The sequence below is a fragment of the Nocardiopsis sp. NPDC049922 genome, assembly GCF_040660275.1.
Classification (GTDB): Bacteria; Actinomycetota; Actinomycetes; order Streptosporangiales; family Streptosporangiaceae; genus Nocardiopsis.
Genome location: NZ_JBFAME010000002.1, coordinates 226430 through 340614, shown reverse-complemented (window position 1 = coordinate 340614; position 114185 = coordinate 226430). Strand labels below are relative to the sequence as shown.

At 72.3% G+C, this 114185-nt stretch carries 97 protein-coding genes, 3 tRNA genes and 1 riboswitch (2 of these 101 running past the window's edge); of the genes, 59 read left to right on the top strand and 41 right to left on the bottom strand.

Annotation, left to right across the window (positions count from 1 at the left end):
• Both AB0I72_RS05760 and AB0I72_RS05755 read left to right on the top strand, forming a co-directional pair.
• Positions 1-605, top strand: the 3' portion of a protein-coding gene (locus AB0I72_RS05760) for an SGNH/GDSL hydrolase family protein (protein ID WP_358563399.1). The gene continues 226 nt to the left of window position 1, outside the view; the window shows 605 of its 831 coding nt (coding positions 227-831); its start codon lies beyond the left edge, outside the window; the stop codon is at positions 603-605.
• A 75-nt stretch (positions 606-680) separates the two neighbouring features.
• Positions 681-1508 carry an SGNH/GDSL hydrolase family protein gene (locus tag AB0I72_RS05755; protein ID WP_358563397.1) on the top strand — a complete coding sequence of 276 codons (828 nt, stop codon included), beginning with the start codon at positions 681-683 and terminating at the stop codon, positions 1506-1508.
• A 30-nt stretch (positions 1509-1538) separates the two neighbouring features.
• Here AB0I72_RS05755 and AB0I72_RS05750 read toward each other — a convergent pair whose 3' ends face one another.
• From AB0I72_RS05750 to AB0I72_RS05735, 4 genes are all read right to left on the bottom strand, one after another.
• Positions 1539-1916 carry a transcriptional repressor gene (locus AB0I72_RS05750; protein ID WP_358563395.1) on the bottom strand — a complete coding sequence of 126 codons (378 nt, stop codon included), beginning with the start codon at positions 1914-1916 and terminating at the stop codon, positions 1539-1541.
• Positions 1913-2815 (bottom strand): metal ABC transporter permease, encoded by a 903-nt coding sequence (locus AB0I72_RS05745; protein WP_358563393.1) that lies wholly within the window; start codon positions 2813-2815, stop codon positions 1913-1915. The genes AB0I72_RS05750 and AB0I72_RS05745 overlap by 4 nt, the downstream gene beginning before the upstream one ends.
• Positions 2808-3668 carry a metal ABC transporter ATP-binding protein gene (locus AB0I72_RS05740; protein ID WP_358563392.1) on the bottom strand — a complete coding sequence of 287 codons (861 nt, stop codon included), beginning with the start codon at positions 3666-3668 and terminating at the stop codon, positions 2808-2810. The genes AB0I72_RS05745 and AB0I72_RS05740 overlap by 8 nt, the downstream gene beginning before the upstream one ends.
• A 117-nt stretch (positions 3669-3785) precedes the next feature.
• Positions 3786-4154: a DUF6703 family protein gene (locus AB0I72_RS05735; RefSeq protein ID WP_358563390.1), complete on the bottom strand. Its 369-nt coding sequence runs from the start codon at positions 4152-4154 to the stop codon at positions 3786-3788.
• Between the two features lie 397 nt (positions 4155-4551).
• Between AB0I72_RS05735 and AB0I72_RS05730 the strand changes: the two genes are divergently transcribed.
• From AB0I72_RS05730 to AB0I72_RS05720, 3 genes are all read left to right on the top strand, one after another.
• On the top strand, positions 4552-8241 hold the full coding sequence (locus tag AB0I72_RS05730; RefSeq protein WP_358563388.1) for a CDP-glycerol glycerophosphotransferase family protein: 3690 nt from the start codon (positions 4552-4554) through the stop codon (positions 8239-8241).
• Positions 8242-8327: 86 nt separating this feature from the next.
• Complete coding sequence (locus tag AB0I72_RS05725) at positions 8328-8618, top strand: antibiotic biosynthesis monooxygenase family protein (RefSeq protein WP_358563387.1); 291 nt, start codon at positions 8328-8330, stop codon at positions 8616-8618.
• A 183-nt stretch (positions 8619-8801) separates the two neighbouring features.
• Positions 8802-10190, top strand: coding sequence for a glycine--tRNA ligase (locus AB0I72_RS05720; RefSeq protein WP_358563385.1), 1389 nt, complete (start codon positions 8802-8804; stop codon positions 10188-10190).
• A gap of 82 nt (positions 10191-10272) precedes the next feature.
• Here the strand turns inward: AB0I72_RS05720 and AB0I72_RS05715 are convergent, their stop codons facing one another.
• Positions 10273-12450: a serine/threonine-protein kinase gene (locus tag AB0I72_RS05715; protein ID WP_358563383.1), complete on the bottom strand. Its 2178-nt coding sequence runs from the start codon at positions 12448-12450 to the stop codon at positions 10273-10275.
• A gap of 125 nt (positions 12451-12575) precedes the next feature.
• Positions 12576-13058 carry a MarR family winged helix-turn-helix transcriptional regulator gene (locus tag AB0I72_RS05710; RefSeq protein ID WP_358563381.1) on the bottom strand — a complete coding sequence of 161 codons (483 nt, stop codon included), beginning with the start codon at positions 13056-13058 and terminating at the stop codon, positions 12576-12578.
• Positions 13059-13107: 49 nt separating this feature from the next.
• On the opposite strand from AB0I72_RS05710, the gene AB0I72_RS05705 reads away from it, so the two are divergent.
• The 4 genes from AB0I72_RS05705 to AB0I72_RS05690 all read left to right on the top strand — a co-directional run bounded on the left by AB0I72_RS05705 (position 13108) and on the right by AB0I72_RS05690 (position 16233).
• The gene (locus AB0I72_RS05705) at positions 13108-13536 is read left to right on the top strand and encodes a nuclear transport factor 2 family protein (protein ID WP_358563379.1); all 429 of its coding nucleotides are present in this window, start codon (positions 13108-13110) and stop codon (positions 13534-13536) included.
• 50 nt (positions 13537-13586) lie between these two features.
• Positions 13587-14147 (top strand): pyridoxamine 5'-phosphate oxidase family protein, encoded by a 561-nt coding sequence (locus AB0I72_RS05700; protein ID WP_358563377.1) that lies wholly within the window; start codon positions 13587-13589, stop codon positions 14145-14147.
• A gap of 329 nt (positions 14148-14476) precedes the next feature.
• Entirely contained in the window at positions 14477-14851 is a 375-nt protein-coding gene (locus AB0I72_RS05695; protein ID WP_358563375.1) for a helix-turn-helix transcriptional regulator, read from the top strand.
• Positions 14851-16233, top strand: a complete 1383-nt coding sequence (locus tag AB0I72_RS05690; RefSeq protein WP_358563373.1) for a permease prefix domain 1-containing protein — start codon at positions 14851-14853, stop codon at positions 16231-16233. Before AB0I72_RS05695 ends, AB0I72_RS05690 begins: the two co-directional genes overlap by 1 nt.
• Positions 16234-16324: 91 nt before the next feature.
• On the opposite strand, the gene AB0I72_RS05685 is transcribed toward AB0I72_RS05690, so the two are convergent.
• Positions 16325-16642 carry a hypothetical protein gene (locus AB0I72_RS05685; protein ID WP_358563371.1) on the bottom strand — a complete coding sequence of 106 codons (318 nt, stop codon included), beginning with the start codon at positions 16640-16642 and terminating at the stop codon, positions 16325-16327.
• Between AB0I72_RS05685 and AB0I72_RS05680 the strand changes: the two genes are divergently transcribed.
• From AB0I72_RS05680 to AB0I72_RS05665, 4 genes are all read left to right on the top strand, one after another.
• Positions 16628-16924, top strand: a complete 297-nt coding sequence (locus AB0I72_RS05680; protein WP_358563369.1) for a DUF397 domain-containing protein — start codon at positions 16628-16630, stop codon at positions 16922-16924. The genes AB0I72_RS05685 and AB0I72_RS05680 overlap by 15 nt on opposite strands.
• Positions 16925-17051: 127 nt before the next feature.
• A complete protein-coding gene (locus AB0I72_RS05675; RefSeq protein WP_358563367.1) occupies positions 17052-17588 on the top strand; it encodes a UTRA domain-containing protein in 537 nt (178 codons plus the stop codon).
• Between the two features lie 2 nt (positions 17589-17590).
• Positions 17591-18355 carry a GntR family transcriptional regulator gene (locus tag AB0I72_RS05670; RefSeq protein WP_358563365.1) on the top strand — a complete coding sequence of 255 codons (765 nt, stop codon included), beginning with the start codon at positions 17591-17593 and terminating at the stop codon, positions 18353-18355.
• Between the two features lie 123 nt (positions 18356-18478).
• Positions 18479-19426, top strand: coding sequence for an NAD(P)-binding domain-containing protein (locus AB0I72_RS05665; RefSeq protein ID WP_358563363.1), 948 nt, complete (start codon positions 18479-18481; stop codon positions 19424-19426).
• 153 nt (positions 19427-19579) lie between these two features.
• On the opposite strand, the gene AB0I72_RS05660 is transcribed toward AB0I72_RS05665, so the two are convergent.
• From AB0I72_RS05660 to AB0I72_RS05640, 5 genes are all read right to left on the bottom strand, one after another.
• Positions 19580-21490, bottom strand: coding sequence for a YncE family protein (locus tag AB0I72_RS05660; protein ID WP_358563361.1), 1911 nt, complete (start codon positions 21488-21490; stop codon positions 19580-19582).
• A gap of 47 nt (positions 21491-21537) precedes the next feature.
• Entirely contained in the window at positions 21538-21972 is a 435-nt protein-coding gene (locus tag AB0I72_RS05655; RefSeq protein ID WP_358563359.1) for a hypothetical protein, read from the bottom strand.
• 657 nt (positions 21973-22629) lie between these two features.
• Entirely contained in the window at positions 22630-23433 is an 804-nt protein-coding gene (locus AB0I72_RS05650; protein ID WP_358563357.1) for a transposase, read from the bottom strand.
• A gap of 50 nt (positions 23434-23483) precedes the next feature.
• Positions 23484-24251, bottom strand: coding sequence for a hypothetical protein (locus AB0I72_RS05645; protein ID WP_358563355.1), 768 nt, complete (start codon positions 24249-24251; stop codon positions 23484-23486).
• 463 nt (positions 24252-24714) lie between these two features.
• Positions 24715-25470 (bottom strand): AraC family transcriptional regulator, encoded by a 756-nt coding sequence (locus AB0I72_RS05640; protein WP_358563353.1) that lies wholly within the window; start codon positions 25468-25470, stop codon positions 24715-24717.
• A 70-nt stretch (positions 25471-25540) separates the two neighbouring features.
• Here AB0I72_RS05640 and AB0I72_RS05635 point away from each other — a divergent pair, with 70 nt between their 5' ends.
• Positions 25541-26281, top strand: a complete 741-nt coding sequence (locus AB0I72_RS05635; protein WP_358563351.1) for a GDSL-type esterase/lipase family protein — start codon at positions 25541-25543, stop codon at positions 26279-26281.
• Here AB0I72_RS05635 and AB0I72_RS05630 read toward each other — a convergent pair.
• On the bottom strand, positions 26266-26994 hold the full coding sequence (locus AB0I72_RS05630; RefSeq protein ID WP_358563349.1) for a hemolysin III family protein: 729 nt from the start codon (positions 26992-26994) through the stop codon (positions 26266-26268). The two genes, AB0I72_RS05635 and AB0I72_RS05630, sit on opposite strands and share 16 nt — an antisense overlap.
• A 431-nt stretch (positions 26995-27425) precedes the next feature.
• On the opposite strand from AB0I72_RS05630, the gene ppdK reads away from it, so the two are divergent.
• From ppdK to AB0I72_RS05610, 4 genes are all read left to right on the top strand, one after another.
• Positions 27426-30119 (top strand): pyruvate, phosphate dikinase, encoded by a 2694-nt coding sequence (gene ppdK, locus AB0I72_RS05625; protein WP_358563347.1) that lies wholly within the window; start codon positions 27426-27428, stop codon positions 30117-30119.
• Positions 30120-30528: 409 nt separating this feature from the next.
• Positions 30529-31794 carry a YdcF family protein gene (locus tag AB0I72_RS05620; RefSeq protein ID WP_358563345.1) on the top strand — a complete coding sequence of 422 codons (1266 nt, stop codon included), beginning with the start codon at positions 30529-30531 and terminating at the stop codon, positions 31792-31794.
• Positions 31795-31845: 51 nt separating this feature from the next.
• The gene (locus AB0I72_RS05615; RefSeq protein WP_358563343.1) at positions 31846-33096 is read left to right on the top strand and encodes a deoxyguanosinetriphosphate triphosphohydrolase; all 1251 of its coding nucleotides are present in this window, start codon (positions 31846-31848) and stop codon (positions 33094-33096) included.
• Between the two features lie 161 nt (positions 33097-33257).
• The gene (locus AB0I72_RS05610) at positions 33258-34286 is read left to right on the top strand and encodes a LacI family DNA-binding transcriptional regulator (RefSeq protein WP_358563341.1); all 1029 of its coding nucleotides are present in this window, start codon (positions 33258-33260) and stop codon (positions 34284-34286) included.
• A gap of 9 nt (positions 34287-34295) precedes the next feature.
• Here AB0I72_RS05610 and AB0I72_RS05605 read toward each other — a convergent pair whose 3' ends face one another.
• Positions 34296-35879, bottom strand: a complete 1584-nt coding sequence (locus AB0I72_RS05605; protein WP_358563339.1) for a substrate-binding domain-containing protein — start codon at positions 35877-35879, stop codon at positions 34296-34298.
• Entirely contained in the window at positions 35876-37030 is a 1155-nt protein-coding gene (locus tag AB0I72_RS05600) for a hypothetical protein (protein ID WP_358563337.1), read from the bottom strand. Before AB0I72_RS05600 ends, AB0I72_RS05605 begins: the two co-directional genes overlap by 4 nt.
• Before the next feature lie 168 nt (positions 37031-37198).
• Here AB0I72_RS05600 and dnaG point away from each other — a divergent pair, with 168 nt between their 5' ends.
• The 4 genes from dnaG (at position 37199) to AB0I72_RS05580 (ending at position 44730) form a co-directional block, all read left to right on the top strand.
• On the top strand, positions 37199-39079 hold the full coding sequence (gene dnaG / locus AB0I72_RS05595; RefSeq protein ID WP_358563335.1) for a DNA primase: 1881 nt from the start codon (positions 37199-37201) through the stop codon (positions 39077-39079).
• 110 nt (positions 39080-39189) lie between these two features.
• Positions 39190-40275 (top strand): RNA polymerase sigma factor RpoD, encoded by a 1086-nt coding sequence (gene rpoD, locus AB0I72_RS05590; protein ID WP_358563333.1) that lies wholly within the window; start codon positions 39190-39192, stop codon positions 40273-40275.
• 115 nt (positions 40276-40390) lie between these two features.
• Positions 40391-41710, top strand: coding sequence for a glycoside hydrolase family 18 protein (locus AB0I72_RS05585; protein WP_358563331.1), 1320 nt, complete (start codon positions 40391-40393; stop codon positions 41708-41710).
• Between the two features lie 104 nt (positions 41711-41814).
• On the top strand, positions 41815-44730 hold the full coding sequence (locus AB0I72_RS05580; RefSeq protein WP_358563329.1) for an FAD-binding and (Fe-S)-binding domain-containing protein: 2916 nt from the start codon (positions 41815-41817) through the stop codon (positions 44728-44730).
• Between the two features lie 44 nt (positions 44731-44774).
• Here the strand turns inward: AB0I72_RS05580 and AB0I72_RS05575 are convergent, their stop codons facing one another.
• Together AB0I72_RS05575 and AB0I72_RS05570 are read right to left on the bottom strand one after the other, a co-directional pair.
• Entirely contained in the window at positions 44775-45293 is a 519-nt protein-coding gene (locus tag AB0I72_RS05575; RefSeq protein ID WP_358563327.1) for a hypothetical protein, read from the bottom strand.
• Positions 45293-45631, bottom strand: a complete 339-nt coding sequence (locus tag AB0I72_RS05570) for a hypothetical protein (protein ID WP_358563325.1) — start codon at positions 45629-45631, stop codon at positions 45293-45295. Before AB0I72_RS05570 ends, AB0I72_RS05575 begins: the two co-directional genes overlap by 1 nt.
• A gap of 164 nt (positions 45632-45795) precedes the next feature.
• Here AB0I72_RS05570 and AB0I72_RS05565 point away from each other — a divergent pair.
• Positions 45796-45868: transfer RNA gene (locus AB0I72_RS05565), tRNA-Asn, on the top strand.
• Positions 45869-46033: 165 nt separating this feature from the next.
• Positions 46034-46106, top strand: a tRNA-Asn gene (locus AB0I72_RS05560).
• A gap of 121 nt (positions 46107-46227) precedes the next feature.
• Here AB0I72_RS05560 and AB0I72_RS05555 read toward each other — a convergent pair.
• On the bottom strand, positions 46228-47115 hold the full coding sequence (locus AB0I72_RS05555) for an SAM-dependent methyltransferase (protein ID WP_358563323.1): 888 nt from the start codon (positions 47113-47115) through the stop codon (positions 46228-46230).
• A 581-nt stretch (positions 47116-47696) separates the two neighbouring features.
• Between AB0I72_RS05555 and AB0I72_RS05550 the strand changes: the two genes are divergently transcribed.
• Both AB0I72_RS05550 and AB0I72_RS05545 read left to right on the top strand, forming a co-directional pair.
• Complete coding sequence (locus AB0I72_RS05550) at positions 47697-48395, top strand: RibD family protein (RefSeq protein WP_358563321.1); 699 nt, start codon at positions 47697-47699, stop codon at positions 48393-48395.
• Positions 48392-48874: a deaminase gene (locus AB0I72_RS05545; protein WP_358563319.1), complete on the top strand. Its 483-nt coding sequence runs from the start codon at positions 48392-48394 to the stop codon at positions 48872-48874. The genes AB0I72_RS05550 and AB0I72_RS05545 overlap by 4 nt, the downstream gene beginning before the upstream one ends.
• A gap of 49 nt (positions 48875-48923) precedes the next feature.
• Here AB0I72_RS05545 and AB0I72_RS05540 read toward each other — a convergent pair whose 3' ends face one another.
• Together AB0I72_RS05540 and AB0I72_RS05535 are read right to left on the bottom strand one after the other, a co-directional pair.
• Positions 48924-51416 carry a DUF3516 domain-containing protein gene (locus tag AB0I72_RS05540; RefSeq protein ID WP_358563753.1) on the bottom strand — a complete coding sequence of 831 codons (2493 nt, stop codon included), beginning with the start codon at positions 51414-51416 and terminating at the stop codon, positions 48924-48926.
• Positions 51417-51558: 142 nt separating this feature from the next.
• A complete protein-coding gene (locus tag AB0I72_RS05535; RefSeq protein ID WP_358563317.1) occupies positions 51559-52548 on the bottom strand; it encodes a malate dehydrogenase in 990 nt (329 codons plus the stop codon).
• A 263-nt stretch (positions 52549-52811) separates the two neighbouring features.
• Here AB0I72_RS05535 and AB0I72_RS05530 point away from each other — a divergent pair.
• Positions 52812-52885 (top strand) — tRNA-Ile (locus tag AB0I72_RS05530).
• A gap of 159 nt (positions 52886-53044) precedes the next feature.
• On the opposite strand, the gene AB0I72_RS05525 is transcribed toward AB0I72_RS05530, so the two are convergent.
• A complete protein-coding gene (locus AB0I72_RS05525) occupies positions 53045-53596 on the bottom strand; it encodes a DUF4870 domain-containing protein (protein WP_358563315.1) in 552 nt (183 codons plus the stop codon).
• A gap of 567 nt (positions 53597-54163) precedes the next feature.
• Between AB0I72_RS05525 and AB0I72_RS05520 the strand changes: the two genes are divergently transcribed.
• Positions 54164-55987 carry a GDSL-type esterase/lipase family protein gene (locus AB0I72_RS05520; protein ID WP_358563313.1) on the top strand — a complete coding sequence of 608 codons (1824 nt, stop codon included), beginning with the start codon at positions 54164-54166 and terminating at the stop codon, positions 55985-55987.
• 25 nt (positions 55988-56012) lie between these two features.
• Here the strand turns inward: AB0I72_RS05520 and AB0I72_RS05515 are convergent, their stop codons facing one another.
• Positions 56013-56633: a TetR/AcrR family transcriptional regulator gene (locus AB0I72_RS05515; protein ID WP_358563311.1), complete on the bottom strand. Its 621-nt coding sequence runs from the start codon at positions 56631-56633 to the stop codon at positions 56013-56015.
• Between the two features lie 258 nt (positions 56634-56891).
• Positions 56892-57614 carry a glycerophosphodiester phosphodiesterase gene (locus AB0I72_RS05510; protein WP_358563309.1) on the bottom strand — a complete coding sequence of 241 codons (723 nt, stop codon included), beginning with the start codon at positions 57612-57614 and terminating at the stop codon, positions 56892-56894.
• A gap of 253 nt (positions 57615-57867) precedes the next feature.
• Between AB0I72_RS05510 and AB0I72_RS05505 the strand changes: the two genes are divergently transcribed.
• Positions 57868-58638 (top strand): DeoR/GlpR family DNA-binding transcription regulator, encoded by a 771-nt coding sequence (locus AB0I72_RS05505; RefSeq protein WP_358563307.1) that lies wholly within the window; start codon positions 57868-57870, stop codon positions 58636-58638.
• Positions 58639-58685: 47 nt separating this feature from the next.
• On the opposite strand, the gene AB0I72_RS05500 is transcribed toward AB0I72_RS05505, so the two are convergent.
• Together AB0I72_RS05500 and AB0I72_RS05495 are read right to left on the bottom strand one after the other, a co-directional pair.
• Positions 58686-59162 carry a VOC family protein gene (locus AB0I72_RS05500; protein WP_358563305.1) on the bottom strand — a complete coding sequence of 159 codons (477 nt, stop codon included), beginning with the start codon at positions 59160-59162 and terminating at the stop codon, positions 58686-58688.
• A 70-nt stretch (positions 59163-59232) separates the two neighbouring features.
• Complete coding sequence (locus AB0I72_RS05495; protein ID WP_358563303.1) at positions 59233-60510, bottom strand: MFS transporter; 1278 nt, start codon at positions 60508-60510, stop codon at positions 59233-59235.
• A 225-nt stretch (positions 60511-60735) separates the two neighbouring features.
• Between AB0I72_RS05495 and AB0I72_RS05490 the strand changes: the two genes are divergently transcribed.
• From AB0I72_RS05490 to AB0I72_RS05480, 3 genes are all read left to right on the top strand, one after another.
• Positions 60736-62352, top strand: a complete 1617-nt coding sequence (locus AB0I72_RS05490) for a histidine kinase (protein ID WP_358563301.1) — start codon at positions 60736-60738, stop codon at positions 62350-62352.
• 78 nt (positions 62353-62430) lie between these two features.
• Positions 62431-63093: a response regulator transcription factor gene (locus tag AB0I72_RS05485; protein WP_358563299.1), complete on the top strand. Its 663-nt coding sequence runs from the start codon at positions 62431-62433 to the stop codon at positions 63091-63093.
• 41 nt (positions 63094-63134) lie between these two features.
• Entirely contained in the window at positions 63135-63833 is a 699-nt protein-coding gene (locus AB0I72_RS05480; protein ID WP_358563297.1) for a metal-dependent phosphohydrolase, read from the top strand.
• Here the strand turns inward: AB0I72_RS05480 and AB0I72_RS05475 are convergent.
• Complete coding sequence (locus AB0I72_RS05475; RefSeq protein ID WP_358563295.1) at positions 63787-64107, bottom strand: DUF4031 domain-containing protein; 321 nt, start codon at positions 64105-64107, stop codon at positions 63787-63789. The genes AB0I72_RS05480 and AB0I72_RS05475 overlap by 47 nt on opposite strands.
• Positions 64104-64571 (bottom strand): Lrp/AsnC family transcriptional regulator, encoded by a 468-nt coding sequence (locus AB0I72_RS05470; protein WP_358563293.1) that lies wholly within the window; start codon positions 64569-64571, stop codon positions 64104-64106. Before AB0I72_RS05470 ends, AB0I72_RS05475 begins: the two co-directional genes overlap by 4 nt.
• A 193-nt stretch (positions 64572-64764) precedes the next feature.
• On the opposite strand from AB0I72_RS05470, the gene AB0I72_RS05465 reads away from it, so the two are divergent.
• The 3 genes from AB0I72_RS05465 (at position 64765) to AB0I72_RS05455 (ending at position 68526) form a co-directional block, all read left to right on the top strand.
• Complete coding sequence (locus AB0I72_RS05465; protein ID WP_358563291.1) at positions 64765-65646, top strand: tryptophan 2,3-dioxygenase family protein; 882 nt, start codon at positions 64765-64767, stop codon at positions 65644-65646.
• 39 nt (positions 65647-65685) lie between these two features.
• Positions 65686-66924, top strand: coding sequence for a kynureninase (kynU, locus tag AB0I72_RS05460; protein WP_358563289.1), 1239 nt, complete (start codon positions 65686-65688; stop codon positions 66922-66924).
• A gap of 723 nt (positions 66925-67647) precedes the next feature.
• Complete coding sequence (locus tag AB0I72_RS05455) at positions 67648-68526, top strand: hypothetical protein (protein ID WP_358563287.1); 879 nt, start codon at positions 67648-67650, stop codon at positions 68524-68526.
• A gap of 72 nt (positions 68527-68598) precedes the next feature.
• Here AB0I72_RS05455 and AB0I72_RS05450 read toward each other — a convergent pair whose 3' ends face one another.
• Genes AB0I72_RS05450 through AB0I72_RS05440 form a run of 3 tightly spaced genes read right to left on the bottom strand, consistent with a single transcriptional unit; the run spans position 68599 to position 72080 of the window.
• Positions 68599-69915: a dihydrolipoamide acetyltransferase family protein gene (locus AB0I72_RS05450; RefSeq protein ID WP_358563285.1), complete on the bottom strand. Its 1317-nt coding sequence runs from the start codon at positions 69913-69915 to the stop codon at positions 68599-68601.
• The gene (locus AB0I72_RS05445; RefSeq protein ID WP_358563283.1) at positions 69912-70967 is read right to left on the bottom strand and encodes an alpha-ketoacid dehydrogenase subunit beta; all 1056 of its coding nucleotides are present in this window, start codon (positions 70965-70967) and stop codon (positions 69912-69914) included. Before AB0I72_RS05445 ends, AB0I72_RS05450 begins: the two co-directional genes overlap by 4 nt.
• A complete protein-coding gene (locus tag AB0I72_RS05440; protein WP_358563281.1) occupies positions 70968-72080 on the bottom strand; it encodes a thiamine pyrophosphate-dependent enzyme in 1113 nt (370 codons plus the stop codon).
• Between the two features lie 134 nt (positions 72081-72214).
• Here AB0I72_RS05440 and AB0I72_RS05435 point away from each other — a divergent pair, with 134 nt between their 5' ends.
• The 6 genes from AB0I72_RS05435 to AB0I72_RS05410 all read left to right on the top strand — a co-directional run bounded on the left by AB0I72_RS05435 (position 72215) and on the right by AB0I72_RS05410 (position 76552).
• A complete protein-coding gene (locus AB0I72_RS05435) occupies positions 72215-72652 on the top strand; it encodes an Lrp/AsnC family transcriptional regulator (RefSeq protein WP_358563279.1) in 438 nt (145 codons plus the stop codon).
• A gap of 64 nt (positions 72653-72716) precedes the next feature.
• Positions 72717-73508, top strand: a complete 792-nt coding sequence (locus AB0I72_RS05430; RefSeq protein WP_358563277.1) for a PhzF family phenazine biosynthesis protein — start codon at positions 72717-72719, stop codon at positions 73506-73508.
• A gap of 190 nt (positions 73509-73698) precedes the next feature.
• Positions 73699-74106: a YciI family protein gene (locus AB0I72_RS05425; protein ID WP_358563275.1), complete on the top strand. Its 408-nt coding sequence runs from the start codon at positions 73699-73701 to the stop codon at positions 74104-74106.
• Positions 74103-75248 carry a DUF6596 domain-containing protein gene (locus AB0I72_RS05420; protein ID WP_358563273.1) on the top strand — a complete coding sequence of 382 codons (1146 nt, stop codon included), beginning with the start codon at positions 74103-74105 and terminating at the stop codon, positions 75246-75248. Before AB0I72_RS05425 ends, AB0I72_RS05420 begins: the two co-directional genes overlap by 4 nt.
• A gap of 46 nt (positions 75249-75294) precedes the next feature.
• The gene (locus AB0I72_RS05415; RefSeq protein ID WP_358563271.1) at positions 75295-76089 is read left to right on the top strand and encodes a PhzF family phenazine biosynthesis protein; all 795 of its coding nucleotides are present in this window, start codon (positions 75295-75297) and stop codon (positions 76087-76089) included.
• A gap of 19 nt (positions 76090-76108) precedes the next feature.
• On the top strand, positions 76109-76552 hold the full coding sequence (locus AB0I72_RS05410; RefSeq protein ID WP_358563269.1) for a hypothetical protein: 444 nt from the start codon (positions 76109-76111) through the stop codon (positions 76550-76552).
• Positions 76553-76823: 271 nt separating this feature from the next.
• On the opposite strand, the gene cas6e is transcribed toward AB0I72_RS05410, so the two are convergent.
• From cas6e to cas3, 6 genes are read right to left on the bottom strand one after another with little or no spacing between them, the layout of a single operon-like run.
• Positions 76824-77549: a type I-E CRISPR-associated protein Cas6/Cse3/CasE gene (gene cas6e, locus AB0I72_RS05405; RefSeq protein WP_358563267.1), complete on the bottom strand. Its 726-nt coding sequence runs from the start codon at positions 77547-77549 to the stop codon at positions 76824-76826.
• On the bottom strand, positions 77549-78352 hold the full coding sequence (gene cas5e / locus AB0I72_RS05400) for a type I-E CRISPR-associated protein Cas5/CasD (RefSeq protein WP_358563265.1): 804 nt from the start codon (positions 78350-78352) through the stop codon (positions 77549-77551). The genes cas6e and cas5e overlap by 1 nt, the downstream gene beginning before the upstream one ends.
• On the bottom strand, positions 78345-79496 hold the full coding sequence (gene cas7e, locus AB0I72_RS05395; RefSeq protein ID WP_358563263.1) for a type I-E CRISPR-associated protein Cas7/Cse4/CasC: 1152 nt from the start codon (positions 79494-79496) through the stop codon (positions 78345-78347). Before cas7e ends, cas5e begins: the two co-directional genes overlap by 8 nt.
• The gene (casB, locus tag AB0I72_RS05390) at positions 79496-80161 is read right to left on the bottom strand and encodes a type I-E CRISPR-associated protein Cse2/CasB (RefSeq protein ID WP_358563261.1); all 666 of its coding nucleotides are present in this window, start codon (positions 80159-80161) and stop codon (positions 79496-79498) included. Before casB ends, cas7e begins: the two co-directional genes overlap by 1 nt.
• Positions 80161-81834, bottom strand: coding sequence for a type I-E CRISPR-associated protein Cse1/CasA (gene casA / locus AB0I72_RS05385; protein ID WP_358563259.1), 1674 nt, complete (start codon positions 81832-81834; stop codon positions 80161-80163). Before casA ends, casB begins: the two co-directional genes overlap by 1 nt.
• A complete protein-coding gene (cas3, locus tag AB0I72_RS05380; protein WP_358563257.1) occupies positions 81831-84614 on the bottom strand; it encodes a CRISPR-associated helicase Cas3' in 2784 nt (927 codons plus the stop codon). The genes casA and cas3 overlap by 4 nt, the downstream gene beginning before the upstream one ends.
• 192 nt (positions 84615-84806) lie before the next feature.
• On the opposite strand from cas3, the gene AB0I72_RS05375 reads away from it, so the two are divergent.
• The 3 genes from AB0I72_RS05375 to AB0I72_RS05365 all read left to right on the top strand — a co-directional run bounded on the left by AB0I72_RS05375 (position 84807) and on the right by AB0I72_RS05365 (position 88877).
• Complete coding sequence (locus AB0I72_RS05375; protein WP_358563751.1) at positions 84807-86573, top strand: ABC-ATPase domain-containing protein; 1767 nt, start codon at positions 84807-84809, stop codon at positions 86571-86573.
• A 235-nt stretch (positions 86574-86808) separates the two neighbouring features.
• Positions 86809-87735 (top strand): PAC2 family protein, encoded by a 927-nt coding sequence (locus AB0I72_RS05370; protein WP_358563255.1) that lies wholly within the window; start codon positions 86809-86811, stop codon positions 87733-87735.
• Complete coding sequence (locus AB0I72_RS05365) at positions 87732-88877, top strand: quinone-dependent dihydroorotate dehydrogenase (protein WP_358563253.1); 1146 nt, start codon at positions 87732-87734, stop codon at positions 88875-88877. The genes AB0I72_RS05370 and AB0I72_RS05365 overlap by 4 nt, the downstream gene beginning before the upstream one ends.
• 154 nt (positions 88878-89031) lie before the next feature.
• Here AB0I72_RS05365 and AB0I72_RS05360 read toward each other — a convergent pair whose 3' ends face one another.
• Positions 89032-90537: a polysaccharide deacetylase family protein gene (locus AB0I72_RS05360; RefSeq protein ID WP_358563251.1), complete on the bottom strand. Its 1506-nt coding sequence runs from the start codon at positions 90535-90537 to the stop codon at positions 89032-89034.
• Between the two features lie 173 nt (positions 90538-90710).
• Complete coding sequence (locus AB0I72_RS05355) at positions 90711-92297, bottom strand: polysaccharide deacetylase family protein (protein WP_358563249.1); 1587 nt, start codon at positions 92295-92297, stop codon at positions 90711-90713.
• Between the two features lie 222 nt (positions 92298-92519).
• A riboswitch (cobalamin riboswitch) is annotated at positions 92520-92732 on the top strand.
• Positions 92733-92876: 144 nt separating this feature from the next.
• On the opposite strand from AB0I72_RS05355, the gene metE reads away from it, so the two are divergent.
• Positions 92877-95168: a 5-methyltetrahydropteroyltriglutamate--homocysteine S-methyltransferase gene (metE, locus tag AB0I72_RS05350; protein WP_358563247.1), complete on the top strand. Its 2292-nt coding sequence runs from the start codon at positions 92877-92879 to the stop codon at positions 95166-95168.
• A 114-nt stretch (positions 95169-95282) separates the two neighbouring features.
• Here metE and AB0I72_RS05345 read toward each other — a convergent pair whose 3' ends face one another.
• Both AB0I72_RS05345 and AB0I72_RS05340 read right to left on the bottom strand, forming a co-directional pair.
• Positions 95283-96263, bottom strand: a complete 981-nt coding sequence (locus tag AB0I72_RS05345) for a DUF3558 domain-containing protein (RefSeq protein ID WP_358563245.1) — start codon at positions 96261-96263, stop codon at positions 95283-95285.
• A gap of 396 nt (positions 96264-96659) precedes the next feature.
• Entirely contained in the window at positions 96660-97733 is a 1074-nt protein-coding gene (locus AB0I72_RS05340; protein WP_358563243.1) for a hypothetical protein, read from the bottom strand.
• A gap of 454 nt (positions 97734-98187) precedes the next feature.
• Between AB0I72_RS05340 and AB0I72_RS05335 the strand changes: the two genes are divergently transcribed.
• From AB0I72_RS05335 to AB0I72_RS05315, 5 genes are all read left to right on the top strand, one after another.
• Positions 98188-99144, top strand: a complete 957-nt coding sequence (locus tag AB0I72_RS05335; RefSeq protein ID WP_358563749.1) for an ATP-binding cassette domain-containing protein — start codon at positions 98188-98190, stop codon at positions 99142-99144.
• 86 nt (positions 99145-99230) lie between these two features.
• Positions 99231-99872, top strand: a complete 642-nt coding sequence (locus AB0I72_RS05330; protein ID WP_358563747.1) for a methionine ABC transporter permease — start codon at positions 99231-99233, stop codon at positions 99870-99872.
• Between the two features lie 167 nt (positions 99873-100039).
• A complete protein-coding gene (locus AB0I72_RS05325) occupies positions 100040-101074 on the top strand; it encodes a LacI family DNA-binding transcriptional regulator (protein WP_358563241.1) in 1035 nt (344 codons plus the stop codon).
• Positions 101075-101211: 137 nt separating this feature from the next.
• Complete coding sequence (locus tag AB0I72_RS05320; protein WP_358563239.1) at positions 101212-101436, top strand: hypothetical protein; 225 nt, start codon at positions 101212-101214, stop codon at positions 101434-101436.
• Positions 101437-101466: 30 nt separating this feature from the next.
• The gene (locus AB0I72_RS05315) at positions 101467-102144 is read left to right on the top strand and encodes a hypothetical protein (RefSeq protein WP_358563237.1); all 678 of its coding nucleotides are present in this window, start codon (positions 101467-101469) and stop codon (positions 102142-102144) included.
• 40 nt (positions 102145-102184) lie between these two features.
• On the opposite strand, the gene AB0I72_RS05310 is transcribed toward AB0I72_RS05315, so the two are convergent.
• The gene (locus AB0I72_RS05310) at positions 102185-103432 is read right to left on the bottom strand and encodes a M15 family metallopeptidase (protein WP_358563235.1); all 1248 of its coding nucleotides are present in this window, start codon (positions 103430-103432) and stop codon (positions 102185-102187) included.
• A gap of 590 nt (positions 103433-104022) precedes the next feature.
• Here AB0I72_RS05310 and AB0I72_RS05305 point away from each other — a divergent pair.
• The 9 genes from AB0I72_RS05305 to AB0I72_RS05265 all read left to right on the top strand — a co-directional run.
• Positions 104023-107415 (top strand): nitrate- and nitrite sensing domain-containing protein, encoded by a 3393-nt coding sequence (locus AB0I72_RS05305; protein WP_358563233.1) that lies wholly within the window; start codon positions 104023-104025, stop codon positions 107413-107415.
• Between the two features lie 235 nt (positions 107416-107650).
• Positions 107651-108052, top strand: coding sequence for a roadblock/LC7 domain-containing protein (locus AB0I72_RS05300; protein ID WP_358563231.1), 402 nt, complete (start codon positions 107651-107653; stop codon positions 108050-108052).
• A 20-nt stretch (positions 108053-108072) separates the two neighbouring features.
• Positions 108073-108567, top strand: a complete 495-nt coding sequence (locus AB0I72_RS05295; protein ID WP_358563229.1) for a DUF742 domain-containing protein — start codon at positions 108073-108075, stop codon at positions 108565-108567.
• 34 nt (positions 108568-108601) lie between these two features.
• Positions 108602-109195, top strand: a complete 594-nt coding sequence (locus tag AB0I72_RS05290) for an ATP/GTP-binding protein (RefSeq protein WP_017572034.1) — start codon at positions 108602-108604, stop codon at positions 109193-109195.
• Positions 109196-109276: 81 nt separating this feature from the next.
• Positions 109277-110992 carry a DUF885 domain-containing protein gene (locus AB0I72_RS05285; protein WP_358563227.1) on the top strand — a complete coding sequence of 572 codons (1716 nt, stop codon included), beginning with the start codon at positions 109277-109279 and terminating at the stop codon, positions 110990-110992.
• A gap of 396 nt (positions 110993-111388) precedes the next feature.
• Positions 111389-111964, top strand: coding sequence for an HIT domain-containing protein (locus AB0I72_RS05280; protein WP_358563225.1), 576 nt, complete (start codon positions 111389-111391; stop codon positions 111962-111964).
• A gap of 131 nt (positions 111965-112095) precedes the next feature.
• Complete coding sequence (pgsA, locus tag AB0I72_RS05275) at positions 112096-112725, top strand: phosphatidylinositol phosphate synthase (RefSeq protein ID WP_358563745.1); 630 nt, start codon at positions 112096-112098, stop codon at positions 112723-112725.
• 31 nt (positions 112726-112756) lie between these two features.
• Positions 112757-113701: a phosphatidylinositol mannoside acyltransferase gene (locus AB0I72_RS05270; RefSeq protein WP_358563223.1), complete on the top strand. Its 945-nt coding sequence runs from the start codon at positions 112757-112759 to the stop codon at positions 113699-113701.
• Positions 113698-114185: the start of a glycosyltransferase family 4 protein gene (locus AB0I72_RS05265; protein WP_358563221.1), read on the top strand. 721 nt of this gene lie beyond the right edge of the window; 488 of the gene's 1209 nt are visible here — the first part of the coding sequence; its start codon is at positions 113698-113700; its stop codon lies off the right edge, out of view. The genes AB0I72_RS05270 and AB0I72_RS05265 overlap by 4 nt, the downstream gene beginning before the upstream one ends.

Below are 114185 nucleotides of genomic sequence, written 5' to 3'. Positions count from 1 at the left end.
AGCTGCCCGTGGCGCTGGACATGGCGCCGGACCTGGTGAGCCTCTGCGCGGGCGGCAACGACCTGCTGCGCCCCGGCGGAGACCCCGAGCGCATGGCCCGCGTCCTCGACCACGCCGTGGGTCGGCTGCGCGCGGCCGGGAGCCAGGTCGTGCTCTTCACCGGGGTCAACGTCGGCACCGGCTACATGCGCGGCGCCATCGGGCTGTTCGCCCGCTACTACATGAACGTGCGCGCGATCGCCGACGCGCACGACTGTCTGCTCGTCGACCAGTGGTCGATGCGGGTCCTCACCGACCCGCGCGCCTGGGACGCCGACCGCCTGCACATGTCCTCCGAGGGGCACCGCAGGCTGGCGCTGCGCGTCGCCGAGGTGCTCGGGGCGCCCACCGGGCGGCGCTGGGACGAGCCGTGGCCGGACCGGGAGCCGGTCAGCTGGACCCGGGCGCGCAGGGGGGACCTGGCCTGGGCCAGGGAGTCGCTGGCGCCGTGGATCGGCCGTCGCCTGACCGGGCGCTCCTCCGGGGACGGTGTCACCGCCAAGCGGCCCGAGCTGACGCCGGTCGCCCGGGGGTCGGTCGAGCGGTCGGAATCCGAATCCGTGTGACGTCCCCCGCAAAACCAGACAAACCATCAACCTACTGTCGCGTAACCATGGCTCAAAGTTGCATGATCGTGCACCATGAGCGGCTTTGGGAACAGTGACCTCACGAACCGGGACATCCTGTCCTACGTCGCCCTCGGCGACAGCTTCACCGAGGGCATGAGCGACCCGTACCCGGACAGCGACAGTGTGCCCAACGGCCGCTACCGCGGCTGGGCCGACCGGGTGGCCGAGCACCTGACCGAGCACGTGGGCGAGGTGCGCTACGCCAACCTCGCCGTGCGCGGCAGGCTCATCGGCCAGATCCGGTCCGAGCAGGTGCCCCGGGCCGTCGAGATGTCCCCCGACCTGGTCACCCTGTGCGCGGGCGGCAACGACATCATCCGCCCGGGCAGCGACCCCGACCGGGTCGTGCGCGACTTCGAGGCGATGGTGTCCGAACTCCGCGCCACGGGTGCGCGCGTGGTCGTCTTCACCGGCTTCGACACCAACTGGCAGCCGGTCATGCGCCACCTGCGCGGCAAGATCGCCACCTACAACATGCACATGCGCCACGTCGCCGACCAGTACGGCTGCGACGTCGTGGACGTGTGGAGCATGCGGATCCTCTCCGACGCCCGCGCGTGGAACTGGGACCGCCTCCACCTGTCCTCGGAGGGCCACCGCAGGCTGGCGCTGCGCGTGTGCGAGGTGCTGGGCGTGCCCGTGGACGGCGACTGGAACGAGGCCTGGCCCCCGGCCGCGCCGCGCGACTGGCGCACCGCGCGCCAGGAGGACCTGCACTGGGCCCGCGAGTTCCTCGTGCCGTGGATCCACCGCCGCCTGACCGGACGTTCCTCCGGCGACGGCGTGCGGCCCAAGCGGCCCACCCTGGAGCCGTGCCGCCGCTCCGACGGAGCGGAGTAGGCGGCGCTCACCCGGCCCCGACCGCGCGCGTCACGAACGCGCGCAGTCGGCGCAGGTCCCGAAGACCTCGACGGTGTGCGTCACCCCGGTGAACCCGTGCCGGGCGCCCACCTCGGCCGCCCACTCCTCCACGGCCGGACCCTCGATCTCCACCGCCGTGGAGCACTTCCGGCACACCAGGTGGTGGTGGTGCGCCTCGCTGTCGCACGCCCGGTAGACGGCCTCGCCGTCGTCGGTGCGCAGCACGTCCACCTCGCCGGAGTCGCTCAGCGCCTGGAGCGCGCGGTAGACGGTCGTCAGGCCGATCTTGGAACCCTCGGCGCGCAGGTCCGCGTACAGGTCCTGGGCGCTGCGGAAACCGGTGGACCCGGTCAGCGCCTGGCGGACCGTCTCGCGACGTGTACTCATGGTGTCACCCTCCCCCGATCGGTCTGGGGCATCGTACCGGCCGAAGCGGCCCCCTCGGGTTCACGGGCGGCCGACCCGCGCCTCCGCGACCGGCGGCCCAGGAGCCCCCCGACGGCCACCGCCACGCAGAACACCGCCAACGCGAGGATGACGATCGTGGCGCCGGGCGCCAGGTCGGCGTAGAAGGCCGTGGTCAGCCCGCCCAGCGAGGAGACCAGGCCGATCACCACGGCCAGGGCCATGGTCACCCGGAAGCTCCGGCTCAGCTGCTGCGCGGCGGCCACCGGCACGATCAGCAGCGCGCTGACCATGAGCACGCCCACCACGCGCATGGCGATGACCACGGTCAGCGCGGCCGTCACCGCGAGCAGGATGCTCAGGAAGCGCACCGGCAGACCGTGCGCCCGGGCCACCTCCTCGTCCTGGCACAGCACGAACAGCTCGCGGCCGAACAGCGCCACGACCGCGACCACGCCCACGGCCAGCGCGCCGACGAACCACAGGTCCTGCGGCTCGACGGTGCTCACGGAACCGAAGAGGTAGGAGGTGAGTGTGGCGTTGCTCGCGCCGGGGGTGAGGTTGATCAGCAGCACGCCGCCCGCGATCCCGCCGTAGAACAGCAGCGCCAGGGCCACCTCTCCGCTGGCCCGGGTCCGCACCCGGACCAGCTCCATGACGATGGCGCCCAGCGTCGCGACGACGGCCGCGGTGAGCACCGGGGAGGTGCTGGTGAGCAGGCCCAGGGCCACGCCGGTGAGGGCGACGTGGCCGATGCCGTCGCCCAGCAGCGCCAGGCGGCGCTGCACGAGGAACGTGCCGATGACCGGTGTGACCAGACCCACGAGCACGGCGGCGATGAGCGCGCGCCGCATGAACTCGTACTGGAGCAGTTCAGTCACGTCCGGGCACCTCGAGTCGGATCAGGTCCGCGGGCGCGCCGTCCGTGGTCGCCGCCGCGCGGGGGTCGGGGTCGTTGGGGTCGGGGTGGGGGTGCTGGTGCTCGTGGCCCGGGCGCGCGCACTCCCCGGTCGCGGCGGGCGCCCGGCCGTCGTGGACGACGCGCCCGTGCCCGAGGACGACGGCGCGTTCGATGACGTCCTCCAGCGGACCCAGCTCGTGCAGGACCAGGACCACGGTGGAGCCCCGGTCGCGCAGGTGCGCGATGGTCCGGGCGAGCGCGCGCTGGTTCTCCGCGTCCACGCCCGCCATCGGCTCGTCCATGACGAAGGTGTCGGGGCGTCCGGCCAGGGCCCGGGCGATGAGCACGCGCTGCTGCTGTCCGCCGGAGAGTTCGCGCACGGAGTCGCGGGCGCGGTCGGCCAGCCCGACCGTCTCCAGGGCCTCGTGCACGGCGGCGCGGTCGGAGCGGCTCGGGAACAGGGAGAGGCGGCCGCGCGCGGCGACCTGACCGGAGGCGACGATCTCCCGCACGGTCGCGGGCACGGCGCCGCCGGCGGTGAGGCGCTGGGGGACGTAGCCGATCCGGTTCCAGTCGCGGAAGCGGCGCAGCGGGCTGCCGTGCACCCGGACCTCGCCGGCGGAGAGCGGCACGATGCCGAGCAGCGCGCGCATGAGCGTCGACTTGCCCGACCCGTTGGGGCCCAGGACGGCCGTGGTCTGGCCCGCGCGCAGGTCGAGGCTCAGCCCGTCGAGGACGGGGTCGCCGTCGTAGGCGACGCGGGCGCCGAGCACCTGGAAGGCGGGAGGGGCGTCTGGGGACCGCTTCCCGTCCCGTGTGAACTGGTCTGACACGGTCCCAGTATGGAGAAAATGAAAATGATTGTCAAAATGGAAGGGGGGTGCCGCGCCGGAGGCGTCCGTTGGGGGTGGTGCAGGGTGACGGGCGGGCGGCGGGGAGTGATGTCCGTCTCAGAACCCGAGAAGGCGGGCGACGGTCAGGACCGCCACCACCACGGCCATGAGCACGCGCGGAGCCCTCTGCCGGGGGCTCAGGGACGGCCACGCCAGGTAAGCCAGCCACAGCAGGAACACGAGTACCAGGAGCAGACACGGGGCGCCGATCCACCACGGGGCCGTCAGACCCGCGATGAACAGCACACCCAGCACCAGCGGCGGCAGCCAGCGGGGGCACTGGTACAGCCACACCACCGGCACCGCGCTGCGTGCCTCGACCGCCCGGCGCAACCGGCCCGCGCCCGGGGTCTGGAGGGAGTCGCCGTCGGGCAGGGGGCGTCCCGTGTCGCGCCGCCGTTCCTCGCCGTGTTCGGGGAAGACCATCGCCGTGCGTTCCTCGTTCCCGTGGGGGCCTGCGTCCGGTGCGGCGACGCGGCGCCCGCGATCGGGTTCCTCGGCGTCGCGGCCCCGTTCGTTCGAGTCGGGGATAGCCGCATCATCGTCCTGCTAACCTATAGCGCGTCGCGAGAGCCAAGCGACCGGCGGGCGGACAGTCCGTCGCAGCCTGTGGAGACCTCGGCGTCGGCCGGTCCGTGAAGCAGGAATCCAGCGCGCGCCGTGAGGTGCGCGGCGCCGTCGGCCCGTGAGGTCCGGTCGGAATCCCGGTCCCTTCGGGACTGGGAGGAAGTCAACGTCTAGATTCGGTTGGTAGTCGGCTGACCGCGCGGCCCTCGTCAGTCGGTGTCCGCCGCAGCGAATCCTTCGGAGTGTGTCTACTTCCGTGCCCGAACCCACCGTCATCGTGACGTTCGACGTCACCGAGCCACATCTTCAGCACTGCCTCGACTCCCTGTCGCGCCAACGCGACGGGGACCGCACCGAGTCGGTGGCCGAGCCCCGTCCGGACGCCGACCTCCAGGTCGTCCTCGTCCCGGTGCGCGGAGGGCACGACGACCGCCCCGGCGACGCGCACGCCGAGAGCGAGGACGACCCGTCCGACGACGACGGTGCCGAGGACGCCGACACCGACGCCTCCGCGCGGCGGGAGGAGGACGGCGACGACGGCGACGAGTCCGTCGAGTCCACCCGCGAGGACGCCCTCGCCACCGCCGTCGCCTTCGCGGCCTCTCCGCCGCCCGGGGTCACGGCGACCCTGCTCGGCGGCGACCCCGCCGCCGACCCGCCCGCCGCCCGCGCGCGCGGCGCCGCCGCGGCGACCGGAACGCACCTGCTCTTCCTCGACGGCTCCGACGCGCTGACCGGATACGCGCTGGCCTACCTGGCGCGCACCGCCGCCGACACCGGGTCCGACCTCGTCGTCGGCAACGCCTACCAGTTCAACGAACTCGGCGCCGCCCAGTCCCGGGCCCACCGCAGGTACGGGACGCGTCCCCGCCTGGCCGAGGACCCCCGTACGGTCCCCACGCTGGCCTCCGACCGCGCGGTGGGCAACAAGCTCTGGCGCAGGGAGTTCTGGGAGTCCCTGCCCGACCGGGGACTGGCCCCCGAGGACGCCGACCTCGGCCTGCGCCGCGCCGTCCTGTCCGCCCGCGCGGTCGACGTCCTGCCCGCTCCGGTCCTGCTCATCCGCGAGCGCGAGCGCGCCCCGCTCGCGCTGGACGCCGACGTCCTCACCCGCCGCCTCACCGCGATGCGCGAGCTGGCCGCGACCCTGCCCGCCGCGGACCGCGACCTGTGGGACCGCACCCTCCTCCAGGGCGAGCTGCACCAGCTGGTCATGCGCCTGGAGGACGCCGAGCCCCCGGTGCGCACCGCGATCATCGGGCTGCTCACCTCCTTCCTCGACCACGTCTCGCCCGGTGTCCTCAAGGGGCTGGGCGCCCTGCACCGGCTCGTGTACCACCTCGTGCGCCAGGGCCGCGTGGACGACGTGACCGAGGTGGTCACGTTCGCGCGCAGCGTGGAGCTCAAGAAGGCCGACGTCGTCCGGCGCGGCCTGGGCTACTACGTCCGCTACCCGTTCTTCGAGTCCGAGGACCCGGCCAAGGCCGTGCCCCGCGAGGTGTACCGCCTCGACGACGAGCTCAAGGTCCGGCAGAAGACCGAGGACATCCACTGGAAGGACGGCCGCCTGCACATCAGCGGCCGGGTCGGCATCCGCCACCTGCGCGCCCGCAAGCGGTGGCAGCAGCACGTCGTCGCCTTCGCGGTCGACACGGGCACCCGCCGCCGTGTCCGCCTGCCCGTGCGCACGCGCCTGGCCGCCGAGTACCGCCTGCCCGACGTCGCCGACGCCGCCCGCCACGACTACGGCGGCTTCACCGTCGTCCTGGACCCCCGCAAGCTCCGTACGGCGGGCCGCTGGGAGCCCGGTGAGTGGAAGGTGGAGCTGGTCGTCCTCAACCGGGGTCTGACCCGCCGCCGTATCGTCGCCGGCCCGGTCCCCGGACCGCCCGAGCGCCCCGGCTACCACCAGGTGGACGCGGACGTGTGGGTCCGGCCGCAGTGGAACCGGGACCGGCAGCTGGTGGTCAGCGTCGACCCGGCACGCGCCCGGATCAGCGGCCACCGCTTCGACGCCCACCGCGGTGAGCTGGAGCTGCACGGCGAACTGGTCTCCGCGCCCGCCGCCGAGGCCGACCGCCTGCGCCTGGTCCGCCGACCCGGCACGGCCGTGCTCACCTACCCCGTCACCATCCACGGCGGACACTTCACCGTCCGGGTCGGCGCCGACGAGCTGTTCGACCGCGCCGTCAGCGAGTGCGGCGGCGTGATCCGCCAGGAGGAGTGGGAGGCGCACCTGCTCACCCCGGGCGGGGACACGGTGCCCGTCGTCCTGCCCGACCAGGTGGCCACCACCGCCTACGCCGCCGAGGGTACCCACCAGGAACTGGCCGTCCAGCGCACCGCGACCGGCTTCGTCGCGCTGCGTGCCGGACACGCCCGGCCCATGGTCGGCGCCGCCCGCTGGGAGGGGCGCGTCCTGGTCCTGGAGGGCGAGTTCACCGCCGACGCCTCCCTGCGGATCGTGGCCAGGGCGCGCGGACGCGACGAGGAGCACGAGCTCCGGGTGGAGCGGACCGGATCCCGCTTCAAGGCGCTCCTCTCCCCGGCCGACATCGCCACGCTCTCCGGCGACCTGTCCCTGCCCGCCGGGTCCTACCAGCTGTGGGGCCGGGTCACCGACGGGGACGCCGCCCCGGGCGAGGCCACGGACGTGGGGGTGGAGTTCACCGACGCCCTCATCGCCGAGATGCCCGCGCGGATGGAGACCGGCGAGCGCGACTACACGCTCTCCTACCAGGGCCAGGGCATCCCCGTGCTGCGGGTCGGCAGCGACCTGCGCCCGGCCGAGCGCGGCACCTTCGCCCAGCGCCAGCTGCGCGAGACGTTCTACCCCGCCCAGCGGCGCGAGCCGATCACCGAGGGCATCCTCTTCGACACCTACACCGGCCGCCAGTACTCCGACAGCCCGCGGAGCGTCTACGCCGAGCTGCGCCGTCGCGAGCGGTGGGCGGACTACCCGATGTCCTGGCTGGTCGCCGACGGCCAGGTGAGCCTGCCCGAGGACCTGTCCCCGGTGCGGCTCCGGGGCCGCGAGTACTACGAGGCGCTCGCGCGCAGCCGCTACCTGGTGACCAACTCCCGCGAGCCCGCCTGGTTCCACCGCCACCCCGACCAGGTGGTCGTGCAGACCTGGCACGGGTCGATGCTCAAGCGCATCGGCTTCGACGTGGAGAACATCCGGGGCAAGTCGCGCGACTACTTCGACAAGCTCGCGTGGGAGACCCGGCAGTGGGACTACCTGGTCTCGCCCAGCCCGTGGGCGACGCCGATCCTGCGCAGCGCGTTCCGGTTCGAGGGGGAGATCCTGGAGACCGGCTACCCGCGCAACGACATCTTCTTCTCGCCGGACCGGGAGCGGATCGCCGAGCGCACGCGTCGCCGCCTCGGCCTGCCCGAGGGCAAGCGGGTCGTGCTGTACGCGCCCACCTGGCGCGACGACAAGTACTACACGCGCGGCAAGCACAAGCTGGACCTGCACCTGGACCTGCGCCGGATGTACGAGAAGCTCGGCGACGACCACGTGCTGCTGGTGCGGCGGCACCCGCGCGTGGTCGACAGCGTGCCGATCGTGGGCGAGGACTTCGTCTACGACGTGTCGCTGTACCCGGAGATCATGGAGCTGTTCCTGATCACCGACGTGCTCGTCACGGACTACTCGTCGATGATGTTCGACTTCGCCAACACCGGCCGCCCGATGCTCTTCTTCACCTACGACCTGGAGAGCTACCGGGACAACCTGCGCGGGTTCTACTTCGACTTCGAGGAGACCGCGCCCGGGCCGCTGCTCACCGAGTCCGACGACGTCATCGGCGCGCTGCTGGACGTCGACGAGGTCGCCGAGCGGCACGCTGGAGCCTACCGGGCCTTCGTCGACCAGTTCTGCCCCTTGGACGACGGCCACGCGGCCGCGCGCGTGGTGGACCGGGTCTTCGGCGCGTCCTGACCGACGGGTCCCGAGCGACCGGCGCCCCGGGACCCGTTCCCGGGGCGCCGGCGCGTGCGCGGTCGCCCATGCGGTTGAATGGCGGCGTGATCGTCATCACCCGCTACTCCGTGCCCGAGGCCGACACCGAGGCCTTCCAGACCGACGCCGCCACCGCCGTGGGCGCGCTCTCGTGCCGTCCCGGGTTCCGGGGCCACCGGATCGGCCGCGCCGCCGACGACCCGACCCTGTGGACCGTGGTGACCGAATGGGAGGGCGCGGGCTACTACCGGCGGGCGCTGTCGGACTTCGACGTGAAGGTCCAGGCCGTGCCGCTGCTCTCGCGCGCGATCGACGAGCCGACCGCCTTCGAGATCCTGGCGGGCGGCGACGCCTGAGCCGCCCGACACCCCGTGCGTCATCGGTGAATTCGTGCGCGGGCGCTTGTCATGTGCTCTAGCCTGGGAGGGCGGGTTCGCGGCGTGCCTCTCCCTGGTTGCGCCGAGCGGCCCGCTTCCCAACCAACTCCGATGTATCGCGCACCGCGATCCACCGACCGCCAGCCGGATGGAGAGTCACCCATGGCCGCCAAGTCAGAGGCAATGGACGCACTGGTCAACCTCGCCAAGCGCCGAGGTCTGGTCTACCCCTCCAGCGAGATCTACGGAGGTCTGCGAGCCGCCTGGGACTACGGCCCCCTGGGTGTGGAGCTGAAGGCCAACGTCAAGCGCCAGTGGTGGCGCTCGATGGTGCAGGAGCGCGAGGACATCGTCGGCCTCGACTCCAGCGTCATCCTGGCCCGCGAGGTCTGGGAGGCCTCCGGCCACGTCAAGGCCTTCGTCGACCCGCTCACCGAGTGCCAGTCCTGCCACAAGCGCTTCCGCGCCGACCACCTCGTCGAGGCCTACGAGGAGAAGCACGGCCGCGAGCCGGAGGAGGGCCTGGCGTCGCTCGCCTGCCCGAACTGCGGCGCGAAGGACTCCTTCACCGAGCCGCGCATGTTCAACGGCCTGCTGCGCACCCACCTGGGCCCGGTCCAGGACGACAAGGGCCTGGCCTACCTGCGCCCGGAGACCGCGCAGGGCATCTTCGTCAACTACAAGAACGTCGAGCAGAGCGCGCGGCGCAAGGTCCCGTTCGGCATCGGTCAGATCGGCAAGTCCTTCCGCAACGAGATCACCCCGGGCAACTTCATCTTCCGGACCCGCGAGTTCGAGCAGATGGAGATGGAGTTCTTCTGCAAGCCGGGCAGTGACGAGGAATGGCACCAGTACTGGATCGACACCCGCTTCCAGTGGTACGTCGACCTCGGCATCGCCAAGGACAACCTGCGGCTGTACGAGCACCCGAAGGAGAAGCTGTCCCACTACTCCAAGCGCACCGTGGACGTGGAGTACCGCTTCAACTTCCAGGGCAGCGAGTGGGGCGAGCTGGAGGGCATCGCCAACCGCACGGACTACGACCTGAGGACGCACTCCGAGCACTCGGGCGTGGACCTGTCGTACTTCGACCAGGAGAACAACGAGCGGTACATCCCGTTCGTCATCGAGCCCGCGGCCGGTGTCGACCGCGCGGTGCTGACCTTCATGCTGGACGCCTACAACGTCGACGAGGCGCCCAACGCCAAGGGCAAGATGGAGAAGCGCGCCGTGATGCGGCTCGACCCGCGCCTGGCGCCGGTCAAGGCCGCGGTGCTGCCGCTGTCGCGCAACGCGGACCTGTCGCCCAAGGCGCGTGACCTGGCTGCCCGGCTGCGCAAGCGCTGGAACGTGGAGTTCGACGACGCCGGCGCGATCGGCCGCCGCTACCGCCGCCAGGACGAGATCGGCACGCCGTTCTGCGTGACGGTGGACTTCGACACCCTGGAGGACGACGCGGTGACCGTGCGCGAGCGCGACACCATGTCGCAGGAGCGCGTGTCGCTGGACCGGGTGGAGACCTACCTGTTCGAGCGCCTGCCCGGCTGCTAGTTCCGGCGGGCCGAACGAACGACGGCCGCCCGTCCCCGAGTGGGGCGGGCGGCCGTTCGCGTGGGGGTCCTCCGGGCGGAACTCACGTGTTCCGGGAGCGACGCGGCAGCTTTTTCCGTGCTGTGTCCAGCTTGCGGATCTCCCTGATCACCGATCCGATGGCCTGGTTCGCCCGTCGCAGTTTCTCCTTCGGGTCCTTCACATGGGCGTAGGGATCCGTCACGTCCTTGAGGATCGCTTTCGCCTTGGCGCTCGAGTCAATCATCGTCGCACTGACGGTCACGATGAGGGCAACGATGGCCGCGAGTGTGGCTTCCCCGATGCGGGGCTCCTGACCGGGGGCGAGTCTCATCCAGCCCACCAACCCGAAGACGATCGCGGCGAGGAAGAAACCGACGCCGACTCCCTCGTTGCTCAGTGCCTCATTCGCCTTCCTCCGCGCGGCCACGAACTCCTCCAGCCGTGTCTTCTTGGCGTTGAGCTCCGTGTGTCTGGTGGCCAGGTCTCGGAGCACGCGGCAGAGGAGGCGGACCACCAGGTCGTGGGCCACGCGTTCCGGGAGTGTGGCGTCGTGCGGGGGATCGGGCGGGAGGGTGGACCTCCACTCCTTCTCCAAGGACGCGCGATCCTCGTCCACGAGCCGTCGCCATCGTTCGGGGGTGAGGAGCGCGCGGGCGAACATCACTTCCGCGACCTGGAGGTCGAACGCCTCCTCCTTTCCGTGTTCGCTTCCCTGAGCCCATGTTCGGTAAGGGTGGCGGATGTCCTCGAAGGCGCTCGTCGCGCTTCGAACGTCTTCGATGAGCGTCCGGAGTTCGGCACAACCGCTCCTCGGAGCGCAGCCGTGCTCGGGGTCCCGGCATTCGTATGCGGCCAGGATCTTCATGAACTCGATCGGGTCGGCATCCGGATCGACGGGCTCGTCCAAGGGGTCCAGGGCCTCGTTCTCGCACTCCTCCCGAAACCTGGACAGGCTCATGTCCTCGCCCTCGAAGACCGGTGGCAGGTCGGGGCGCGCTTGGGCGATGAATATGAGAGCGGTGTGGTCAGGGTCCTTGGGGGGCTTTCGGAGCAGGCTCCGGTCGATCCGGGTGTCCCCCAGATCCTCGATGATCCAGGCGGCCAGGGCCGCCCGTTCGTCAGCGTCGGCGAACACCTCGGCCGCGGCGTCCATGTCGGCTGTCATGGCTTCGGCGAGTTCACCCACCCCGTGGTGGAGTCGCCCCGCGAACCGGTAGGGAGGGGACGCCGGACCGGAGGGCGTCGCGGTCCGGTCCGGTCCCGCCTCTTCCTCCTCCTCGGCTCCGGAGTCCCCAGCGGGGACGGACGGCGACGCCGTATCCTCCCGGGTCACCTTCCCGGTCTCCCACCGGGTCGGGGGAAGCGGGTCCGCGTCCGTGGCCATGACCCGCGTGGCCGCGGTGTTCCCCCGGTTCAGCGCGGTGTCGACATCGGGACCGTCCTCCGAGAACCCCAGGAGGGTGTTGAGGACCCGATGCGCGCTCGGACGGTCCTCAGGATCCTTCGCCAGGCACCGGGCCACCAGGTCACGAAGCTCGTCGGGGACCCCCGAGCAGTCGGGCTCGTCCATGAGGATCCGCTTGACGACGGCGGTCTGGCGGTCGCCGGAGAACGCGTGCCGCCCGCTGGCCGCGTAGACGATGACCGCGCCCCAGGCGAAGACGTCGATGGCCGGGGTCAGGTGCGGGGCGTCGTCGAGCCGCTCGGGCGCCATGTAGTGCAGGGTCCCGATCTTCGCCGTGGCGGTGAACCGGGCGGTCTCCTCGAAGGCTCGCGCGATCCCGAAGTCGATCACCCTCGGCCCGTCGGGGGCCATCATGATGTTCTGCGGCTTGAGGTCCCGGTGCACGATCCCGGCGCGGTGGATCGCGGTCAGCGCGGTCGCGGTGGAGACGGCGAGGCGTTGCAGGTCGGCTCCGGTGCGCGGTCCGTCGGCCCGGATCTCCTCCGCGAGTGTGCGGCCCTCGATGTACTCGCTGGCGATCCAGGGCTGGTCCGCGTGCGGATCGGCGTCCAGGATCTGGGCCACGCAGAAGGGACTGATCCGGCGCGCCGCGTCCACCTCGTCGGCGAACATCCGGGCGAAGCGCGGGTCGGTGTCGGGGGCCACGTGGAGCAGTTTCACGGCGGCCAGGCCGCCGCCGCCGGGCGCCTCCGCGAGGTGGACGGACCCGAAGCCGCCCCGGCCGATCTCCCTGATCAGCCGGTACCCGCCGACCTCGGTGTCCTGTGCGCTCATGCATCACCGTGCCTGTTCCGTCCGTGACTTCCCCGACGTGTATATCGTCTCGAATGCCCGTGGTGAAGGGGATTGCGCGCGCACAGGGCTCATGGGCACGTGGGAGGCGAGGGTGGCCGGTCCCCTCAACGCGGCGGCCTGACCTCCCGCCGTCGGACGGCCGCGGTGCCCCCGAGTTCGTCGAGGAGATCGGCGAGCAGGGCGCGGACGGTGTCCAGGGACTCGGCGCCGAGCCGCTCGCGGAGCCGTTCCTCCAGGTCCGCCCGGCCACGGCGCGCGGTGGCGACGGCCTCGTGGCCCCGGGGGGTCAGCGTGACGCGGCGGACGCGGGCGTCGTCGGGGTCCGGGACGCGCTCGGCGTATCCGAGGTGTTCGAGTTCGGCGACCGCCTTCGACGCCCCCTGCTTGGTCATGTCGAGCTTCTCCGCGAGCTCCCCGACGGTGGGCGGGGCGCCGAGGAGGTGCTGGAAGACGTAGCCGTGGGACGTGCGCAGATCGGGGAAGCCGTGCGCGGCGAGGTCGTCCTGGACGGCGGAGACGGCCGCCGAGCCGACGAAGAGGGCGAGCGTGCCGGTGTCGAGGTCGTGCGGGTCGAGTGGTTCTGCCATGGGCCCATTCTCTATTGACAACCTTGGTTGAGCAACTATGGTTGACGATATGTCGAAACGCGATGACCATGCCAACGTCCGCACGGCCGTCCGCTACCACGAGGCCGTGTCCCGGTTCGCCGGACCCGAGGAACTCGCGTCCTTCCTGCACCCGGACGCGGTCCACACCCAGTTGCCCAACATCCTGTTTCCGACCGGGACCGTCCGGGGCCTGTCGGAACTCGTCGCCGCGGCGCAGCAGGGGCGGACGATGCTCGCCGACCAGCGGTTCGAGGTGACCAGCGCGGTCGCCTCGGGTGACCGGGTCGCGCTGGAGGCCGTCTGGACCGGGACGCTGGCCGTGCCGCTCGGTGACCTGCCCGCCGGACACGTGCTGCGCGCCCACGTCGCGGCGTTCCTCGAATTCCGCGACGGGAGGATCATCGCCCAGCGCAACTACGACTGCTACGAGCCCGTCAGTCCCGGGTCGTCGGACTAGGGGCTCCCCGGGGAGGGGGCGGGTGCGACCTGGGTGGAAGACTCACCGTCATGGGAAAGATCCACGACGCCATCGGCGACCGGCTCGCGCGGTTCCTCCTCGCCCAGCCGGTGTTCTTCGTCGGCACCGCACCCCTCGCCGGGGACGGCCACGTCAACGTCTCCCCCAAGGGGATGGACGGGACGTTCGCCGTGCTCGGCGAGCACCGGGTGGCCTACCTCGACTACACCGGATCCGGCATCGAGACCATCGCCCACCTGCGGGAGAACGGTCGGATCGTGCTGATGTTCTGTGCCTTCGACGGCCCGCCGAACATCGTCCGCCTCCACGGCACCGGCCGGGCCGTTCTGCCCTCCGACCCCGAGTTCGACGGTCTGCGCGCCCGTTTCCCCAAGGAACGCACCCTCGGACAGCGCGCGATCATCGTGGTCGACGTCCAGCGCGTCTCCGACTCCTGCGGGTTCTCCGTGCCCCTGATGGACGTGCGCGGCGACCGCGACCTGCTGGACCGGTATCACGAACGACGCGATCCCGCCTACTTCGACGACTACTGGCTGACCCGCAACTCCGCCAGCATCGACGATCTGCCGGGCCTTCCCGCGGCCCCCTGAGGCGGGCGCGGACCGGTGCGACGGCACGGCGAGACGGCCGGACCCGGGGGGATTGGCTTCCGGCCGTCTCTTGGTTCTCTCGGCCGCACACGACCGCGAGATCCTGTTCTTAACTTAGCGGTAGGGCGTGCACGGTACGCGGTCGTTTGGTGCGTGGTGTCCTACCGCGTAAGCGAATCGTGACGCTGAGATCCGAGATAACCGACGAAGCGTCGCTGATACCGGTTCTCGTGCGGCCGTGGCGGGAGGGGTCGATCCATACCTCGTTCTTCTATGCCTAGGTCTGCTAGGGTAACAACCCCTAGCGGAACTAGGCATGGGAAGTACGCATGCACATCGACAAGGACCTGGTGGCGGCGTCGGCCACACCGCTCGTCCTGGGCATCCTGGCCGAGGGCGAGTCCTACGGCTACGCCATCGTCAAACGCGTCAACGAACTCTCCGGCGGGCAGATGCAGTGGACGGACGGGATGCTCTACCCCCTCCTGCACCGGCTTGAGCGCAACGGCTACGTCCGGGCGTCCTGGGGCACGTCCGAGGCGGGCCGTCGCCGCAAGCACTACGCCATCACGCAGGCCGGGCTGGAGACGCTGGCCGAGCGGCAGAAGCAGTGGAGCGTCGTCGCCGACGCGCTCAAGCAGGTGTGGCAGGCCGCGTCGCATCCCCCCGTCCCGGGGGTCGCCACGGCAGGGGGGATCGCCTGATGAGCGAGGCCGCACGCGGTGACGTCCTGGAGGCCCAGATCGACCAGTGGCGCGGTTTCGTGCGCCGCCGTCGGGCCATCGCCCCGTCGGACGTCGAGGAGATGGAGGACCACCTGCGCGAACAGATCGCCGACCTGGGGGCGAACGGCCTCGACCACGAGGAGGCCTTCCTCGTCGCGGTCAAGCGCATGGGCAACCTGGACGAGGTGTCGCGGGAGTTCGCGCGCGAGCACTCCCACCGGCTCTGGAAACAGCTGGTCCTCGTCCCCGAGACCGACGACGGCGCGGGCGGCCTCACCCGCTGGCGCGAACTCGGTGTGCTGCTCGCGTTCGCGGTCGGCGCGGGTCTGGCGGTCAAGCTCCTGTTCACGACCGTGGACGACGAGTTCACGCAGGTCCGCAACCTCGCCTTCACGGTGCTCCCGTTCCTGGCGGGATGGTTCGCCTGGAAGCGGGGCGTCACGTGGCGGGTGTGCGCGGCGCTGGTCGCCGTCGCGGCGGTACCGGCCCTGGCGGTGAACCTCTACCCGTTCGAGACGACCCCCGGCCCGTACCCGGGCCCCGGGATGACCGACGTCCTCGCGATCACGCACGCTCCGGTCATCCTGGGGCTGCTCGTGGGCGTCCTGCACGCGGGCGGGAACTGGCGGTCCCACGACCGGCGCATGGACTTCGTGCGGTTCGTGGGCGAGCTGGCGATGTACCTGGCCCTGATCATGCTGGGGTCCATGGTCCTGGTCGGTCTCACCTTCGGCGTGCTCGCCCTGGTCGACGTCGACCTCGAACCGTTCTTCGAGGGCTGGCTGCTGCCGTTCGGCGTGCCCGGCGCGCTCCTGGTCGCCGCGTGGCTGGTGGAGGCCAAGAAGAGCGTGGTGGAGAACATCGCGCCCGTCCTGACCCGGGTCTTCACGCCGCTGGCGGTCCTGATGCTGGTCGCGGACCTGGTGGCGCTCCTGGTGAACGGTCCGCTGACCACGGTGGACCGCGGCCTGCTCATCCTCATGGACGCCGTCCTGGTGCTGGTCCTGTTCCTGCTGCTGTACTCGATCTCCGCCCGTGATCCGCTGGCCCCGCCGAACGTGTTCGACTGGCTGCAGCTCGCGCTGGTCGGAGCGGCGCTCGCGGTGGACGCCGTCGCGCTGACGGCGATGCTGACGCGGATCGCCGAGTTCGGGTTCACCGCGAACAAGACCGCTGCGCTGGGGCTCAACCTCGTGCTGCTGGTGCACCTGGTGTGGTCGGCGTGGCTGATGGCGGGTTTCGTGCGGGGGAGACGGCCGTTCGCCGCGATCGAACGGTGGCAGACCACCTACCTGCCGGTCTACGCGGCCTGGGCGGGGCTGGTCGTGCTGGTGTTCCCGCCGGTGTTCGGCTTCGCCTGACACGGACGATGATCGCGCCCCCGTGCGTCGGGTCTCTTCTGGGAGAGAGGACCCGAGTCGCGCGGGGGCGCGATGTCGTGTCCTGTGGCGGTCAGCTCTCTTCGAGACGGGCTCCTCGGAAGCGCTGTCCCCGCTGGGAGAGGCGGACGACGCGGGCGGCGATGTCCACGGTGGGGCTGGGGTCGAGGAGTTCGTCCTCCAGGGTGAACTCGCAGTCGACCGTGCGGTCGGGGTGCAGTTGGAGCTTCATGAACAGGCCGAGGTCGGCGTCCTGGACGACGAGGCACTTGGCGGGGGTGAAGCCGAAGTCGTCGACGTCCAGGCCGGAGGCGGCGACGAGGGTGCGGATAGTCGCGCAGTAGCGCTCGAACTGGTGCGGGGCGAGCACTTCCGGGTGCTCGTTGTCCACAGAGGTGTCGACCTCGGCCCACGCCTGCGGGAGAACACGTCCGTCGTCGTCGGTTGGCGGACCAGCAGCTACAGCGCGAGTGCTGGCGGCAACTGCGTCGAGGTCGGCTGGCACATCAGCAGCTACAGCGTCAACGGTGGCGGCGAGTGCGTCGAAGCGGGTCCCTTCCTGAACGAGCCCGACCGGTTCGCGGTGCGCGACTCCACCCAGCGTGACCTCGGCTTCCTGTCCTTCCCCCGGGACGCGTGGGCCACCTTCCTGCGCGCGGCCGTGCGGAGCTGACCTCTCCTCACCCCTCCACCGAAGACGACGAAGCCGTGGGCGACCCGCTCACGGCTTTTCGCGCACGGGTGAATAGGGTGGAATCCGTACTACCTTGCCACCACATCCATCACAGTTGCGGGGGCCGATGGGCGACAGGACGGACATCAACGATGATTCCTCCACCTATGTGACCGCGCGGTCGGCGGGCGCAGCCGACCCCTGGACCGCCCAGTCTGGCGGCAAGGCCGCCCAGCGGCTGCTGGACGTGGCGGGGATTCCTGCGCCGGGACACGTCGCCGAGGGCCTTCGGCTGGCCGGGGGCGCCCCCGTGATCGTGCGACGCCGCCTCATGCTCTACGACGGTCGCCCGGTCGAGCTCACCGACTCCTACTATCCGGCCTCGATCGCGGTGGGAACCGGGCTGGCCGAGCGACGCAAGATCCGGGGTGGCGCGCCGACGCTCCTGGCCGAACTGGGATTCACCGCGTGTCAGGTCGTCGAGGATGTGAGCGCTCGTCCCGCCTCGGCGGGCGAGGCCGAGACGCTCGCCATCGACGAGGGCGCGTTCGTCCTGGTCCTCGTGCGCACCTCCCACGCGGCGGACGGCACACCGTTCGAGGTGTCCACGATGGTCATGCGCCCCGAAGGGCGCCACCTGCGCTACCGACTGACGGTGAGCTGACCATGCCCAAGAAGACCGACACCCGCCCCCGTCATCAGCAGATCGCCGCTGACCTGCGTGCCCAGATCATGTCCGGTGAGCTGGAGCCGGGCCAGCGCCTTCCCACCACACAGCAGTTGATGGACCGGTACGACGTCACCGGCCAGACCGTGCAGCGGACGCTCGGCGTCCTCAAGGCTGAAGGGTTCGTGACCGGCAGAGCCGGGGTGGGGGTGTTCGTCCGCGACGAGTCACCCCTGGCGATCACGCCCGCCGCCTACCTGCCGCAGTCGCGGAACGGCGAGTCCTACCGGTGGATGAGCCAGGCCAGGGCGCGCTCGCAGAGGGGCTCCTCTCGTCTGCTGTTCGTGGGCGAGTCGGTCCCGCCACGGGCGATCGCGGAAGCGCTGGGGATCGCTATCGATGAGCCCGTCATAGAGCGCCATCAGATTCTGTCGTTGGACGACGAGCCCGCCGAACTGGTGTGGAACTTCTATCCGATGTCGATCGCGCGGGGCACGCCCCTGGAGCGCAAGGTGAAGATTCGCGGTGGCGCCCCCACCCTGCTGGCGGAACTGGGCCATCCCCCGCGCGAGCATACGGACCAGGTCTCGGTACGACTGGCCACGACCGAGGAGTTCGTGGCACTGGAGCTACCCGACGACGTACCCGTCCTACGCACCCTGCGGGTGGTCCACTCCGACGACGCGCGCCCCGTCGAAGCGTCGATCCTGGTCAAGGGCGGCCACCGGTACGAACTGACCTACCGGAGTCCGATCGATCACTGAATCCGGCCTCGACTCGGGATGGGGCGGCTGACGATGCCATGGAATCCTTGATGGTTTAGGTAGTAAGGCATCTAGGTATAAGCAGAATGGCCCCGAACTCCTCCCCCTCCTGGAGCGGCCTCCATGCTGGAAGACTTCGAGCGCGCCCGCATCAGCGACTACTTCACCCAGATCCTCCGACAGCTCGGCCCCGCCCCGGACAGCGTCGCGATCGCGATCACCCACCTGCTCCCCGAGCGTTCCCTCTTCCTGTCCGCACTGGCCCACCTCACCGATCTGCGAGCCGTGCTTCCCAAGCCCCGGAGCATCAATGAGGCCGCCCGAGCCGAGGCGGCACGACTGTGGCGGTGCGACTCCCTGGACCGCGCCGCACTGGCCTGCCCGGACAAGGCACTGGCCTACCTGGAGTCCATCGCCCCCGGCCAGCGACTGGTCCTGCTGGACATCGGCGGCTACTTCGCCCCCGCTCTTCCGCATCTGTGCGACCACTACTCCGGGAACATCCTGGGTGTGGTCGAGGACACCGAGAACGGGCACCGCCGCTACCTCGCCCACGCCAAGCCGCACTGCCCGATCTCCAGTGTCGCCCGCTCCCCGCTCAAGATCCCCGAGGACTTCCTGGTCGGCCAGTCCATCGTGTTCTCCACGGAAGCCCTCGTCCGCACACGTGGTGACATCCTCTACGGTCGCGGAGCCACCGTCATCGGCTTCGGCAAGCTGGGATCGTCGGTGGCGCACATGCTGCACGCGCGCAACGTGCGGGTGACGGTCTACGACACCGACCCCATCAAGCGCACCCACGCCATGGCCCAGGGTTTCCACACAGCTCCGACACTGCGAGACGCGTTGACCGGGTCCGGCGTCATCATCGGTGCCACCGGCAACCTCGCCCTCCGCAGGGGAGACTTCGCCCGGGTGCCCAACGGTTCCTACATCGCCTCAGTCACCTCCTCCGACGACGAGCTGGAGTGCACCGTACCCGAACCACGGACGTCCGTCTCCAGGCGGAGGAGGTCGGCGACCACGCGTGGAACCCGCCGTCCCTGGTGTCTTCGGAGCGCCTGGCCGTGAAACTCACGCGTCTGTTCTCAGACCAGCCCGACGCATAGCCGACGAGGCCGTGGGCGGGGCCGCCCACGGCCTCTCGTTCGAGCTTCCACCGCCGCCGTCACACTCGGCGTGGAACCCTTCGATCACGTGCCACCCGCGAGGAAGCGCCCTACGCTACGACTCTTCCGAGGCGTCGGGCAGCACACCGGAAATCCGCAACAGCCTGCCCTGCCGGTTGGTGACGTAGATCCAACCGTTGTCGCGGTCCAACCCGACTCCGGCGACCGTGCCGAGCCCGTCGGCCACCACACGCCGCAGGCCCCTGTCCCCGTCGTCGGCCACGACGACCTCGTGCAGCCTGCCGCCACCCGAGTCGGAGACGTACGCGAGGGCCGCGCCGTCCAGCGCCACACGGATGCTGCGCCCGAGATTGGTGGCCACCACCCGCGGAGTCCCACCGTCCGCCGACAGGTCGACCTCGTACAGCCCGCCGAGGTCGTACTGTCCGACGTACGCCCTGTCCCCCTTCAGCGCCACTCCGGCGGCCCGGGGCACGTCCCAGGTGCGCCGCCTCTCCGCTGGTCGGCTGTTCAGGTCGAACTCGATCAGCTTCCCCTGCTCGACGTCGGTGACGTAGGCCCTGTCGCCGGGCAGGTCCAAGGCGACGCCGTACGCGTTCATGCCCTCGGCGACCGTGACCGGAGCGGCGGAGTGGTCGGCCAGATCAACCGTGAACAGGCGCTTGCCGCTGTAGTCGGTGACGTAGGCCTTCCCGCCCGGCAGGTCCAGGGCCACATCGTTGACCTGACCCAGGTTCTCCAGGACCCAGTCCGTGCCGCCGCCGGCGGGATCGAGATCCACCCTGTGCAGCCTGCCGCCGCTGTACCGGTCGGTGACGTACGCCTTCTGGTTCACCGGGTCCAGCGCGAGGCCGTCGGCCGTCCCCAACCCGGTGGCGAGTTCGACGGGAGCCTCCCTCGGGCTCTCCGGCTCCGCGCCGCCCTTGTGCAGCGGGTGGTACTTCTTGTCGAAGTTCAGCGTCTCCAGTTCGAAGACCTCGTGCACCCCGGCGAGGGTGGAGAGGAGTTCGGCCTCCCCCTTCTGCATGAACGGCCTGCCGTCATCGCTCAGGTCGAAGGCCTCCGTAGGCGTCCCGGTCTCACCGAGTCTCCATGCGATCACCTTGGAGAATTTCGGTTCCTTGGCCTGCGGGCCGTTCGGAGGAGTCTCCTTGACCTCGACGGGCTCGGGGTAGTACAGGGCGACCCATCCGCCGAAGGAGACGGGGAACTCGTAGTCGAACCTCCTGACCTGGCGCCGCTGCGTGGCCAGGACGTCCACCCGGCTGGCGACCTTTCCGCTCAGCGTGGACGACGTCTTGAACGAGGTGGTCAACGAACCACTGACGGAAGCGGTGATCCCGAGCATCAGCTGTGCCGACAGTTCCCCGGTGCCCGTGGCGGTACCCGTGGCCGTCGTCGTACTCGTCGTCTGCGACTGGGACTCCGAGTCGACGCCCTCATTGTCCCTGCTGTTCTTCAGGGTGGTCTTCTGGGAATGGTTCATCGCCACGCTCTTCTGCAGTTGCTGCTGCAGTGAGGCGGTGGCCTTCGCCCCGAAAGTGAGCTGTACCTGCCCCTGGAGCGACCAGCTGATGGTGTTCGAGATCGAGAATTCGACGGTGTGCGACCAATCTGTGGGAACGGGATCGGTTCGGTTGACGTACGTCTGCTTGGAGATCACGTCAGGAGGCGGCTGTGCGATGTCGCCGCGTTCTTCGACAAGCGGAACGCCCACCGTCATGTACGCGCGCCAACCGCGCTGGTGCGCCGTGTCCTCCCCGTCGGGGAAGTCGACGAATCGCCCCTTGTTCAGGGAGAACCCGGTGGGGGAGACATACCGGTCGGATCCGTCCGCCTCCTTCCTCTCGGCCTTCCTCCTCAGCTTGTCCTTGTCCCGCGCCAGGATGGCGGAGGCCCTGTCCGCGATCTTGAGTTCCTTCAGGTTCCGCCCGGTCAGCGGATGGCGCACGAACCGTTCGCCGAGATGCGCTGTGCTCACGTTGTTCTTGGTGGGGTCGCCCATACCCTTCAACCTCCTTGGATGGCAGGAATCAACGACTGGCCGGTTCGTCAGTCCTTTTCGCGCTTCTTGGCCGATGCGTAGCTGTCCTTGCTCAATTCCTCCCGCTCCTCGGCGCTGATGCTCGGCTGGTCCTCGTCCCCGATCGACACCTCCACCTTCGTGAATGCCTCATCCTTGGTCGACGAGGCCATGCCCGTCGTCGATGCGGGGCTCTCACTGGCTTCCCGCTGCCTGGCGGCCGCTGTCTGGGTGTTCCTGAACAGGGGAGTGATGAAGCTGCCCATGATGTTGAGCGCCTCCGGCGACGTCTCGCGTATGATCTTCGGGTCACGCGCGGTTTCGGGAATGTCCTCGAAGAGTTCGGGATCGACCCCTTCCCGCTCGGGCCGGACACCGGGAATCCTTCCATGGATGTTCTGGGCGGAGTCTTCCGCGGACCTGGCCTCGCCCGCGCCGCTGTCGAAGATGTTCGTGAAGGTCATGGACTTCCCTCCGGATATTCTCGTCGCTCGAACAGCGACCTCATGGGGAGGATGGCTTTTCTCGCCCGGTCAGGATTCTTCGCATTCGAGGGCGCCTCGGCGGGGTGCCGATGCGGCCTCGGACATGCTGCCTTCTCTGCTTCGGGTATGGCCAGGGTGAGATCCGTCGCACTGGGGATTTCGGATCGCCTTTACTCGCCACAAAGCCAATGTAAGTCCACAAGCAGAAAAAGTCGGGAATCTGAGATTTGTCAGAGATTGGGACTAATATCCTCGATGTCTACTAAGGTGGGTAATTGACTGAAGTGTGGGTGTATCGGGATGGTGGATCTCCGGGGCGAGTGTGATTCGACTCGGGGTGGACGAGGTGAGAGGGGTGCCCTTACCAGTGTTTCGAGTGATGTCCGAATGGCCGGATCATCGGAGGCGGTCGGCCATGGCCAGACGCCTCAGGGCGACGTACCGCCGCGTGCCCCGGGGAAAGGGAAGTTTCTGGTTCTGGAGTGCACGAAAAAGTCCGCCTCGGAGTCCTGGCCGTGGGCCGAGGGGACTGCGAGACACACGTACATCGTCCGGTGCGATCGGACTCCGCGGACGATCGTTCGCGCCGGTCTCCCCCTCGGTCCCTCAGCGGCGTTCCTGGCTAGTAGTACTTCGTTAACTCGTGTCGGGTGGGTGCTGCTGCGCAAGCGGCCTACGGCAGGTGGAACACACGCCGGTCCAGCACAGCAGCACCCCCTGGAGCGCATCCAGGACCTGGTACAGACTCAGACCGACGTCTACCTTTTTGGGTCCAGTCTGCGCAGCGTGAGGAACGCCTGCGTGGTCGTGCTCGATCCGCCACCGGATCTTGGCCAACCGCGCCAGGTGCCGCAACGCGGTGCGCCCCTGGTCCAGGGCCAGATCCTTCAAGGAGCCGGCGGGGGTGCGATACCGCGGCAGAGCCGGACGCCCTGTGTCCGGCTCCTGCTCGGGAACGTCGGGCACCGCCCCACCGGGGTGGGCGTTCAGATCACCGCGCACCGCGACCACGTAGTCCAAACCCCGTCGGGTGAGACCGTGGCGGAAACCGTGGATCTGCCCGTACCCGGCGTCGGCCACCACCACCTTCTCCTCAAGCCCCCAGGAGCGGGCCTGGTCGACCATGTCCAGGGCCAGCCGCCACCTGGCGCGGTGGCCCACCTGTTGGGGCACACCGGTCTTGGTCCGACGCGGGTCGTCGGCCTCCGCCCACTCCTTGGGCAGGTAGAGCCGCCACGAGAGCGGCACGGAGGCGGTGTCGGTGACCGCGTGCAGGCGTTCGGCCATGGGCTGGATGGACTCGCGCCGCCCATCGAGCATGAGTCCGCGCAGGTAGCAGTTGCCCCAGGCGCGGGAATCCCTGCGGGGGACGGACGCGAGGACCTCGGCGCAGAACGCGTCGAGGTCCTCGCGGAGTTCTGCCACGGCGGCCGGATCCACGCGTCCATGATGGCGGAACCGAGCCGAGGAATCAGAAACTTAACGAAGTACTACTCGGCGGCTTCCTGGGGAACGGGGCCGGTGAAGGCCTCACCGCACTCGTCGATCGCGGTGGCCAGGTAGGCGTCAGTGGGAACGTACTCGCCTTCGCCCTGCCCGGTGGCCGGAAGCCGCTTGTATCCGGGCTCCATGGTCTGCCAGTAGGAGGGGTAGATCGCGTTGTCGACCCGGTGGAGCAGGAAGGTGGTGTGGGGCCGGTAGGCGAAGCGGATGCCGATGGCGTCGACGGCGCAGTAGACCTTGGCGATGTCGGAGGTCCAGGGCCACGCGTCGACGTCGTTCTCGTGGGGCGCCTGTGTGAAGACATCCTTGTCGATGACGTGCGCCTCGGTCCAGGCGACCGGATCGGGTCGGGTGAGTGCGTCGTCGCACTGATCGATGGCGGTGGCCGTGTAGGCGGCGAGGGGGATGTACTCGCCCTCGCCCTCTTCCGCGGCCGGAAGTCGCTTGTATCCCGGCTCCATGATCTCCCAATCGGAGGGATAGGGCGCGTCGTTGGCCCGGTGGAGCAGGAAGGTGACGTGCGGCGGTCCCGCGAAGCGGATGCCGATGGCGTCGACCGCGCAGTACACCTTGGTGGGTTCGACTGTCCAGGGCCAGTGGTCGATGTCGTTGTACAGCGGATGCTGGACGAAGACGTCCTTGTCGATGACGTGCGCCTCGGTCCAGCCGATATCGTCGCTCGCCGCGCCGGTCGTGGCCAGTGCGAGGGACATGAGGGCGACGGGTACCAGGGCTCGCGTGAAGCGGTGGGGCATGGGGTCCTTACTCCTCGTCGTCGAATCAGGGAGTGGGCGATGCCGGAGTCCTGGTGGAGACCGGCTCACCGAGCACTCTGCGGCGCACCCTAAGTTCATGTGTCGGCGCGAACCAGAGCCGTTGGGGTGATCGGCCTCATCCGGCCACGGCCCCGCATGCGCTTCCTCGGACCGGTCCGCGGCGGATCGTGGTGGACGCGAAGAAGCCGTGGGCGGCCCACTCCCGGCCTTTCCTTCGTTGGCGGGGAGGCCGACGATGCGAGTCCACATCGTCCGGTGGGACCTGTGACGGTCGGACCAGACCATCGAATCCCCCGCGCGCGTACCCGCGCGACGAGTCCGTCGACGCCTTCGCCGAAGTCCCTGGGCTGCGGTTCAAGGCGTGGATCTCCGTCGGCGCGACCGGCCGCCGGGCGCCGTCCTGCTGTGGGAGACAGCCGAGGCGTAGGCGACGGGCGCGCCCCTACCGGACGTCGACCTCCACGCCCGAGGCGAGCAGGCCGGTCAGGGATAGGCCGAACGTGCGGCGGAAGGTCTCGCTCAGGTGCGACGGCGAAGCGAAGCCGGCGTCGGCGGCACAGCGGGTGAGGTCGTGCCCGCCGTTCAACCCGACGCCGACGGCGCGCAGCCTGGCCCACTGGCGGTAGCGGCGGAAGGTGGTCCCGGTGGCGGCGGCGAAGGCCCGCAGGAAGTGGGAGACCGACATACCGACGGCGTCCGCGGCGCCCCGGGCACGGGGGAACGCCGAGGGATCCGACCGGATCGCGCGCACGACCCGCATGACCCGGGGGTCGGGCGGACGTGGCGGGGGAGCCAGGCTCGACACCAGGTGATCGAGCGCGTCCACGCCGGTGCGGGCGGCGTCCAGTAGGGCGGCCTCGTGCCGGGAGTGGAAGCCGTAGGGCCCCTCGGTCCGGGTCATGCCGTCGAGCAGCGCCTTCGACGCGGCGCCGCCGGGCTCGGCGTACAGCAGCAGGATCCACCCGTCGGTGACGATCCGGTGCCGCGCGCGGGCCATGGCGAACATGCTGCGCGCCCGGTGCTCGCCGTGGTCGGCGGTCTCCAGGCGGAACGGCCCGTCCAGCCCCAGCCCCAGGCAGGCCACCGGGGTGGAGTGCGGGCCGACGTCGAGTTCGGGGCCCAGGTACCCGACGTGCCCGGGCCGGACCCACAGCACCGGGACGCGGGAGCACGTTCGTGAAAGCGCCGATGGGGGCATGGCCGCGATTCTAGGCGCAGGCGGACGCGGACGGACGGGGCCGCGTCATGGGAAGGGAAGACGGTCGGACATGACGACGCGAATCGTGTGCGCGGGCGACAGCAACACACGTGGTGAGTACGGGGTGGGGTACGTGGGGTTGCTGGGGGAGCGGTGGCACGGTCGTGGCATCGACGTCGTGGCGGAGGGCGTCAACGGGGACACGTCCCACAACCTGCTGCGGCGCCTGGACCCGATCGTCGCGCGGCGGCCCGACGCGGTCACCGTGCTCATCGGCTCCAACGACGTGTGGGGCTCCCTCACCGAGGCGAACGGGCGGCGGCTCATGCGGCGCAAGGAGCTGCCGGAACCGCCGACTCCGGACGGGTACCGCGACCGCCTCGGCGCGATCGTCGCCCGGCTCGTCGGGGAGACCGACGCGCGGGTCGCGGTGCTGTCGCCGCCGGTGTTGGGCCAGGACCTCGACGGGCCCGCCGTGCGGGCGGGGGAGCGGTTCGCCGAGGCGGCGCGGGAGGTCGCCGAGGCGCGGGGCGTCGCCTACCTCCCGCTGTTCGAGCGGCAGAGCCGGTACCTGCGCGAGAGCGGCGCGCGGCCGGTGCCGCTGCCGGACGGGCTGCGTGAGCGGTACACCTCGGTCCTGCAGCACCGTCTGCTGCGCCGGAGCTACGACGCGATCTCGGACCGCCGGGGCCTGGCGCTGACCACGGACTTCGTTCACCAGAACAGCCGCGGCGCGGCGATGATCGCCGACCTCGTGGACGGCTTCGTCCGGCAGGAGGCGGCGCCCTCCCCGGCTCAGCCCGAGGTGTAGACGACGAACGACACCGCGATGTACTGGCAGACGAACGCCGCGATGGTCAGCGAGTGGAAGATCTCGTGGAAGCCGAACCAGCGCGGCGCCGGGTCGGGCCACTTGAGGCCGTAGACCACCGCGCCGACGCTGTACAGCACGCCGCCGACCAGGATGAGGATCCACGTCGCCGGGTGGGTCCCGCCGATCAGCTGCGGGAAGAACAGCACCGCGACCCAGCCGATCGCCAGGTACAGCGCCGTCGACAGCCAGCGCGGCGCGCCGAGCCACAGCAGCTTGAACCCGACCCCGGCGATCGCCCCGCCCCAGATCAGCGCCAGCATCGCCGTGCGCAGCCAGCCGTCGAGGACCAGCACGACGAACGGCGTGTAGGTGCCCGCGATGATCAGGTAGATGTTCGAGTGGTCCATGCGCCGCAGGACCTTCTGCGCCCGCGGCGACCAGCGTCCGACGTGGTAGACGGCCGAGGTGCTGAACAGCATCACCGAGCTGAGCGCGTACACGGCGCTGGCCGCCCGCGCGGGCCACGTGGGGGACAGGCACACCAGCACGATCCCGGCCGCCAGGGCCAGGGGCGCCGTGCCCAGGTGCAGCCATCCGCGTAGCCTGGGTTTGACCGCCTCCAGCAGCTCCCCGGCCGCCGACGCGGCCCGTCCGGACGCCCCGCCGTGCCCGTGATCGGCCGCCACGCTCCGCGCCTGCTCGTCCGACACCGCCGTGCACCTCTCTTCGTGTGTGTCCCGCCCGATGGCGGCCCAAGACCGAAGCCTAACCTACGGCAGCGTAGGTTACTTGCTAGTTAACATGTGTCGCGCGGCACAGTGTGCGGACCCTCGGCGGGGGAATTGGTCAGGTGTCCATTCCGACGGCGTGTGCGCCGCTTCCGAGCCGCCAGTGTGCGCGTGTGCCCCTTGTGACCAGCGGTGTCGCGAGACTCCGACCCCCTTCCCCCGTATCCTGAAGGCAGGGATTCGTGTACCCGAACTGAACCATTGGTATAGACCTTTTCAATGCTTTTGACCTGCGAAAATGTCGAACAACCGTGGTTCATGAAGGGGGAAGGTTGCCGGGTGTGGAAGAGTCGCGGCCACGCAGAAGGGGTCGGTTCGCGACGCAGCCGCCGACATGACGAGGGAGCACCCCCGTGGCCAAGTACGTCTACAAGTTCACCGAGGGCAACAAGGACCTGAAGGACCTCCTCGGCGGTAAGGGGGCCAACCTCGCCGAGATGACCAACCTCGGTCTGCCGGTGCCCCCGGGCTTCACCATCACCACCGAGGCGTGCCGCCACTACCTGGACAACGGCAAGGTGCCCTCCGGCCTGGACGCGGAGATCGAGGCCAACCTCGCGGAGCTGGAGAAGGCCATGGGCCGCAGGCTCGGCCAACCTGACGATCCGCTCCTCGTGAGCGTACGTTCGGGCGCCAGATTCTCCATGCCGGGCATGATGGAGACCGTCCTCAACATCGGCCTCAACGACGAGTCGGTCGTCGGCCTGGCCGACCAGGGCGGCGACGAGCGCTTCGCCTGGGACTCCTACCGCCGCCTCATCCAGATGTTCGGCAAGACCGTCCAGGGCATCGACGGCGAACTGTTCGAGGACGCCATCGACGAGGCCAAGGCCGCCAAGGGCGTCACCGACGACCTCGACCTGGACGCCGCCGACTTCCGCGCCCTGGTCGACCGGTTCAAGGCCATCGTCCGGGAGCAGACCGGCAGCCCCTTCCCCACGGACCCGCGCGAGCAGATGGCCCAGGCCGTCAAGGCGGTCTTCGACTCCTGGAACGCGCCGCGCGCCGTCCTGTACCGCCGCCAGGAGCGCATCCCCGCCGACCTGGGCACGGCGGTCAACATCTGCTCCATGGTCTTCGGCAACCTCGGCATGGACTCCGGCACGGGCGTCGCCTTCACCCGCGACCCCGCCACCGGCCAGCCCGGCGTCTACGGCGACTACCTCCAGAACGCCCAGGGCGAGGACGTGGTCGCGGGCATCCGCAACACCGTGCCCCTCACCGACCTGGAGGAGATCGACGCCCGCAGCTACCAGGAGCTCATGGGCATCATGGACACCCTGGAGAACCACTACAGGGACCTGTGCGACATCGAGTTCACCGTCGAGCGCGGCAAGCTGTGGATGCTCCAGACCCGCGTCGGCAAGCGCACCGCGGCGGCCGCCTTCCGCATCGCCGACCAGCTCGTCGACCAGGGCGTGATCAGCCTCGACGAGGCCGTGCAGCGCGTCACCGGCGACCAGCTCGCCCAGCTGATGTTCCCGCGCTTCGACGACGAGGCCGCGGCCAACGGCGCCCACCGCGTCGGCCGCGGCATGAACGCCTCGCCCGGCGCGGCCGTCGGCAAGGCCGTCTTCGACTCCTACACGGCCGTCAAGTGGTCGCGCAGCGGCGAGAGGGTCATCCTGTGCCGCCGCGAGACCAACCCCGACGACCTGGAGGGCATGATCGCCGCCGAGGGCATCCTCACCAGCCGGGGCGGCAAGACCTCGCACGCCGCCGTCGTCGCCCGGGGCATGGGCAAGACGTGCGTGTGCGGCGCCGAGGAGCTCGACATCGACACCAAGAACCGGCGGCTGACCGCGCCCGGCGGCGAGGTGGTCGAGGAGGGCGACGTCATCTCCATCGACGGCACCAGCGGCGAGGTGTTCCTCGGCGAGGTGCCCGTCGTGGACTCGCCGGTCGTGCGCTACTTCGAGGGCGAGATCGACCCCGCCTCCGACCAGGCCGACGACCTCGTCCGCGCCGTGGACCGCCTCATGCACTACGTCGACGCCGCCCGCCGCATGTACGTGCGCGCCAACGCCGACACCCCCGAGGACGCCGCGCGCGCCCGCCGCATGGGCGCCCAGGGCATCGGCCTGTGCCGCACCGAGCACATGTTCCTCGGCGACCGCCGCCAGCTGGTGGAGCGGCTCATCCTCGCCGACACGGCCGAGGAGCAGCAGGAGGCCCTGGACACCCTGCTGCCGCTCCAGCGCGAGGACTTCGACGGCATCCTCGGCGCCATGGACGGCCTCCCGGTCACCGTGCGCCTCCTCGACCCGCCGCTGCACGAGTTCCTGCCCGACATCACGGAGCTGTCGGTGCGGGTGGCCGTGGCCGAGGCGCGCGGCGAGAGCCACGAGAACGACCTGCGTCTCCTCCAGGCCGTGCACAAGCTGCACGAGCAGAACCCGATGCTGGGCCTGCGCGGCGTGCGGCTCGGCCTGGTCGTGCCGGGCCTGTTCACCATGCAGGTGCGCGCCATCGCCCAGGCCGCCGTGGACCGGATCCGCGAGGGCGGGCGCCCCCGCCCGGAGATCATGATCCCGCTGGTCGGCACGGTGCAGGAGCTGGAGATCATCCGCGATGACGCCCTGCGCGTGCTGCGCGAGGTGGCCGAGGAGAACGGCGTGGAGCTGGACTTCCCGGTCGGCACCATGATCGAGCTGCCGCGCGCCGCGCTCACCGCCGGTCAGATCGCGGAGAACGCCGAGTTCTTCTCCTTCGGCACCAACGACCTCACCCAGACGGTGTGGGGCTTCTCGCGCGACGACGTGGAGGCGTCCTTCTTCTCCGCCTACCTGGAGAAGGGCGTGTTCGGGGTGTCGCCGTTCGAGTCGTTGGACGTGGACGGCGTCGGTCGCCTGATCCGCATCGCGGTGGAGGAGGGACGCGCCGCGCGTCCGGGCATCAAGCTGGGCGTGTGCGGTGAGCACGGCGGCGACCCGGCGTCGGTGCACTTCTTCCACGACGCGGGGCTGGACTACGTGTCCTGCTCGCCGTTCCGCGTGCCCGTGGCCCGCCTGGAGGCGGGCCGGGCCGCCGGGCGGCCCGCGAGCTGACGGTGAGGGGGCGGCGTGGGCGGTCGGATCCGACCACTCACGCCGCCCCTCGTCCGGGCGCCGCCGCGCGATGGGGCGGGGCGCCCTCGACGGTCGCCAGCGGCGCGGTGTCCTCGCGCCGCTCACCTCGCCCGACGTCGTACGTCGGCCGCCGTGGACGCTCTAGACTCGTCCCGGACCCCTCGATGGCCACGATATGAAATGTGATCCTATCGTGATATCTTCTTGACCATTGGTGCGTCCACCGTTCCCGCGGTCCTCTCGCGCACGCGGTGCCCCCGGGGCGTCGACTTCCGTTTCGGTCGCCCGATCCACCCCCACCGGGTCGAGGAGGCACGAACCAGCGGAGGCCGGTGGCCGTCCCAAGGGGTGTAGTGCTCCCAGGCAGTGATGGTGCGGAGGTGAGCCGGTGCGAACGGCGAGCGACGGGCGCGGTGACGATCCGGGGGAGGACCCGGTCTCCGCCGCCCCATCCGACGACGAGGGCACGCGCGTGTTCACGCGTGAGCAGACCCGCCCAACCCCGACCGAGACCACCCGCGCCTTCGCCCGCCCCTCCGAGACCACCCGCGCGTTCGCCCGCGAGAGCGGGGCCACGGGGGATTCCGCCCCCGACTTCGCGGCCACCCGGGCCTTCGTCCGCGACGAGGGGGACGTCGCCGACGCCTCCGGCGCGGCGGCCACCCGCGCCTTCGCCCGGCCCGGCGCCGCCACGGGGGAGGCCCCCCTCGACCCGGTCGATCCGACCGACCTGAGCGACCCGCCCCCCACCGACACGACCGACCGGAGTTCCGGGAGCGGCTTCACCCGCCGTTTCGTCCGTGAACGGCCCGGCGCGCGCGGCGCGTCCGCCACGGAACGCCGCGCACCCGTCACCGATCCGTACGATCCCTACGTGCCGATCGACCCCCAGGACCCGTGGCCCCCGGCGGACGAGGACCCCGATCACGGCCTCCCGCCCACCGGCCACGGCCGGGCGGAGGACGACCGCGGGCCGCGCGGTTCGCGCCGCGACCGGTCGCGGCCCACCGCGACCCGCCCCCGCCGCCGACGACGCCGCCGCTTCCGGGTGCGCTGGGTGATCGCGCTCGTGCTGCTCACGCTGCTCGCGCTGCCGCCCGGAACGTGGGCCTGGGTCTGGTACACGGCCCGACAGGACGACCGCGGGCCCACCGACGCCATCGTCGTCCTGGGCGCCAGCCAGTACAACGGCGTCCCCTCACCGATCTTCGAGGCCCGCCTCCGGCACGCCCAGAGCCTCTACCTGAGCGGGGTCGCCCCCGTGATCGTCACGGTCGGCGGCAAGCAGCCCGCCGACAACTACACCGAGGCCGCGTCGGGACGGAACTGGCTCGTCGAGGTCGGCGTCCCCGCCGACCGGGTCGTCGCGGTGGAGGAGGGCCGGGACACCCTCCAGAGCATCCGGGCCGTCGCCGAGGTCTTCGAGGCCAACGGCTGGGAGACGGCCACCCTGGTCTCCGACCCCTGGCACAGCCTGCGGTCCGAGCGCATGGCCGAGGACAACGGCATCGAGGCGGGCGCCTCCCCGTCGCGTTCCGGACCGGCCGTCATCGAACGGCGCACCCAGCTCTGGTACATCACGAGGGAGACCGTCTCGCTCTGGTACTACTGGATTTTCAACGACAGCAGCGACATCCGTGTCGACGCGGCCTGACCAGGGGCGATGTCATGGTTTGTCCGCACCGGTGAGTAGAGTCGGTAGACGATGACGAACCGAGCGGGAACCGAGGGCGGTGTCCCCGGCTACGCGCCGGAGGACACCGCGCGCATGGCGGGCGAGTCCCGCAAGAACCGGGCCAGGGGCCCCTTCGAACGCGACCGTGCGCGGGTGCTGCACAGCTCCGCGCTGCGCCGCCTGGCCGCCAAGACCCAGGTCGTCCAGCCGGGGGTGAGCGACTTCCCGCGCACCCGGCTGACGCACTCCCTGGAGTGCGCGCAGATCGGCCGGGAACTCGGCCAGGCCCTGGGCTGCGACCCCGATCTGGTCGAGGCCGCGTGCCTGTCCCACGACTTGGGCCACCCGCCCTTCGGGCACAACGGCGAACGCGCCCTGGACGAGGCCGCCGCCGAGTGCGGCGGGTTCGAGGGCAACGCCCAGAGCCTGCGGTTGCTCGTGCGGCTGGAGGGCAAGGTGATCGCCCCGGACGGGCGGAGCAACGGGCTCAACCTCACCCGCGCCACCCTCGACGCCACCGTCAAGTACCCGTGGCGCAGGGGCGAGGGCGGCGACACCCACAAGTTCAACTGCTACCCGGACGACATCGAGGTCTTCACCTGGCTGCGCGACGGCGCGCCCGTCGGCCGCACGTGCTTCGAGGCGCAGGTCATGGACTGGTCGGACGACGTCGCCTACTCCGTGCACGACGTCGAGGACGCCCTGCACGCCGGTCTGGTGAGCATGGCCGCCCTGCGCAGCCCGGTCGAGCGCGCCGAGGTGTGCCGGACCGCCGCCGACCGCTACTGCGACGCCGACCCCGCCGAACTCGACCAGGTCCTCACCGACCTGCTCGCCGAACCGATGTGGCCCGGCGAGTTCACCGGCGACCTCGCCTCCCTCGCGGCGCTCAAGAACCTCACCAGCGAACTCATCGGCCGCTTCTGCCTGGCCGCCGAGCGGGCCACCCGCGAGGCCCACGGCCCCGGGCGCCTCACCCGCTACCACGCCGACCTCGTCCTCCCCCGACGGGCGCTGCTGGAGTGCGCCCTGCTCAAGGCGGTCGCCGCGCACTTCGTCATGTCCCGGGAGGAGGCACTGGCCTACCAGGCCGAGGAACGGCAGACGATCACCGAGCTGGTCGCCGCCCTGCGCGACGCGCCCGGAGAGCTCGACCCGCAGTTCCGCGCCGCCCACGAGGCCGCCGCCGACGACGCCGCCGCGCTGCGCGTCGTCGTCGACCAGGTCGCCTCGCTCACCGACACCTCCGCCACCGCTCTGCACAACCGCTTGGTCGGCTGAGCCCCGGCGGGTCCTCCGGACCGCGCCCTGCTCCGGCCCGTGCCCGGTCTGGGTACGGGTGTCCGGGCCGGACACATCCGCGTGACCTCCTTGACACCGCGGACGCGCACGGCCAACGATGGTGCCGCGCCACCACCGGCGACCGCGGCGAGGAGGCCCCCATGTCCGCACGCGACGGGCGCGCGCCGGTCATGGCCGACGTCGCGCGGCTGGCCGGGGTCTCCCACCAGACCGTCTCACGGGTGGTCAACGGGCACCGCGACGTACGTACGGAGACCGTCGCCCGCGTCCGCGCGGCCATCGACGCCCTCGGCTACCGCCGCAACGCCACCGCACGCGCCCTCGTCACCCGACGCACCCAGCGCCTGGGCGCCCTCACCCTGGACGTCCCCGCCACCGCCCCCCGAACCCTGGCCGCCGTCGAGCGCACGGTCCGAGGAGCAGGGTACTTCCTGAGCGTCGTGGGGCTGGACGGGCACACGCGCGCGGACACGGCGGCGGCCGTCGCCACCCTGACCGACCAGGCCGTGGAGGGGTGCGTGCTCCTGGCCCCCTGGCGGTCGGTGGCCGAGGCCCTGGGGGACCTGTCGGCACCGAGGCCGCTCGTCGTGGTCGGCGGCGCAGCGGGATCGGGTCTGCCGGCGGTCGACGCCGACCAGGCGGGCGGGGCCCGCGCCGCCACCCGCCACCTGCTGGACCTGGGCCACCGCACCGTGCACCACCTCGCCGGGCCGCCCGGCTGGCTGGAGGGCGAGGCGCGTGCCCGGGGGTGGCGCCGGGCGCTGACCGAGGCCGGCGCGCCCGTCCCCGAACCGCTGGGCGGCGACGGCACCCCCCGGTCCGGCTACGAACGGGGACTGCGCCTGGCCGAGGCGCACGGGCGGGGCGAGGCGGTCACGGCGGTGTTCGCGGCCAACGACGCCATGGCGCTCGGGCTCCTGCGCGCCCTCCGGGAACGGGGGATCGCGGTCCCCCGGCAGGTCAGCGTCGTCGGGTTCGACGACGTCCCCGAGGCCGCCTACCTCACGCCCCCGCTGACCACCGTCGGATACGACGCCGACCGCCTCGGCCGGGACGGCGCCGCCCTCCTCCTCGCCGCGCTCGCGGGCGGGACGGCGCGGAACGGCGCCCCGCCGCACGCCTCCGTCCCCGCCCGGCTCCGCGTCAGGGACAGCACGGCCGCCCCGTGACGGCGCCGGTCACTGGTAGCCGCGGATCTCCCGGAAGACCTGCTCCAGGTCCTGCTCCCGGGCGTCGAACACCCGGCCGCCCGTCATCTCGGCCAGCCCCGCCATCTCCGCCTCGTTGGACTCCCCGAACAGCACCGTGAACACCGGTGTGGCCGCCACGTCGCGCGGCAGCCCCGCCAGCGCCGCGCGCAGGTCGTCCTGGGTCGAGCCCAGGTTGACCGCGCCGTCGGTCATCAGCACGACCGAGGTCAGGTGGTCGTCGTCGGGGGCCTCGTCCAGCAGCCGGTACGCCTCCCGGAGCGCGTCGTAGGCCGCGGTCTCCCCGTCGGCCTCCAGCGAGCGCACCTCCGCGGCCAGGTCGGCGGCGACCGACTCCACGGCTCCGGGCTCCAGGACGAACGTGCGCGGCTCCCCCGGCTCGGTGGAGAACGGCAGCAGGGTCACCTCCTCGCGCTCCTGGAAGGCCTGCGTCCGCTGCGCGAGCGAGCCGCCGTCCGCCCCCGTCAGCGCCTCCAGCGACGACCGCAGGTCCGCGATCCGGTCGCCCTCCATCGACCCCGACACGTCGAGGACGTAGACCGTGCGCGCGGGCCGCCGCAGGACGCCGACGTAGTCCGCGACCAGCTCGTCCACCACCTCCACCTGGGCGGGGAAGGGCAGCTCGACGAGAGGGGGCACGTCCGCCGCCAGGGCCGCCCCCTGGGTGACCGGGCGCCGCCAGGTGTCGTCGGCGATCCGCTGCTGCGTGTCCCGCGACAGCAGGTCCCCGACCAGGAGCTCGTAGGCGGACAGAGTCTCCTCCGAGGCCCCCGCCAGCAGCGTCAGCGGGTAGTCGGCGGTCACCGTGCCGTCGGCCGGGTGCACCAGGGTGAGCGGCTCCCCCAGGACCCCCGAGTCGTTCACCGACAGCAGTACCGACTCGTAGTTGATCATCCCGTCGACCGGCCGCCCCTCGCGGGCGCGCCGCTCGAAGTCCTGCGCCAGCCATCCCGACGACCCGGCGGTGACCTCCTGCCCCTCGAAGAACTCCACCAGCTCCGGGCGGACCCGCTCCACGTCCTCGCTCCGCAGCGCCGAGCCGGTGTCGGCCAGCGCCGAGGCGACCCCGATCAGCGCGGAGAACCCGGAGTTGGAGGCGCCCGGGTTGGTCATCCCGTAGGTCAGCTCCTCGGTCGCGACGGCGTCGGCCACGTCCGCCCACGTCACGTCGGTCTCCCCGGTCCACCCCAGGGCTTCGGCGCGCGCCCCGGCCACACCCAGCACCACGGGCGAGACCATGATCGGCGTCTCCGTGTGCACGGCCGACCTGCCGTTCGAGTGCAGGTGCAGGTACCGGTTGGAGGCGAACCAGACCGCGTCGTAGTCCCCGGCGTCGCCCGCGGCGACCCTGGCCAGCCCGTCGAGCGTGCCGCCGTAGTCGAGTTCCACCTGGACGCCGGTGCGTTCGGCGACCTCCTCCAGCAGCGGTTCGAGGTCGGCGATCTCGCTTCCGGCCAGGACGCGCAGGGTGTCCCCGCCCAGACCGTCGACGAGCGAGCAGGAGGACGCGGTGAGGACCGCCGCGAGCGCGGCGGCGGGCAGCGCGCGCCTCATCCCCGACCACCCCCGATCGGCCGCTCGGACTCCTCGGGCACGGGGGGACGGGCGCCGCTGGTCGTGTAGGCGTCCTCGATGCTGGTCAGCAGTGCCTCCAAGGCCTCGTGGGTCGGCGGGTGGACGACGTCGGTGACCTGGAGGCGGACCGGGAGGCCGTACTCCGCCACCAGGTCGCCGAACAGGGCGGTGTCGTCGGTGCGGAAGCCGTGCGCGGCGGCCAGCTCCTGGAGTTCGGGGTCCTCGGTGAGCAGGCGGCCGACCTCGTCCCCCACGGCGGTGAGCGGGACGACGGCGTGCTCGGAGAACACGGTGGGGCCCGGGTAGAGCACGACCACGTCGTCGGCGAGCGCGGGACCGTTCACCATCGCCTGCACGTACTGGGACTCGTACACCCACACCAGCGGCGTGTGCCCGGCGCCGAGGTCGCGGAACTGCTCGAAGGGCTGGCGGGAGGACTCCGGCGGTTGGCCCTGGGCGAGGAAGAGTCGGGAGATGGTGTCGGCGATGTCCTCGTCCACCGCCCCGGGGGCCAGGACCTCCTCGCCGTTGAGCAGGTAGGACAGCACCACGGCGTGCATGGCGGCGGAGTTGGAGGTGCGCGGGTCGGTGGTGCGCACCAGCACCTCGTTGCGGTTGCTGGAACTCACCGAGTCCCCGGGCAGGTCGCGCCAGCGGGTGCGCTCCTCGGTCAGCTCCAGGTAGGCGGCCATGTCGAAGGACCAGGTGCCGTCCTCGGCCACGCGGGTGACCCCGGCGTCCTCCAGGGCGCGCACCATGGGCTCGTAGCCGAGCAGGACCATCGGTGTGCTGAACGGCAGGTACTCGGTGGAGACGCCGTTGAGCTCCTGGGCGCGCTCGGCCAGGTGGCGTGAGCCGGGGGAGACGAAGTCGGCGCCGTCGGTGCGCTCGCCGAGCAGCCGGGAGCCGCGCGGTCGCACCGTGACCGCGTACCCCAGGTCCTCGAAGCGGTCCTGGACGCGCTCGTCCTCGAAGAACGCGACCTTCTCCGACCCCACGACGCCCGCGACGGGCACCGGGTCGCGTCCGAACACGACGAATCCGACCGTGATGAGGGCCACGACCAGGACGCCGGCGCCCACGGCGAGCCAGGTCGTGCGACGGTCGATCGGCTGGGGGAGACCGGGCACCGGAGTCGATCCTCCTCGGCTGGGGGGTGGGCCCGACGCTGCCAGGCCGCGTCGACGCCCCGGTGTCGCCCGGGTGGACGGAGGGAGAACGGGTGGGGGTGGCGGAAGGGAGGGATGGGCCTGTGGACGAGGGCCGGACGGTCGGTTCGGCGAACTAGGCTGTCACCCGTGGCAGGCCGGATCAAAGACGAAGACATCGCCCTGGTGCGCGAACGCACCCCCATCGCGGACGTGGTGGGCGAGTACCTCCAGCTGCGCAGCGCCGGGGGCGGCTCGCTCAAGGGACTGTGCCCGTTCCACGACGAGAAGTCCCCCTCCTTCAACGTCACGCCAGCCAAGAACCTGTGGTACTGCTTCGGCTGCAACGAAGGCGGGGACGTCATCTCCTTCGTGCAGCGGATCGACAGCCTCAGCTTCACCGAGGCCGTCGAGTCCCTCGCGCGGCAGTCCGGCATCACCCTGCGCTACGAGGAGGGCGGCCGCAGCACCCGGCGCGACGAGGGCAAGCGCCAGCGCCTGCTCGACGCCCACCGCGCCGCCGCCGAGTTCTACGCCGAGCACCTGCTGTCCCCCGAGGCGGCCACCGCGCGCCGCTTCCTCACCGAGCGCGGCTTCAACCGGACCCACGCCGAGCGTTTCGGCCTCGGCTTCGCCCCCGCCGGGTGGGAGAACCTCACCGCCCACCTGCGCCGCAAGGGCTTCACCGACCAGGAGCTCATCAGCGGCGGCCTGGCCAGTCAGGGGCGGCGCGGAGCCTACGACCGCTTCCGCAACCGCCTGCTGTGGCCGGTGCGCGAGGTCACCGGCGAGGTCGTCGGGTTCGGCGCCCGCAAGCTCGACCCCGCCGAGGACGGGCCCAAGTACCTCAACTCACCCGAGAGCCCCATCTTCCACAAGGGGCGGCTGCTCTACGGGCTCGACCTGGCCAAGCGGGACATCTCCCAGAAGGGCGAGGCGGTCATCGTCGAGGGCTACACCGACGTCATGGCCTGCCACGACGCCGGGGTGACCACCGCCGTGGCCACCTGCGGCACCTCCTTCGGGGAGGACCACGTCAAGATCCTGCGCCGCATGCTGTTGGGCCGCACCAACCAGGGCGGCCGGGTGGTCTTCACCTTCGACGGCGACAAGGCGGGCCAGAAGGCCGCCGTGCGCGCCTTCGCCGAGGAGCACGGCTTCACCTCCGAGACCTACGTCGCCGTCCAGTCCGACGGGCTCGACCCCTGCGACCTGCGGTTCCAGCACGGCCCGCAGGCGGTGGCCGACCTGGTCGACGGCGCCGTGCGGCTCTACGAGTTCATGATCCGCAACGTCATGGAGGGCTACGACCTGTCCTCGCCCGAGGGTCGGATGGCCGCCCTGGACGCGGCCGCGCCGATCGTGGCGAGCATCCGCGACGAGGGCGTGCGCCGCAACTACGGGGCGAGCCTGGACCGGTGGACCGGCATCATGGACGAGGCCCTCGTCCAACGCCGGGTCGCCCAGCACATGCGCGCGGGCGGCGGGCGCGGAGGCGAGCGGCGTCCGCGCGCCGAGTCCCGCCCGGTCCCCACCCCGGACGCGGGGGAGGCCCCCTACGACCTGCGCGACCCCTCGGTCCAGCGCGAGCGGCAGGCGCTGAAGATCGCCGTCCAGTTCCCCGGGCTGGCCCGGGGGTTCGACGAGTTCACCGACGAGGACTTCACCGTTCCCCAGCACCGGGCGGTGCGCGCCCTCATCGCCCAGCACGGCGGAGTGGCCGCCGCGCACGACCCCCAGGCGTGGGTGAACGACCTGCGCGAGGCCGCGCCCAATGACGCCCAGCGCGATTTCCTCACCCGTTTGGTGGTCGAGCCCGTGGAGTTCTATGGAGAACTCGACGAGCATTACGCGACTCAAATGCTGGGCACAATCAGGACTCATTCCATCAATCGGCGGGTGGCAAACCTCAAATCCGAGCTCGCCCGCCTCGAAGGAACGTCGCAGGTCGAGGAACAGCAGCGGGTATTCACCGAACTCATGCGCCTCCAGCAGGTCAAACGAGCCCTCCAGGAGGGCGTCCAGGGGTGAATGTAGCACCGGGGTGACAATAATGGGTCTCCCCTTCCCGGTACCTGGAGCTGCACAATGTAGTGGTGGCTTCCACGGTTGTGACGAACGAAATGCCTCCGGTTCAGCGGGTGGCCGGACTTCTCCCGGACGCGGGCCGGGGAACGGTCAGTCGCGGTGAGGTCGCCTCCGCCCTGGAACGGTTGGACGCGCCCCCCGACGCCCTGGACCAGGCCGTCGCCCAGCTGACCCGGATCGGGGTCGACGTCGCCGACCCGGAGGAGCCCGGGCCCCAGATCGACGGGAGCAGACGGTCGGGCTCGGACCTGGTCCGCCTCTACCTCGGTGAGATCGGCCGGGTCCCGCTGCTCACCGCCGAGGAGGAGGTCGACCTCGCCAAGGCGATCGAGGCGGGCCTGTACGCCCAGCGCCGGGACCCGGACGGGCGGGCGTACACCTCCGAGGAGCTGGCCGCCCTGATCGAGGAGGGACACCGCGCCAAACGGCGGCTGATCGAGGCCAACCTCCGCCTGGTCGTGTCGATCGCCAAGCGCTACATGGGGCGGGGGCTGCTCTTCCTCGACCTCATCCAGGAGGGCAACCTCGGCCTGATCCGCGCGGTGGAGAAGTTCGACTACGCCAAGGGGTTCAAGTTCTCCACCTACGCCACGTGGTGGATCCGCCAGGCCATCACCCGGGCCATCGCCGACCAGGCGCGGACCATCCGGATCCCCGTGCACATGGTGGAGACGATCAACAAGCTCCTGCGGATCCAGCACCGGCTCCACCAACAGCTGGGCCGCGAGCCGAGCACCGCCGAGATCTCCTCCGCCGCCGGGTGCGGCGGCGAACGGGTGCTGGAGATCCAGCGGATCGCCCGCGAACCGGTGTCGCTCCAGGCGCCGATCGGGGAGGAGGAGTCCGACTTCGGCGACTTCATCGAGGACTCCGACGCCGTGGTCCCCGTGGAGGCCGCCTCCTTCACGCTCCTCCAGGAGCAGTTGCGCGTCCTGCTGGGCGACCTGTCCGAACGCGAACGCCGCATCATCCGGCTCCGCTTCGGCATGGCCGACGGGCACCCCCGCACACTGGAGGAGGTCGGCCGCGAGTTCGGCGTGACCCGCGAGCGCATCCGCCAGATCGAGGCCAAGACGCTCGCCAAACTGCGCCACCCCTCCCGCGCGGGCACCCTGCGCGACTACCTCACCAGCGACTGAGCGGCCGCGAACGAGTCGGCGGCGCCACGGGTTCTGCGGCACGGGAAATGGCCCGATGTGGCCGTCTTGCCCCGAACCCCCTGTGCGCGCGGCGCGTCGTGCCTAGGGTCGAAGGGTGCAGGTCAACCGATCCTCCCCGGCCCGACCCCGACCCCGCCGCCACCTGCCCCCGCTGGCCGCCGCCGTGGCCGTCGTCGCCCTCGTCGCGACCGGCCTCGTCCTGCTCGGCGGCCGTGAGCCCGAACGCGTCGCCTACGTCGCGGGCTGGAACGTGGCCGACCGCGGCTTCACCGTCGCGGACGTGGCGGCCAGCGGCGCACCGGAGCACCTGACCCGTCTGATGTGGGCGTTCGGGGACGTCAGCGAGGACGGCCTGTGCCACATTCCCTCCGGACGCGACGACCAGCCGTGGGAGCTGTACCAGCGGCCCTACACCGCCGAGGAGAGCGTCGACGGCCGGGCCGACCGCCCCGACCAGGACCTGGCCGGGAGCCTGCACCAGCTGCGGCTGCTCCGCGAGGACCACCCGCACCTGGGCGCGAGCCTGTCCCTGGGCGGCTGGAGCTGGTCGACGTACCTGTCGGTGGCCGCCCGCACCCCCGAGTCCCGGGAGGCGTTCGTCGCCTCCTGCCTGGACCTGTGGATCCGCGGCGACCTGCCCGTCCTCGACGGCGGCCCCCAGGGCGGCGAGGGCGCGGCGGCCGGGGTCTTCGACGGCGTCGACCTGGACTGGGAGTGGCCGGGCGGGCAGGGCGACCCCGGCAACGTGGTCCACTCCGACGACCCCGCCAACCTCACGGCGCTGGTCGCCGAGTTCCGCCGCCAACTGGACGCGCTGGGCGAGGAGACCGGCGCCGAGTACACGCTGTCGGTCTCCCTGCCCGGCGGGGCCGAGCCCAGCACCGCCTACGAGGCCGAACTGTTCGACCTCGTCGACTTCGCCACCGTCCAGGGCTACGACTTCGCGGGCCCGTGGAACGAGCGGACCGCCCACCACTCCAACCTGTACGCGCCCGCCCACGACCCCGGGGCCGACAGCGTGGACCGGGCCGTCCAGCGCTACCTCGACCTGGGCGCGGACCCGTCGCGCCTCGTCGTGGGCGTCCCGGCCTTCGGGCGCGGCTGGCAGGGCGTGGGCGCCCAGGACGCGGGGCGCGGCCAGGTGGCCGGGGCCCCCGCCGACGACGCCTACGACGGCCCCACCATGGCCTTCGCCGACCTGGAGGAACGCGACGGGCGACGGTTCCTCGACGAGGAGGCGGGCGCCTACTGGATCTACGACGGCGACACCTGGTGGACCTACGACAACGCCGACGTGATCGCGCTCAAGGGCGAGTACGTCCGCGACCGCGGCCTGGGCGGGCTCATGGTGTGGAACCTGGACATGGACCCCGAGGGCGAGCTGGTCCGGGCCATGGACGAGTCCCTGGAGTGACGGCGCCGCGGGACGCGCCACGGCGTCGCCGTCTCCCCGATCGGAGACGATCCGGGGGCGTGCCGCGGTTGCCACGCCCCGACCCGGACGGCCACGCTGAGGACATGGCCGACGCGCAGCTCTCCTCCTCCCGCACCGCCCCCGCCGACCTCCGCCGCGACCTGGAGCGCCGGATCCGGGGGACGGTCGCCTTCGACCCCGGAACGCTCGCCCTGTACACCTCCGACGCCTCCAACTACCGACGCGTCCCCCTCGGCGTCGTCATCCCCGAGACCGTCGACGACTGCGTGGCCGCCGTCCGCACCTGCGCCGAGCACGGCGTCCCGGTCGTGCCCCGGGGCGGCGGCACGTCGATCGCGGGCAACGCCATCGGCACCGGCGTCGTCATCGACACCTCGCGCCACCTGCGCGCCATCGAACACATCGACCCCGTGGCCCGCACCGCCACCGTGCAGCCCGGCGTCATCCTCGACGACCTGCGCGAGGCGGCGTCCGCCCACGGGCTCACCTTCGCCCCCGACCCCTCCACGCACAGCCGCTGCACCGTCGGCGGCATGGTCGGCAACAACGCCTGCGGCTCCCACTCCGTGGCCTGGGGCACCACCGCCGACAACATCGTCGCCCTCGACGTCCTCCTCGCCGACGGCACCCGCATGACGGTCGGCTCCCGCCACACCCCCGAGGAGTGGGCGGAGCTGACCCGGCGGCCGGGACGCGAGGGCGGGATCTACACCGAACTCGACCGGATCGTCGAGGAGCACCGCGCCGACCTGCGCACCACCATGCCCGAGTTCCGGCGCCGCGTCTCCGGCTACGCCCTGGACCGGCTGCTCCCGGAGAAGGGCCGCGACGTCGCCGCCGCCCTCGTCGGCACCGAGGGCACCTGCGTCCTCGTCCTGGGCGCCACCGTCCGCCTGGTCGAGTCGCCGCCCGCCCGCGCCCTGGCGGTCCTGGGCTACCCCGACGCCGCCGCGGCCGCCGACGCCGTGCCCGACCTGCTCGACCACGCGCCGCTGACCGCCGAGGGCATCAACCACCGCATGGTCGCCGCCCTGGACCGGCACGGGTCCCGGAGCCGTGTCCCCCTGCCCGAGGGCGGCGCCTGGCTCCTGGTGGAGATCGCCGGAGCGGACCCCGCCGAGGCCACCGGGGCGGCGGAGCGGATGCTCTCCGAGCTCAAGGGGGCGTCCCGACCGCGGGACGCCGTCGTGGTCACCGACGCCGCACACCAGAGGGCGCTGTGGCGGATCCGCGAGGAGGGCGCCGGGCTCACCCAGCGCACACCGAGCGGGGACGACGCCTGGTCGGGCTGGGAGGACGCCGCCGTCCCACCGCGGAACCTGGGCGGCTACCTGCGCGACTTCGACGCGCTCATGGAGCGGCACGGGCGCTTCGGCGTCGTCTACGGGCACTTCGGCGACGGGTGCCTGCACGTGCGCATCGACTTCGCCCTCACCCACGAGCGGGGCCGGCGCGAGTACCGGGCGTTCATGGAGGAGGCCGCCGACCTGGTCGTCGCGCACGGCGGATCCCTGTCCGGCGAGCACGGGGACGGGCAGGCCCGCTCGGAACTCCTCCGCCGTATGTACCCCGAGGGGATCATCCGGGCGTTCGGCGCGTTCAAGCGCGCGTGGGACCCGGACGGGCTGATGAACCCCGGCATCATCGTCGACCCGCTGCCCCTGGACGCCGACATCCGGGTGGCCGCCGACGACCGCCCCGCACTGCCCCTGCTGTCGGAGGTCACCCTCGCCTACACCGACGACGACGGCGACTTCGCGCGGACCCTGCGCCGCTGCTCGGGCGTGGGCAAGTGCCGCCGCCAGAGCGGGCCCGGCGTCATGTGCCCCAGCTACCAGGTCACCCAGGAGGAACGGCACTCCACGCGCGGGCGGGCCCACCTGCTGTTCGAGATGGCCAAGGGGGAGGTCATCACCGACGGCTGGCGGTCGGAGGAGGTGCGCGAGAGCCTCGACCTGTGCCTGTCGTGCAAGGGCTGCCTGAGCGACTGCCCGGTCAACGTGGACATGGCCGCCTACAAGTCCGAGTTCCTGCACCAGCACTACCGGGGGCGCCCGCGTCCGGCCGCGCACTACTCGATGGGCTGGCTGCCGCTCTGGGCCCGGCTGGCCGCTCTGGCCCCGGCCGAGGCCAACCGGGTCGCCCGCCTGCCCGGCGTCGCACGCCTGGCCAAGCGGCTGGCCGGGGTGGCCGCGCGGCGCGACCTCCCCGCCTTCGCCACCACGACCTTCACCCGGGCCTTCCGCCGCCGTCAGCGGCGCGGCCGGGCCCGCACGGTCGGCCGCCGGGTCGTCCTGTGGCCCGACACCTTCGGCAACCACCTCGATCCACGGGTGCTCGCCGCCGCCACGCGGGTCCTGGAGGACGCGGGCTTCACGGTCGTGCTCCCCGAGGGCCAGGTGTGCTGCGGGCTGACGTGGGTGTCCACCGGCCAACTGGACGTCGCCCGGGCGGTGATGCGCCGCGCCGTCCGGGCCCTGGAGCCGTGGGTGGCCCAGGGGCTGCCCGTGGTCGGTCTGGAGCCCAGCTGCACGGCGGCCCTGCGCCACGACCTGGTGGAGCTGCTGCCCGGCCCCGCGAGCGAGCGGGTCGCGGAGGCCGTGCACACCCTGGCGGGGTTCCTCAACGCCCACGCCCCCGAGTGGCGGCCGCCCCGGCTCTCGGCCAGGGCGCTGGCCCAGGTGCACTGCCACCAGCACGCCGTCATGGGGTTCGACGCCGAGCGCGAGCTCATCGCCGGGGCGGGGATCGACGGGGAGGTCCTGGACTCGGGGTGCTGCGGGCTCGCGGGCGACTTCGGGTTCACCGAGGGGCACTACGAGATCTCCACCGCCATCGGGGAACGCGAACTCCTTCCCCGGGTGCGCGCGGCGGACGCGGACACCCTGGTCCTGGCCGACGGTTACAGCTGCCGGACCCAGATCGACCAGGGCACCGGCCGTCGCGCCCTGCACCTGGCCGAGGTCCTCGCACGGGGGATCGCCGACCGCGACGCATGACGTGCGAGGGGTGCGCCGGGTCCCGCGAGGCCGCGTGAACGGGCTCAGACGCCCATCTGGTCCCGGAGGGTGGCCAGGACGTGTGCGACGGCGTCGGACAGGTCCTGGTCCTTCGGGTCCAGGCCCTCGCTCAGGTGGACGCGCCAGCGCGCCTCGCCGCTCCCGGGGGGTCGGCGCGCCACCAGGCGGAAGCCGGTGGCCGAGTCGGCGCGGGGGTAGGGGACGAACCGGTTGACCAGGATGGTGGCGGTGACGCGCTCGGCGACCGCCTCGGCGATGCGGCGGTAGTCGACGGCGTCCTCGGCCGGTTCCGCGCACAGCCGGACGGTCCGCCGCCCCGCGCCCTCCTCGTCGAAGGTCAGCGTGTCCGGGGTCCACCGGGCCTGGTCGATGTCCTGCCAGGGCACCGCGCGGCCGTCGGGCAGGTACAGCGCTCGCGTGGTGGCGACCAGGAGGGGCTGCTCGCCCTCGGCCGCGCGCACCGGCGCGTGGGCGAGCACGCGCTCGCCGCGCTCCAGCCGCGCGCGGACCGACTCGGGGATCCCGCGGCCGAACAGGCCCACTAGCGGTCCCGGGGGCTCTCGGACGAGCCGTTGGCGCTCGACGGGCCGCCCTCGGCCATGTGCCGCTCCCACTCGACGAGATCCCGCTCCTCCTCCGTGGGGCGGGCGAGGAAGTCGCGCAGGGAGGTGATGGGAAGGGTGTCGACGGCCTTGTCGTAGGCCGTGCGTCCCGCGTTGCTGACCTGCGCGCCCACGAGCCCGGCCACCTCCTGTACGACCGGGCTGTCGGCGACCTTCCGGGCGGTGCGGACGAGCTGCTCGTAGCGGGCCCTGCCCGCCTTGGCGCCCAGGACGTAACCGATGGCGAGTCCGGCGGCGAAGGTGATCCGGTAGCGCATGGGCTCCCTCTCCAGGCCTTGGTGGCGTTCGGGACGGTTCGTGCCCTGACGTTACCGCGTCGTGGCCGCGGCCACACGGCCCGACACCGGTCACGAGCACTCCGGAACCGCGCTAGGCTGGTGCGTGTCGCAGCGACCCCCGGCGGGGACGCCGCCGACCGCGATCCCGCGTAGCTCAATTGGCAGAGCAGCCGGCTGTTAACCGGCAGGTTACTGGTTCGAGTCCAGTCGCGGGAGCAGTCCAGGGTCCTTCCCGACAGGGGAGGGCCCTTCGTCGTACGCGAGGGCCGCCGGCGGTGCGGATCACCGGCGGCGGGAGGCGGGAAACCCGTCGCGAGCACCCCTTCGCAGGCGCTAGGCTAGTGCGTGTCGCCGCGGCCCGGAGGGCGCTGGCGGTCGCCATCCCGCGTAGCTCAATTGGCAGAGCAGCCGGCTGTTAACCGGCAGGTTACTGGTTCGAGTCCAGTCGCGGGAGCAGTCCAGGGTCCTTCCCAACGGGGGAGGGCCCTTCGTCGTTCTCGGGGTGGGCGGCACGACGCCCCTCACCCGCTGCCGGGCCGGGAGGGCTCCAACGCGGGGGAGAGGGGGCGACGGGTTCAGATCCGGCCCACACCGCCGATGATCAGTCGACGGTTGCGGCGGGGCATCTGGTAGGTGCCCGGGACGGGCGGTGCGACGGGCAGGGTGCGCCAGCGCTGTACTTCGAGCACTCCGGGGCTGAGGATCTCCCAGCCGCCGAGGAGGGCCTCCACCGCGCGGCGTCCGCGCCACCAGCCGGAGCCGAGGTGCTCGACGAAGACCTGCTCCAGTCGGGTGGCCCGCATCGCGTCCTTGGAGAACTGGCCCGGGTCGGGGCGGCAGTAGTGGCTGAGGACGACGTGGCTGCCGGGGGTGAACGCCGCGCGCAGGGTCGCGATGTGCCCGGCCGGGTCGTCGTCGTCGGACACGTGCGGCACGACGCCGGTGAGCAGGAGCCCCACCGGCTGGTCGAGGTCGAGGAACCGGCGGGTCTCGTCGTCGCGCAGGACCTGGCCGGGTTCGGTCAGCCCTCCGCGCACGGCCGTGACGGTCCGGCCGTCGCAGATCAGGGCGCGCAGGTGGGTCAGCACCATGGGGTCGTCGGTGGCGTAGACGACGCGGGCGTCCGGATCGCTCGCGAGGGCGATCTCGTGCGGATCCCCCGGACCCGGCAGACCCGAGCCGAACTGGAGGAACTGCCTGATGCCCGCCTCCTCGACGAGGAAGCGGACCGCGCGTTGGAGGAAGGCGCGCTCACCGAGGACGATCTCCTGGAAGCCGGGCGCGGCGTCGTCGGCGCGAGTGGCGAGCTCGCGGTCGCTCTCGAAGTGGTCCTTGCCCTTGAGGTGGAAGGAGCGCAGCCGAGCGATGCTGGGCTGGGTCAGATCGACGGTGGGCGGCGGATTGGCCCGGACGTGTTTGCCCCCCGCCTGCCTCAGGAAATCGGGGGAGGTGAATCGCGACATCGCCGTCCTCTTGTCGTGAGGTGGGGAAGTGTGGTCGACTCCTGGGATTGTATTCCTCACGGGTGGTGTTTGTTAACCGAGTCGAGGATACGGGTTGTAAAAAAAGCGGGACGGAGTGCCCTTGTCCCCCTGATGTGTTGGGCGTTACTCCAATCTCGGGACAAGCGGGACGTATACCCCTAATGTCCATTTTGCGAGGAATCAGCGAGGGGGTGCGGGCCCGTCGGAGACCGCTCCGACGGGCCCGCGGGGACCGTGGGGAAACCGGTTCGGCGTCCTTCCGGAGGGCGGTGACGGCCAGCTCGGGGCCGCTTCCTCGAACAGGTATCGGAAGGTGTGTTGTCCGCGTATGTCGGCGAAGTGCCACCGGGCGTATACGGAGCGGAGTACAATAAGGTCGCCGTGAATACGGGCGAGTAATTCGCGATGCGTTCTCTCTGCCTGCGCGAATACCGTTCCTCAGGCAGCAATGCGCAGGAGGCGCCGGGTCCGCGTCCCGGCCGAAAACCCCCGGCGCGACCTCCCCCGGAACCCGCGCCGTGTCCGGACCCGATCCCGTCCCGCGCGGCTAGCCTGGGGGGATGGACCGTCCCCACACCATCCTGAGCTGCGCCATGTCGGTCGACGGACGCATCGACGACACCGGTCACGAACGGCTGCGGTTGTCCAACGAGGCCGATTTCGCCGAGATCGACGAGCTGCGCGCCGAGTGCGACGCGATCCTCGTCGGCGCGGGAACGCTGCGCGCCGACGACCCCAGGCTCCTCGTGCGCTCCCCGGCGCTGCGCGAGCGCCGCCGCGCCCAGGGCCGCACCGAGCACCTGCTCAAGGCCGTGGTCACCCGGGGCGGCGACGTGGACCCCTCCGCGCGCCTGTTCGCGACCGGCGACGCCGGGGCGGTCGTCTACACCGGCGGTGACGGCGTGGCCCTGGCCCGCGCACGCCTGGCCGCACGGCCGACCGCCGAGCCCCCCGCCGAGGTCGTGGACGTCGGGGACCCGCCCACCGCCGAGGCGATCCTGGCCGACCTGGCCGCGCGCGGCGTCGAGCGCCTGCTCGTGGAGGGCGGCGGCCACGTCCACACGCTCTTCCTCACCTCGGGCCTGGTGGACGAACTCCGCCTGGCGATCGCGCCCTTCTTCGTGGGCGAGGCGGACGCCCCGCGCTTCGTCCTGCCCGGCGCCTTCCCGCACGGGCCCGCGTCGCCCATGCGCCTGGTCGGGACCCGCGCGCTCGGCGACGTCGTCGTCCTGCGCTACCGCCTGGGGGCGGGGGAGTGAGCGCCGGACCGCCTCCGGCCGACGGTGCCGCCGACGCGCACTGGCTGCGCCGGACGATCGACCTGTCACGGAACTGTCCGCCCTCCACCACGGCGTTCTCCGTCGGCGCGGTCGTGGTCGCCGCCGACGGAACCGTCCTGGGCGAGGGCTACTCGCGCCGCGACTCCCCGCACGACCACGCCGAGGAGGTCGCGCTCAGGGAGGTGGACGCGGCCGACCCACGCCTGGGCGGGGCCACCCTCTACACGTCGCTGGAACCGTGCAGCGCCCGCGCCTCCCGTCCCGTGCCCTGCGCGGAGCTGGTGCTGGGCACCCCGGTCCCACGCGTGGTCTTCGCCTGGCGCGAGCCGGAGCTTTTCGTCGACTGCGACGGCGCCGAACGGCTGCGCCGCGCGGGCCGCCAGGTCGTGGAACGCCCCGACCTGGCCGAGGGCGCGCGCGAGGCCAACGCCCACCTGCTGGCGGGCGGCGGTCGCTGACGGCCCCTCCCCGGGGGCGCGGTCGGGCGCCGCCGGGGTGCGGGCCGCCTCAGAGCCGGTTGACGTCGGTGACCCGCACGACCGCGTGGCCCTCGGCGTCGGAGGCGGCCAGGTCGACCTCGGCGCTGATCCCCCAGTCGCGGTCGCCCGCCGGGTCGGCCAGGACCTGCCGGATCCGCCAGAGCCCGTCCTCCTCCTCGATGAGCAGGAGCGCGGGACCGCGCGCGTCGGGGCCGGTCCCGATCTCGTCGTGCTCGTCGAAGTAGTCCTCCAGGGCCTCCTCCCAGGCCTCGGCGTCCCACCCGGCGTCGGAGTCCAGCCCCCCCAGCTCGGCGTAGCGGCGGCGGGAGGCCAGCTCGACCCGGCGGAACATCTCGTTGCGCACCAGGACCCGGAACGCCCGCGTGTTGGCGGTGACCGGGCGGACCCGCTCCTCCGCCTCGGCCTCCCCGTCGGGGGACTCCTCCTCGGGGTTGGTCAGCTGCTCCCACTCGTCCAGGAGGCTGGAGTCGACCTGGCGGACCAGCTCGCCGAGCCACTCGACGAGGTCGCGCAGCTCCTCGGTCTTGGCGTCGTCGGGCACGGTCTGGTTGAGGGCCTTGTAGGCGCTCGCCAGGTAGCGCAGCACCAGCCCCTCGGAGCGGGCGAGCTCGTAGAAGCCCACGTACTCGGTGAAGGTCATCGCCCGCTCGAACATGTCGCGCGCCACCGACTTGGGCCGCAGCGGGTGGTCGCCCACCCACGGGTGGCCGCGCCGGTAGACCTCGTAGGCGTGGTCGAGCAGCTCCTCCAGCGGCTTGGGGTAGTCGACCTCCTCCAGCCGCTCCATGCGCTCCTCGTACTCGATCCCGTCCATCTTCATCTGCTGGACGGCCTCGCCGCGGGCCTTGTTGAGCTGGGCGCCGAGGATCTGCCGGGGGTCGTCCAGGGTGGACTCCACGACGCTGAGCACGTCCAGGGCGTAGCCGGGGGAGGCCGTGTCGAGCAGTTCCAGGGCGGCCAGGGCGAACGTGGACAGCGGCTGGTTGAGCGCGAAGTCGGCCTGGAGGTCGACCGTGAGACGGGCGGTCCGGCCCTGCTCGTCCGGTTCGGGCAGGGTCTCGACGATGCCGCCGTCCAGCAGCGACCGGTAGATGGCGATCGCCTCGCGGATGTGGCGGCGCTGCGTCCTGCGGTCGTCGTGGTTCTCGGTGAGCAGGTGCCGCATGGCGGTGAAGCAGTTGCCGGGGCGGCCGATCACGCTGAGCAGCATGGCGTTGCTGACACGGAACCGGGAGGTCAGCGGCTCGGGCTCGGCGTCGATGAGCTTGTCGAACGTCGCCTTGTCCCAGGAGACGAAGCCCTCGGGGGCCTTCTTGCGCACGACCTTGCGCCGCTTCTTGGCGTCGTCGCCCGCCTTGGCCAGCGCCTTCTCGTTCTCGATCACGTGCTCGGGCGCCTGGGCGACCACGTTGCCCACGGTGTCGAATCCGGCGCGTCCGGCCCGCCCGGCGATCTGGTGGAACTCGCGGGCGCGCAGACGGCGGACCCGCACGCCGTCGTACTTGCTCAGGGCGGTGAAGAGCACGGTGCGGATGGGCACGTTCACGCCCACCCCCAGGGTGTCGGTGCCGCAGATGACCTTGAGCAGCCCGGCCTGGGCCAGCCGTTCGACCAGGCGGCGGTACTTGGGCAGCATGCCCGCGTGGTGCACACCGATGCCGTGCCGCACGTACCGGGACAGGTTGCGCCCGAACTTGGTCGTGAAACGGAAATTGCCGATCTCCTCGGCGATCGCCGCCTTCTCCGCCTTCGAGCACATGTTGATGCTGGTCAGCGACTGCGCCCGCTCGACGGCCTGCGCCTGCGTGAAGTGCACGATGTACACCGGCGCCTGGCCGGTGGACAGGAGTTCCTCCAGCGTCTCGTGCAGCGGCGTGACCCGGTAGTCGTAGTAGAGGGGGACCGGGCGCTCGGCGGAGGCGACCACGGAGGTGGACCGCCCGGTGCGCCGGTTGAGGTCCTCCTCGAAGCGCGTGACGTCGCCCAGGGTGGCCGACATGAGGAGGAACTGGCACTGGGGCAGCTCCAGCAGCGGCACCTGCCAGGCCCAGCCGCGATCGGGTTCGGCGTAGAAGTGGAACTCGTCCATGACCACGGTGCCGATGTCGGCGCGGCCGCCCTCGGCGAGCGCGATCTGCGCCAGGACCTCGGCCGTGCAGCAGATGATGGGGGCGTCGGCGTTGACGCTGGCGTCGCCGGTCATCATGCCGACGTTGTCGGTGCCGAAGATCTTGCACAGGTCGAAGAACTTCTCCGAGACCAGGGCCTTGATGGGCGCGGTGTAGAACGCGCACTCGTTCCTGGCCAGGGCGGCGAACAGCGCGCCCGTGGCGACCATGCTCTTGCCGGAGCCGGTCGGGGTGTTGAGGATGACGTTGGACCCGGAGACGACCTCGATGAGGGCCTCCTCCTGGTGCGGGTAGAGCGTGAGACCCCGCTCCTCGGCCCACAAAGCGAACGCCTCGAAGAGGGAGTCGGGGTCGGGTTCGGCCGGAAGCACATCGATGAGACTCACGCTTCCTATACTGCCCGCTCCCGCGCACCCTTCGGGACGGTCGTTCCCGGGGGCGGCCGGACACGACGACGGGCGCGTCCCCGGAGCGGGGGACGCGCCCGTGGGCGCCCGACGGGACGGACCGGTCCTAGACCAGGCCGAGCTCGCGGACGGTGTCGCGCTCCTCGACGAGCTCCTGGACGGAGGCGTCGATCCGGGCGCGGGAGAAGTCGTCGATCTCCAGGCCCTGGACGATCTCCCAGCGGCCGTTCCTGGAGACGACCGGGAAGGAGGAGATGAGGCCCTCGGGGACGCCGTAGGAGCCGTCGGACGGGATGGCCGCGGAGGTCCAGTCGCCCTCGGGGGTGCCGTTGACCCAGTCGTGGACGTGGTCGATGGCGGCGTTGGCGGCGGAGGCGGCCGAGGAGGCGCCCCGGGCCTCGATGATCGCGGCGCCGCGCTTGGCGACGGTCGGGATGAAGTCGTTCTCCAGCCAGGCCTGGTCGTCGACGGCCTTGGCGGCGTTGGCGCCGTTGACCTCGGCGTGGAACAGGTCCGGGTACTGGGTCGCGGAGTGGTTGCCCCAGATCGTGAGCTTCTTGATGTCGTTGATCGACACGTCGAGCTTCTTGGCGAGCTGGGTGAGCGCGCGGTTGTGGTCGAGGCGGGTCATCGCGGTGAAGCGCTCGGCCGGGACGTCCGGCGCGTGACTCTGGGCGATGAGGGCGTTGGTGTTGGCCGGGTTGCCGACCACCAGGACGCGGATGTCGTCGGCCGCGCCGGCGTTGATCGCCTCGCCCTGGGGCTTGAAGATGCCGCCGTTGGCCTCGAGCAGGTCACCGCGCTCCATGCCCTTGCCGCGCGGGCGGGCGCCGACGAGCAGGGCGACGTTGGCGCCCTCGAAGGCCTGGCGGGCGTCGTCGAAGATGTCGATGCCCTGGAGGAGCGGGAACGCGCAGTCGTCCAGCTCCATGGCCGTGCCCTCGGCGGCCTTGACGGCCTGCGGGATCTCCAGCAGACGCAGCTTCACCGGGGTGTCGGCCCCCAGCAGCTGACCGGAGGCGATCCGGAACAGCAGGGCATAGCCGATCTGGCCAGCGGCGCCGGTGACGGTGACGTTGACGGGTACTTGGGCCATGACGTGAACTCTCCTGACGACGAAGTGCGACCCGCGATGTTACCAACGGGTACGAAGCGGCGTCCGTGCCGGGGCGCTGGGGTCCGACCAGGCGCGCGCCGCACCTCACCACCCTAGACCGACCGCCCCCGGGAGGGGTGACCCAGGTGCGCGGAAGGAGACCGTGCCCTGATGGCGCCGTGTGCCAATCCCTCTTCGGGGCCGGATTTCCGGCGCGGAAACGCCGGACGCACCCTGTTAGGATGACGTTTGCCGACGACGGCGGGCCGGTAGCTCAGCTGGTTAGAGCAGGGGACTCATAATCCCTGGGTCGCGGGTTCGAGTCCTGCCCGGCCTACCCCCTCAGAACGGAATTCGCGCCGTCGACCCCTGCGCTCGGGTCGACGGCGCCGGTGGATCCGCGCGGTGTCCGGGCCATTGACGGTATTCGTCCGGGAAACGGCCGCCGGGCCCGCTGGCGCCCCACCCGTACCGGGCGGAGCGCCGACCCCGGCCGCTACTGCACCCAGGTGACGTTGAACGGGTATGTGAACTGCTGCCCCTGGTTGGCGGCCTGCGCGGCCCGCACCCCCATGACGATCGCGACGACGTACACGGCGAACCAGGTCAGGTATCCGATGAGCACGATCATCAGGAAACCGGAGACCAGGTAGGCGATCAGCAGCACGAGCTGGAAGTTCAGGGCGGCCGCCGCCTGCTGCCGGACGAACGGGGACTCGTCCTTCTTGACCAGGTAGATGACCAGCGGGACGATCCACCCGAGGATGCCGCCGCCCAGGTGGGCGAAGAAGGCCATCTGCCTGTCGTCGGGGCCGGGCTGGCCGCCGTGCCACTGCTGGCCGTGCGGGGGAGGGTAGGCCCCGTGCTGACCCTCGTATCCGGGCTGGCCGTGCGGCGGCGGGTAGCCGCCGGGCTGGGCCGGGTAGCCGCCGCCGGGGTGGCCTCCGGGCGGCGGGGCGTAGCCGCCCGTCCCCTCCTGGTGGGCGGGCCACTGGCCCTGGCCCTGGCCGTAGGGGTCCTCTGGCGGGGGAGGGTGCGGGTAGGACATGGTCTTCTCCTTCGGTGGGTTCGGGGGAACGGCCGTGAGGGTCCCACCTCAGCAGACGGTCACCGGTGGGTGTCGGTTCCCGACGGTCGGGAACGGTGGGGTCTCGCGGCCTCGGCACTCGATGACCAGCATGCCAGGACATGACCGTCGCATCCCATGGTCGCGCGGCGCGCTGACCCGTACGGCTCCACCGGGGTGCCCCGGTTCGGGGTCCCGTTCCGAGAACGCCCGGGAAATGTGAAAACAATTCATAATTGAAAAAATCCGACCCGACGCCCGTGTTCTCCGCCCGGTCCGTGAGGAACGGCGTGGATTCCTTGTGCATTCTCCGCGCTCTTCCGTGTCGTCCGCGCCGCGCCTGATGTCGCTTTCCTCCCCACAGTTCCGAGTGCTCCTCTAGACTGGTGGCCCACCCAGGGTGATGGTGTCGCACGTCTCAACAACCACCGCCCGCCCTGCGTCGTCCGACATGTCGGAGATGGAACAGCGGAGAGGCGAGTGGTGAGCCGGGGCGAACGAGGGCGGCGGAGAGCACTCGCCCGCCGGAGACGTCGCCGGGCGTGGTGGATGAGTGCGGGCGCGGCCGTCGTCGCGATCGCCGTCGCCGGCGTGGCCCTCCACGTCCTGCCACGAGAGTTCGAACCCCCCTCGCGCGCGGCCGAGTCCCTGGCTCCGGCCCCCTTCGCCGACCTCGTCGACCGCGTCGGGGTCTCCCGCGACGGCGCCGCCGTCACCGGCGACCTCGACGGCGCGGGCAACAGCCTGTCCGCCCAGACCCTGTCCGCCGCCGGGTGGCTCCCCGGAGGCCGGGTCACCGTCCTCGGCGCCCCCGTCGACCTGCCCTCCTACGGTCCCGGGCGGCCCGACCATCTGGTCAGCCAGGGCCAGCGCGTGCGCCTGGAGGAGAGCCGCCTCCGCTCGGTCACCCTCCTCACCACCGCCGTCCGGGCCGACGACCTGGACGCGCCCGTCCTGGGCGACGGCCGCGTGGTCTACGCCGACGGCGCCGAGGAGGAGTTCACCCTCTCCGTCCCCGACTGGGCCAGGGGTCCCGCCGCCGACGCCGTCCTCACCCTCCCCTACGCCAACACCGTCACCGGTTTCGGCCGTGTCGGCTCGGTGCGCCTGTACGCCCGCACCGTCCCGGTCGACCCCCTGCGCGAGGTCTCCCACGTCGTCCTGCCCCGGGCCCCCGTCGGCGGTGACATCCACGTGTTCGCCGTGGAGGGGACCCCCGTCGGCGACGGCTGGGTCGGCACCTGGTCCCGGTCCGCCTCCGCCCTGTTGGAGGTCGGCCCCTGGGAGGACCAGACCCTGCGCCTGGTCGTGCGCACCAGCACCGGCGGCGCCACCGCGCGGATCCGCCTCGACAACACGTTCGCGACCCGCGCCGTGACCGTCGGAGCCGCCTCCCTGGCGCTGCGCGGCGACCGGGCCGGGACCGCGGGGGCGGCGGTCCCGCTCACGTTCGGCGGCGGCTCCGGGACCGTCGTCCCGGCGGGAGCCCAGGTGTTCAGCGATCCGGTCGCGCTCCGGCTGCCCGCCAACACCGAGGTGCTGGTCAGCCTCCACCTGCCGGAGCGGGTGACCAGCGCTCCGGTCCACCACGCGGCCGTGGACACGAGTTTCACCAGTCCGGCCGGGAGCGGCGACCAGACCCTGGACACCACCGGGGAGCCGTTCACCGGACACGTCGCCCAGTGGCCCTTCCTCACCGGCCTGGAGGTCCTCGGCGCGCCCGGCGCGGTCGCCGCGGTCGGCGACTCCCTCACGGACGGCGTCGGCGCCACGCGCGACGCCCACACCCGCTGGCCCGACGTGCTCAGCGAACGGCTGGCGGCCCAGCCGGGGCTCCCCGACCTCGGTGTGCTCAACGCGGGCGTCGCCGGGAACCACGTCGCCTCCGATGCGTACCCGGGGGAGGGCCTGGCCACGACCGCGGCCGGGGTCAGCCTGCGGCACCGCTTCCAGCGCGACGTGCTGGCCCAGAACGGGGTGGACACCGTCGTCGTCTTCGCCGGGATCAACGACCTGCGATGGGGGACGCCCGCGCGCGAGGTGACCGCCGGGCTCGACGAGGTCGCCGCGCTCGCCCGGGAACGCGGTCTGCGGGTCTTCGTCGCCACGCTCGCGCCGTGCGGCGGCGAGCGGTTGTGCACGGAACGGGTGGAGCGGGAACGCCAGGAGGTCAACGCCCATCTGCGGGAACGGGCGACCGCGCCGGACTCGGTGTACGACGGGGTGTGGGACTTCGACCGGGTGCTGCGCGACCCCGCCGACCCGACCCGCCTGCTGCCCGCCTACGACTCCGGCGACCACCTGCACCCGGGCGACGCGGGGTTCCGCGCGATCGCCGAGTCCGTCGACCTGTACGCCCTGGTCGGGGGCTGAGCGCCGGTTTCCGTGCGGGTCCCGCTCAGCGCGGGCACCCCAGGTGGTGGTGGACCACCAGGTCGACGTAGACCGCGCCGAGGTCCTCCATGCTCAGTCCGCCGTCGGGGTCGTACCAGTGCAGGAGGGAGTCGAGGGTCTCCAGGACCTCGTCGGCCGCCCGGCCCGGGTCGCGGATCGCGAAGGTCCGGGAGACGACGCCGTCCCTGATGATCTCCCGGAGGTGTTCGCGGTAGGCGCGGGTGAGACAGACGATCTCTCTGTGCCGCGAGGGGTGGACGGCGCGCAGGACCGGCAGGAGCTCGTGGCTCAGCGCGGTGGCCGCCCGATGCTTCCACCCGAGGGCCACGTGCCGTCTGACCAGTTCCGCCATGCGCTCGCGCGGGGGCGCCGCGGCGTCGTCGGCGGTCAGCTGCCCGTTGACGCGCTCGCGGGTGGAGCACAGCACGACCGCGTAGGCGAGGTCGAACCGGGTGGGGAAGGCACGCCGGAGGGAGGCGGCGTCGGTTCCGGTCTCGGACGCGATGCGCTCGGTCAGAGCGGACATGGCGATGCCGCGGGAGCCGTGTTCGGCGAACAGGCGTGCCGCGCAGTCCAGGACGGGGGCCGTGGTACGCAGCGCCTGAGGGGAGGTGTCGGCCGTCATCTGTCAGGTATCTCGTCGTTCGGAAGACGCCGCAGGGGAGGGGCGGCGCGGGGACTGATTCGGTGGGAGTCCTTTCCGAGGATAGACCCAGAGGCCCGGTCCATCGCCTGGAACTCGGGAAATCGACGTGGATCGCTGTGATTATGCGACACATGATGTGGATGTGCCCGTTGTCATGCGCATGGGGGGTGAATCCCGATGTCCGGACCGCCCCGACGCCCTCGTTCCTCCCCGGTGACCTGCTGTTTCCCCGGTCGCTCAGGGTGATCCCGCGGTCTGACGTCCTCCCCTGTCCGCGTCCTTCGTCAGCGACGTCAGATCCTCGATCCGTTCCGTGGCGATCGCGTCGACGCCCATTCCCATGTGCCGCGCCATTTCTGGAAAATCATTCACGTTCCACGCGGCCACGCGATATCCGAAACGGTGGATCTCCCCGATCCGTTCCCGGTTCAGCAGTGTGTGCCGCACCGCCAGACAGCTGGGGCGCAGGTTCCGCGCCACGTCCTCCGGGGGCAGCCCCGGTCGGTCCCACGGGATCAGCAACGGCGTCTCCGCGCTCCGCGACCGCAGCGCTCCCAGCGCCTCGGCGGAGCCGGTGAACGGGACCCGGTCGGCCAGGCCGCGCTCACGCAGCAGGGCGTCCGCGGCCAGCGCCGCGTCCGGGGTCGCGGCGTCGATCAACAGGGGTGGAACGATCCCCGGGCGGAACTCGCCGAGCACCTCCATCAGGGTGGGGACGCGCCGGTCCACGTCGTCCCGGACGGCCGCCAGTTCGGCCAGGGTGAGATCGGCGACCGGACGCGGCGCGGCGCCCGGCGCGGCCGTGACGCGTTCGCCGACCAGGACCGGGTACCCGTCCGCACTCAGATGGACGTCGACCTTGACCAGGTCGGCTCCGGCACGCCACGCTGATCGCAGGGCGGGGAGGGTGTTCCCCGGTGAATGCGCGGTGTCTCCGCTCAGTGCGATGGACAACGTCATGGTGCCAGGGTGGCAAAGTCGGCGGCCCCGCGTGGTGCAAACAGGAAAAACGCCGACCAAGGCGGACTGGCACGATGGGTCGCGGACCCTGGCGGACGGGACGGCGCGACCGTTCGCGCGCCCGCGCGCGGCCACTGCGAGCCGTGTCACGTCGCCAGACCGCCGTCCCGGTTCCCCGAACTGGGAAACTCTGTTACATGGCATCGTGTCCGCACGGTGTCCCCAAGGTCGGCCCTGGAGTGTGAGGCGAACGATGATCCCGGACCAGCGACGAGAGCACATCCTGAAGCTCCTCCAGGAGCGTCACGTGCTGAGCATCAACGAGCTCACGTCCATGTTGTCCGTGTCCCACATGACGGTCCGGCGCGACATCCAGGCCCTGGAGAACGACGGCAAGGTCCTGTCGGTCACCGGCGGTGTGCGGCTGGCGGCCCGGCTCAAGAGCGAGCCCTCCTACCTGGCCAAGGCGCAGCTGGAGGTGCCCGCCAAGCGGGCGATAGCGCGCGCGGCCGCCGATCTGGTGCGGGAGAACTTCACCATCTACCTGGACGCGGGGACGACCACCCTCCAGATGGTCCCGATGCTCACGGACAAGGTCGGCCTGACCGTCATCACCAGCGACTTCAACGTCGTCGGCCACCTGATGGAGTACCCGGGGATCGAGCTGATCCACACCGGGGGCGTGGTGTCCCACTCCGACCACTCGTCGGTGGGGCAGTTCACCGCCGACTTCCTCCGCAAGGTCAACGTCGACCTGGCCTTCATCGCCAGCAGTTCCTGGGACGCCGAGCGCGGGTCGACGACGCCCTCGGAGGCGAAGGTGATCGCCAAGCAGGAGCTGCTGCGGATCGCGTCCAAGAGCGTCCTGACGGTCGACAGCACCAAGTACGGCAAGTTCGGCACGTTCCGGGTGGCGAGCCTGGAGGAGTTCGACCTCATCATCACCGACGACCGGCTTCCGCGCTCGGCCGTGGACGAGTTGGCCGAGCGGGACGTGCGCCTGAAGTTGGTGGGGTGCGACTGACGGCCCTGACCTGGGCGTCGCTCGCGGGGGAACGGCGGCGGGGAGGCTCAGTCCTCGTCGTCGTCGATCTCGGCCGGAGCGAACAGCGCCAGCTCGGTGCCGTCGGGGTCGAAGAAGACGAGCGTGGAGCCGTCGGCGTCGTGGCTGGTCGGCGTGTGCTCGACGTCCAGCTTCGTGAACCGGTCCTCCCACGCCTCCAACTCTCCGAGGTTGTCCACCCGCAGCACGAGCCGGTCGAGGCCGCAGCGGCGGTGGTCGAACTTCCCCTTGAAGTTGTCCTTGTGCTGCACGAGGTCCAGCAGGAACCCGCAGGAGTGGCGGCACTCGGTGCGCAGGGTGCCGTTCTCGTCCTCGCTGCGCAGCTCCTTGAATCCCAGGACCGATCGGTAGAAGCGCACGCTCTCGTCCCGGTCGCGAACGGAGAGGGTGACGCGGGCGAGTCCGCAGATCTGGGGCACCTTGACCTCTCTTCGTCGTCGGCTGGATCCGGGCTTCATGGTGGTCAGTAGATCGAGCACGGTCATCGAGCCTAGAGCCGATCCCACCGTGCTCGGCCACGCCTTAACGCGCGCTTAACACGTGATGTTCCCAGGGTCACGCGGCGCTGCTCCCGAGTGACGCGGAGGCCTCCTCACCTGGCCCTGCGGCATCCTCGGCGGTCGCGTCCCCCCGTGTGTACCAGCGGCTCCTCATCACCAGGACAGTCACCAGGGCCGCGACGAGCGCGCCCGCCGTGGCCAGGGCGAACGCACCCTGGTGCCCGTGCGCGTCGGCGACCGACCCGGCCACGACCGACCCCACCGACTGGCCCAGGATGAGGAAGCTCAGGATGAGCGCCATCGACTGCGACATACGGCTCGCCGGAGCCGCCCGCTCGATCAGCCCGAACAGGCTCACCAGGTGCGGGCCGATCGCCACTCCGAGCACGAGGATGGCCGCCGCCAGCGCGACGGCCCCGTCCGCCAGGTAGAGCGGGAACGTGAGCGCGAACAGCGCGCCCGCCGCGACCCGGACCCGCGCGGGCAGCGTGAACGCGACGGGCAGGGACGCCATCATGAGGCCGGCGACCGCGCTGCTGGACCCCTGGAGGGCGTACATCAGCCCGGACAGGTCGCCGTAGCCGGAGGCGGTGGCGAAGGCGGTCACCCCCGTGGACATGCCGCCGAAGAACAGCCCCTGGCAGAACATCGGGACGGCGATCACCATCAGGGCGGGGGTAACGATCCGCCCGCCCGCCCCCCGTACGGGCGGCGTCCCCGGCGGAGCGGTCGGGTGCAGGGCGAACACGGCCCCGAACAGCCCGATGAGGACCGCGGCCCCCAGCACGCTCGCCGACGGGGAGAGCGTGACGGTGAGCACGCCGACCAGCGCCGGGCCCAGGACGAAGGCGGCCTCGTCCAGGACGCCCTCGACCGACATCGCGGCGGACAGGGAGCGCTCGCGCTCGGCCTCGCCCCGGTCGTCGGCCCGGATCAGCACCACCCAGCGGGTGCGGGCCATCGGGCCGATCTGGGGCATGCACAGGCCGGCGAGGGCGGCGATGAGGGTCAGGACGGTCGCCGACCGGTCGGTGGCGACCGCGCCCACCAACAGGGCGATCAGCGCGGCGTCCACCAGCGCCATGACCAGCACCGGACGGCGCTGGCCGTGGCGGTCGGCGAACCGCGCGATGACGGGGCCGCCGACGGTCTCGCCCAGGGCGAAGGCGCCGCTGACGATCCCGGCCACGGCCACGCTGCCGGTGGCGGAGGTGACCAGCGTCAACAGGCCGATGAGGGCCATGGAGACGGGGAGCCTGGCCAGGAACGTGGCCGTCAGGAGGGGCCATCCCGCGATCGCGTCCATGCGTCGCAACGTCTCCAGTGGTGACATCCGCTCCTCGTCCCGGTCGTGCCGTGTCCCTCACGGATTGCAGCACGCAGGCCGGAGGCGGACAATCGTCGGGGAGACCAAAATTCATCCCATGATATGGCCGTTTCTGTGACGATTTCGTGGTCTGGCATGGTCCGCGCAGGTGTGCCGGGTGACGAAGGTCGTGTGAACCTCTGACTTTCGCTGGTTCCGAGCCCTCGGGGAGGACTGTGTAGGTTCGTCCCCATGGATCTCTCCGAGCCGCTCCGGGCCGTGCGCCACGCCCTGCGGCCCCTGCCCGGATGGCCGACCCGTCACGCGCTGGTGCGCGACGCGGCCCTGGCCCTCGCGGTCGGCGCGGGCGTGGTCCTGGAGGGCGTCGTGGCCTGGACCTCGGGTACGGGAGGCCCGGTCGGGACCGCGGCGCTGCACGCGGCGCTCGTCGTGGTCGGGCTGCTGGTGGTCGTGCTCACCCGCCTGTACCCGGTGCTGGCGGTGGTCGTGTCCCTGCTGGCGAGCCTGGCGTCGCTGACCATCGGGCTGCTGGTGATCGTGGCGTCCTACCTGCTGGGCCGTCGCGCGCCCAGCGTGTGGCCCGCCGTCACCCTCTTCACCGTCGGTACGGTCGGCTGGCTCGCGCTCCTGGCCACGGTGGGGTCCGCCGGGGTCGACGCGTGGTCGCTCACCCTCATCGTCCTGGTCTTCTACCTCGTCCTGCCCTGGCTGGTCGGTGTGCACCGGCGACAGCAGGCGGAGCTGAGCGCGGCCGGATGGGAGCACGCCCGGCAGCTCCAGCGCGAACACCGGCTGACGGCGGAACAGGCGCGGTCGCGGGAGCGCTCGCGCATCGCCCAGGACATGCACGACTCCCTCGGACACGAGCTGAGCCTCATCGCGCTGCGCGCCGGGGCGTTGGAGGTCACGCCGGACCTGGCGGACGAGCACCGCCGCGCCGTCGCCGAGCTGCGCGCGGACGCGGTGACCGCGACCACCCACCTCCGCGAGATCATCGGGGTCCTGCGCGCCGACGCCGAACCGGCCCCGACGGTCCCCGTCGACGAGGGCGTCCCCGCCCTGGTCGAGCGGGTCCGCGCCTCCGGCATGCGGGTCATGCTGGTCCGGGAGGGCGACCTGACGGACCTGCCGCCGATGGTCGGGCGGGCCGCGCACCGCGTGGTCCAGGAGGCCCTGACCAACGCCGCGAAGTACGCGCCGGACGCCTCGGTCACGGTGTGGGCGATCACCGACGGCAGGACCCTGGAGGTGCGCGTGACCAACGCGGCGCCGGTCGGCGTGCTGCCGGAGACCGCGGAGGGCGGCGGCCGCGGCCTGATCGGTCTGCGCGAGCGCGTCCGGGTGGCCGGGGGGTCGTTCGCCGCCGGCCCGTGCGACGGCGGGTGGGAGGTGGCCGCGACGCTGCCGGTCGACGGGGCGGTCGCCGTCGTCCCGGGCGCCGATCCCGGGGGCGAGGACGGCGACGACATCGACCGGCTGCAGCTGGCGGCCCGCCGGAGGTTCCGCGGGTGGACGCTGGCCCTCGTGGCGTTCCCGGTCGTGTGCCTGGTGGCGCTCGTGGTCGTCGCGGTGGGACCGATGTCACTGGCGTGGGAGGGACGGTCGCTGCCATCCGAGGACCTGGCGCGCATCGAGATGGGCGACACCCGGGAGGAGGCCGAGCGGTACCTGCCGGACCACGCCCTGCCGATGGACGAGGGCGAGCGCGCGCGGTACCGGGAACCCGAGGACGCCGAGTGCTCCTACTACTACGACGGATCACACGCCCTGGACCTGGACGCCGCCTTCCACCAGGTGTGCTTCCGCGACGGCCGGGTGGTCGGGGTGGGGGTCGCCGCGCGCTACTGAGCCGCCGCCCGGCGGCCCCGGCGGCGCGAACCGGCGCGCCGGGCACACCATCCCCGCGAACGCAGAGCTAGGAGACCGATGATCCGGGTGTTGATCGCCGACGACGAGGCCATGATCCGCGCGGGCGTGCGCGCCATCGTGCAGAGCGACCCCGGGATCGAGGTGGTCGCCGAGGCCGCCGACGGGCGCGAGGCCGTCGAGCGGGTGCTGTCCCACCGCCCCGACGTCGTGCTGCTGGACATCCGGATGCCCCGCATGGACGGACTGGCGGCCACCGCCGAGATCCGCCGGGTCGCGCCCGACACCGCGGTGGCCGTCCTCACCACCTTCGGCGAGGACGGCTACGTCTCCCAGGCGCTGGGCGACGGCGCCGCCGGGTTCCTGCTGAAGGCGGGTGACCCGCGCGAACTCATCGCCGGGGTACACGCGGTCGCCGAGGGCGGCGCCTACCTGTCGCCCCAGGTGGCCAGGCAGGTGATCACGCACTACGGAGGCGGTCGGGCCGCCCGGGAGGCCGCCGCCCTGGCCAGGGTCGAGCGGCTCACCGACCGGGAACGGGACGTGCTCGCCCTCGTGGGGGCCGGGCTGTCCAACGCCGACATCGCCCGCCGTCTGTTCCTGGTCGAGGGCACGGTGAAGAGCTACGTGAGCGCGATCCTCAGCCGCCTGGGCCTGCGCAACCGCGTGCAGGCGGCGATCCTGGCCTACGAGGCCGGACTCCCCGACACGGTCGACACGTGAGACCGCGTGCGGTCGGGAGCCCGTTGAGGGAATATGGGGACATGGTGAGCACGAGGCCCTCGGCGGACCTGCCCGGTCCGGGCGAGGGGGCGGGACTGAGGTGGTTCAGGTCGGCGTGGCGGGACCTGGCGGGCGCGAGCCCCGACGCGGCGGCGGTGGGCGACGAACTGCTCGGCCGCTGGGACGAGGAGCATCGCAGGTACCACACGCTGGCGCACCTGCTGCATATCCTCCGGGCCGTCGACACCCTCGCTGACCATGCTCGGGATCCGGACGCGGTGCGCTACGCCGCCTGGTTCCACGACGCCGTCTACGAGGGGCGCCCGGGGGAGGACGAACGCGAGAGCGCGCTGCTCGCCGAGCGCCTGCTGACGGCGCTGGGGGTCGCCCCCGGCCGGGTGCGGGAGGTGGCGCGCCTGGTGCGGATGACCGCCGACCACCGGACCGAGCCCGGCGACGCCGACGGCGCGGTCCTGCGCGACGCCGACCTGTCGGTGCTGGCCTCGCCTCCCGACGAGTACCTCGCCTACACGGCCGCGGTCCGCGCGGAGTACCGGAGGGTGCCCGACGCGCTCTTCCGGGCCGGCCGGCTCCGGATCCTGCGGAAGCTGCTGCTCGCCCCCCACCTGTACGCGACGGGGTACGGTCGCGCGCACTGGGAGGAACGGGCCAGGGCCAACATCGAGGCGGAGATCAGGCGTCTGGAGGCCGTCGACAGGGTCGAGCCGCCTCAGCTCTGACCGAGGGCGCCCGCCGGGTCCTGGGCCGCCGGAGTCCGGAGGCGCGCAGCCGGGTGACCAGCTCGCGTCCGCTGACGTGCTCCGCGCCCAGCTCCACCGCCCGGGCGTGCAGGTGCTCGGGGATGTCGTAGTGGTCCCGGTCGAAGGCGCGGGGGTGCGCGCCGAGTGCGCGGGCGAAGGCGTGCAGCTCCTCGTAGGAGCGGTCGCTGACCAGGTGGGCGAAGAGCCAGCCGCGCGGCCCGGGCCAGACGGGCGTGTCGATGAGGATGCTCATGAGGCGCGCGGAGCGGTCACGGCCCGCCAGGGCACGGGGCTGGACATCACCATGGTGCTGGAGGGGCGGCCGTGCTCGGCGAGCTGGTCGATGACCTCCTCGAAGTGCTCCATCGAGCGCACCGCGATGAGCAGGACGCAGCAGGCGTCGCCGGTCACCCGGTGCACCTGGAGGATCTCGGGCAGGTCCAGGGCGGCGGGTTCGCGTAGCAGGCAGTGCGCGCCGAAGCACTCCATCCGCACCAGCGCGGTCACCGGGAGCCCGGCGGCGGCCGGGTCCACGTGCGCGTGGTAGCCGGTGATCACGCCGCGGTCGGTGAGTCGGCGGACGCGGTCGGCCACCGCCGGGGCCGAGAGGTTGACCCGGCGGGACAGCTCGTTGAAGGACAGCCGCCCGTCCCGCTGGAGCTCGGAGAGGATCCGCTGGTCGACGCCGTCCAGCGGGTGTGGTGGTCGTGAGGTCATGCTTTGTGTTCCCGAAGTCGAAGCGGTGTTCCCGTTACGAATGGTAGGTCAATGTCCGACTTGTGTCGTCGTTGACCCTTCCTTCACCGGGCCTTCGTGTTCGATCATGTGTACCCGCGCTGGACCGGCCCCGGGAGACCCCCGCGCCGGTGTAGCGCCACGACACGGATCGCAGTGACGACGAGGGGTTCCCATGCTCACCACGCCCGCCCAACAGTGTCCGTACGCGCCGGGCCGCGACGACGAGGCGGTCGCGGCGCGGGGCGGCGGCCCGTCGCTCTCCTTCGAGCGCGTCACCCCCTACGTCGACTACGCCGGCGTGGACACCCTGCTCAGCCTCCAGAACACGCGTACCGACGAGCCCGCCGAGACCGCCTTCATCGTCAGCACACAGGTCATGGAGCTGCTCTTCACGCTCGTCGAACAGCGCTGGGAGGCGGCCCGGGACGCGCTGGAGGCCGACGACGTCCCCGGAGCGATCGCGTGGCTGCGCCGGGCGTGCAACGCCCAGGACGTGCTCAACGCCTCCTGGGGCCTGCTCGCCGACATGACGCCCACCGAGTTCAACCGGTTCCGCCCCGGCTTCGGCGAGGCGTCCGGCTTCCAGTCCTACGGCTACCGGAAACTGGAGTTCCTGCTGGGGAACAAGTCCGCCGCGATGATCCGCCCGCACAAGGCCATGGGCGACGTCGTGGCCGAGCTGACCCGGCTCCTGGAGGGCCCGAGCCTGTACGACGCCGCGCTGCGCCTGCTGGGCCGCCGGGGCCTGCCGGTGCCCGAGGACCGCGTCGAGCGCGACTGGACCGCCGACTACGAGCCCAGCGCCGAGGTCGAACGCGCCTGGGCGCTCGTGTACGGCGACGACCGGCCCGGCAACGAGCTGTTCCTGCTGGCCGAGGCGCTGCTCGACGTCGCCGAGCGGGTGACCCGGTGGCGGCACAGCCACCTGCTCGCCGTCAAGCGCACCATGGGCGGCAAGCCCGGCAGCGGCGGTTCCAACGGCCTCAACTGGCTCGCGCGCAACGCCGAGCAGGACGTCTTCCCGGAGCTGTGGTCGCTCCGGAGCACCATCTGAACCAGCAGCATCACCCGCGACACCAGAAGGCAGGACCCGATGACGCCCACCACCCGTGAGGAGTGCGCCGCCCTCGACGCGGCCGATCCCCTCGCACCCCTGCGCGAGGAGTTCGTCCTCCCCGAGGGTGTGATCTACCTGGACGGCAACTCGCTCGGGGCGCTCCCGAGGTCCACACCCGGACGGGTCGCCGACATGATCGAACGCGAGTGGGGCCAGGACCTCATCCGCAGCTGGAACACCGCCGGCTGGTGGGACAAGCCGCGCACCCTCGGCGCGAGGATCGCCCCGCTGGTCGGGGCCGAGGGCGATGAGGTGATCGTCGGCGACGGTGTCTCGGCCAACCTGTTCAAGGTCCTCATCGCGGCCCTGCGCATGTCCGACCGCTCGGTCGTGCTCGGCGAGGCCGGCAACTTCCCCACCGACCTGTACGTCACCGAGGGCGCGGTCGCGCTCGCCGGGGCCGCCCAGCGCCGGATCGACCCCGACGGCCCCGAGCTGGCCGCGGCACTGGCGGCGGGCGACGTGGCGGTCGTGCTGCTCAGCCACGTCGACTACCGCACCGGCACCCTGCGCGACATGCCGGGCATCACGCGCCTGGCCCACGAGCACGGCGCACTCGTCGTCTGGGACCTGTGCCACAGCGTGGGCGCGGTGCCGATCGACCTGTCCGGCTGCGGAGCGGACTTCGCCGTCGGCTGCACCTACAAGTACCTCAACGCGGGTCCGGGCGCCCCCGCCTTCCTGTACGCCGCCCGGCGCCACCACGCCGTGGCCGACCAGCCGCTCAGCGGGTGGCACGGGCATGCCCGCCCGTTCGACTTCACCGCCGACTACGAGCCCGCGCCCGGGGTGTCCCGCTTCCTCAGCGGCTCGCAGCCGCTCGTGGCCGACGCCGCCCTGGAGGCCAGCCTCGAGGTGTGGGCCAAGGCCGACATGGGTCAGGTGCGCGCCAAGAGCCTGACGATGACCGACCTGTTCCTGCGTGTGACCGGCGAGGCCGGGATCGCGTCGGCCACCCCGCTCGACCACGCGCGGCGCGGCAGCCAGGTGGCGCTGTACCAGCCGGAGGAGGGCGCGGGCTACCCCATCGTGCAGGCGCTGATCGAGCGCGGCGTGATCGGTGACTTCCGGGCCCCCGACGTCATGCGTTTCGGGTTCACGCCGCTTTACCTGCGCTACGTGGACGTCTTCGACGCGGCCACCGCCCTGGTGGAGGTCGTGCGGACCGGGGAGTGGCGTGCGGAGCGCTTCCGCCGGAGCGCCCAGGTGACCTGATCCGCCGCCGTCGCGGCCGATTCCCGATGCCCCGGAGGACCGTTGTTCCCCCGGGGCATCGGCTTTTCCAAAGACGGCGAACGGGGTGACCCGGGGCACGGAGCGGGGTTACGTGGCCTTTGCCACACGGGACCGTGATCGGCTCGGTCCGGTGCGACCCGCATCGTTGGCATCCGACGTGGCCTACCGTGGGGTAAACGCTGTTGCACTGGCGTTTCAGCAGGTGAGAGCTGGTGTCATGTGACTGTGGTGCCAAGCACGGACGCGGTCGCGATTTCTGGTGGAAGAAGCTCGATAACGCCTTGGTGATAGGCGTTCCAGCACTTCTGCGGCGCTTTTTACTTTGTTTCTCGGTGTTTGTCTTCAACTACGACGCGTCATTTTACCCGTGAGCCTTCGGTACTTTACCGAATCGTGGGTTAGTGTCGCTCGTGATCGGTTCGAGATGACACATCGAAGAGCCGATGCCGAGCCCCTGAACGGCCGCGCGCCGCAGGGGAGTCGAGACCCTCTCCCGGGAACCGGGCCGCACGAACCACGTGCCCGCCCTCTGGATCGCCGAGCCCATCGGCGCCCCCCGTTCCCGCCCCGCCTTCGCCGCCGGCGACGCGGGAGTCCCAAGTCATGACGCCCTGACGCGGGCGTGCCCGAGTGCGCCCGCGTGCCCTGAAGCGCCATGCCCACGGTCTTCTCGGCCCTGTCGCCTACCTGGCTTATTTCTCCATGAGCAACGAGACTCCGATTCAGCACGGCCACGTCACCGCCACCTACTTCTGGGACGACGGTTCCGGTATCAACGGGGACACGGGTGCCCCGGCCTACGGCCTGCCCATGCAGAAGGGCCTGTTCTCCAGCCCGAGCTGGCCGCTGGGCACCGAGGGCTACATCGTCTACGAGGGCGAGGAATACGAGTTCTTCATCGGTGACCGCGGGCCGGGCGTTCCCTCCCACGACTGCGACGTCCTGCTCGACATCGACGGCAAGACCTTCGCCGACATGATGGGTACGAGCTGGAACGAGACCACCCTGACCGTCGGCGGCGGCAACGGGCACGCCGAGGTCGAGTACTTCATCACCGAGTGGGGCGACGGCTACGGCACCCCCGGCGCGCCCCACCCCTTCCAGCAGCCCGAGAACCCCTGTGAGGACGCGGTCTCCCCGCTTCCCGAGCCCGAGCCGGTCGAGGTGCCCGAGCCCGAGGCGACCGAGGAGGAGTCCTCCACGGAGAAGGAGTCCGAGGACGCCGCCCAGGTCAAGGCCGCCGAGGAGCAGGACGACCAGTCCCAGCAGGCCGCCGCGGCCGAGGGACAGGACGGCGACGACTCCGGCGTGACCGCGCAGACCGCCGCCAACGACCTGTCCGCCGTCGAGCTGACCGGCGCCGAGGGCGCCCTGGGCGCCACGGGTCTGCTGACCCTGGCCCTGATCCCCGCCATCCTCGTCGCCCTGTTCTTCGCCTGGACCCGCCGCCCGGCCGGTGCCCACGCGGGCGCCGCCGAGGACCAGGGCAGGGGCCTGCTGGCCGAGAGCAACGGCCGCCACGGCCTGGCCTCCCTGATGGACCGGATCCCGTCCCTGGTCGACCGGTTCCGCCGGAAGTAGTCGGCACATCCCGCAGTGAGAGGGGCCGCGGTCGCCAGCGACCGCGGCCCCTCGCCGTGTCCCGGAGCGGGCTCAGACGTCGCCGATGAGCAGTCCCGGCCGCTCCACGCAGTCGGCGACGAAGCGCAGGAAGCCGCCCGCGACACCGCCGTCGCACACCCGGTGGTCGAAGGTCAGGGTGAGCTCGGTGACCGGGCGGGGCGCCACCGCGTCACCGACCACCCAGGGACGGCGCACGATCCGGCCGACGCCGAGGATCGCCGCCTCCGGGTGGTGGATGATCGCGGCCGACCCGTCCACGCCGAACACGCCGTAGTTGTTGACGGTGAACGTTCCGCCGCGCAGCGCCTCGGGGCCCAGCGTGCCCGCCCGCGCGGCCTCGGCGGTCTCACCCAGGCGGGCCGACAGGGTCCGGGTGGTCAGGCGGTCGGCGTCCCGCAGCACCGGCACCACCAGGCCGCGCGGGGTCTGCGCCGCGAAGCCCAGGTGGACGGGGTCGAAGCGGACGATCTCGTCGCGCTCGGTGTCGAAGTGCGCGTTCAACTCCGGGAAGCGCGCCAGCCCCAGCAGGGCGAACCGCGCCACCAGCGCCAGCACGCTCACCGGCCGGTCCGGCGCCGCCTCGTTGAGCTCCCGCCGCAGCTCCACCAGTCCGGTCGCGTCGGCGTCCACCCACACGGTGGCCTCGGGGATCTCCCGCCGCGAGCGCTCCAGGCTCCGGGCCATGGACCGGTGGGCGGCGCGCAGCGGCGTCCGGTGGGTACCCGGCGGATCGGCCTCGGGTGCGCGGGCGGCGGTCGCACCGCCGGAGACGGCGCCACCGGCGACCAGGGCCGCCACGTCCCTGCGCAGGACCAGGCCGCCCTCACCCGTGCCCCGGACCGCAGCCACGTCGATCCCGTGCTCCCGGGCCAGCCGCCGAACCAGCGGCGACACCACCCGCGTGCGCTCGCCGCCGGGGGTGGTGGGTGGGCCGCCGGTCGCCGTTGACCTGGGCGGCCCACCCGCCCCGCGGGCGCGCCGACGCGAGGTCGGTGCGCCCCTTCCCGTGCCGTAGCCCACCAGGACGGCCCCCGACCCCGCGGATTCCCCGGCGGCTCCGTTGCCGCCGACGGGGTCGGAGCCCTCCCGTGCGCCCGGCACGGTGGTCTCCCGCACGGTGATGAGGGGCGCGCCGACCGCGACCACCTCGCCCACCGCGCCGTGCAGTTCGGTGACCGTGCCCGCGTACGGGCACGGAACCTCGACCGCGGCCTTGGCGGTCTCCACCTCGGCCACGGGCTGGTCGACGGCCACCTCGTCGCCCACCGCCACCAGCCAGGTCAGGATCTCGGCGTCGGTCAGGCCCTCACCGAGGTCCGGCAGGGCGAACGACCGCGTTCCGCTCACGCCTCCACCCCCGGCGCGCCCGAGTCCGACGTCCACTCGGCCTCCCACTGGAGGCGGTCAACGGCCGCCAGGATCCGGTCGACGCCGGGCAGGTGGAGGTGTTCCAGTTTGGGCGGGGGATAGGGCACGTCCAGGCCGCCGACCCGCAGGACCGGCGCCTCCAGGTGGTGGAAGCAGCGTTCGCTGACCCGCGCGGCCACCTCGGCCCCGTAGCCGCCGAACACCGAGGCCTCGTGCACCACGACCGCGCGACCCGTCCGGCGCACCGACGCCGTCACGACCGAGTCGTCCCACGGGGCGAGCTGGCGCAGGTCCACCACCTCGATGGAGCGCCCCTCCTCCGCCGCGACCGCGGCGGCCTCCAGGGCGGTCTCGACCATGGGGCCGTAGGCGACGAGCGTCACGTCCCCGCCCGGACGGCGCACCACGGAGCGCGCCATCGGCTCGGTGCGCACCGGGAGTTCGACGGCCTCCTTGGACCAGTAGCGGCGCTTGGGCTCCAGGAAGACCACCGGGTCGTCGCACGCGATCGCCTCGCGCAGCATCGAGTAGGCGTCGGCCGGAGTGCCCGGCGTGACCACCCGCAACCCGGGGGTGTGCGTGTAGTACGCCTCCGAGGAGTCGCTGTGGTGCTCGACGCCGCCGATCCCGCCGCCGTAGGGCACGCGGACGACCACGGGCACGGCCGCGGTGCCCCGGGTGCGGTTGCGCATCTTGGCCAGGTGGGAGACGAGCTGTTCGAAGGCCGGGTAGGCGAAGGCGTCGAACTGCATCTCCACCACCGGGCGCAGGCCGTACATCGCCATCCCGATGGCGGTGCCGATGATGCCGGACTCGGCGAGGGGGGAGTCGAAGACGCGGTCGGCGCCGAACTCGCGGCTGAGCCCGTCGGTGACCCGGAAGACCCCGCCCAGCGCGCCGACGTCCTCGCCGTAGACGACGACGTCGGGGTCCTCGGCGGCGGCGTCGCGCAGCGCCTGGTTGAGGGCGGCGCCCATGGAGATCTCGGCGGGGGAGGAGGGGGCGGGGGACGTGGGGGGTGTACGCGTCATTCAGGCCTCCCGCAACCCGTCCACCAGTGCCTGTCTCTCCTCGCGGAGTATCGGCGGGACCTCGGCGTAGACGTCGCTGAACAGGGACGCGGGGTCCAGTTCGTCCTCTCCCGCCATCCGCTCGCGCACGGCGGTGGCCACCTTCTCCGCCTCGGCGTCGTAACCGGCCAGGATCCGCTCGGTCTCCTCCTCGTCGCCGAGCACGCCCTCCCTCCGGACCAGCGCCTCCATTCGGGTGAGGGGGTCCCGTTCGACCCAGTACGCCACCTCGGCCTCGTCGCGGTAGCGCTGGGGCGCGTCGGAGTTGGTGTGCGGGTCGACCCGGTAGGTCAGCGCCTCCACGATGGCGGGTCCGGCCCCGGCCCGCGCCTCGGCCAGCGCGTGCGCGACCACGGCGTACACGGCGGCGGCGTCGTTGCCGTCGACGTGGTAGCCGCGCATGCCGTAGCCGACGGCCTTGTGGGCGAGGGTGGGGGCGGCGGTCTGCGTGTGCAGGGGCACGCTGATCGCCCAGTGGTTGTTCTGCACGAGGAACACGACCGGGGCGTTCCACACGGCGGCGAAGTTGTAGGCCTCGTGGGCGTCGCCCTCGCTGGTCGCGCCGTCGCCCATGATCGCCAGCGCGGCCACGTCGCGGCCCTTGCGCCGCGCGGCGTAGGTCAGCCCGACGGCGTGCGAGGCGTTGGTGGCCAGCGGTGTGCACTGGGGCGCGCAGCGGTAGCGGTGCGGGTCGTATCCGGCGTGCCAGTCGCCGCGGAAGAGGGTGAGCGTCTCCACCGGGTCGACGCCGTGCGCGACGAGGGCGACGCTGTCGCGGTAGGTGGGAAAGAGCCAGTCCTGGTCGGACAGGGCCAGCACGCCGCCGACCTGTGCCGCCTCCTGGCCCGTGGACGACGGGTAGACGGCGAGGCGGCCCTGGCGGGCGAGCGTGCTGGCCTGTTGGTTGAAGCGGCGGCCGATGACCATCGCGCGGTGGAGGTCGGCGAGCCCGCTGTGGTCGGGAGCGGTGAAGAAGGAGTGACTCACACGCTGGCCGTGCCGGTCCACGAGGCGCACCGGCTCCGTCGAGGGGAGTGGAGGAACCGGACGGTTGCGCTCATCGGTGTGCTTCATGTCTTGAATATGAGGTGAATCACCCCATACTGTCGATATCCCCGTACCGATGCTAGACGAATTGTCTTGTATCAACCCAATGCGGGACGGATCATCTCAGACGGTGCACGCCCGAGCGGTATGAGGTAAGACACATGGCAGTGCGGTTGGACGACACCGACCGGCGGATCATCGCCCTGCTGCGCGCCGACGGACGCATGTCCATCCGCGCGGTCGCCGAACAGGCGCACATCTCGCGCGCCAACGCCTACTCCCGCCTCGAACGTCTGCGCGAGGAGGGGGTGATCCGCGGGTTCACGGCCGTCATCGACCCGGAGAAGTACGGCGCCGCCCTGTCCGCGTACGTGTCCGTGCGCATCGAACAGCACTCGTGGGACCGCTTCCGCGGCTACCTCCGCGACATCCCCGAGGTCGACCACGCCGCCCTGGTCTCCGGGGACGTCGACCTCCTCCTCCTGGTCCGGGTCGCCGACGCGGCCGCCCTGCGCACCTTCGTCCTCGAACGGCTCCAGCGGCTCCCGGAGGTGAAGAGCACCCAGACGATGTTCATCCTCGACGAGCCGCACCTTTGATCGCAGTCCACTCCGCCCGGAATTGGATCTTTCGGAGCACGAGTGGACCCTTGAGAATGGACCCATGCCTGAGTACCGCATCGTCGATGCCTTCACCGACCGGCCCCTCGCGGGCAACCCCGCCGCCGTCCTCGTCCTGGACGAGCCCTACACCGACGAGTGGGCGCAGGGGGTGGCGGCCGAGTTCAACCTCGCCGAGACCGCCTTCGCCCGCCGCGTCGAGGACCCCGAGGCCGACTACGAGCTGCGCTGGTTCACGCCGACGGTCGAGATCGACCTGTGCGGCCACGCCACCCTCGCCACGTCCCACGCCCTGACCGAGCTGGGCGTCCCCGGTCCCTACCGCTTCACCACCCGCAGCGGGATCCTCACCGTCACCACCGACGGGGAGCGGATGTGGATGGACTTCCCGGCCAACCGGGCCGAGAAGGTCGAGGCCCCCGACGGCCTCGTCGAGGCGCTCGGCGCCGCGGCCGTCTGGACGGGGGAGGTGGGGGAGTTCCTTCTCGTCGAGCTGGAGGACGAGGCCGCCGTGCGGGGACTGGCGCCCGACATCGCCGCACTCGCCGAACTGCCCTACGGCATCGTCATCGTGACCGCCCGGGGATCGGCGACCGACATGGTCTCCCGCGTGTTCGGCCCCCGGATCGGCATCCCCGAGGACCCGGTGACCGGCGCGGCCCACACCGCTCTGACCCCGTTCTGGGCCGAGCGGCTGGGCCGCACCGAGCTGACCGCCTACCAGGCGTCCAGGCGCGGCGGTGCACTGCTGCTCCGCCTGCCCGAGGACGCGCCCGGGCGCGTCCTCATCGGCGGCACGGCGGTCTCGGTCGCCACCGGCACGCTGAACCTCTAGACGAGTGAGGTCAGGGGTCGGTGGTCGTAGGCCGTCAAGGAACGGGGGATTCTCCGGAGCAGGAGGGAGGCCGGACGGTTCTCACTCTTTTCCCGTGTTTCCCGTGTCGGATGTCGAGAACGTGGCGGCGGCTCCGTCCCAGGGACACGAGCAGCCACGACGGGCCGCGCGACGACGAAGGAGAAGCACGATGAAATACCTGATCCTGAAGCACTACCGAGGTGGCCCGGCCCCCGCCGTCGACTACGGGACGATGGACCGGTGGACGCCGGAGGAGATCGACGCGCACGTGCGGTTCATGCGCGACTTCGCGGCCCGCCTGGAGGAGACGGGCGAGTTCGTCGACACCCAGGCACTAACGCCCGAGGGGACGTTCGTGCGGTATGACGGCGAGGGACGCCCACCGGTGACCGATGGTCCGTTCGCCGAGACCAAGGACCTCATCGCCGGCTGGTACGTCATCGACGTGGAGTCCTGGGATCGGGCGGTCCAGCTGGCCGGGGAGCTGTCCGCCGCCCCCGGGCCCGGCGGCGAGCCGATCCACGAGTGGCTCGAGGTCCGGCCGTTCCTCACCGAGCCGCCCGCGGTCACCGAGTGAACGAGTCGCTGCTGCGGGAGCTCGTACCCGCGGTGATCGGTGTCCTCGTCCGGCGCGGAGCCGACTTCGCGTCGGCCGAGGACGCCGTGCAGGAAGCCCTGATCCGGGCGCTGGACACCTGGCCGGACGATCCGCCGCGCGATCCGAAGGCATGGCTCGTCGCGGTCGCGTGGCGCAGGTTCCTCGACGCCGCCCGTGCCGAGGCGTCGCGGCGGGGGCGCGAACTCGTCGTGCACGTCGAGCCCCCCACCGGTCCAGTGCCCGCCGCGGACGACACGCTGCGCCTCTACCTCCTGTGCGCGCACCCCACCCTGACGCCGGCCTCGGCCGTCGCCCTGACCCTGCGCGCGGTCGGTGGACTGACCACGCGGCAGATCGCGGCGGCGTACCTGGTCCCCGAGGCGACGATGGCGCAGCGGATCAGCCGGGCCAAGCGGCGGATCACGGGACTGCCGCTCGACCGGACCGGCGATCTCGGGACCGTGCTGCGCGTGTTCTACCTCGTCTTCAACGAGGGGTACGGCGGAGACGTCGACCTGGCGGCCGAGGCGATCCGCCTCACCCGCCAGCTCGTCGCCCTGACCGACGAGCCCGAGGTCGCGGGGCTGCTCGCGCTCATGCTGCTGCACCACGCGCGCCGCGCCTCGCGCACCGGCCCGGGAGGCCGCCTGGTGCCGCTCGGGGAGCAGGACCGATCGCGCTGGGACACCGGCCTGATCGCCGAGGGGGTGGCGATTCTGCAGGCCGCGCTGGCCCGCGACCGGCTGGGTGAGTACCAGGCGCAGGCCGCGATCGCCGCCCTGCACGCGGACGCCCGGACCGCCGCCGAGACGGACTGGGTGCAGATCGTGGAGTGGTACGACGAACTGCTGCTCCTCACCGGCAGCCCGGTGGTACGGCTCAACCGCGCGGTGGCGGTCGGGGAGGCCGACGGGCCGCGGGCTGGCCTGGCGGCGCTGGCCGACGTGCCCCCCGACCTGCCCCGTTACGCCGCGGTGACGGCGTACCTGCACGAACGCGTCGGCGACCTCGAACGGGCCGCCGAACTGTACGTCGAGGCCGCCCGCGCCGCCACCAGCGTGCCGGAGCGCGACCACCTCACCCGGGAGGCCGCACGGGTGCGGCAACTGCTGCCTCCGTGAGTACCGTGCGGCCCGCGCCGCCTCGGACGGGCCATAACCTGGCGGCATGCCTCAATTCCACGTGGTCGACGCCTTCACCGACCGTCCCCTGGCGGGGAACCCCGCGGCCGTCCTGATCCTGGACGAGCCCTACACCGACGAGTGGGCGCAGGGGGTGGCGGCCGAGTTCAACCTGTCCGAGACCGCCTTCGCCCGTCGGATCGAGGACCCCGAGAGCGACTACGAGCTGCGCTGGTTCACCCCGAAGGTGGAGGTGGCGCTGTGCGGCCACGCCACCCTGGCCACCGCCCACGTGCTGGCCGGGACCGGGGCGCCCGGGCCCTACCGCTTCAGCACGCGCAGCGGCGTGCTCACCGTGACCCGCGACGGCGGCCGCATGTGGCTGGACTTCCCCGCCCGGCCCGCGAAGGAGGCCGAGGCTCCCGACGGACTGGCCGCCGCGCTGGGCGCCGAGCCCGTGTGGGTCGGACGCGGCGGGACCGACGACCTGCTGGTCGAGGTCGCCGACGAGGCCACCGTCCGCGCGCTCTCCCCCGACCTGGCGGTGCTGGCCGCGATCCCCGCGCGGGGCGTCATCGTCACCGCGCGCGGCACGGACACCGACATGGTCTCCCGCTTCTTCGCGCCCGGCGTCGGCGTCCCCGAGGACCCGGTCACCGGCAGCGCGCACACGGTGCTCGCGCCGTTCTGGGCCGAGCGGCTGGGCCGCACCGAGCTGACCGCCCACCAGGCCTCCGCGCGCGGCGGCGACCTGGAGCTGCGCCTGCCCGCCGACGCCCCGGACCGCGTCCTCATCGGCGGGTCGGCGGTCACCGTGTCCCACGGGACGCTGCGGCTCTAGGGTGTGCGACGGAAAGCCGATGACGAGGGAGAACGAGATGGCCGAGCGGTGGGCGACCAAGGAAGCGATCATCAGGGCCCGTGAGGAACTGGAGGCGGCCCACACCGGGTGGCGGCGGCCCGCCGCCTACGGGATCGGCGTCGAGCGGGACGGCGGCACCGTGTTCGGGCTGACCAACGCCGGGGGCAACCACCTCCCCGCCGTCGTCCTCGGGCGCACGTTGGGGCACGTCTCCGGGACGGCGACCCACCGGATGACGGTCGAGCAGTTGGACGCCGCGATCGCCGGGCTGGCCCCGGCGGAGGCGTGCCCCGACTTCGACCACCCGAACCTGCACCACTGGCGTGAGCTGCGCGCCGAGGTTGCCGAGAAGGGCGGCCAACTGGTGGCGGTGTTCGTCGGTGACCTGGCCGACCCGCCCGTCGACGACCACGACGCCGCCTTCCGCGCCGCACTGGCGTAGCGCCCCGGGGCGGGCGGGGCGGAGGGGGACCGGACGCGTCGAGCGCGGCGGAGATCGCGGCCGCCGTCGAACGGGAACATGAATCCGCCGGAATCAAGGTTTCCCCCGCACGAGACATCGACTTCCGGTAGAAATGAACCCAGGCACCTCCCCACCCCTCCCGGGGAGGTGCGGGCGCCCCAGCCGCACCCCGGAACACCCCCTTGGTACCGGGAGGCTGGGGCCGCCCCGAAGGGACCGGCCCCGGAACCATCACCGGGGCCGGTCCCCCTCAGGCCGCGGGCCGGGCGAGGGTGACCATCCCGCACCCGTACGCCCGGGCCCGGCCCACACCCTGGGCCAGCGTCCGGCGCAACGTCGCGGCGTCGGTCACCCGCAGCATCCCCTCCACCGTCACGGTCTGGAGCACCACCGCGCGCCCCCCGCCCTCCTGCCCGCCCCGCCCCTTGTGGAACCGCAGCCGCTGGCTGTCCCGGATCTCCACGGCGTGCGCCGTGCCCCCGTCCGGCGGCGGGACCCGTCCGGGCGGGATCTCGAAGCCCCACTTCGCCGACCGGTCGACCAACCACTCGACCTGGGCCGCCGCCCCGACCAGCGGAACGACCTTCCCGCGCCCGCGTCGCCCGTCGGGGCCGACCCGCCCCGCCTCGGCCTTGACCGGGTTCACGGTCAACCGGAACACGTACTCCTGACCGGGCGAGAGCCGGTCCAGGAGGGGATCGAGCGACCGCGTCTCGTAGGGCGCCTCCGCGCCCGGCCAGCCGAAGTCGTCGGTGATGTGCTCGAAGGACGGTTTGTCGGGCGACGACACCCACAGCACGGGCCGCCGCCAGTCGTCGGTGTCCAGCCGCCACAGCACGCGCGGCCCGTCGTCGTCCCCCGTGGGCGGGTCCTGCGCGAACGACGACAGCACCGCCGCGTGCAGCCGCTGCGGGCTGCCGAGGAAGAGCTTCGCCCCCCGGCGTCGCGGGTTGAGGAACACCCGGCTCAGGTACATCAGCCGTCCCCTTCCGCCAGCAGGTCCATCGCCCCGTCGCCGTCGAAGGCCGAGTGCGCGCCGTGCGCGCCGGTCGTGGGTTCGGCCACCCGCACACGGGTGTGCCGGACCGGTCGGTCGCCGAAGGAGCGGCGGAACGCCGGGCCCGGAAGCGGCGCGTCGGGCAGCAGCTCCTCGCCCCGCTCGTCCTCCAGGACCACCGGCAGACCCTCCGGCGGCTCCTCCTCCCGGGGGTGGGACCACGGGTTCGGCGGTCGTCCCCCGTGCCACTCGATGCACTCCAGGGCCCCGAGGAGGTCGGTGTGGCCCAGCCCGGCGAGGAACACCGGACGGTCGGGCGGGCAGGAGCGGCGGCCGAGGTAGAGGGGGAAGCGCGGGCGCCGCAACGCCTCCTGCAGCACGTCCACCAGATCCACCCCCTCCTCGCTCGTGGCCTCCAGCGCCGCCACGAACACCGCGTCCTGGAGGTACTGGCGGCGGGACACCTTCCCCTCTCCTGGCTTGAGCCGACCGCCGCCCGAGGTCGGAAGCCGCTGCGCACGGGGATCCAGGGGCCCGTGGGACGCGGCCGAGATCGTGTGGAAGTCCTCCAGCAGCGTCCCCGGCCGATCGACGCGCACCCCGAACCGCAGGGCCGCCAGGTCGGACAGGTCGCAGCCGCGCGGCCGTCCCAGCGCGGCCGCGCACAGACCCACGACCCCCGACTTGGTCGGGTGGGTCAGGGTGCCCCGCGTGGTGTGCCGGGAGTGTCCGCCCCAGGACTGGAGCGGACCGCTCAGCAGGAGCGCCACGACCTCAGACATCGGCGCCGCCGATCATCGCGCGGACCCGCGCGCCGATCTCGTCGAGGGCGCTCGGCAGGTCGGTCGACTCGGGAAGACCGGTCCCGGCGCCGGTCGCCCGCTCGCCGACCCACGCCGGATAGACCGCCCGGCACAGCACGGGAGAGGTGCCCCAACAGCCGTCCTGTTGGGCGTGGTGCTCGACCAACCGGGCCACCGACCGGCCCAGGTGGCCCTTGTCGCCGTACACCGCCTCCTCGAACGCGGCGGCCAGGCTGACCGGCTGGTCGTCGCGCAGGGACAGCAGGGCGAAGTCGGGGCGGGTGTTGTTGGCGAAGGTGTTCCGCTTGCCCGTGGGCATGCTGAGCAGGAACGCCCGGACGAACGCCGTCGCCGTGGACGTCGCCGCCTCGGTGTCCCCGCCCAGGTTGTGGTGGAGGGACCTGAGGTCGACGGACGCGCACCGGTACATGGTGGCGGCGTTGAACTCGACCGTGCCGATCATTCCCGCGCCGGTCTCGTCGGAGGCGTTGTCCACGTCGTCCACCGCCGTGTAGTAGTCGAACTCCGCGTCCACCCGGTGCGTGGACAGCGCGTGCGCGACCTGGCAGGCCGCGTCCACGTTGAGCGTCGGATCCGTGGCCACCATGCGCCCGAACAGCGCGACGGCCGCCGGGTGCCCGGTCGCCACGGTGTCGCGCAGCGCCAGGCCCTTGAGCGCCGCGTCCAACTTCTTGGCGTCGCCCGCCGCTCCGGCCAGCGTGTCCGCGTTCTCGACGAGGACGTCGACGAGCCGGTCGCGCTGGTCCACGCCGAGGAAGAGCAGGTAGTCGGTGGCCAGGCGGTCCTTCTTCGCGTTGGTCTTCACACGGAACACGCTGGCCAGGGCCGCCTGTGCGATGTCGGCCGCCGTGTCGGCCAGGGCGGGGGCGCGTTCGGCGAGGCTCGCGGCGATCCGCTCGGGCAGCCGCTTGGTGCGCTCGGACGCCTGGACGCGCGCGGAGTCGGCCTCCAACGCCTTGCGGGCCGCCCGCTTCCAGGCCTGGGACGAGACGCGCAGGCGGCGGGTCCCGCCGTAGACGGCGGTCTTGGGGCTGCCGCTCTCGTCGCGGTTGATGTTGGCGGGGGGAACCGCCTGGATCGCGTGGACGTCCAGGAAGGCCATCAGTACTCCTCGTCGTCGGTGTGGCTGTCGTCCGCGTCGGCCGCGTGCGGCACGGGTTCGTGGAAGTCCATCGCCCACCGGTCGGCCGCACGGCCCCTCGCGCGCGTGGACCAGTCGTGGACGTCCCTGGCCAGGCGCGTGTAGTCGAGCGGGATCGCCTCCCCGCGCAGGAGCGGGACCGTGCGGCGCAGGTGGCCCACCAGCTCGGGCATGGAGTGCGAGGTCAGCACGGCCTCGGTCAGGCGGACCACGCCCGCGTTGTCCCTGTCCTCCCACGGTCGGGGGTGCTTGGGCGCGGCGCGCACGCACAGCTCGCGCAGGGCGTGCCCGACCGACGTGCCGAACCGGTGCTCCTCCCGCGCGTCGGAGTGCATGCTGACGCGCACCGACTGCTGGTGGGCGGCGTACAGGGCCAGCGCCTGGAAGACGGCCTCCTGTGCGTTCCACGAGGGGTCGCCGCCCTGGAAGACCTGGGCGACCTCCATGCTCAGCTCGGGGGTCTCGTCGTGGGCGAGGCTGAGTCCACGTCGCCACCGGGAGAGACGGGCCGGGGTGTCGGAGGCCATCTCCCCGGGCCGCGGCCACAGGCCGTCCAGGATGCGATGCAGCCGACCCGCCTCGGCCGGTCCGATCGGGTTGACGTAGGTCGTCCGTCCCGCGGTCATCACGCCTCCTCCGTCCCGGATCCGAGGTAGCGGCGCAGTCGGGCGCGGAAGGTCCGCCGCGCGGTCGCCGAGTTCACTTTCACGGAATCTCCGTTCTTGTCCTTGCCTGGTCGGGCCCGTGACCGCAGCCCGCCGGGGCCGACCTGCGCCAGGAGCGCGGTCTCCACACGCTCGGCGGCCTTCCGGGCGATCGCGTGCCAGCGCGCGCGGTACTCCTCCTCCAGGTCGGGGTCGGTCACCGTCGCGATCCACGCGCGGAACCGGTGGTCGAGATCGGCGTAGAAGCGTCGCCGGGCCTGGTGGCGGCGCGACTTCTCCGCGTCGGCGTCGCCGCCCTCGGCGAAGACGAGGTCGGCGGCCAGTTCGCCGAGCGCCCAGGCCGCGCTCTCGGTGTCGGACACGCATGCGACGGCCATCTCTCCCAGGCTGTGGTCGCCGCCCTCCATCAGCAGGGCGACCGGGAGTGGGAGCGTGTCCGCGAAGGTGTCGGCGACGACCGCGTTCTGGAGTCCGTAGCTGACGCCGCTGGCACGCAGGCGGAGCACGGGCAGTCCGGGGCCGTCGGTGAAGCGGGCGGTCAGCTGCCGCAGCGCCTGGGGTTTGATCCCGTCGTCGAGCCGCAGGCCGCGGTCCCAGCCGAGGATGCCCCCGAGCCCTCGCCACAGCTCCTGGCCCGGGTCGTGCCGGATCGGCCGGTAGGCGGGCGCGGACTCGTCGGCGGGGCGGTCGCGGCCCTTCGCCCGCGGCTTGTACCAGGCGGTGTGCGGCTCGCGGCCGTGCAGGACGTGCGCGGCGCCGTCGAGCCGGTCGCCCGCGCACACCAGTACCCGACGGACCACGGTCGCGCCGTCCAGGTTCTCCGGCACCAGGCGGATCCGGCGTGCGGTCCAGGTGTACAGGTCGAGCAGGCCGCGCGGAGCGCGCGTGGTCCACTTCGCCGTGAGCGGACCCCGTTCCCAGACCGGCAGGTCGTCGGGGGAGCTGAGGTCCTCGCCCAGGTCCAGGAGGTTGAACAGGAGGGTCTCACGCAGGTTCGCGCCGGTGGGGACGAGCACCCCGAGATCGCCGAGCGGGCCGGTGCGGTTGCCGGTGGTCTTGCCGTTCTTGGCCGCCGGGTCCTGCGACGCGCCGGTCTTGATCCCCGCGGTGTCCCAGGCGTGCGTGTGCAGGAGCCAGCGGGCGGCCTGTTCGAGGGTGAGCGGGTCCGGGGCGTCGTCGCGCTGGGCGGAGAAGATCGGGGCGTTGTTGCCCGCCGAGGCGTAGGAGACCAGCAGGCTGGCGGGCCGGGTCTCCTTCGCGGTCAGCCCCTCCGGGCCGACCTGCATGAACGGCCGCTCCGGGTGGAAGAGCGCGAAGGCCTCGCGCCAGGTGACGGCGTAGGTGTCGATGAGGTCCCGGGGGAGCCGGTCGGCCCGGTGGAGGGTCCGCCACTGGGTCGCGTTGCGCGGGCGGGAGCGGCCTCTGGCGTCCTTTCCGGCCAGGGCGCGGTGCAGGACGGCCAGCAGCATGCGCAGGATCGGCGGGTACTGGGTGGGGACGTCGACGGTCAGGTCGCGGATCTCGTGGGCGTGGGTGAGGACGTGCCGGACGGAGCCGACGCCGGGGCGGCCGTCGAGGTCGACGTAGGGCAGCCACGGGTCGTCCATGAGATTGAGGCCGGTGGTGTGGTTCATGCGCTCGGTGTCCACCCCGTGTCGGAGGAGTAGTGGTAGGCGGTCCCGTTCCGCCGCGTCGAACCGTTCTGGTCCAGGACCAGAACGCGCAGCCTGCGGGCCCAGGGGGCGTGCTCCCACCCCTTCGGACAGGTCGGCGGGGCGTCGCCGACCTGCCAGCGGGGCAGTCGGATCGCCTGGTCGCCGATGGCGCGGACGAGGCGGCGGGGCGGTGTCCGGTCCAGCGGCATGGCGACGGGGGGCTCTCCCGTCCGGGAGACCGTCTCCGCAGTGTTCGGACCGGTCCGGCGCAGGAGGATCACCTCGACGCTGTCGGCCCCGTGGCGGACCGGCAGCATGTGCGCGGCCTGCTCCTCGTCGTCGGGGACCTCGTGGTCGTTGCCGAAGGGGTGCACCGCGGCGAGGGAGGGGGCGCCGGGGTCGGGGAGGCCGAGGAGGACGGTGCGCGCCCTGCTGCTCAGCTCCACCCGGTGGGACTCGGCCTCCGTCGTGGCGGCGGCCATCACGTCCCGCCAGGACTCCGGGCCGATCTCCGCGTCGCCGTACACCCGCGCGATCAGGTCGGGGACGTCGCCCGGGACGGAGACCGACCCCCGCGGCTCCGGGTGGGTCAGGACGGCCATGGTGCGGAGCAGGAGATGGTGCTCGTAGGGGCGGCGGGTGCGCGCGCTGATCATGCCGGGCGGCCCGTCGCCGCCGTCGTGGTAGCCGGTGACGACCAGGGTGGGCGCGGTGAGGGAGCCGCGCACCGACGCGGGCCGTGCGTGGCGGTGGCAGCGCCCCGCGCGCTGCAGCAGCAGGTCGATCGGGGCGAGGTCGGAGACGACCAGGTCGAAGTCGACGTCGAGGGACTGCTCGGCGACCTGGGTGGCCACGACGATGCTCCGGGTCGGCCGCTCACCGGGCTTGTCGGGCGGCCCGTAGCGGCGGACGAGGTCGTCGTCGATCCGCTCGCGGTCCCGGGCGGTGAACCGGGCGTGTGCCAGGGAGACATCGAAGTCCGGGAACTGGGCGCGCAGCCGGTCGTAGGCGTCCTGGGCGCGTTGGACGGTGTTGCGCAGCACCAGGATGTTGCCCTTCCGGACGCCCCGCAGCCGCTCCTCGATCAGCTCGCGCAGGTCGCCCCCGGGGCGCTCCGGGGCGAACGCGATCCGCACGTCGGCCCCGCGTCGCGTCGTCGCGGAGTCCGACCTGACGGTGAGGACCTGGTCGTCGTCCTCGGCCCAGTCCAGCCGCTGTTCGGGGGAGGGGGAGTCCACCCAGGTCACGCGTGGGTAGCCGGTGCCCTCCACCGCCACCTCGGGCGCGCCGGAGTAGGCGGCGAGCAGGTCAGCGCGCTGCCCGGGCGGAAGGGTGGCCGAGAGCAGGACGACGGGGACGCCGTGCCAGCCCAGCCAGTGCAGGACCCGGTGCAGGATCTGGGACATGTAGGTGTCGTAGGCGTGCACCTCGTCGACGACCACGACCTTGTTGGCCAGCCCCAGGTGGCGCAGTTGGACGTACCTGGCGGCGACCCCGGCGAACAGCAGCTGGTCGATGGTGCCGATCGCGATCGGGCTGAGCAGGGCCTTCTTCGCGCCGCGCAGCCAGGAGGAGGCGGTGATCGTGTGGCAGCCGCCGTCCCCGACGCCGCCGGACGGCAGGTCGGTGAACGATTCCCGAAGCCGCGCCTTGCCGTGGACCAGCGCGACGGTGGGCTTGTGCCGCTGAGAGTGCGCCCAGTCGTCGAGGATCCGATCGAAGACGCTGTTGGTGGTCGCCTGGGTCGGTAGGGCGAAGAAGAGGCCGTTGAGCCCGAACCGCTCGGCCAGGACCTCTGCGGCGGCCAGCGCGGCCTCGGTCTTGCCCTCGCCGGTGGGGGCCTCGACCACCATCAGGCCTGGGCGGTCGGCCCGCCGCGCGACCTCGTCCACCCGGACCTGGGTGTCCCGGGGTTCCTTGATCCCGAACCGCCGCCAGTACAGCTCCCGCGCGTCGTCGCCGGGTTCGGGGCGCCAGACCCCGCCCAGTCGGGTGATCCGGCGGAACCCCTCCTCGGCCAGGGTCCGGGACGCCTTGACGTACTCGTCCACCGGGGGCTTGGCGTCCGCGGTGGCCGTGTCGTAGGGGAAGTACGCCTCGTTGCTGGCCAGCCAGTCGGCCATGACGACCGCCCCGGAGACCGTCATTCGCGCGCCCAGCTCGGGGACGTGGTCGCGAAGAGCGGCCAGGTCGACCCCGCTCACCTCGGTGACCAGGTCGAACAGGTATCGCCAGGCGGCTCGGTAGGGCTTCTCGCCCAGGACGTCGGGCCCGGGGGTGTAGGACCTGGACGCACTGGGGAAGGTGCCGTGGTGGCCGCCGACGACGTGGGCGACCCACACGGTGGCCTGGCGCGACCACCCCTCCTCCGCCAGCAGCTCGCGCACGACGTGGGCGCTGAGCTGTTCGTGGCGGTAGGTCAGCGAGCCGACGTGGGCCGGGTGGGGCGCACGCTCCTCGACGCGTTCCCAGTGGCGTGTGCTGAGCCGCTGGACGTGCGGCGTCGCCTTGCCGATGTCGTGCAGTCCGGCCAGCCAGGCGAACAGCGCCCTGGCGGTGCCGGGCGGCCCCAGCGCCGACCGCACCGCCCCCGACAGGTAGTGGTCCCACACCTGACCGGCGACGTGCACCGAGTCGACCATGTGGGAGACGAGCGGGTGCCACGCGTCGTCGGACAGGGACGGGTCGAGCTCGCCGGTCTTGCCCCACAGGACGGGGACCAGGGGCGGAGGAGGGGCGGCGGAGAGGGCGTCGGCCATGGCGTCAGGTATACCGCCGGGCGGTGACGTTCCGTGCCCGCTCGGCCGGATCCGGTCACCACCGCCGACACGTGCCCGCGGGGCCCACCCCGCGGACACCCCCGCGTCGGGTTGTCCACAGGCCTCCTCCGGCGGGTCGTGATTCCACCTACCCTGGCTTGAGTAGTGCCACGAACACAGGGGGAGACCACCATGGCGGGACGGTACGGGGGCGGCGGCCAGGGGCGCCGACACGGCGGCGGGGGCGGCCGCGGACCGGGGCGGGGCGGCGGCCGCAGGCCCGAACCCGAGCCGATCCGCGGCGTGCGCGACGACGCCCGGCTCTCCGCCGAGCTGCTGCGCATGGACGGCGACTCCTACGGCCGCTACAAGTCGCTCACGGGCGACTGGGACTTCGGCGACTTCACGCTCACCGTGCAGCACGCCCAGGCCGACCCGTTCGCGCCGCCCTCGCGCGTGCGCGTCCTCGTCCACGACGCGGGCATCCCCAAGAGCGCCTGGGCCGACCCCGTCCGGCGCCGCGCCACGGCCGACCACCTCGGCCGCCGTGCCCGCCGCCTGCTCAGGGGGTCGCTGCTCAGGATCGACACCGGCGGCCAGGAGGTCATCGAACGCTCCTCCTGCCAGCTCACCGACGGCGGCATCGACCTGCGCATCGGCATCGACCTGCCCGGCCGCGGCCGCCGCATCGACGGCCGGGCAGCCGAGCGCGAGTTCTGCGCCACCCTCCCCGACCTGGTCGACGATCTGTACTGGGAGGAGATCGACGTCGCCGAGGCCGAGGCCTTCGCCGACAGCGTCGCCGACACCGTGGCCCTGCGCGCCCAACTGGAGGAGCGGGGTCTGGTGGCCTTCGTCGCCGACGGCGCCATCCTGCCCCGCCGCAGCGGCGTCAGCGACGAGCCCATGACCGGCGGCGCCGTCCCCTTCGAGTCGCCCGCCTCGCTGCGCGTGAGCGTCGACCTGCCGCACCGCGGCACCGTCACGGGCATGGGCGTACCCGAGGGCATCACCCTCATCGTCGGCGGCGGCTTCCACGGCAAGTCCACCCTCCTGCACGCCCTGGAGCGCGGCGTGTACGACCACATCCCCGGCGACGGTCGCGAACTCGTCGTCACCAGGGACGACGCCGTCAAGATCCGCGCCGAGGAGGGCCGCCGCGTGGAGCGCACCGACGTCAGCCCCTTCGTGCGTGGCCTGCCCACCGGCGCCGACACCAGCGACTTCCGCACCGAGAACGCCTCCGGATCCACCTCCCAGGCCGCCAACATCTGCGAGGCGGTCGAGGCGGGGGCGCGCACGCTGCTCGTGGACGAGGACTCCACCGCCACCAACCTGATGATCCGCGACGAGCGCATGCAGGCCCTCGTCCACGGCGACCGCGAACCGCTGATCCCGTTCATCGACCTCGTCCGCCCCCTGCACCGCGACCACGGCGTCTCCACCGTCCTCGTCATGGGCGGCAGCGGCGACTACTTCGACGTCGCCGACCAGGTGGTCATGCTCGACGCCTACCACCCGCACGACGTCACCGAGCGCGCCCGGGCCCTGGCCCGGGAGCGGACCGACGCCGACTTCACCGCGCCCCGCCCCCGGGTCGTGGACCCCGCCTCGGTCGACCCCGCCACCGCCCGGGGCCGGAGCAGGATCAAGCGGCGCGACATGGACGTCCTGGTCTTCGGCGACCACGACATCGACGTGCGCTCGGTCGAGCAGTTCGTCGACCCCGGCCAGATCACCGGCGCCGGACTGGCCCTGCGCGAACTCGTGCGCGGCCGCCACCTGGACGGCGCCCGCACCCTGGCCGAGGCCCTGGACTCCCTCGAACGGGCGCTGGCCAAGGACGGCGTCACCCTGCTCGGCGGGGACTTCGGCGGCGACTACGCGCTGCCCCGCAGACACGAGATCGCCGCTGTGCTCAACCGTCTGCGCGCCCTGCGCGTCGCCGAACAGCGCTGACCCCGCCGCGCCGTCCGACGCCGGTGTGGTCACCGTCACCCGGGTGGGAGAGGGCCCTCCCACGGCCCTCTCCCACCGGTGGCGGGTCGGTATTGTGGACAAGCAGGGCATACCCGCCCGCGCATCGCGTGGGCGGGTCCCCCACGGGCCTCGCGGCACCGTGCGCGGCCGTCGCCCCGGTCGCCGCCCCGGCGCCGCCCCCTGCGCTCCCGACCACTTTGGAGACGAGAACCCGGTGCGTGAACCCGCAGAACTGTACGAACTCCATCCCGGTTTCGACGACGTCGCCGGACTGGCGATGCTCGTCTGTCTGGACGGCTTCGTCGACGCCGGTCACGCCGGGCGCCAGCTGGCCTCGGCGCTGTTCGACCGGTTCACCGCGGAGGAGATCGCGACCTTCGACGCCGACCGGCTCGTGGACTACCGGTCCCGCCGCCCGACGATGACCTTCGTCGAGAACGCGTGGACCGACTACTCCGAGCCCAAGATCGCCCTGTACCGGATGCACGACGAGGAGGGCGCGCCCTTCCTGGTCCTGCACGGGCCCGAGCCCGACCGCGAGTGGGAGCTGTTCGCGGCGGCCGTCGGCGCGCTCATCGACCACTTCCAGGTCACGTTGTCGGTCAGCGCCCACGGCATCCCCATGGCCGTCCCGCACACCCGACCGGTCACCGTCACCCCGCACTCCACCCGCCCCGAACTGGTCGCGGGCCACACCCCGTGGATCGGCCGGGTCGAGGTCCCCGGCAGCGCTGTCTCGCTGCTGGAGTACCGCCTGGGACAGGCCGGCCACGACTTCGTCGGCTACGCCGTCCACGTGCCCAGCTACCTGGCCCAGTCCGAGTACCCCCGGGCGGCCCTGGCCGCCGCCGAGCACGTCTCCGGGGCGACCGGCCTGGACCTTCCCACGAGCGCGCTGGAGGACGTGGCGGGGGCCACCGACGTCGACATCGCCGAACAGGTGGCGGCCTCCGAGGAGGTCCAGCGTGTCGTGGCCAACCTGGAACGCCAGTACGACGACATCATGTCCTCACGCGTCGACAACGGGGAGCGGCCCACGCTCCCGCTCGCCGACGACGAGGGCGGACTGCCCACCGCCGACGAGCTCGGCGCGGAACTCGAACGCTTCCTCGCAGAGCGCGAGGGCGACGGAAACGGATGACCGTGTTCTACCAAGTGCTCTTCCGCTCGGTCCTGCGGCACATGGACGCCGAGACGGCCCACACGCTGAGCTTCGCCGCCCTGCGCGGCGCGGCGGCCGTCCCGGGCGTCGCGGCCGCCATGGGCCGGGTGCTGGGACCGCGTGAGCCCGAGCTGACCGTGCACGCCCTGGGCCGGGAGTTCCCCGGCCCGCTGGGCATGGCCGCCGGGTTCGACAAGAACGCCGAGAGCCCGCGCGGCCTGGCCGCACTCGGCTTCGGGTTCGTCGAGATCGGCACGGTCACCGCCCAGCCCCAGCCCGGCAACCCGAAGCCGCGCCTGTTCCGCCTGGTCGGGGATCGCGCCATCGTCAACCGGATGGGCTTCAACAACGAGGGTTCGGCCCTGGTCGCCGAACGCCTGCACCACCAGCGCGCGGCCGGCCGTCCGGTGCTGGGCGTCAACATCGGCAAGACCAAGGTGACGCCGGAGGAGGACGCCCCGGCCGACTACGCGACCAGCGCCCGCCGCCTGGCCCCGTACGCCGACTACATGGTGGTCAACGTCAGCTCGCCGAACACGCCCGGGCTGCGCGACCTCCAGGGCGTCGAACGGCTGCGCCCGCTGCTGGCCGCCGTGCGGGAGGCCCTGACCGACGCCGGGTACCCGACGCTGCCGCTGCTGGTGAAGATCGCCCCGGACCTGGCCGACGAGGACGTCGACGCGGTCGCCGACCTCGCCCTGGCCGAGGGCCTGGACGGCATCATCGCCACCAACACCACCATCTCCCGTGAGGGCCTGTCCGCCGCCCCCGAGGAGGTCGAGGCGGCCGGGGCCGGCGGTCTGTCCGGCGCGCCGCTCAAGGAGCGCTCCCTGGAGGTGCTGCGCCGCCTGCGCGCCCGCGTGGGGGACCGCGTGACGCTGGTCGCCGTCGGCGGCGTCGAGACCGCCGAGGACGCCTGGGCGCGCATCCGCGCCGGGGCCACCCTGGTCCAGGGCTACACCGGCCTGATCTACGGTGGTCCGCTGTGGCCGCGCCGCGTCCACCGCGGTCTCGCGCGCCTCGTGCGCGAGGCCGGATACGCCTCCGTCGGCGAGGCGGTGGGCTCCGACGCGCCCCCGCCGGGCCTGTCCCTGGTGGACGACGTCGAAGCCGCCTCCTGACCCCTCCGCCGCACTGACGCCCGGTCGACCACCTCGACCGGGCGTCGGCGCGCTGGGCGGCGGCGCCGGTGCCGGGTGCGCGGCGCCCGGGCCGGGATCTCCCCGCCCTGGTCAGGGCAGCGGGCCTGCCGGTCAGGGCACGGACCCCTCCCGGTCAGGATGCCGAGGTCTCACCCCCGGTACCGGGCACCCGCGCGCCGACCGGATAGGACTCCCCGGGCTCCGGCTCCCCGATCACCTGGGACACCGTCGCGAACGCGAAGCCGTGCTCGCGCAGCCGCTCGATGATCCCCGGGACCGCGGCGACCGTCGGGGGCAGTGTGTCGTGCAGCAGCACCACCGCGTCCCGCTCCGCCGTGCCCACGACACGGTCCACGATCCCGCCCCGGTGGAGTCCCTCCCAGTCCTGACTGTCCACGTTCCACAGGACCTGGGCCATCCCCTGCTCGCCGATCTCGTCGAGCACCTCCGGCGAGCTGTCGCCGAAGGGCGGCCGGAACAGGAGCACCGTGTGCCCGGTGTGCCTGCTGACGATCGCGCTGACCGTGGACACCTGGCGCGGCAGGTCGGCGACGGGCATGTCCGGCATGTGCTCGTGCTGGTCGTTGTGGCTGGCGATCTCGTGCCCCTCGGCATAGGCGCGCCGGTAGACCCACGGGCGGGTCAGCGCCGGGTCGGCGTTGAGGAAGAACGTCGCCGCCACCTCCTCCTCCGCCAGGACGTCCAGCAGGTGCACGGAGGTGTCGGCCGGGCCGTCGTCGAAGGTCAGCGCCACGCACCGGACCCCCTCGTCCCGGCAGTCGAGGTCCTGGTCCCCGGCGACGACCTCCCCGGGCACGGCGGGGCGCGGATCGGGGGTCTCGCCCGCCGCGGGCACGGCGTAGTCCGGCTCCTCGCGCAGTGACGCCGCCCGCGCCCGCCCGCCCAGTTCCGACAGCAGCGGTTCGGCCTCGGCGGCGTCGACCGCCACCGCGATCCGCCCGGGGGAGGAGTCCGGCGGGTGCCCCTCGCGCACGGGCGACAGGTGGCCGTCGTCGAACTCCACGACGAGGTCGCCCTCGGTGTTGAACCCGATCGAGTCGTAGCTGGCCCGGATCGGCAGGAGGCCCTCGACGTCGACGTCGGGGTGGTCCGCCAGCTCGGCCCGGAGGATCCTGTTGAGCTCCGCCAGCTCCTCCTGCCCGGCGATCAGCTCCGAGGAGTAGCGGGTCAGCCCGGTCGCGGCGTCGTACCAGTAGGTCTCGTAGCCCTGCCGCAGTCCGTGCAGGTCCTCCTCCGTGCGGATCAGGCGCACGCCGAGCACTCCGTCCCCGGCCGCGACGACCTCCCAGTCGACGGTCAGGCTCACCGGGTCGCGGCTGGCGCCCCGGAAGTCGAGCACCTCCCGGTCGACGAGCCGCGCGAGCCCGTCGGCGAAGGCCGGCGCGCCCTCGAACTCCGGGTAGGCGACGGTGACCGCCAGGCCCTCGGGGACGTACGGGTGGTCGGCGAAGTCCGCGGCGTCGCCGGTCCACTCGGAGACGGGTCCCTCGGCCGCGTCCAGGACGACCGCGATCCGGTCGGCGGCGCTCGCGTCACTCTCGGGGGTCGCGCACGCCGTGGCGGTCAGCGACACCGCGGCGATGACGGCGCCGGGCCAGCGGAGGCCGACCCGTCCCACGTCAGGGCCGTGGACGTTCGGAATCTGACGTGCTCGGGTCGACTGCTCCACCGGACGTGCTCACCCCTGCCGGACGGTTGGCGGTTGATGGCAGCAACATAGGTGACCTGGGCCACCCGGCTGGGGCGGTGTCCACATGTGGTCACCCCCCTGGCGCGGGCGGCGCGGTCGTGTCAGTCTTCGCCGTGCTCCTCGTCGGCCCCGTCCGCGTGCTCGTGGCCCTCGTGGTCGGCCCCGGCGTCCTCCTCCGGGTGGCCGTCGTGGTAGGCGGAGCCCGGTGTGGTCGTGCCCAGCAGCTGGGAGACGGTGACCATGGTGTATCCGCGGGCGTCCAGCTCACGGATGATCTGGTGGGAGGCCTCGACGGTGGTGTCGTGGATGTCGTGCATGAGGATGATGGCGCCGTCGGACGCGCCGCCCAGGGCACGGCGGGTGACCACCGAGGAGTTCCGGTCCTTCCAGTCGTTGGTGTCCACGCTCCACAGGATCTGGGCGAGCCCCATCTCCTCGGTCAGGGAGGCGACCCCGTCGTCGGTTGCGCCGTAGGGCGGGCGCATCAGGTCCATGGTGTAGCCGGTCTCGCGGTACACCTGGGCCTGGACGGTCTCCAGTTCATCGCGGGCAGCGCCCTGGCCCAGGGCGGACAGGTCCGGGTGGCTCAGCGTGTGGTTGGCGATCTCGTGGCCCTCCGCGTAGGCGCGACGCACGATCCGGGGCTGCTCCATGACCGGGACGCCGGTCACGAAGAAGGTGGCGCGGGCGTCGTACTCGGCGAGGGTGTCCAGCAACTCGGGGGTGCGTCCACCGGGGCCGTCGTCGTAGGTCAGCGCCACGCACCGGGTCTCCGGGTCGGAGCAGTCCACCTCGTCGTCGACGGGCGAGATCACGCCCGGCCGCTCCTCGGTGACACCGTCCTTGTCCGCCTCGGGACGCTCGGCCACGGCGAACGCCTCCACGCCGACGGTCGCGGCGTCACGGGCGCGCACGCCCAGTTCCGACAGCAGCGGTTCGGCCTCGTCGCGTTCGACGACCACGTGCACCGGCCCGGCGTCGGGCGCCGCGACCTGCCCGGCGTCGAACTCCACGACCAGGTCGCCGTCGGGGTTGAAGCCCACCGAGTCGAACAGCGCCGCCACCGGGAGGACGACCGACGCGTCCACGTCGTCGGGCGCCCGGTCCCGGACGAGCCCGGCGAGCTCGGCCAGTTCGTCCTGCCCCGCGATCAGTTCGTTGGAGCCGTGCGCCAGTCCGGTGTCGGTCTCGTACCAGTAGGTGGTGTGGCACTCGCGCGAGCCCTCGGAGTCGGTCTCGGTGCTGGTCATGCGCACGCCGACCGTGGTGCCCTCGGCCGCCGTCAGGTCCCATGCGGCGGTGTAGGACTCCGCCCCGGGGTTGGCCGCCTCGAAGGCCGCGACGTCGGTGTCGAGGGCGCGCGAGAGGAAGTCGGCCAGCGGTTCGGCGTTGGGCAGGACCGGGTAGGTCACGGTCGCGGCGATGTCGCCGTCGTAGGACAGCTCGGCCTCCTCCACGTCGACCACGTCCGCCGGGTCGACCACGGTCAGCCGGTCGGGCTCGCCCGTGGCCGGGGGCGGGGCGCTCTCCTCCGCCGATCCGTGCGCGGCGTCGTTGGAGGCGAGCTGGCCGGGCCCCCACACGGACCGGGCCGCGAAGAACAGCAGTCCCGACAACACCACCAATGCGACGAGGGCCGTGACGAGGGGGCGAAGGACGGCCTTGGCCCGCGGGGATTCTTTGTTCACCTGGGGTACTCCACGTTCATCGTCAGACGAACGTTCGCGGGGGCGGCGGGGGAGGGCCGTCCGCGCGTAACGCTTGTGTCGGGTGTGATGCGCGCCAGACGGCAGGGGTTCACGGCGGGATGGTGCGCGAAGAATGGGGTGTCCACACCAGGTGCAGGGGTGTGAGGGGGTCTCCCTATACTTGCACTCGTGGAAGGTACGCGCTCCACTTCCGAGCCGGGTGTCACCGGTGGGGAGTGTGGTGCGCGTCGCAAGAGGGAACCCGGTGGGAATCCGGGACTGCCCCGCAGCGGTATGTGGGAACGACAGTCGCCAAAAGCACTGGTAATCCGGTCGGTTTGGTCGGAAACTGGGAAGCGGTGACCAGTAGGTCGTCGGTGCGCGCACCGGCGGTGCCCACGAGTCCGAAGACCTGCCTCCACCCGGCGGCGCACCCGTGCCGCCGGTGGTCCCGTGCCCCGAGGGAGGGCCGAGGTCGGTGGCGAACAGGTGCGTGTCCGCGGAACGCCCCTCGGCGTGGCCTGCCCTCGGAGTCCCCTCGCGGTCGGAACCCGGCTTTCGACGAGGGAGAGAAGCTTCATGACCACGCCACCGGCCGCGAAGGCGGCCGTGCGCTCCACGGTGCACGGTTACCCGAGGATCGGCCCGCGCCGCGAACTCAAGCGCGCCAGCGAGTCCTACTGGAAGGGCCGCACCAGCGCCCAGGACCTGGACGCGGTCGCCGCCGACCTGCGCAGGGGCGTCTACGCCCAGCTGCGCGAGGCGGGCGTCGACGACCTGCCGTCCAACACGTTCTCGTACTACGACCACGTGCTCGACACGGCGGTCCTCTTCGACCTGGTGCCGTCCCGCTTCGCCTCCCCGGCGACCGCGGAGGACCGGGACGAGCAGCTGCGCCGCTACTTCGCCCTCGCCCGGGGCGTGCAGGGCGCGCCGCCCCTGGAGATGACCAAGTGGTTCGACACCAACTACCACTACCTGGTCCCCGAGCTCTCGCCGAGCACCCGTCCCCGCCTGGTCGGCGACAAGCCGGTCGCCGAGTTCCGTGAGGCGGCCGAGGCGGGCTACCACACCCGTCCGGTCCTGGTCGGCCCGCTGACCTTCCTCCTCCTGGCCAAGGCCGCGGACGACGCGCCCGAGGGCTGGGCGCCGATCGAGCTGCTCGACCAGCTCCTGGACGCCTACGCCCGCCTGCTGGCCGACCTCAGGGCGGCCGGGGCCACCGAGGTGCAGCTGGACGAGCCGATCCTGGCCACCGACGAGGGCCGCGCCGCCGTCGACCACCTGGAGCGCGTCTACCAGCGCCTGGGCGGGCTCACCGACCGTCCCTCCCTGCTGGTCTCGACCTACTTCGGTTCCATCGGCGCCGCCGCGCTGCGCGTGCTCAAGGACTCGCCGGTCGAGGCGGTCGGCCTGGACCTGGTGACCGACGCCGAGGGCGTCGACGACCTGGTCAAGGTCTCCGGACTGGGCGGCACCCGCCTGGTCGCCGGTGTCGTCGAGGGCCGCAACGTCTGGCGGACCGACGTCCCCGCGGCGGTGGCCACGCTCGGCACCCTCCTCGCCCTCACCGACGAGCTGACCGTGAGCACCTCCTGCTCGCTGCTGCACGTGCCGATCGACCTGGACGCCGAGACCTCCCTCGCCCCCGAGCTGCGCGCGGCCCTGGCCTTCGCCAAGCAGAAGGCCGAGGAGGTCGCCCTGCTGGGCCGCGTCCTGTCCGAGGGCGCCGAGGCCGAGCACACGGGCCGGGAGTCCGACGGAGCCGACCCCGCGTTCACCGACGCTCGGGTGCGCGCCCGCCTCGACGCGCTGGGGCCGGAGGCCTCCGAGCGTCCGCAGGACCGCGACGTCCCCACGGACACGCCGCTGACCACGACCACGATCGGGTCCTTCCCGCAGACCGCCGAGCTGCGGCGGGCGCGCGCCGCCCACCGCAGGGGCGAGCTGGGCGAGGAGGAGTACCGCCGGATCCTCCGCGAGGAGGTCGACCGGGTGATCGCGCTCCAGGAGGAGATCGGCCTGGACGTGCTCGTCCACGGCGAGCCCGAGCGCAACGACATGGTGCAGTACTTCGCCGAGCAGCTGCGGGGCTACGCCACCACCGAGAACGGGTGGGTGCAGTCCTACGGTTCGCGCTGCGTGCGCCCCCCGATCCTGTACGGGGACGTCTCACGCCCCGAGCCGATGACGGTCGAGTGGATCACCTACGCCCAGTCGCGCACCCAGAAGCCGGTCAAGGGCATGCTGACCGGTCCGGTGACGATGCTCGCCTGGTCGTTCGTCCGTACCGACCAGCCGCTGGGCGACACCGCCCGCCAGGTCGCGCTCGCCCTGCGGGACGAGATCGCCGACCTGGAGCGCGCCGGGATCCGCCACATCCAGGTGGACGAGGCGGCGCTGCGGGAGCTGCTGCCGCTGCGCGAGGAGCAGCGGGCGGCCTACCTGGACTGGGCCGTGGGCTCGTTCCGCCTGGCCACCTCCGGCGTCGCGTCGAGCACGGTCATCCACACGCACATGTGCTACTCCGAGTTCGGCCTGATCGTCGGTGGGATCGAGGCGCTCGACGCCGACGTCACCAGCGTCGAGGCGGCCCGCTCGCGCATGGAGCTGGTGGAGGACCTCGGCCGCCGCGGCTACAAGCGGGGGATCGGCCCCGGCGTGTACGACATCCACTCGCCGCGCGTGCCGTCGGTGGAGGAGATCGAGGCGTCGCTGCGCCTGGCGGTCGCGCACATCGACGCGGGCAGCCTGTGGGTCAACCCGGACTGCGGTCTCAAGACGCGCGGGTACGCCGAGACCGAGCAGGCCCTGCGCAACATGGTCGAGGCGGCCAGGCGCGTGCGGGCCGACCTGCCCGGCGCGAACTAGGCGGGACGGGCGCGGGGCGACGAGCGCGCCCCGGACACGGACACCGACGCGCGTCCGCACGCGCGGGGGCCGCGGCGATCTCCGCCGCGGCCCCCTGACGTGTCCGGGGTGGGATCAGGTGCCGACCAGGGCGAGCGCCGCGGCCCCGGCGTTGAGCATGATCTCCTCGGTGTGGTCGGGCAGGACCAGGTCCTCGGGGCTGCCCTCGGACAGCAGCGAGGGCATGATCTGGTACTCGATCCGGATGTTGAGGTTGGCGCTGCGGACGAGCAGGACCGCCTGGGGGACCTCGTCGCCCACGTAGTCGTACCGCGTGACCACGTATCGTGCCTGGTCGCCGAGGTCGACCTCGCGGTCGTCCTCGACGCCCTCGGCGAGGTAGAGCGAGTACTCGGTCGCGCCCGTGACGTCCTGCCTGGCGGCCTCGAAGTCGCTCGTGGCCTGGTCGACGGAGTCGGCGGCCGAGTAGGGCACGGAGTAGGTCAGGCGCAGCGAGGCGTAGTCGTCGGGGCCGTTGCCCTCGGGCGCCTCGGCCAGCGTGCTGGAGCACCGGGCGGTGGTGTCCTGGACGGACTTCTCGGCGGCCTCGGTGAGCAGGAAGTCGGAGGTCACCTGCTCGGTGAAGGCGTCGCAGGGCTCCGCGGGCACCGCGTAGGGCGGCTCGCCGGCCGGGGCGGCGTCGGTGTCGGGCGCGGCCTCGGCCGCGTCGTCGTCGGTGTCCTCGGTGGTCACGGTCGTGTCGTCGGCGACCGGAGGGGTCGAGGAGCCGTTGGTCACGAGCGTGACCAGGACGGCGATCACCAGGACGACGATGATGACTCCGCCGACGATGACCACCCACAGGCCCGCCTTGCTCCCCCCGCCGCCCGAGGGCTGGGGAGGGGCGTACCCCTGGCCGCCGTAGTGCTGCTGCGCGCCCCCGTACATCCGCTGGTCCCCGGGGTATCCCGCGCCGTAGCCCGGCTGACCGCCGGTGTTCGGGTCGTACGGGGCGCCCTGCGGGGGCTGGGGCTGGCCGTAGGGCGGCTGGGCCCCGTGGTCACCGCCGCCGTACGGGTTCTGGGGCGGCTGGTTGTAAGGTCCGTTCTCGCTCATGGCTCCCCTCGCCCGGTGGTGTGCTGTGTCGGTGACGCCCGAGAGCGCCGATGGGTTCGCGCGTCCACCGCGGAGCGGGGCCGCCGAGGGGGCGAGGCGGCGGTCCGGGAACCGCGGGGGAGGGCCGCCGATCGTACCGGCCCGCGGGCGAGGACGGGTGGCGTGGGCGGGCGATCCCCGGTGTCGTGAGGAGGCTCCTGGCGCCGGGGCGGGGTCCGCGATCCGTCGGACGCGGACGTCCCCGCAGGCCAGGACCGGGACGTGGGCAATCCTAGCCGCGGGAGGCGCCCGAGGGGCAGGCGGGATACCGGACGGGTGGGTGAATCGTCACCGTTTCGTGTCGCCCACGTGGAACCGGGCGCCTCGGGGGCGTCGTGGCCGGTTGCGGCCACCGGCTCAGAACATCGAGATGTGCACGTGGTCGAAGTGGTTCTCCGTGACGCTGCCGCGGTCGGCCATGTCACGCCAGCCCTCGCCGCCGCGCCGGATGTCCCAGATCTTCTGCCGGTAGATGATGTACATGATCCCGAAGTCCTCGGCGTTCTCCTTCGCCCACTCGGCGATCTCGTACCCGCGCTGGACCTGGTCCTGCGACGGCATCTGGCCGTCGCCGTCGACCATGAAGTCGCAGGCCCGGCCCTTGGGGTGCTCGCCGACCACGTAGCCGCCGACCGCCCGGTAGCAGCCCGTCCCGCCGACGTCGTCGCCCGGGCCGAACCGGGCGACGACCTCGTCGCGCATCTGGCGCGTGCGGGGGGTGATGTTGTCCGGCGGCTCCATCGGCTGGTTGGGGTGGTCGGCGATCATGCGCTGCACCTCGCGCCGCTGGTCCTCCAGCTCGTCCAGGTCCTCCTGCACCTGGGCCAGCCGCTCCTGGGACTCGGCCTGGGCCGCCTCGTCGCGTTCCAGGGCCTGGTCGAGCTGCGTGATGAGGTCGTCGTGGGTGGAGGCCAGGTAGTCGATGATCACCGCGCGGTCGATGATCTCCTCCGGGTCGGAGTCGACGAAGAGCGACATCGAGGGGTCGATCCCCTGGCCGGTGTAGGCGGCCACCGCCAGCGAGCGCACCTCGGCGCGGGCGGCCTCGACCTCCTCCCGGGAGGCCGCGGCGCTGGCCTCGGCGGTCTCGGCCTCGTCCATGACCGCCTCCATGTCGCGCAGCTCGCCCTGGAACTCCTCGGTGAGCGAGTCGGCCCGGGAGCGCAGGGTGTCCATGTCCTCCGGCTCACGCGGCGCGACCGTCGCTCCCGCGCTCTGCGGGACGGTCGTCAGGAGGGCGGTCAGGGCGATGGCCAGGGCGCTCGCGGTCACGCGTCCGGGGCGGGCGGAGGGGCCGCGCCGGGGCAGGAGGTCGGCCAGGACGTCGTTCCACGTCCATGCGCGGGGTTCCGGCGCCCAGAAATCGGCGTACGGGTCGTTCCCGGACGCACGGGCGGTACCGTCCTCGCGGATCGGGTCGTCGGACTGCACGATGTGGTCGCTCCTCGGGCCCGGAACGTCCCCGGTCGGGGTGTCGGGCGCTCATGCTGGTGTGTCCCGGGGCGGGTGTGGGGACCGCCCGGGCCGGAACCCTCGCTACACGCGGTCGTTCGGGGCGAGAGTCACGGGATCGTCATGAGTGTAGGCGCGACCGTGTGGATTCGGAAAAGGCACGGTCAATTGCACATAACACCGAAGCGTGCAATGTGGTCAAAATAACCTGATCGCGGACACCGAATCCGCCGACCGGACCTGTCCGCACGTGGTTGGCTTGGGGGCGGTGACGGCTCGCGCGCGCTCCGGCGCGTCGTCCCCCTCCGGCCCCCGGGCCCTCCGTACGCTCGGACGCGGGCGTCCAACCCGCGCTGAGTCCCGCCCCGGGCGATCCCCACGGGCGCCGTGACACCACCGCTGAGACGTCGATGGGAAGACCGTGATTGACGCAGTGGGCCTGCACAAGGCCTACCGGTTGAACAAACACCGGGTGACCGCCCTGAACGGCGTCGACCTGCGGGTCGAGCCCGGGGAGATCTACGGTGTCGTCGGGCAGAGCGGCGCGGGCAAGAGCACCCTGCTGCGCTCGGTGAACCTCCTGGAGCGCCCCGACTCCGGCACGGTCTCGGTCGACGGCCAGGAGCTGACCGCGCTGCGCGGGTCCCGACTGCGCGCCGCGCGCCGCACGATCGGCATGGTCCACCAGCACTTCGCCCTGTTGTCCTCGCGCACGGTCGCGGGCAACGTCGGCTTCCCGCTGGAGGTCGCGGGCGTGGACCGCGCCCGCCGCCGGGCCCGGGTCGGCGAGCTGCTGGAGCTGGTCGGGCTCGGCGACAAGGCGCGGGCCTACCCGTCCCAGCTCTCCGGGGGGCAGAAGCAGCGCGTGGGCATCGCCCGCGCCCTGGCCTCGGCTCCCAAGGTCCTGCTCAGCGACGAGGCGACCTCCGCCCTGGACCCGGCCACCACCGAGTCCATCCTCGCCCTGCTCGGCCGCCTGCGCGACGAGCTGGGGCTGACCATCCTGCTGATCACCCACGAGATGGACGTGATCAAGCGGATCTGCGACTCCGCGGCCATCATGGAGAGCGGGGAGTTCCGCGAGTCCGGCCGCGTCCTGGACCTCATCGGCACACCGGGCTCGCTCCTGGCGCGGTCCCTGTTCCCGATCCCCGAGGACGGCGGGCCCGACACCGTGACCGTCACCTACCCGCGCTCCTTCGACGAGCCGCTGATGTCGGAGCTGACCCGCCGCTTCGACGTGGACGCCAACATCCGCGGCGGCGGCGTGGAGCGCGTCGCCGGACAGTCCGTGGGCCGCCTGAGCGTCGACGTGCGCGGCGCCCGCCGCGCCGAGGCGCTCGCCTTCCTCTCCGAGCGCGGCCTGCTGGTCGAGGAGGCCGGACAGTGATCACCCCCGCCCTGACCCTCGCCTCGGCCGCCGAGCCCTCGGGCCCGGCGGACGCCGTGGCCGACTTCGTCCTCGCCTGGCCCGCGATGTGGCCGGACCTGTGGCTGGCCACCATGGACACCGTCTACATGGTGTGGTGGGCGACCGTCTTCAGCGTTCTGTTCGGCCTGCCCCTGGGCGTGCTGCTGGTGGCCACCGACCGGGGCGGGCTGACCCCGGCCCCGGCGGTGCGCGCCGTGCTCGGCGCCGTCGTCAACGTCGGCCGCTCCCTGCCGTTCATCGTGCTCATGGTCGCGGTGCTCTCCCTGACCCGCTTCCTCGTCGGCACGACCCTGGGCCCCACGGCCGCGATCGTCCCGCTCAGCATCGGCGCGATCCCCTTCTTCGCGCGCCTGGTGGAGACCGCCGTGCGCGAGGTCGACCGCGAGGTCGTCGAGGCCGCGCACGCCATGGGCACGCGCAAGCTCACCATCGTGGGCAAGGTGCTGCTGCCCGAGTCGCTGCCGGGCCTGGTCGCCGGTCTGGTGATGACCGTGGTCACCCTCATCTCCTACTCGGCGATGGCCGGCGCGATCGGCGGCGGGGGCCTGGGCGACCTGGCCATCCGCGAGGGCTACCAGCGCTTCAACGACCACTACCTGTGGGCGACGGTCATCCTGCTCATCGTCATCGTGCAGGCCTGCCAGAGCCTGGGCGACCTGGTGGTACGCCGCCTGTCCCGCCGCTGACGCGGGTCGCGTGCGGGCGGCCCCGGAGGCCGTACGATCGGGCGTGCCGCCGCGCGGGTCCTTCGCCTGGTCCTCGCTGGACAAGGTCGGGTGGGCGCGGGGATACTCGCGCGGGTTCGGACTCGTGCGCGTCGGCACGTTCCCACAGGACCCGAGGGGAGCAGCGAGTGGCCAGGAGCGGTGGCGGTCGGCGTCGTCCGACGCTGGAGATGGTGGCGGAACGGGCCGGTGTGGGCCGGGGCACCGTCTCGCGGGTGATCAACGGCTCCGCCCAGGTGAGTCCCCGCACCCGGGAGGCCGTGCACAACGCGATCGCCGAACTCGGCTACAGCCCCAACCAGGCCGCGCGCACCCTGGTCACCCGCCGTACCGACACCGTCGCGCTGGTGGTCTCCGAGCACCGCGACCGGCTGTTCACCGACCCCTACTTCGCCGACATCGTCCGCGGCGTCAGCTCGGTCCTGCACGAGCGCGACCTCCAGCTGATGCTCACCACGGCCCGGACCGAGGCCGAGCACGAGAAGGTCGGCGACTACCTCGGCGGCTCCCACGTCGACGGGGCGCTGCTGGTCTCCATGCACCGCGACGACCCGCTTCCGCACCGGCTGGCGGAGGCGGGCGTCCCGGTGGTGCACGGCGGCCAGCCGCACCCCACGGCCCGGCCCGCGTCCTACGTCGTCGACGTGGACAACGTCGGCGGGGCCCGGGCCGCGGTGCGCCACCTGCTCGACATCGGCAGGCGCCGCGTCGCCACCATCACCGGCCCCCAGGACATGACCGCGGGTGTGGCGCGGCTGGCCGGCTACCGGGAGGTGCTGACGGAGGCCGGGACCGCCGTCGACGAGCGTCTCGTGGCCGCCGGGGACTTCAGCGTCGAGGGCGGCGCCCGCGCGATGGAGCGGCTGCTGGCGGCCGGCGGGGCGCCCGACTCCGTGTTCGCCGCCTCCGACCTCACGGCCCTGGGCGCCCTGCGCGTGCTGCGCGAGCGCGGTCTGCGCGTGCCGGGGGACGTCGCCGTGGTCGGCTTCGACGACACCCTCATGGCCCAGCACTGCGAACCGCCGCTGACCACGGTGCGCCAGCCCACCGAGCGCATGGGGCGGGAGATGGCGCGCCTGCTGGTCGACGTGGCGATCCCGGGGACGAGGGAGAGCGCGTCGACCATCCTGGACACCCGTCTGGTGGTGCGCGACTCGGCCTGATCCGCCGCCGCCCACCGGCCCGCCCGAGCGGTCGCGTACCCGCTCTGACCCGCGTTTTCGCCCCCGTTCACGGGTGGACGCGCGCCCCGCCGCTGTGTCAGGCTGGTCGCGATTTCGCGGGGAGACGGTGGGAGCGCATGGATCCGACGCGGGAACCGACACACACGCGGTGCGCGATAAGCTCATGCGGTTGGTGCGAACGGAGCGGCGTCGACTGCCGGTTCTGTTCCGGAACGGGATGGTGGCGGCCCGAACAGCCGCACCGGGACGGCAGCGGCGTCATCGTCTGGCGGCGGGTGGACGAGCCGTGCCAGGGCTGCGCCGGGACGGGCAAGGAGCACAGCCCCGTCGCCGCGGTGTGAGCGCGCCCGCCCGGACGATGAGGAGCGACGTTGGACTGGGTGACCTACCTGTCGCCGAGCGGTGGCGGCGCCCGCCTGGGCGCCCTGGAGGACGGTGACGTCCACGGCTGCCCGGTGACCGACGACCTGGCCGCGCTCCTGGACGCGGGGTCCGAGGCGATGGCCGAGGCCCACGCCCGCGCGGTCGACCAACCGGTGGAGATCATCTTCGAGCCCGAGGCGCGTCTGTGCGCTCCGTTGGTCCCCGCCGACCCCGTGGCGACGCGGTTCGGCGACACCGTGACCGCCCTGGCCTCCGATCTGGTCCGGGGCGTGGACGACGGCGTGGCGACCGGTGTGCGCGGGGCGCGGATCGGCCTGGCCGCCGTCGCGGGCGCCGAGGGGCCCGCGACCGCCTACACCATGGCCTGCCTGTGGCTCGACGCTCGGGGTGAGCCCCTGCAGCTGACCCTGGGCCCGGACCTGGTCACGAGGGACGAGCTCGTCGACGCGGACGGCGCTCGGGTGCAGGAGTTCTCGGCGTTCGTGGACGGCCGCCGGGTGGGCTACGGCGCGGCGGAGCCCGGGGACGCCTGGTTCGCCGCCGGGCCCGGCCGTGTCCGCGCCCTGCTGTGCCTGGAGACCGAGCCCCTGGAACCCGACGACGAGGTCGAGGTGCGCGCCGGGACGCTGGGCGGGTTCGAAGTCCGGCTGGGCTCGCTGGTCTGACCGTCCCGCCCGGCCCGATCCCGGTCGGGCGGCCGGGTCCTCACCCGGTGAACTCCCAGTGCCAGGGTTCGAAGCCGCCACGCGCCCAGTCGGGGTTGATCCAGCCGTGGTCGGGCGCGTGGGCCAGCATCCACGCGTGCTGCGGAGTGCCGAGCTCGTGCACCCCGCCGCACAGGTCCACGGCCAACCCCAGGCCGTGCTGGCTCGTGCCCGGACGGGCGGCCATGCCCGGCAGCATCTCCCGGAACAGGCGCACCTGTTCGTGGTACGGCCGGTAGGAGTCGGCCACGCACATCGGCACGCCGAACCGCGCGCGGTAGGCGGAGTCGAGCGAGACGAAGGCCGCCGCCGCGTCCGGCCGCAGCCACTCGCCCGCCTGGGGGAGCGGGCACAGCGCGGACGTCGGGAAGCGGCCGTTGACGTGCGTGCCGCCGTCGCCCGCGCAGGCCGGGGAGATCCGCGCGCGGTCGTCCCCGACCTCCCCCGACCCCTCGGCGCCGACCACGGCCCCCCGTTCCCCGGTCGTCCGCGTGCCCTCGGCGGACCCCCGCTCCCCGGCGGACCCCCGAGCGGCTTGGGCCCCCCGCGCCGCGCGGCGCTCGGCGAGCAGCCCCTCCAACCGGGTCTGTTCGTCCAGCAGTTCCCCGAACCGGTCCTCCTGCGCGTTGAGGGCGGCCTCCGCCTCCGCGCGGGCGGTGGCCGCCGCCTCGGCCGCCTCGACCCGTTCCCGCTCCGCTCCCTCCGCGAGGTCGGCGAGGGTGCCCGCCGCCACGCGCGCGGCCTCGGCGCGGTCGAGTTCGGCGGTGCGGTGTCCGGCGAGCAGGGTGAGGTAGGCGCCCCGTTCGAGCAGGTTCTCGGGGCCGCCCATCCAGGCCTGGGCCGGGTGCGGCGATCCGCCCATGTAGGCCGCGGCGGCCTGGCGCGCGGCGGCCAGACGGGAGCCCTCACGCCGGGCGCGGGCGGTCTCGGCCCGTTCCTGGGCGGCCTCCCGGCGGGCGGTGGCCTCGGCCAGGCGCTCGCTCTCACGCCGGTAGTCGGCGATCCGGTCCACGGCGGTCTCGCGCAGGGTCTCCAGTTCGGCGCGCAGGGCCGCCAGTTCCACGCGCACGTCGCCGAGCCCGGCCTCCTCCGCGGCGCCGGGGTCCGCGGCGGTGAGGACGAGGAGGACCGCGGTTCCCCACGCGAGTGCGGACCTGACCGAAAAGCCGCGGGGGGCGCGCAGGAGACCCTCGGTCCGGAACCCGGCACCGACCGTGTCCGACGGCGGGCGCGATGGGGTGCACGTCATCGGTTCCTCCCCGGGACCTGCATATACGTCATGTCACGATGTCATGTCGGGAAGGTGGTGATGGGGAGGCGGAGCGCGTGTCCAAATAGTTACCCGCACTGATGGTGGGGTTTCGGACGGCATAGATGACCTGGGTCATTGGTCAAAATCTCGACAGGCGGGGCGAAGCGGGGCCGGACGGGCACGGATGATCCCGCCGAAGGCCGCCAAACGGGCGAAGCGAGTCCTTCGCGCCCATTGGTACGCTATCCACCGCACGCGCACCTAAGAAACCTGTTAGGTGGGCGGCGTCTCTCCTCCCAGGCGAGTCCGGCGGACAGTCTTCACATCTTCCCCAAACTCCCACCGCTTCCTGAGCCGGCGGGCCGCAGGGTTCCGAGCCGATCACCTCCGAAGACTCCTTCGGTCAGGAGTGGTCAATCCCTGGGTTCAACAGCCGTTCGAGGCGGTGACACGAAAGGTTGCGAGGGTCCGTGTCGACACGAGCGACAGCAAGCGGGGCCAATGCGCAGAGCGAGGCAGCGCAGCCCGAACACGCAGATGCCGCGCCCCGGCGCAGAGCCGACTGGTGGCGGCCACGTAACTGGCGGGTGCGCTCCCGACTGGTGGCCCTCATCGTCATCCCCACAGCCGTGGCGCTCGTGCTCGGTGGTCTGAGGGTCTACGAGTCCACGGACACCACCGTCACCCACACGCACATCCACGAGCGCGCCGAGATCGGTGTCCTCGTCGTGGAGATGGCCAACCAGCTCGGCAGGGAGCGCTCGGCGAGCGCGGTCTACATCTCCGACGACCCCGATCCCTCCCGCCGGTCGGACGGCCTGCGCCAGCGGCTGGAGGAGGAGCGCGACGCCTCGCGCGAGCTGTACACCAGCCTCATGGCCCAGATCGACGACATGGGGGAGATGGACGGCGCGCTCGCCACGACCCGCCTCGACAACATGCAGAGCCAGCTGGCGAACCTGGACACGCTGCGCGAGGAGGTCGACACCACCCGCGTGACGGTGCTGCCCGTGGTCACGAACTACCGCACGATCTCCCGGTCGCTGCGCGAGTTCAACCAGACCATCGCCGACGAGAGCGCCGACACCGACCTGCGCGAGGCCGTGCGTGCCCTCACCGCCCTGTCGAGCGCGCGCGACCAGCTCTCCTACGAGACCGCGCTGATGAGCCACTCGCTCTCGCGCAACACGATGACCGGCGGTATCGCCGAGGCCATCGAGTCCAGCCGGGCCCGCTACGAGAACGAGATCTCCAACTTCGTCCAGGCGGCCTCGCCCGAGCAGCGCGCGATCTTCGACGAGAACTTCACCGGCCTGGAGGTCAGCCAGGTCTCCACGATGCGCATGCGCGTCATGTACCGGGCCGACCGCGGTGACAACCTCACCGGCGTGACCTCCAACGACGGCCCCGAGGACTACCAGCAGATCGCCGACACCGCCCTGGACCTCCTCCAGACGGTCGAGACGGAGATCGCGAACGAGATCGCGAACGACGCCGAGGAACTGGGCCGGGCCGCCATGCTGCGCACGGTCACCGACCTCGTCGTCGTCGCGCTGGTCCTCCTCGCGGTGTTCGTCCTGACCTCGCTGGTGGTCCGCTCCCTGGTGCGCCCCCTGCGCACCCTGGAGGACGGCGCCCGCCGCATCGCCGAGCGCGACCTGCCCGAGGCGATCAACCGGATGCAGGAGGCGGGCAGCGCCCCCGACGTCCGCGTCACGCCGATCGAGGTCGACACCAGGGACGAGATCGGCGAGGTGGCCCGCGCCTTCGACGACGTCCACCGCGTCGCCCTCACCCTGGCCTCCGACGAGGCCGCGCTGCGCAGCAACGTCAACGCGATGTTCGTCAACCTGTCCCGCCGAAGCCAGACCCTGGTGGAACGGCAGCTGCGCCTCATCGACGGTCTGGAGCAGTCCGAGCAGGACGCCGACCGCCTCTCCGACCTGTTCCAGCTGGACCACCTCGCGACGCGTATGCGCCGCAACAACGAGAACCTGCTGGTCCTGTCCGGTCAGGACAACACCCGCAAGTGGGCCCAGCCGGTCCCGCTGGTCGACGTCCTCCGCGGCGCCGTCTCCGAGGTCGAGCAGTACGAGCGCGTCAACGTGCGGGCACCCTCCCACATCTCCGTGCTGGGCCGCCCGGTCAACGACGTCATCCACCTGGTCGCCGAGCTGGTCGAGAACGCCACCTCGTTCTCCCCGCACGACACCGAGGTCCTGGTCAGCGCCAAGACCCTCGCGGGCGGCGGCGTCCAGGTCGACGTCACCGACAGCGGCATCGGCATGGCGCCCGAGGACATGGCGGCGATCAACGCCCGTCTGGCGGCCCCGCCGGTCATCGACGTCGCGGTCTCGCGCCGCATGGGCCTCTTCGTGGTCTCGCGCCTGGCCCATCGCCACGGCATCCAGCTCAGCCTGGCGGAGGCGCACGGCGGCGGCACCACCGCGCGCGTCATCTTCCCGCCGGACCTGCTGATCACCCCGGTCGAGGGCCAGCACGCCGTCGGCGGCGCCCAGCCGCGCGCGGAACTGTCCGCGGGCGCGCCCGACACCTTCGCCGAGGCCGAGGCCGCCTTCGCGTCCAGCACCGCGCCCGCCGAGCCGGGCGACCCGTGGCAGACCGAGGACGCCGCCTCCGACCTCAGCTCTCTGGGCGGTCTGCCCAAGCGCCAGCCGGGCAACACCCGCGGCGACGAGCACCCGCCCAGCGGCCAGGACCTGTGGGACACCGGTCAGGGCGCGAGCGGCTCCGGTTCGCTGTTCGAGCCGACCCGCGGCGCGGGGACCACGGGGTCGGGCGGCGCCGACCCGAACCAGCCGGTGATCGACCCCTACGACGTCTCCGACGAGGAGGAGACCCGCCCGGACGGCGCGGGGCGCAGCCTCTTCGACCCCGCTCCGCGCGCCGACGACGGCGCCGGGTCGGTCTTCGGCGACAGCGGGTCCCCGAGCCGCTCGACGGACACCGGTGCGTTCAGCCGCCCCAGTGACACCGGAGCGTTCTCGCGCCCCACGGACACCGGAGCCTTCTCCCGTCCCACGGACACCGGAGCGTTCTCGCGTCCCACCGACACCGGAGCGTTCTCGCGCCCCACCGACACCGGGACCCACGGTCGTTCCGACCACGGGGCCACGGACTTCTTCGGTTCGGGCTCCTCGTCCGCCTCGGGCGGGCGCGGGGACTCCGACCCGCTGTCCGGCCGGAACACCACCGGCTCGCACGAGCGTCCGTCCACGCGCGGCGACGACACCGAGTCCTTCCCCTCGGTCTCCTCCGACTGGGCGTCGGGATCGGTCGCCCGTCCGGAGCCGACCCCGCCGCCGGCGCCGGAGCGCCCCCAGTCGGGCGACGACACCGGGAACTGGCGCACGGGCGGTTCCGACTCCCGCGAGGGCTACGGATCCACCGCCTACCTGTCCCGCCGCTACGGGGGCGCTCAGGGACCGAACCACACGGTCGTGCCGCCGACCCCGGCGGGCGAGGGATCGGACTCGCTGCCGATCTTCGACGCCATCGAGTCCAACTGGTTCAAGCGCCGCACCGGCGGCCCGACCGTCGACTCCACCGAGACCGGCCCGATCCGCAAGGTCGCACCCGACCAGCCCGTCCAGGGGCCGACCGGTGGGCCGACCGCCCAGGCGTCGACCGGCGCGCAGCCGGCCCAGAGGCCGGTCGGCGGGCCGCCCGCCCGCTCCGAACGGAGCGCCGGTACCGAGCGCGACTGGGAGTCGGCGGCCGACCGCGGTTGGCAGGCCGCGCGCACCGCGGCCGAGCCGCTCGCCGGTGGACTGACCACCTCGGGCTTGCCAAAACGGGTTCCCAAGGCAAACCTTGTGCCGGGGACCGCTCCTCGACCGGAGAACTTCAAGCAGATGCCCACGCGCAGCGCGGACCGGGTCCGCAACCGCTTCTCGGGCTTCCAGAAGGGCGTTCGCGAGGGGCGTAACCAGCTGGGTGAAGGCTCGACGGAGGGATGACCGCAATGGAACGTGGTGGGACGGGGTCCCCCTTATTCGAGGAAGCCGGATGCAATAGCATCTACCGAGCTTCTCGGACGGCCCACACCCAGAGCTTGACGAGAGTCGAACACCAGACCCCCGGTAGCCGTCCCCTCAGGCGGCTCCGGACAGGACGCAGGAACAGTGCTGTCACATGCCGTGCCGGCGGTAGCAGTGCGGTGAGACCAGCCGGCGAACTTGGACAGGAGATCAGATGAGTCGACAGGTCAATGAGCTCAACTGGTTGATCACTGACTTTGCCGACCGGGTTCCCGATGTCGCCCACGCGATCGTCGTCTCCTCTGACGGCCTTCCGTTGGCGGCGTCGGCGGGCTTCCCGGCTGACAGGGCGGACCAGCTGGCGGCCATCGCCTCCGGCCTCTCCAGCCTGACGCAGGGAGCGTCCCGGGTGTTCGAGGGTGGAGCGGTCGCCCAGACCGTCGTGGAGATGGAACGGGGGCTGATGCTCATCATGGCCATCAGCGACGGTTCCTGCCTGGCGGTCCTGGCTGCGGCCGACAGTGATCTGGGTCTGGTCGCGTACGAGATGACCCTGCTCGTCGAGCGGGCGGGGCGGGCGCTGACACCAACGGCGCGCACCTCGGGAATCCACTGATCCACCACCGACAGGAGGAAGTGGTGGCACCTCACAGTAGAGATGCCGGGAGCGCCTCGTGGTTCGGACAACAGCCGAGCGGTCCCTCCACCGGAGGGATCCCGTCTGTGCCGGGCGGCGGAGATGTTCCCCGACCTATCCAACAACCGTACGAACAACGACCCGCGGTGGGGAGCGCGCCCAGTTCACTGGTCCGCCCCTACGCCGTGACCAAGGGTCGCACCAAGCCGAAGTCGCAGCTTCCCCTGGAGGCGCTGATCTCGGCGACGGCGGCGGCCCGCAACGAGTCTGGGACGCTGACGCCCGAGTGGCAGGCGATCAGCGACCTGTGCCGGGAGTGGCGGTCCGTGGCGGAGATCTCCGCGCTGTTGCGGATGCCGCTCGGTGTGGCACGGGTGCTTGTGGCGGACATGTCCGAGCAGGGACTGGTCCAGATCAGGTCTTCGCTGAACAACGACGCCCGTCCCAACACCAACCTGCTTGAAAGGGTGCTCAGTGGACTTCGCAAGCTCTAGCCCAGCCGAGGAAGGCGGTGCTGGGGGGAACGCGATGACGTCGGTCAAGATCGTCGTCGCCGGGGGCTTCGGTGTCGGGAAGACGACATTCGTTGGCTCCGTCTCCGAGATCGTGCCGCTGACCACCGAGGCGGTCATGACCAGCGCCAGCGTCGGGGTCGACGACCTCGCCAAGACGCCGGACAAGCAGACCACCACCGTGGCGATGGACTTCGGCCGCGTCTCCCTCGACTCCGACCTGATCCTGTACCTGTTCGGCACCCCCGGACAGCACCGGTTCTGGTTCATGTGGGACGACCTGGTCAAAGGCGCCATCGGCGCGGTCGTCCTGGTGGACACCCGCCGCCTGGCGGACTGCTTCCCCGCGATCGACTACTTCGAGGAGGCGCGTCTGCCCTTCATCGTGGCGATCAACGGGTTCGACGGCTACTACCCCCACGCCGCCGACGAGGTCCGGGACGCGCTCACGCTCAGCCCGGAGATCCCCATCGTCCAGGTGGACGCCCGCGACCGGGCCTCCACCAAGTCGACGCTCATCACCCTCGTCGAGCACGCCATCACGGTGGGGGACCCCGAGGGCGCGGCAGGACAGCCCACCTCCACTGGCGGCCAGAACTCCTGGCGCTAGTCCCGGGCCGGGGTCCCGCACGGAGTACGGCCCGGTTCCCGCACGGCGGGGACCGGGCGTCCGTGCTGGCATCATGGGGGAATGAGCTCTCCCTCCCAGCCCGACGCCGAGGCGATGACACAGCGGTTCCGACAGGTGGCCGAGCGGGTGCTCGACGCCCTTCTGGAGGACGCCCCCGAGTGGGCCCTGGAGCTGGGTGACACGCGTGGCGCGGCCCGGCTGTCCGACCACTCCGCCGAGGCCGACGCGCGGCGCGTCGCCATGCTCACCGACGCGCTCGGTTCGCTGGACGAGATCGACGGCGACCTGATCCCCGAGGGCGACCTGGTCGATCTGGAGATCCTGCGCGCCAAGCTCAGCGCGGACCTGTGGCACACCGCCGAGCTGCGTCCGCGCACCTGGAACCCCCTGCTGTTCTCCCCGGGCGAGGCCGTCCACACGCTGCTGGACCGCGACTGCCTCCCGGTGCCCGAACGCCTGGAGGCGCTGGCCGCCCGCTGCGCCGCGCTGCCCGACTACCTCGACACCGCGCGCGCCCGGCTCGCCGACGGGCCGGGCATGCCGCGCGTCCACGTCGAGACCGCGCTGGCCCAGCTCGCCGGCGCCCGCGCGATGCTCGCCGACGGGATCCCCGACCTGCTCCGCCGGGAGCCGTCCCTGACCGGGCGGGTCGACCTCGCGCGCGAGGCGGCCCTGACCGCGGTCGAGCGGTACGGGGAGTGGCTGCGCGAGCGGGTCGAGACGGCCACCGCCGATCCCCGCCTCGGCGAGCGGGACTTCGCGGCCCAGCTCTGGTACACCCTGGACTCCGAACTCTCCCCCGAGGCGCTGCTGGTGCGGGCGGAGAGCGACCTGCTCGCCACCGAGGAGGCCATCGCCGAGGCCGCCGCCGAGTACGAGGGCCGCCCCCGCCGCGCCGGCCAGGTCGCCGAGGTCCTCGCGGGACTGGCCGACACCACCGCCACCGACGCCGACGGCGTCCGCCCGACCTGCGCCGACGCGCTGACCCACCTGTGGGACCGGGTCCGCGAACTCGACCTGGTCACCGTGCACGACGACCCCGTCCGGATCATCCCGATGCCCGAGTCGCGGCGCGGCGTGGCCGTGGCCTACTGCGACCCGCCCGGGCCGCTGGACCCCGCCGCGCACGACATGCCGACCCTCGTCGCGGTGGCCCCGCCGCCCGCGGACTGGCCCCGGGAGCGGCAGGACTCGTTCCTCCGCGAGTACAACGGCACCATGCTGCGCAACCTCATGGCGCACGAGGCCGTGCCCGGCCACGCGCTGCAACTGGCCCACGCCAGCCGCCACGACGGCGGGACGCGGGTGCGCAGGACGCTGTGGAGCGGCACGTTCGTCGAGGGCTGGGCGGTCTACGGCGAGGAGGTGCTCGCGGGCCACGGCTGGCGCGACGGCGCCGGGGAGGCCGCCCGCCGCGACAACCTCGCGCTGCGTCTGATCCAGCTGAAGATGCGGCTGCGCGCCCTGCTCAACGCCGTCCTGGACGTGCGCGTGCACACCCGGGACATCACCGAGTCCGAGGCGATCGCCCTGCTCACCGAGCGCGGCCACCAGGAGGAGGGCGAGGCGGTCGGCAAGTGGCGCCGCGCCCAGCTCACCAGTGCGCAGCTGTCGACGTACTACGTGGGCTACACGGAGGTCGCCGAGATCGCCCGGGACCTGGCCGCCCGGCGTCCGGAGCTCACCGAACGCGAACGGCACGACGCCGTGCTCGCCCACGGGTCCCCGCCGCCGCGCCACCTGCGCACGCTCCTGGGCCTGGCGGAGCAGCGCTAGTCTCGGGCCCGCGCTTCGCGGCGGGGCACCCCCAACGGACGGCTCCGGCGCGGTCTCATCCTCAAGCACCCTGGCTGACCCCCTGGGTGGTCCTTCGGACCGACACTCCCCGGTTGTCCACAGGCGGACGGGTGCCGCTGACCGCACGTGCGCCGTGCTCCTATGCTGGGGTGCGGACGATCCCGGACGGTCGGAGCCGGGACCCGCGCCGGGCCCCGCCCGATCGGGGCTCGCGCGGTGGACGCCGCCCGTCCCACGGCGAGGCGGGTGTGCGCCGCGCACGGCCCAGCCCCCACGCCCGGCGCGCACGTCCACGCAGGATCCCACGAGAGAACCCGAAGGAGGCAGGGGCTCCCTCCCCGGCGCGAGAGCCGGAGCGACCGCCCCGGAAAGCCGATGAGCGGTGTCGAGAACGGGCCCGAGCACGGGCCGTCCAACCACGAGGAGGAGCGGCCCCCCTTCCCCGACGGGTGGGCGCGGCTGTGGACGCCGCACCGCATGGCCTACATCAAGGGCGAGGGCAAACCCACCGGGTCCGGCCCCGGCGACGGCTGCCCGTTCTGCGAGGCGCCCGCGCTCGACGACGCCTCCGGGCTCGTGGTCGCGCGCGGCAAGACCGCCTACGTCGTGCTCAACCTCTACCCGTACAACAGCGGCCACCTGCTCGTGTGCCCCTACCGGCACGTGTCCGAGTACACCGCGCTCGACGAGGACGAGACCGCCGAGGTCGCCGCGCTCACCCAGGCGGGCATCCGCGCGCTCACCGACGCCTACCGGCCCCAGGGGTTCAACATCGGCATGAACCTCGGTTCGGCGGCCGGCGCCGGGATCGCCGCCCACCTGCACCAGCACATCGTCCCCCGCTGGGGCGGCGACACCAACTTCATGCCGGTCATCGGCCACACCAAGGTGCTGCCCGAGATGCTGGAGCAGACCCGCGCGAAGCTGGCCGAGCACTGGCCCGGGGCCTGACCGCCCCCACCCTCCCGTGCCGCCCGCGCCGACGAACGGGCGGCACGCCACCCCCGCCGGGCGCGGTTCCCACCCCCGGGGCCGTTCCCGCCCTACCATCACAAGAAGACATGCTGAGAATCCTTCGCCCCATGATCTCCCGGGTCACCACTCCGCTGGGCCGGAGCCTGGCCCGGATCGGCCTCACGCCGAACATCATCACCGTCGTCGGCACCGTGGGGGTCGTCGCCAGCGCGCTGTACTTCTACCCGCGCGGAGAGCTGTACGCCGGCTCGGTCGTCATCACCGTCTTCGCGCTGTTCGACATGCTCGACGGCGCCGTGGCCCGTGCCAACGACAGCGCCAGCGGGTTCGGCGCCTTCCTCGACTCCAGCCTCGACCGGGTGGCCGACGCCGCCATCCTCGCCGGGCTCCTGTGGTGGTTCATCGGCGAGGGCGACGACCCGCTGCTCGCCGGGGTCACCCTCTTCTGCCTCATCGCGGGCTTCATGGTCTCCTACATCAAGGCGCGCGCCGAGGGGCTGGGCGTCAACTGCGACGTCGGCATGGCCGAGCGGACCGAGCGCCTGATCATCATCCTGGTGGCCGCGGGCGTCGGCGGATTCGGCGTCCCCTACGTCCTGGCCGGCGGCCTGTGGCTGCTCGCGGCCATGACCCTGCTGACCGTCCTCCAGCGGCTCGTCGAGACCCGCGCGCGGCTCAACGAGATCGACGAGGGCCCCCGGGACGTCGACACCAACGGCGCCAACAGCGAGGCCTGACCCCGCCCGGAGGAGGACGAGGAAGCACGACGTGGACGAACGCATGGCCGACCTCGCCTACTCGGCCGGATGGACGATGGTGCGGCGCTCACCCGAACGCCTCGGTCGCGCGGTGTTCGAGCGGATGGCCGACCACGCCTGGCGCACCCGCAACGAGGGGACGCGCGGCCTGGAACGCAACCTGCGCCGCCTGCTCGGCCCCGACACCACCGACGCGCGGCTGCGGGCGCTCTCCCGCGCGGGGATGCGCTCCTACATGCGCTACTACTACGAGATGTTCCGGCTGCCCGCGATGGATCGGGACCGGGTACTGGGCGACACCCGGCACAGCGGAATCGAGGCGCTGGAGAAGAACCTGAACTCCGGTCGCGGCGTCATCGCGGCCCTGCCGCACATGGGCAACTGGGACCACGCGGGCGCCTGGATCGCCATGCGCGGCTTCGCGCCGACCACGGTGGCCCAGCGGCTGCGCCCCGAGAGCCTCTTCCAGCGGTTCACCGCCTACCGCGAGTCGCTCGGGATGGAGGTCCTGCCGCTGACCGGCGGCACGGACGTCGTGGGCACCCTGGCCCGGCGCCTGCGCGCCGGGGGACTGGTGTGCCTGCTGGCCGACCGCGACATCGGCGGCAACGGCCCCGAGGTCGAGTTCTTCGGCGAACCGGCGCGCATGCCGTCCGGACCGGCCGCCCTGGCCCTGAACACCGGTGCGGCCCTGATGCCGGTCTCCCTCTGGTACGACGGCCCGTTCTGGAACATCCGCGTCCACGACGAGGTCCCCGTCGCGCCCGGCGAGACCCGGACCGACCGCGTCCGGGCCACCACCCAGGAGCTGGCGCGCGTCTTCCAGAGTGAGATCGCCGCGCACCCGGAGGACTGGCACATGCTCCAGACCGTGTTCAGCGTCGACCACGAGGCCGACCAGCGGCGCCGGCGGGAGCGCGCCGGGGGGACCGGGCGCCCCGAGTGGGACACGTGACCGCGGGCATGCGCGTCGGGCTGGTGTGCCCCTACGCCTGGGACGTGCCGGGCGGGGTCCAGCAGCACGTCGGGGACCTGGCCCGCGCTCTGATCGGCATGGGCCACCACGTGTCGGTGCTGGCCCCGGTGGGGGAGGCCGGCGCCGACCTGCCCGACCACCTGGTCCCGGCGGGTCGCCCGGTCCCCGTGCCCTACAACGGCTCGGTGGCGCGCGTCAGTTTCGGGCCGCGCACCGCCGCGCGGGTGCGGCGGTGGATCGACGAGGGCGCCTTCGACGTCCTGCACATCCACGAACCCTCCGCGCCCAGTGTCTCCCTGCTGTCGTGCTGGGCGGCGGACGGCCCCATGGTCGCCACCTTCCACACGAGCAACCCCCGGTCGCGCGCGATGGCGGCCGGGTCCGCGGCGCTGCGCTCGGCCATGGAGAAGCTCAACGCGCGCGTGGCCGTGTCCGAGGCCGCTCGGCGCACCCTGGTCGAACA

Excerpts from the sequence above, each read along its gene's own strand:
- AB0I72_RS05755 (WP_358563397.1), top strand. The coding sequence starts at position 681 with ATGAGCGGCTTTGGGAACAGTGACCTCACGAACCGGGACATCCTGTCC.
- AB0I72_RS05750 (WP_358563395.1), bottom strand. The coding sequence starts at position 1,916 with ATGAGTACACGTCGCGAGACGGTCCGCCAGGCGCTGACCGGGTCCACC.
- AB0I72_RS05735 (WP_358563390.1), bottom strand. The coding sequence starts at position 4,154 with ATGGTCTTCCCCGAACACGGCGAGGAACGGCGGCGCGACACGGGACGC.
- AB0I72_RS05720 (WP_358563385.1), top strand. The coding sequence starts at position 8,802 with ATGGCCGCCAAGTCAGAGGCAATGGACGCACTGGTCAACCTCGCCAAG.
- AB0I72_RS05715 (WP_358563383.1), bottom strand. The coding sequence starts at position 12,450 with ATGAGCGCACAGGACACCGAGGTCGGCGGGTACCGGCTGATCAGGGAG.
- AB0I72_RS05710 (WP_358563381.1), bottom strand. The coding sequence starts at position 13,058 with ATGGCAGAACCACTCGACCCGCACGACCTCGACACCGGCACGCTCGCC.
- AB0I72_RS05705 (WP_358563379.1), top strand. The coding sequence starts at position 13,108 with ATGTCGAAACGCGATGACCATGCCAACGTCCGCACGGCCGTCCGCTAC.
- AB0I72_RS05700 (WP_358563377.1), top strand. The coding sequence starts at position 13,587 with ATGGGAAAGATCCACGACGCCATCGGCGACCGGCTCGCGCGGTTCCTC.
- AB0I72_RS05695 (WP_358563375.1), top strand. The coding sequence starts at position 14,477 with ATGCACATCGACAAGGACCTGGTGGCGGCGTCGGCCACACCGCTCGTC.
- AB0I72_RS05690 (WP_358563373.1), top strand. The coding sequence starts at position 14,851 with ATGAGCGAGGCCGCACGCGGTGACGTCCTGGAGGCCCAGATCGACCAG.
- AB0I72_RS05675 (WP_358563367.1), top strand. The coding sequence starts at position 17,052 with ATGGGCGACAGGACGGACATCAACGATGATTCCTCCACCTATGTGACC.
- AB0I72_RS05670 (WP_358563365.1), top strand. The coding sequence starts at position 17,591 with ATGCCCAAGAAGACCGACACCCGCCCCCGTCATCAGCAGATCGCCGCT.
- AB0I72_RS05665 (WP_358563363.1), top strand. The coding sequence starts at position 18,479 with ATGCTGGAAGACTTCGAGCGCGCCCGCATCAGCGACTACTTCACCCAG.
- AB0I72_RS05660 (WP_358563361.1), bottom strand. The coding sequence starts at position 21,490 with ATGGGCGACCCCACCAAGAACAACGTGAGCACAGCGCATCTCGGCGAA.
- AB0I72_RS05655 (WP_358563359.1), bottom strand. The coding sequence starts at position 21,972 with ATGACCTTCACGAACATCTTCGACAGCGGCGCGGGCGAGGCCAGGTCC.
- AB0I72_RS05645 (WP_358563355.1), bottom strand. The coding sequence starts at position 24,251 with ATGCCCCACCGCTTCACGCGAGCCCTGGTACCCGTCGCCCTCATGTCC.
- AB0I72_RS05640 (WP_358563353.1), bottom strand. The coding sequence starts at position 25,470 with ATGCCCCCATCGGCGCTTTCACGAACGTGCTCCCGCGTCCCGGTGCTG.
- AB0I72_RS05635 (WP_358563351.1), top strand. The coding sequence starts at position 25,541 with ATGACGACGCGAATCGTGTGCGCGGGCGACAGCAACACACGTGGTGAG.
- AB0I72_RS05615 (WP_358563343.1), top strand. The coding sequence starts at position 31,846 with ATGACGAACCGAGCGGGAACCGAGGGCGGTGTCCCCGGCTACGCGCCG.
- AB0I72_RS05610 (WP_358563341.1), top strand. The coding sequence starts at position 33,258 with ATGTCCGCACGCGACGGGCGCGCGCCGGTCATGGCCGACGTCGCGCGG.
- AB0I72_RS05605 (WP_358563339.1), bottom strand. The coding sequence starts at position 35,879 with ATGAGGCGCGCGCTGCCCGCCGCCGCGCTCGCGGCGGTCCTCACCGCG.
- AB0I72_RS05580 (WP_358563329.1), top strand. The coding sequence starts at position 41,815 with ATGGCCGACGCGCAGCTCTCCTCCTCCCGCACCGCCCCCGCCGACCTC.
- AB0I72_RS05570 (WP_358563325.1), bottom strand. The coding sequence starts at position 45,631 with ATGCGCTACCGGATCACCTTCGCCGCCGGACTCGCCATCGGTTACGTC.
- AB0I72_RS05555 (WP_358563323.1), bottom strand. The coding sequence starts at position 47,115 with ATGTCGCGATTCACCTCCCCCGATTTCCTGAGGCAGGCGGGGGGCAAA.
- AB0I72_RS05550 (WP_358563321.1), top strand. The coding sequence starts at position 47,697 with ATGGACCGTCCCCACACCATCCTGAGCTGCGCCATGTCGGTCGACGGA.
- AB0I72_RS05535 (WP_358563317.1), bottom strand. The coding sequence starts at position 52,548 with ATGGCCCAAGTACCCGTCAACGTCACCGTCACCGGCGCCGCTGGCCAG.
- AB0I72_RS05525 (WP_358563315.1), bottom strand. The coding sequence starts at position 53,596 with ATGTCCTACCCGCACCCTCCCCCGCCAGAGGACCCCTACGGCCAGGGC.
- AB0I72_RS05520 (WP_358563313.1), top strand. The coding sequence starts at position 54,164 with ATGAGTGCGGGCGCGGCCGTCGTCGCGATCGCCGTCGCCGGCGTGGCC.
- AB0I72_RS05515 (WP_358563311.1), bottom strand. The coding sequence starts at position 56,633 with ATGACGGCCGACACCTCCCCTCAGGCGCTGCGTACCACGGCCCCCGTC.
- AB0I72_RS05510 (WP_358563309.1), bottom strand. The coding sequence starts at position 57,614 with ATGACGTTGTCCATCGCACTGAGCGGAGACACCGCGCATTCACCGGGG.
- AB0I72_RS05505 (WP_358563307.1), top strand. The coding sequence starts at position 57,868 with ATGATCCCGGACCAGCGACGAGAGCACATCCTGAAGCTCCTCCAGGAG.
- AB0I72_RS05500 (WP_358563305.1), bottom strand. The coding sequence starts at position 59,162 with ATGACCGTGCTCGATCTACTGACCACCATGAAGCCCGGATCCAGCCGA.
- AB0I72_RS05495 (WP_358563303.1), bottom strand. The coding sequence starts at position 60,510 with ATGTCACCACTGGAGACGTTGCGACGCATGGACGCGATCGCGGGATGG.
- AB0I72_RS05490 (WP_358563301.1), top strand. The coding sequence starts at position 60,736 with ATGGATCTCTCCGAGCCGCTCCGGGCCGTGCGCCACGCCCTGCGGCCC.
- AB0I72_RS05485 (WP_358563299.1), top strand. The coding sequence starts at position 62,431 with ATGATCCGGGTGTTGATCGCCGACGACGAGGCCATGATCCGCGCGGGC.
- AB0I72_RS05480 (WP_358563297.1), top strand. The coding sequence starts at position 63,135 with ATGGTGAGCACGAGGCCCTCGGCGGACCTGCCCGGTCCGGGCGAGGGG.
- AB0I72_RS05475 (WP_358563295.1), bottom strand. The coding sequence starts at position 64,107 with ATGAGCATCCTCATCGACACGCCCGTCTGGCCCGGGCCGCGCGGCTGG.
- AB0I72_RS05470 (WP_358563293.1), bottom strand. The coding sequence starts at position 64,571 with ATGACCTCACGACCACCACACCCGCTGGACGGCGTCGACCAGCGGATC.
- AB0I72_RS05465 (WP_358563291.1), top strand. The coding sequence starts at position 64,765 with ATGCTCACCACGCCCGCCCAACAGTGTCCGTACGCGCCGGGCCGCGAC.
- kynU (WP_358563289.1), top strand. The coding sequence starts at position 65,686 with ATGACGCCCACCACCCGTGAGGAGTGCGCCGCCCTCGACGCGGCCGAT.
- AB0I72_RS05455 (WP_358563287.1), top strand. The coding sequence starts at position 67,648 with ATGAGCAACGAGACTCCGATTCAGCACGGCCACGTCACCGCCACCTAC.
- AB0I72_RS05445 (WP_358563283.1), bottom strand. The coding sequence starts at position 70,967 with ATGACGCGTACACCCCCCACGTCCCCCGCCCCCTCCTCCCCCGCCGAG.
- AB0I72_RS05440 (WP_358563281.1), bottom strand. The coding sequence starts at position 72,080 with ATGAAGCACACCGATGAGCGCAACCGTCCGGTTCCTCCACTCCCCTCG.
- AB0I72_RS05435 (WP_358563279.1), top strand. The coding sequence starts at position 72,215 with ATGGCAGTGCGGTTGGACGACACCGACCGGCGGATCATCGCCCTGCTG.
- AB0I72_RS05430 (WP_358563277.1), top strand. The coding sequence starts at position 72,717 with ATGCCTGAGTACCGCATCGTCGATGCCTTCACCGACCGGCCCCTCGCG.
- AB0I72_RS05425 (WP_358563275.1), top strand. The coding sequence starts at position 73,699 with ATGAAATACCTGATCCTGAAGCACTACCGAGGTGGCCCGGCCCCCGCC.
- AB0I72_RS05415 (WP_358563271.1), top strand. The coding sequence starts at position 75,295 with ATGCCTCAATTCCACGTGGTCGACGCCTTCACCGACCGTCCCCTGGCG.
- AB0I72_RS05410 (WP_358563269.1), top strand. The coding sequence starts at position 76,109 with ATGACGAGGGAGAACGAGATGGCCGAGCGGTGGGCGACCAAGGAAGCG.
- cas6e (WP_358563267.1), bottom strand. The coding sequence starts at position 77,549 with ATGTACCTGAGCCGGGTGTTCCTCAACCCGCGACGCCGGGGGGCGAAG.
- cas5e (WP_358563265.1), bottom strand. The coding sequence starts at position 78,352 with ATGTCTGAGGTCGTGGCGCTCCTGCTGAGCGGTCCGCTCCAGTCCTGG.
- cas7e (WP_358563263.1), bottom strand. The coding sequence starts at position 79,496 with ATGGCCTTCCTGGACGTCCACGCGATCCAGGCGGTTCCCCCCGCCAAC.
- casB (WP_358563261.1), bottom strand. The coding sequence starts at position 80,161 with ATGACCGCGGGACGGACGACCTACGTCAACCCGATCGGACCGGCCGAG.
- casA (WP_358563259.1), bottom strand. The coding sequence starts at position 81,834 with ATGAACCACACCACCGGCCTCAATCTCATGGACGACCCGTGGCTGCCC.
- cas3 (WP_358563257.1), bottom strand. The coding sequence starts at position 84,614 with ATGGCCGACGCCCTCTCCGCCGCCCCTCCTCCGCCCCTGGTCCCCGTC.
- AB0I72_RS05375 (WP_358563751.1), top strand. The coding sequence starts at position 84,807 with ATGGCGGGACGGTACGGGGGCGGCGGCCAGGGGCGCCGACACGGCGGC.
- AB0I72_RS05365 (WP_358563253.1), top strand. The coding sequence starts at position 87,732 with ATGACCGTGTTCTACCAAGTGCTCTTCCGCTCGGTCCTGCGGCACATG.
- metE (WP_358563247.1), top strand. The coding sequence starts at position 92,877 with ATGACCACGCCACCGGCCGCGAAGGCGGCCGTGCGCTCCACGGTGCAC.
- AB0I72_RS05345 (WP_358563245.1), bottom strand. The coding sequence starts at position 96,263 with ATGAGCGAGAACGGACCTTACAACCAGCCGCCCCAGAACCCGTACGGC.
- AB0I72_RS05330 (WP_358563747.1), top strand. The coding sequence starts at position 99,231 with ATGTGGCCGGACCTGTGGCTGGCCACCATGGACACCGTCTACATGGTG.
- AB0I72_RS05320 (WP_358563239.1), top strand. The coding sequence starts at position 101,212 with ATGGATCCGACGCGGGAACCGACACACACGCGGTGCGCGATAAGCTCA.
- AB0I72_RS05310 (WP_358563235.1), bottom strand. The coding sequence starts at position 103,432 with ATGACGTGCACCCCATCGCGCCCGCCGTCGGACACGGTCGGTGCCGGG.
- AB0I72_RS05300 (WP_358563231.1), top strand. The coding sequence starts at position 107,651 with ATGAGTCGACAGGTCAATGAGCTCAACTGGTTGATCACTGACTTTGCC.
- AB0I72_RS05290 (WP_017572034.1), top strand. The coding sequence starts at position 108,602 with ATGACGTCGGTCAAGATCGTCGTCGCCGGGGGCTTCGGTGTCGGGAAG.
- AB0I72_RS05285 (WP_358563227.1), top strand. The coding sequence starts at position 109,277 with ATGAGCTCTCCCTCCCAGCCCGACGCCGAGGCGATGACACAGCGGTTC.
- AB0I72_RS05280 (WP_358563225.1), top strand. The coding sequence starts at position 111,389 with ATGAGCGGTGTCGAGAACGGGCCCGAGCACGGGCCGTCCAACCACGAG.
- pgsA (WP_358563745.1), top strand. The coding sequence starts at position 112,096 with ATGATCTCCCGGGTCACCACTCCGCTGGGCCGGAGCCTGGCCCGGATC.